Origin of the sequence: Micromonospora coriariae (assembly GCF_900091455.1) — a bacterium.
GTDB lineage: Bacteria > Actinomycetota > Actinomycetes > Mycobacteriales > Micromonosporaceae > Micromonospora > Micromonospora coriariae.
Window position 1 is genome coordinate 5,802,634 of the sequence record NZ_LT607412.1, and the last position, 115,343, is coordinate 5,917,976.

Sequence of the window (115,343 nt, forward strand, 5' to 3'; positions counted from 1 at the left end):
AGGGTGACGCCGAACGTGGCGTCGAGCCACCCGCCGAGCAGCCCGCGCCGGCCGAAGACCAGCAGCAGCGCCACCCCACCGACCACCGGCGGGAGCACCAGCGGCACGGTGACCAGGGCGCGGACCAGTCGCCGGCCGGGGAACTCGACCCGGGCCAGCAGCCAGGCGAGCGGCACCCCGAGGAGCAGGCAGAGCATGGTGGCCAGGGTCGCGGTCTGCACCGACAGCCGCAGCGCGGTCAGCGCCCCCGGCTCGGTGAGCCGCTGCGGCAGCGTCGTCCACGGTGCCCGGACCACCAGCCCGGCCAGCGGCAGGACGAGGAAGAGCAGCCCCAACCCGGCCGGGATCAGCAGTGCCGCCGGCACCCGGCCGCGCCGCCGGGGCACGGCGGTGTCGAGGACCCGGCTCACGGGGCCTGGAACCCCGACTCGGCGAGGACCGCCTGTGCCGGCGCCGACCGGACGTACGCGACGAAGGCCCGTGCGCCCGCCCGGTTCGGCGCGTCCTTCAGCGCCACGATCGGGCAGTCGTTGACCGCCCGCGCCGACTCGGGGAACTCGACGCCGGTCACGTCGGCGGTCGCCGCGCGGGCGTCCGTGCGGTAGACCAGGGCAGCGTCGACCTCGCCCAGCTTCACCTTGGCCAGCGCGCCCCTGACGTCCTGCTCGAGGGTGACCGGCGTCAACGCCACCCCGGCCTCCTCCAGCGCGGAACGGGCAGCCGCGCCGCAGGGCACCTGGTCGGCGCAGAGCGCCACCTTCACGCCCGCCCGGGTCAGGTCGGCCAGCCCGGTCACCCCCCTCGGGTTGCCCCGGGGCACCGCGATCACCAGCTGATTGCGGGCGAAGATGCTCGGCGTGCCGTCGGCGTTGCCCGCCTCGGTCACCGTGGTCATGTTCCGCGAAGCGGCCGAGGCGAACACGTCCGCCGGGGCGCCCTGGTTGATCTGGTTGGCCAGGGCGGAGCTGCCCGCGAAGTTGAACGTCACAGTGCTGCCCGGGTACGCGGCCTCGAAGTCCTTGCCGATGCGCGTGAACGACCCGGTCAGCGACGCGGCGGCGAACACTGTCACCGCGCCGGTGACCCCGCCGTCCCCGGTGCCGCCCGACGTCGGGCCGTCGCCTGGGCCGCAGCCGGCCACCGCCAGCCCGGCCACCGCCACCAGTACGGCCACCGCCGTGCGCACCGCCCGCACCCTCATCCGCCCGACCTTCCCCTGGCCGGGGCGGATGCGGCCCGCTCCACCACCACCGTGGTCGACTTGATCACCGCGACGGCCACCGAGCCGACCCGCAGGTCAAGCTCGTCGACGGCCTCCCGGCTCATCAGCGACACGATCCGGAACGGGCCCGCCTGGATGTCGACCTGGGCCATCACAGTGTCCTTGCGTACGTCGATGACGATGCCGCGCAGCCGGTTGCGCGCGGAGGAGAGCTCGGCGCCCGCGGCGGGGTCGGCGGCCTGCGCGCGGGCGAAACCCGCCAGCTCGGCGCCGTCGATGACCCGATGGCCGTGCGCGTCGCGCCCCGCGACCAGCCGCCCGGCGTCCACCCAGCGGCGCATCGTGTCGGCGCTGACGCCCAGCAGCTCGGCCGCCTCGCCGATCCGAAACATCGTCACCGGCTCACCCTAGCCCTCGCATCTGCGAGCGGGAAAGGCCGGAACGGGCTGCGTCTGCGTACTCCCAACTCAGTGGCGTGGGTACGGTCAGCAGCGGGGGGCGTCGAGCGGTGCGGCACCGGCGAGGGCTTCGAGGGTCGCCGCCGGGGCGACCGACTCCGCCGGGGCGGGGCCCGCCGTGCGGGTCGCAACGGCCGAGGGCGAACCGCTGGGCGTACGGGTCGCGCCGGCCGGGGCACCGGGGCCGGCGAGGGAAGCCGTGCCGCGTTGGACCCGCTTCGCGACCATCCGGATGTTGGTGGCGGTTGCCTGGCGCCCGTACACATCGGTGACCCTGATGCTGTACGGCCCGGGGCCGAGCCCGCGCTCGACGACCCAGTAGTTGTCGTTCTGGCGGGCCGCCGTGCGGAAGCCGCCGCCCGGACCCTTCGCCTCGACCGAGCGCAGCGGGTTGCCGTGGTTGCCCACCTGCACCGCGAACCACCACTGCGAGGCGCCGTTCTTCATCCGGAAGGTGAGCCCTCCGTCGAGCGGCGGACTCACCACCGCCCGGTACGTCACCGGCACCACACCCTGCGCCCGGTCGGCGATCCGGGCGAACGCCTCTTCGGAGAGGTCGATACGGCCGGGCGTGCACCCGGCGCACTGATCCATGACCACGACCCGGACCGTGCCCTTCGGGCCGCTCACGTCCAGGTAACCGCCGCAGGCCGCCGCCCCGGCGTACTCCGACGGGCCGAGTGCCACGTAGAGCCGGCCCGCCGGAGGGCTCGGAAAGGAACAGTTGCCGCCCGAGCCGCCCGCGTCGTAGAAGGTGGCCTTTCCCTTGTGGACGGTGCTGCCCGTCGGCGGTGCGGCGCAGGCCGGAGCGGCGCCGGAGCGTACGGCGAGTGTGATGCCGAGCACGGCGGCCAGGGCGGTGACCCCGGCACCGGCCACCCAGTGTCGGATCCGTCGATTGGGCCGGCGCGGACCGCTGTCGCCGGCCGGGGTGTCGTTCTCGAGGTCCGTGCCTGGTGCGGTCACGGCGCCTGATGTTGCCGCACCGCCTCGAGCAGCGCAACAACGTCCGGGCGGACGGCGCCGGTCAGTCCAGCACCTCCACGGTGTCACCGACGCTGACCGTACGACGTCGCGGGCGCCCGGCTCGGCCCGCACCGTCATCTGGAGTCCCGGAACACCCGGACCTGGATCGCCTCAGACCCGGCGCGGGTGGCCCTTGAGGTGCCGGCCCAGCTCGCGGGCGATCTCCCGGTTGGCGTCCCGCTCGGCCAGCGTCTGCCGCTTGTCGTAGCTGCGCTTGCCCTTGGCCAGGGCCAGCTCGACCTTGGCCCAGCCGTTGTCGAAGTACATCGACAGCGGGACCAGGGTCACCCCACCCTCGCGGACCTTCTCCAGTATCCGGTCGATCTCGGCCCGGCGCAGCAGCAGCTTGCGGTTACGCCGGGGGGCGTGGTTGGTCCACGTGCCGTAGGCGTACTCGGCGATGTGCAGGCCGTACAGCATGATCTCGCCGTCCCGCTCGTGGGCGAACGCGTCGACCAGCGACGCCCGCCCCTCGCGCAGCGACTTCACCTCGGTGCCGACCAGCACGATGCCCGCCTCGTACGTGCGGAGCACGGTGTAGTCGTGCCGGGCCTTCTTGTTCGAGGCGATCAGCCGGCGTTCGGGCTGCTTGGACGGGCTCACCCCGCGACGATATCCGGCCCGCCGCTCAGCCCGTCCGTCGCAGGTCCGCGCGCAGCCGCTCGGTCAGGTCCCGCTCCGCCGCCGCGAACGTCTCGTCCGCCTCGCACGGCCAGTGACCCAGGATCGGCGGCGGCACGCTGTCGTACGGCGGTGGCACCACGTCGTGCGGGTCGACCAACCGGCGGTCCACCGAGCCCTCCGGCCCGGTCACCGTCCCGCGGTTCCAGGGACGGTGCGGAGCGAAGATCCAACCGCCGATGGGGTCGGTCTCGCGCCACAGGTTCACCCAGCGCCAGCCGACCCGCTCGCCGATCTCGCGCAGCACCTCGTCGTCGACGTAGGCGGGAAACAGCTGTGAGTACAACCGCTGCAGGGGCGTCCCGTAGGTCAGCAGGGCGACCCGGCCGGTGACCCGGGGCGGCAGTTGCAGGACCGTGGCGGCGAGCAGCACCGAGCCGTGGCTGTGCCCGGCCAGCAGCACCGCCTCGCCCTGGTCGACCAGATAGGTGATCCGCCGGGTCAGTTCCGGTACGGCTCGCTCGGCGTAGCAGGGCGGGGCGAAGGGGTGCGCCGCCCGGGGCCAGAAGGTCCCCAGGTCCCAGAGCACGCCCACGTACCGACGGAACTGCGCTGTCCGGTACGCGAAGATGCCGCCGATCACCAGCCCGAGCACGATCGCGGCGATCGCGTAGCTGCCCATCCCGATCAGGAAGTTGACCATGTCGGCGGGCACCCTGAGATAGCGCTGGATCACGTCACCGGGATAGAGCTGGAGCAGGCCGAGCACGCTGGCGGCGAGGCCGAGCGCGGCCAGGCCGGCGTAGACCACAGTGAGCGGGGGCAGCCGCTCGGTGAACCGGGCCCGGGCCACCGCCTGCTCGACCTGGGACAGTCGCTCCGCCGCCTCCGGCGGCGCGTTCGGAAAGTCGGCGGCCACGATCGCCGCCGCGGCCCGCCTCCGCTCGTTCCGGGTCAGCACCGTGACCACGCCGCCGACCAGCAGCGCGGTCAGCACCGCGATGAAGAACCCGAAGATCGCCCACTTGTACGCCAATGGCGGGCTGGTGGCCAGTCGGTCAGCGGTCTGCCCGTCGCGGTCCAGCAGGTCCGACACCCGGTAGACCAGCTCGGCGGAGAACGCCACGGCGAGGCCGGCGCCCACAGTGACGAAGGCCGGCGCGCCCAGCGCGCGCAGCGGTGAGGCTCCGGGCGGCCCGCCCCGTCGCCAGATCACCAACGCGGCGAGTACGACCAGCAGCGCGGTCTGGCTGGCGAACAACCAGGCCACCAGCGCGCCGTACCCGGGCAGCTCGCGGCTCTGTGCCCACGGCTTCGGACTGATGATCGTGTACACGATCACCAGGATGGTCAGGCCGCAGGCGATCGTGCGTAGCCCGCGGGTGAGCCCGTCGACCCGGGTCGACGGGCCGGGCCGGTCGATGCTCTGCACCACGGTGAGCAGGACCAGACAGGCGAGCAGCACCGCCCCGGTGGCCACGACCAGCACCGCCATCACCCAGGACGCTCCCTGGCTGACCCGGGCGGCCAGCAGGCTGCCATCCAGGGTGGCGAACGCGCCGGCGACGTGCACCGAACGCAGCCGGCTCACCAGCGGCGTGCCGTCCCACTGGCCGACCGCGCTCAACCGGTGCGCGGCGGCGGCGGCGGGCGCCCGGGTCCGGAACGCGTCGAACGAATGGCCGGGGCGGGCGCCCAGCCACCAGACGAGTCCGACGGCGGCGACCGGCACCAGTGCCAGCAAGCCGAGACGCAACCCGGGCGAGCGCCCGCCGAGCCAGGACAGCCAGCTCCGCCCGGCCATGCACGACGGGGTGCCCATGCAGCGCCAGGCCACCAGGTCCAGCGCCACTCCGACGATGGAGAGCACGTACAGCATGGTGAGGGTGAGCGCCAGCACCCGGCACAGCGCGACGATGCCGTGCTTCGAGGCGTGACCCGCCGGGCGCATCCAGAGCGCCACGTTGCAGAGCATGAACGGCAGCAGGAACACCAGCGACAGCGTCCGCACGGCCGTGCCGGACGGCAGGTCGCTCCAGCGGTACGCCTCGAGCGTGATCCCGCCGGTACCTGTCGCGTCCGGGTAGCCCTCACGCGGGCGGTAGAACCCGCCGCTGCGGTCCCCGGCGACCTGGTGGACGTGCGGCCGGTCCAGCACCTGGTCGGCCCCCGCCCCCGAGACGCCGTGCACCCGCAGCTCCACGACCCGGTCCGACGTCGGTCCGGTCGTCGACGCGTCCGCCATGGGCCCCCCGAGGTGTGCGCGGCAGTCGGGCGGGTCGTCGGTGTGCGGCCACCCGCGCGGCGACCCGGCTTACCCGCCTCGCGCCCGACCAACCGTGAACCCCGGCCCGGACCGACCCCGCCCGGTGCGGCGGCCACCTGGCAGGTGGTTTCATGGGCGCCATGGCGAACCCGGTGATCCTGACCGTCGACGACGACCCGGTGGTGTCCCGGGCGGTGGCCCGGGACATCCGGCGCCGGTACGGCGACCGCTACCGGGTGCTGCGGGCCGCCTCGGGCCCGGAGGCGCTGGACGCGCTGCGGGAGGTCAAGCTGCGCGGCGAGCAGGTGGCGCTGCTGCTGGCCGACCACCGGATGCCGGAGATGACCGGGGTCGAGTTCCTGGAGGCCGCGATGGACATCTTCCCGGCCGCTCGCCGGGTGCTGCTCACCGCGTACGCGGACACCGACGCCGCGATCGAGGCGATCAACGTGGTCGACCTGGACCACTACCTGCTCAAGCCCTGGCATCCGCCGGAGGAGAAGCTGTATCCGGTGGTGGACGGGCTGCTGGAGGCGTGGGCGGTCACCCCGGACGCGGCGACCGCCGAGATCCGGGTCGTCGGGCACCGGTGGTCGGCGCCGTCGTTCAAGGTCCGCGACTTCCTGGCGCGCAACCTGGTGCCGTACCGCTGGTTGCTGGCCGACGACCCGGAGGGTGCCCGACTGCTCGACGCGGCCGGGGCCACCGAGGCGGACGTGCCGCTGGTGGTGACCGCCGAGGGCAAGGCACTTGTCGCTCCGAGCGAGGCCGAGCTGGCCGGGCTGGCCGGGTTGACAGTGGTGCCCGCCTCCGACTTCTACGACCTGGTGGTGATCGGCGGTGGCCCGGCCGGCCTCGGCTCCGCGGTGTACGGCGCCTCGGAGGGGTTGCGCACCGTGCTGGTCGAGCGGCGGGCGACCGGCGGGCAGGCCGGCCAGAGCAGCCGGATCGAGAACTACCTGGGCTTCCCGGACGGCGTCTCCGGCGCGCAGCTGACCGACCGGGCTCGGCGGCAGGCGGTGAAGTTCGGCGCCGAACTGCTCAGCGCCCGGGAGGTGGTCGGTCTGAGCGAGGCCGGCGGCGCCCGGCTGCTGCGCTTCGGAGACGGCACCGAGATCGCCGCGCACACCGTGGTGCTGGCCACCGGGGTCTCCTACCGGGTGCTCGACGCTCCCGGGCTGGCGGACTTCACCGGCCGCGGGGTGTTCTACGGCTCCACCGCCACCGAGGCGCCGAGCTGCGTCGACCAGGACGTCTACATCGTCGGCGGGGCGAATTCCGCCGGCCAGGCCGCTGTGCACTTCTCCCGGTACGCGGCCCGCGTGCACCTGCTGATCCGGGGCGCCGACCTGACCGCCTCGATGTCGCGGTACCTGATCGACCAGCTGGAGCGCATCGACCGGATCACCGTGCACCCGCACACCGCGGTGGTCGGCGGCGCCGGGCAGGACCATCTGCAACAACTCACCCTGTGCGACACCCGTACCGGCGAGGCCCGCTCGGTGGACACGTCCTGGCTGTTCATCTTCATCGGCGCCGAGCCTCGGACCGACTGGCTGGACGGGGTGCTGGTCCGCGACGGGCGCGGCTTCATCGTGACCGGTCCGGATCTGATCACCGGTGGGCGGCGCCCCGCCGGCTGGTCGCTGTCGCGCGACCCGTACCACCTGGAGACCAGCCTGCCGGGGGTGTTCGCCGCCGGTGACGTGCGGGCCGAATCGGTCAAGAGGGTCGCCTCGGCGGTCGGCGAGGGTGCCATGGCCGTGTCGCTCGTGCACCGCTACCTGGAGGCCCAGTGAGCGCGAGGAGTGAGCCGGGTCTGCGAGCCCCGCAGTCGCGAACGAAGGAGCCCCAGTGAGCACTGAGACCGATCGCCTGACGTCCGCGCGGTTGCGCACCCTGTTCCTGTTCGAGTCCCTCGACGACGGGCAGCTGGACTGGCTGGCCGAGCGCGGCCGGGTGGAGCAGCGGGCGGGCGGCACCCTGGTGTACGGCGAGGGCGAGGCCGCCACCTGCTTCTTCGTCCTGCTGCGCGGCGCGGTGGCGCTGAGCCGGCAGGTGCGCGGCGACGACGTCGAGGTCAGCCGGACCGATCAGCGCGGCGTGTACGGCGGCGCCGTCCAGGCGTACCTGGGTGACCAGGTCGAACAGGTCTACCGCAACAGCCTGCGGGCGGTGACCGACGCGGACTTCTTCGTGCTGCCGGCGGAGGACTTCGCGTACGCCCTGCGGTCCTGGTTCCCGATGCCCATGCACCTGTTGGAGGGCCTGTTCTTCGGGATGCGGAACAGCCAGACCATCGTCGGCGAACGGGAGCGGCTGCTCGCGCTGGGCTCGCTCTCGGCGGGGCTGACCCACGAGCTGAACAACCCGGCCGCGGCGGCGGTGCGGGCCACCTCGGTGCTGCGTGACCGGGTCGCCGGGATGCGGCACAAGCTCGCGATGATCGCCGACGGCCGGCTGGACGGCCGGGCCCTGCACGGCCTCGTCGCGTTGCAGGAGGAGGCGGTGGCCCGGGTGGCCACCGCGCCGAAGCTGACCCCGATGGCCACCGCCGACGCCGAGGACGTGCTCACCGACTGGCTGGAGGAGCACGGGGTGAGCGGCGCCTGGGACCTGGCGCCCATCCTGGTGGGCGGTGGGCTCGACGCCGCCTGGCTGGGGCGGGTGAAGGCGGCGGTCGGCCCGGCGGATCTGGAGGCGGCGGTGCGCTGGCTCACCTACACCGTCGACACCGAGCTGCTGATGCGTGAGATCGGTGACGCGGTGACCCGGATCTCCGGACTGGTAGGTGCCGCCAAGCAGTACTCGCAGCTGGACCGCGCGCCGCACCGGGTGGTGGACGTGCACGACCTGCTCGACGCCACGCTGGTGATGTTCAAGGGCAAGATCCCCGCGCAGGTCAAGCTGGTCCGCGAGTACGACCGCAGCCTCCCGCCGGTCCCGGCGTACGCCGCCGAGCTGAACCAGGTGTGGACCAACCTGATCGACAACGCGCTCGGCGCGATGGGGGAGAAGGGCGTGCTGACCGTCCGCACCGGCCTCGTCGGCGACCTGCTGGCGGTGGAGATCACCGACACCGGCCCCGGCATCCCGCCCGAGGTGCGCCCGCGCATCTTCGAGCCCTTCTTCACCACCAAGCCGGTGGGGGCGGGTACCGGGCTGGGGCTGGACATCTCGTACCGGATAGTGGTGCACAAGCACCACGGCGACATCCGGGTGGAGACCGAACCCGGGCGGACCACCTTCCGGGTCCTGCTGCCCTTCACCGAGAACCCGCCGCCGGCCTGACCCGCGGTCCGGTCGTTTCGGTGGGGGCCGAAGGATGACGGCCGTACGGTCGGCGACCATGACGATCAGCCACTCACCACCCGTCACCGAGCACCTGACGATCAACCCGAGCATCCTGTACTTCGGTACCCCGGTGGCGTTGCTGAGCACCGAGAACGACGACGGCAGCGCCAACCTGGCACCGGTCTCCTCGGTGTGGGCTCTCGACCAGGTCGTCGTGCTGGGCCTGGGAGGCGAGGGGCAGACGGCGCACAATCTCGCCGCGCGCCCCGAGCTGGTGATCAATCTTCCCGCCGCTGAGCAGTGGGAGGCTGTCGAGCGGCTGGCGCCGCTGACCGGACGGCACCCGGTGCCGATGGCGAAGCGGGACCGGTTCCGGCACGAGCCGGCGAAGTTCGAGGCCGCCGGCCTGCGGGCGCAGCCGTCGCGGTGCGTCCGACCGCCCCGGGTGGCCGAGTGCCCGCTGCACCTGGAGGCCCGCGTCACCCGGATCCACGCCGACGTCACGGACTCGTTCCTGATCGTCGAGGCCCACGTCCTGGCGGTGCACGCCGACGCCCGCATCGTCGTGCCCGGCACCGACCATGTCGACCCGGCGACCTGGCACCCGTTGATCTACAACTTCCGCCACTACTTCGGGCTCGGCGCCGAGTTGGGCCGCAGCTTCCGCTCGGAGACACCGGCGGGCTGACCTGGCCGACTCGGGCTCATCCGGCGGGGTGGCGACACGCCATTGGCACACTCGTGCGACGCGCCGATCACCTGGAGACATCGAGCGGTTGCGGGCAGTAGTGTCGGGCGGCAGTCGTGGTTCTGCCCCGGAGGAGGGCCCGTGGAGTCGATGGCCCGCCAGCGCACCGCTTCACTGGACGACGATCGGCAAGGCGACCCTTCGATGCTGCCGGAGCTGGAGGACGCCGTCTGGATGCACCACGCGAGGGAGTTCGCCCACACCAGCTTCTGGGCGGTGGCCCGCCGGCTGCCCCGGCTGGTCCGGGAGGCGGTCGGGCTGGCCTGGGCCACCAGCCGGCGGGACACCGTCGCCTCCATCGGTCTGAACATCGCCGCCGGGGTGATGACCACGTTCGGCCTGCTCGCCACCACCAGCGTGCTGCGCGAGCTGTTCGCCGCCGGTCCCACCCCGGACCGGGTCCGCTCGGCCCTGCCGGCGCTGATCGTGGCCGCCGCGGCGGTGTCGGCGCGCGGTGGCCTGACGATCGCCGCCGGTTGGGCTCAGGCCCGGTTGACTCCGCAGATCAACTACCAGGTGGAGCTGCGGCTGTTCGAGGCGACCACGGCTGTGGACCTGGCCGCGTTCGACGACGCGGGGTTCGCCGAGGAGATGGACCGCGTGCGGGACCGGGGGATGGGCGAGGCGGCGTACATCGTCGACCACACCGTCAACCTGGTCACCGGCGTGGTCGGAATCCTCGCCACCGCGGTGGCGGTGACCGTCATCCAGCCGCTGCTGCTGCCGTTCCTGCTGCTCGCCGCGGTGCCGCAGGCGGTTACGGCGGTCCGGATGGCCCGCCGCGAATACCTGGCGATGCTGGCCCGGATCACCCGGCAGCGTCGGATGTGGATGCTCGCCCATCTGATGGCCAACCGACGCACCGCCGCCGAGGTCCGCGCCTACCAGATGCGCGGCTTCCTGCTGGCCGAGTACCGGGCTGTGATGGCCGTCGAGACGCGGGCCCAGTTGCGACTGGTCCGCTCGCAGACCGGCACCCGGGTGGTGGGCGCGTCCGTCGCGGGGCTGGCCACCTTCGGGGTGTACGCGGTGCTCGGCGGCCTGCTGCTGGGCGGAATGGTCGCCCTCGCCGCCGCGGCGACGGCAATGCTCGCCCTGCAGTCGGCGCGGACCAGTCTGGGGGTGGCGGTGGTCGCCACAAACTCGCTCTACGAGGACGCCCTCTACTACCAGGACTACCGGGACTTCCTGGACCGCGCCGGGGGCCGGGTGCCGATCGGCGGTGAGCGGGCGGTCGACGGCGTCGACGCGGTCGAGCTGGACGAGGTGAGCCTGCGCTATCCGGACACGGACGCGCCGGCGGTGGACCGGGTCAGCCTGACCGTCCGGCGGGGCGAGGTGATCGCGCTGGTCGGCGAGAACGGTTCCGGTAAGACCACGCTGGCCAAGCTCATCGCGGGGCTCTACCGGCCGACCGGCGGGGTGATCCGCTGGGACGGCGTGGACGCCGCCGAGCTGGACCCGCGTACCGTCGGCGCGCAGGTGGCCGTGATGAGCCAGGATTGGTGGAGGTTTCCGTTCACCGCCGGGCAGAACATCCGGGTCGGGCGGCACGACCGCCCGCCGGATCGACCGGGCCCCAGCGTGCAGGAGGCGGCCGCCGCGGCCGCCGCCCACGACATGATCGTCGGTTTGCCGCAGGGCTACGACACCCTGCTCGACCGGGAGTTCCGGGATGGCCACGAGCTGTCCGGGGGGCAGTGGCAGCGACTGGTCGCCGCCCGCGGCCTCTACCGGGACGCCGCCCTGCTGATCTGTGATGAGCCCTCGGCCGCCCTGGACGCCCGCGCGGAACACGCCCTGTTCCAGCACCTGCGCCGCCGGCCGGACCGCGCCGTCGTCCTGATCACGCACCGGCTGGCCAACGTCCGGCACGCCGACCGGATCTTCGTCATGGACCGGGGTCGACTCGTCCAGCAGGGCGGTCACGACGAGTTGATGGCGGCCGGCGGCCTCTACCGCGAGTTGTTCGAACTCCAGGCCAGCGGCTACCTCACCGGCACCGACGATGCGCTATCGCGCTGACCGCGCGGCCCGCTCCGCCGGGTTGGGCGGGCGGGAGGTCAGGCGCGACAGTTTGGGGTGAGGAAGTCGGCGAGCACCCGGGTGTGGGTCGAGAACGCCAGCTCCACCGGCTCGGTGAGCACCAGCCACTCGGTCGCCTCCTCGGTCGGCGCCGACGGCGGCAGCTCCTCGGCCGCCCGCTCGGGCAGCACCCCGAAGACCATCATCGTGCCGCCGGCCGGGGCGCCGTGCACCGCGAACAGCCGGGCGTCCTCGGCTGCCGCCACCAGCCCGGTCTCCTCCCGCAGTTCGCGGACCAGCGCGTCGGACCACTCCTCGCCGTACTCGATGAAGCCGCCGGGCAGCGCGAGCAGCCCGCGGGCCGGCTCGATGTCCCGGCGGACCACCACCACACCCAGGCCCTCGGCGGTGCGGACCGGCAGCACCGCCACCGCGACGGGCAGGGGGTTGCGCCAGACGGTCTCGCCGCAGGCCGCGCAGACCCGCGGCCAGCCCGCGGCCGCCGGGTAGGCGACGCCGCAGTAGGAGCAGTGCGAGTACGGCGTACCGGTCATGCCGCAGCACCTTACGCGTCGATCTAGGGAGAATCACTGCCAGGTGATCTCCGATCACCACGATTCTCCCTAGATCGACGCGGCGGGCGACGCGGCGCGGCGGCGGCGGGGCGGCGGCGGGGCGGCGGCGGCGGGGCGGCGGGGCGGGGCGGGGGAGGGGGTTAGGCGGCTGGGGCGCTGGTGTAGAAGGCGGTGGTGCGTTCGGCGGCGGCCTTCGCCTCGTCGGCGTCGGTGCCGGCGGCGATGCTCGCCTGACCCCACCGCTCGCTGCTCAGCTCGGTGAACCGTCGGCCCTCGTCGGAGGCGCTCCACTCGAGGCTCTGCTCGGGTGAGACCCCGCTGCCGTCGCCGGCGAGGTACGAGGCGAGACCGAGCAGGCCCAGGTCCCAGCCGACGCCGACGGCGCCCGGTCCGAACTGGGCCCACCGGTCCTGGTCGACGTGTGCGATGTGGTCCAGTTCGAAGCGGGTCCGCTCGTCGTCGACCGGGGTGAGCCGCACCTCGATCCAGCTCACCTCGCCGCCGAACTCCCAGGTGGCGGTGAAGCGGTGCGGTGGGTCGCAGCTCTCGACGGTGCCGCCGGCGTTGCCCTCGAGCTGGTACCGGCCGTGCAGCCGCAGGTCGCCCGAGATCGGCAGGAACCAGCGCGGGATGCGCTCGGCGTTGGTGCAGGCGTCCCAGAGATCCTCGATCGTCGCGTGGTACGTCTGGCTGAGCGTGCTGACCCGGGCCTCTCCGGCCTCCAGGGTGCGGCTGCCGACGTGGCGTTGGACGGCGTTGATCTGCTCGATCGCGTCGATCATTGGGCGTTCCTCTCCTCGGGTGGGTCGGCGGGCCCGCGCAGCCGACGTTCGCGTCGGCCGCGGGCCAGCTCGGTGGCGAGTGCCGCCAGGGGCGGCGTCCAGAATCGGCGGAAGTGCTCCAGCCAGCCGTCCACCTCGCGCAGTGGGCGCGGGTCGACCGCGTAGAGCCGCCGGGTGCCCTCCGGCCGCACGGTGGCGAAGCCGTTGTCCCGCAGGACCTTGAGGTGCTGGGACACGGCGGGCTGGGAGATGCCGAACTCCTCGCGGATCACCGCGCTGACCGCGCCGGCGGTCTGCTCGCCGCCGGCGAGCAGCTCCAGGATGCGGCGCCGGACCGGATCGCCCAGCACGTCGAAGGCGTGCACGACGACCTTTATATCAGCACCAGCTTATTTAAGCCAACGGTGATAGGCCGATCAGCTTGTCGAGCCGGATCGGCAGGTCGCGGATCCGCACGCCGGTCGCGTGGTGCACCGCGTTGGTGATCGCCGCCGCCGTGCCGACGATGCCGATCTCGCCGATGCCCTTCACCCCGGCCGGGTTCAGCTCGCCGTCCCGCTCGTCCAGCCAGTGCGCCTCGATCCGCTCCACGTCCGCGCAACCCGTGATGTGGTAGGTGGCCAGGTCGTGGTTGACCCAGTCGCCGTACCGCTCGTCGAGCACGCCCTCCTCGTGCAGCGCCATCGACAGGCCCATCGTCATGCCGCCGATGAACTGGCTGCGCGCCGTCGTCGGGTTGACCACCCGCCCGGCGGCGAAGACCCCGAGCAGCCGGTTCACCCGTACCTCGCCGGTGTCCGCGTCCACCCGGACCTCGGCGAAGTGCGCCCCGTACGCGTACCGCGGCAGCGTGGGCTGCTCGCGTACCTCGTCGGCGGTGCTCACCTCGGCGGTCACCTCGCCGTCGGCCGGCACCCCTCCGGGGGTCTGCCGCAGCTTCTCCCGCAGCGCCTCGCACGCGCGGACCACCGCCCAGCTCCAGGAGGAGGTGCCCATCGAGCCGCCGGCCACCCCGGCCGGTGGCAGGTCGCTGTCGCCGATCTGGATCTCCACCCGTTCCGGCGGCACCCCCAGCGCGTCGGCCGCCACCTGCCAGAGGGCCGTCCGGGCGCCGGTGCCGATGTCGGTGGCGTTGATCCGCACCAGGAAACCGCCGTCGGGGCGTGCGGTGGCCGCCGCGGCGGAGGCGCGCGCCCGGGCCGGGTAGCTCGCGCCGGCCACCCCGGTGCCGATCAACCAGCGCCCGTCGGATCGGGCACGGGGCGTCGGATCCCGGTCGGCCCAGCCGAACCGGCGGGCCCCCTCGCGCAGGCAGGCGACCAGGTTGCGGCTGGTGAACGGCTGTCCCAGCTCGGGGTCGACGGCCGGGTCGTTGCGGATCCGCAGCTCCACCGGGTCGATGCCGACGGCGCTGGCCAGCTCGTCCATCGCCGACTCCAGGGCGTACGCGCCGGGGCACTCGCCCGGAGCGCGCATCCAGAACGGCGTGGGGACGTCGAGGCGGGTCAGCCGGTGCGTGGTGCGCCGGTGCGGCGCGGCGTACATGCTTCGCGTGTAGACGGCGACCTGCTCGGCGAACTCCCGGATGGTCGAGGTCTGGGTGATCGAGTCGTGGCAGATCGCGGTGAGCCGCCCGTCGGCGTCGGCCGCGAGCCGGACCCGCTGGATGGTGGGCGTGCGGTAGCCGACCGGCCCGAACAACTGCTGCCGGGTCAGCGCCAGCCGGACCGGCCGGTCCACCTGCCGGGCCGCCAGCGCGGCCAGCACCACGGCGGCTTTGGGGTACCCCTTGCTGCCGAAGCCACCGCCGACATGCTGCGTGATCACGCGGACCGACTCCCGGGGCAGCTCGAACAGCTCGGCCAGGGCGGCCTGCACCGCCACGGCACCCTGGTTGGAGTCGTGCACCAGCAGCCGCCCGTCCCGCCACTGGGCGGTGGTGGCGTGCGGCTCCATCGGGTTGTTGTGGTACGCGGGCGTCCGGTAGGTGGCGTCCATCCGCACCGGCGCGGCCGCGTACCCGGCGTCGAAGTCGCCCTCCGCCGTGTCCGTCGGGTAGCTGGGGTTGACCTGGTCCGGCCGGTACAGGCCGGGGTGGTCGGCGGTGAGCACAGTGCTGTGCGGCCCGGCGTCGTAGTCGAACCGGACCAGCCGGGCGCCCTCCCGGGCCGTCTCCAGGCTGGTGGCCACCACCACCGCGATGAACTGCCCCCGGTAGTGCACCGCCGGCTCCTGCAGCAGCCACAGATCCGGCTCCGGTCCGGGCGCGAGCCGGGGCGCGTTGCCGTGGTGCAGCACGGCGAGCACGCCGGGCAGCGCGAGCGCCGGCGCCGCGTCGACCCGGGTGATGCGTCCGCGGACCACCGCCGCAGGTACCGCCCAGCCGTAGGTGACCCCGTCCACCGGGTACTCCACCGCGTACCGCGCCGTGCCGGTGACCTTCTCCCGGCCCTCCAACCGCGGATACGCCCGCCCCACCGCGCCGGTGGTCATGGTGTGCGGGTCCCGTCGGCCAGCTCGGTCAGCGCCCGCACCGTGATCGCCCGGGTCAGCGGCAGCTTGAAGCCGTTGTGCCGCAACGGGCGGGCCTCGGCCAGCTCGGCGTCGGCGGCCCGCGCCGCCAGCTGCGGGCTGAACGGCCGCCCGCGTAGCTCCTCCTCGGCCCGGTACGCCCGCCACGGCCGGTGCGCCACCGCCCCGTACGCCAGCCGGACGTCGCGGACCACGTCGCCGTCGAGGTCCAGCACCGCGGCCACCGCGCCGACGGCGAAGGCGAACGACGCCCGGTCGCGCACCTTGAGGTACGCCGAGCGGCGCGCGGCCGGCAGGTGCGGCAGCCGGACGGCGGTGATCAGGGCGCCCCGGGCCAGGGTGGTCTCCCGTTCCGGGTGCTCGCCGGGTGAGCGGTGCAGCGCCACGAGCGGGACGTCCCGGGGACCGTCCGGCTCGTGCACCTCCACCACGGCGTCCAGCGCGGCGAGCGCGACCGCCAGGTCCGACGGGTGGGTCGCCACGCAGAGGTCGGACCAGTCCAGCACGGCCAGGTCGCGGTTCTGGCCGTGCCGGGCGGCGCAGCCGCTGCCCGGCTCGCGCTTGTTGCAGGCCTTGCCGGTGTCCTGGAAGTAGACGCAGCGGGTGCGCTGCAACAGGTTGCCGCCGGTGGTGGCCAGGTTGCGCAGCTGCCCGGAGGCGGCGGCGAGCAGCGCGCGGGCCAGCACCGGATAGTCGCGTCGGACCACCGGGTGGGCGGCCAGGTCGCTGTTGCGGACCGTGGCGCCGATCCGCAGCCCGCCGCCGGGCAGCTCCTCGACGGCGTCCAGCGGCAGCCGGGTCACGTCCACCAGCAGGTCGGGCCGCTGCACCCCGAGCTTCATCAGGTCCACCAGGTTGGTTCCGCCGCCGAGGTACGCCGCCTGCGGCTCGGCGGCCAGCACGGCGACCGCCTCGGCCACGCCGGCCGGCCGGTGGTAGCGGAACGGTCTCACCGCGTCGTCGCCGTCTCGCGAACGGCCGCGACGATGTGCGGGTACGCGGCGCAGCGGCACAGGTTGCCGGCCATCCGTTCGCGGATCTCCGCGTCGGTCAGCTCGGCCGGGGCGGTGAGGTCGCCGGTGACCGCGCTGGGCCAGCCGCGGGCGACCTCGTCGAGCATGCCGCGGGCGGAGCAGAGCTGGCCCGGGGTGCAGTAGCCGCACTGGAACGCGTCGTGTGCGACGAAGGCGGCCTGGAGCGGGGACAGCTCGTCCGGGCCGGCGAGCCCCTCCACGGTGACCACCGACCGGCCGTCCAGGGTGACCGCGAGGACCAGGCAGCTCTTCACCCGCCGGCCGTCCAGCAGCACGGTGCACGAGCCGCACTGGCCGTGGTCGCAGCCCTTCTTCGCCCCGGTCAGGCCGAGCCGTTCGCGCAGCGCGTCCAGCAGGGTGGTGCGGTTGTCCAGGGTCAGCTCGCGGTGCGCGTCGTTGACGTCGAACGCCACCCGGGACGAGTGCCGCTCGTCGGTTGTCGTCTCGCTCTCCGGTCGGCCCCGCACCGGCCCAGACTAGCTTTACCGGTACATATCCGGGCGAACAACCCAGCGACCCTCGCACGGAAGGGATGCGGAGGTCAGCGGGCCGGGGCCCGTCGGCGGTGCAGCCCTTCGCTGGTGAGCGCGTGATACACGATCATGACCATGACGCCGATCAGGCCCAGTATCGGATTGACGAACCAGCCGAGCAGGCCGCTGAGCCCGTAGAGGACCAGGCCGGTGACCGGGCGCAGCCGCTGTGTCCGCACGTACCCGGGACTGACCCCGCGCCGCAGCAGTTCCGGGTGGCGGAGCAGATAGCCGAAGAACACCAGCCACGGCGCCGACATCAGCGCGGCGGCCAGCGCGTACAGGGCGACGGCGGCGCGACGGTCGGCGGTGTCGCCGTGGGTGAGCGCGGACGCCAGCACCGCGGTCGGGAACGGGATGATCACCGCGCCGAAGAGGATGCCGAGGTTGATCCAGCTCAGCGCGAGGGTGGTGGCGCGGATCAGCCGGACCAGCGCGTGGTGGTTGAGCCAGAGCACGCCGACGTAGACGAAGGACACCACGAAGGCCAGATAGGACGCTCCTTCGTCGAGCAGCCCGGCGAGCAACTCACCCTCGTGGTATTCCGGCACCCGCAACTCGATGACCAGCAGCGTGATGACGATGGCGAAGACGCCGTCGCTGAACGCGGTCAACCGGTCCGTCTCGGACATTCCTGGCCCGATCTCGGGCTGCTCGACCTCGTCGGCTGCTGCGGCCATTGCCGCAGGCTAACCGGCGGGGCGAGCGTGGGTGGCGGTTTGTTCGGGCGGCACTCCGATAATACTGTGTATTATACCGAGTATGCTAACCGTAGGTGATGGGTCATGAGCATCCGCCACGCAATGCTGGCGCTGCTCACCGAGGCACCGAAGTACGGTCTCCAACTCCGCCAGGAGTTCGAGGCGCGAACCGGCGAGGTCTGGCCGCTCAACGTCGGGCAGGTCTACACCACGCTGCAACGCCTGGAGCGCGAGGGGCACGTCGAGTCCGACGACGCCGGCCGCGACGGCGCCCAGAAGCGCTACCGGCTCACCGCCGACGGCGAGCGCGAGCTGCACACCTGGCTGCGTACGCCGCCGCAGGCCGGACCGCCGCCCCGGGACGAGCTCGTCATGAAGGTGCAGGTGGCGATGCGGCTGCCCCAGGTGGACGTGACCGGGATCCTCCAGGCCCACCGACGGCGGATCGTCGAGGAGATGCAGCACTACACGCACCTCAAGGCCGACGCGTCGCCGGACGACGTCGGCCTCGGCCTCGTCGTCGACGCCGAGCTGTTCCGGCTGGAAGCGGTCGTCCGGTGGCTGGACGCCGCGGACGCCCGCCTGCGCACCCGGCCGACGACGCCCGCCGGCCCGGCCGACCCACCGCCTGCCGCCGACGCCCCCGCCGGGCGCACGACACGGCCGGACAGCGACAAGACCTCAGGAGCCCGGCGATGAGCGTCGTGCTGAGCCTGCGACAGGTGTCCAAGGTGTACGGCGCCGGTGCCGCCGCCGTGCACGCGCTGCGCGCGGTCGACCTCGACGTGGTCGCCGGTGAACTGGTCGCGGTGATGGGTCCCAGCGGCTCGGGCAAGAGCACCCTGCTGACCATCGCCGGCACCCTGGAGGAGCCCACCACCGGCCAGGTCACAGTGTGCGGGTCGGACCTCTCCACGCTCTCCGCCGACGCCACCGCCCGGCTGCGTCGCCGGTCGCTCGGCTTCGTCTTCCAGGACCTGAACCTGCTCGCCGGCCTCTCCGCAGCCGAGAACGTGGCCCTGCCCCTGGAGCTGGACGGCATGGCCGCGCGTCCGGCGCGGGCCGCCGCCCTGCGGGTGCTCGACGAGTTGGGACTGACCGACCGCGCCGGGCACTTCCCCGACGACCTGTCCGGCGGCGAGCGCCAGCGGGTAGCGATCGCCCGCGCGGTGGTGGGGGACCGGCGGCTGCTGCTCGCCGACGAGCCCACCGGCGCTCTCGACGCCGCCAACGGCGAAGCCGTTCTGCGGATGCTCCGCTCGGCGTGCAAGCGCGGCATCGCGGGAGTGATGGTCACCCACGACGCCCAGCTCGCCTCCTGGGCCGATCGGGTGATCTTCATTCGGGACGGTCGGGTGGTCGACCAGACCGCGCCGTCCGGCCCGGACGCTCTGCTCGCCCCGGACCCGGCGCGGTGACCGCCACCGTGAACCGTGGCCGGACGGACGCCCGGCCCGAGGGCGGCGGACTCCCGGCCCGCCGCGCGGTGATCCGCTGGGCGGTACGCCTGTTCCGCCGCGAGTGGCGGCAGCAACTGCTGGCCATCGCACTGCTCACCATCGCGGTCACCGGTGCCACCGTCGGTCTGGCCGCCACCTGGAACCTCCCCCCGTCGAGCGATGCCACCTTCGGCCACGCCGACCAGCTCATCCGGATCCCCGGCGACGACCCCGCCGCGCTGGACACCCGGGTCACCGCAGCTCGGGCGTGGTTCGGCACAATCGACGTGATCGGCCACCGCCGCGTGCCGGTGCCGGGATTGTTCGACCCGGTGGACGTCCGGGCCCAGGACCCCGTCGGCGCGTACGGCGGCCCGATGCTCGCCCTGCGGCAGGGCCGCTACCCGACCGGGCCCGCCGAGCTGGCGGTGACCGACGGGGTGGCGCGAGCCCTGCGTGCCGGGCTCGGCGCTCGGGTTTCGTTCGGTGACGCCGACCGCCTGATCGTCGGCGTGGTGGAGAACCCGGCGGACCTGCACGACGAGTTCGCCCTCACCGACCCCGCCCACGCCGACCGGCCGCAGTCGGTGACCGTGCTGGTGCCCGGCGACCGCGACAGCATGGAGGCGTTCCGCCGGACCATCGACGGCCCGCTGGTGCGCGAGTCCCGGCCGGTGGCCGAGCGGACCGCGCTCACCCTTGCCGCCCTGGCGCTGGCCACCGTCGGGCTGCTGCTGGTGTCGCTCGTTGCCGCCGCCGGGTTCGTGGTGCTGGCGCAGCGCCGGCTGCGTCAGCTCGGGATGCTGGCGGCGATGGGCGCCACCCGCCGACATCTGCGGCTGGTGCTGCTGGTCAACGGCGCCGCCGTCGGGGTGGTCGCCGCGGTCTGCGGCACAGCCGTCGGGGTGGCCGCCTGGCTGGTCACCGCCGGTCTCGTGGAGACCGCCGCCGGGCACCGCATCGGCCGGTTCGACCTGCCCTGGCTCACCATCGGCGTGGGCATGCTGCTGGCCGTGGTCACCGCGACCGCCGCCGCCTGGTGGCCGGCCCGCGCGGTCGCGCGTACCCCGATCATGAGCGCGCTGTCGGCGCGGCCACCGACCCCGCCGGCGGCGCGGCGGACCGCCGTGGCCGCCGCCGCGCTGCTCGCCGCCGGCCTCACCGCCCTGGTGCTCTCCGACGGGTCGAACCCGCTGCTCATCGTCGTGGGCAGCGTCGGCACCGTGCTCGGCGTACTGCTCGCCAGCCCGCTGACCATCCCGGCTCTGGCGGCGGCCCGGGGCGGCCTGCCGGTGGCCGTTCGGCTCGCGCTGGCCGACCTGGCCCGGTATCGCGTTCGGGCCGGCGCGGCGCTCGCCGCCATCAGTCTCGCGGTGGGCCTGTCGGCGGCGATCGTGGTGGGCTCCGCGGCGGCGGAGTACCGCAGCCGGGAGGCGGCCGGGCTGGGCAACCTGGCGGACAGCCAGTTGCTGATCCGGATCGGCCAACCGGATCCGGTGATTCCGGAGCGCACGCCGGCCGAGATCGCCGCTCTCCAGGCCCGGACCGACAGCATCGCCGCCAGCGTTGGGGCGGCCACAGTCATTCCGCTCGACATGGCGGTGGTGGCCTCGCACACCGATCCGGGTCGGGAGGGGGGACCGACCGGCCACCCGGCCGTCGAGATCGGCGTTCCGCGCGCCGCCGGCGAGTCGACGACCTCGCATCCGCTCTACGTGGTCAGTCCCGAGCTGCTCCGGCTGAACGGGGCGGCCGGAATGGCGGTCGACGACGACACCGACGTGCTCACCACCCGCACCGGTGAGCTGGCGCTGATGAACATCCCGGCCCGGGGCGTGCGGCCGAGCGTGCGCACCCTGCCCCGGTCCGGCTACACCGGACTGCCCGACTCGCTGATCACTCCCGCCGCGCTCGGCCGACACGGCTGGCAACCCGCCCGGGTCGGCTGGTTCCTCGCGGCCGACCATCCCCTCACCGGCGCGCAGCTGGCCACAGCCCAGGAGCTGGCCGCCACCGCCGGGCTCACCATCGAGTCACGTCGGGCGCAGAGTTCGCTGACCGCGCTGCGCACCGGTGCGACCGTCGCCGGCGTACTGCTCGCGCTCGGGGTGCTGGCGACGACCGTCGGGCTCATCCGCGGCGAGGCGGCGGCGGACCTGCGCACCCTCGCCGCGACCGGTGCGCCGAGGCGGGTACGGCGGACGCTCACCGCCACCACCGCCGGGGCGCTCGCCCTGCTCGGCGCGGTGCTGGGTGTGGCCGGCGCGTACCTGGCGCTGGTCGCTGCTCTGCACAGTGACCTCGACCCGCTCGGCGCCGTGCCCGTCGCGCACCTCGTGGCGATCGTCAGCGGGCTGCTGTTGGTCGCCACCGGCGCCGGATGGCTGCTCGCCGGCCGGCTGCCGCCGTCACTGACCCGTCGCGTCCTGGACTGAGCGCCGGGTGAGACCAGGGCACCCTGGGCGCCGATCGGCGCGGCGCCCAGGGTGCGTCGGGGTTACATCAGGACTTAAACAAACCTTCGGAATAAATGACAGTGTTATAGATCGATGTCTTGACGTCGTCGCAATCGCGCCGCAACACTCCTACGAGAGCGCTCTCCGACCCGCGGCGCCGCATCGGCGGCACCACCCACGGCACCGCGGGACGAGCCGATCCCACAGCGCGGCGTCCGTAACCCCCTACCGACAGGCGATGTCATGACATCTCGCGCTACATCCGCGCGGCCGCGCCCCCGGCGCGCCGTCCGGCACCTGATCCTCGGGCTCACCGTGGCCCTGGTCGCGGCGCTCACGCCGACCGGCACCACGGCGCCCGCGCAGGCTGCCCCCACCCTGCTCTCCCAGGGCCGCCCGGCCACCGCCTCGTCCACCGAGAACGCCGGCACCCCCGCGTCCGCAGCGGTCGACGGCAACACCGGCACCCGCTGGGCCAGCGCGTTCAGCGACCCCCAGTGGCTCCAGGTCGACCTGGGTGCCCGGGCCACCATCAGCCAGGTGAACCTGCTCTGGGAGGGGGCCTACGGCCGCGCCTTCCAGCTGCAGACCTCCGACGACGGGGCAACCTGGACCACCGTCTACAGCACCACCACCGGCACCGGTGGCACGCAGAACCTCACCGTCACCGGCGCCGGCCGGTACGTGCGGATGTACGGCACCGCCCGGGGCACCGGCTACGGCTACTCGCTCTGGGAGTTCCAGGTCTACGGGGAGACCGGCGGCGGCACGCCGACCTGCGGCGGCGCCAACGCCGCACAGGGTCGCCCGGCCACCGCATCGTCCACCGAAAACGCCGGGACCCCCGCGTCCGCAGCGGTCGACGGCAACGCCGGCACCCGCTGGGCCAGCGCCGCCAGCGACCCCCAGTGGCTGCGCGTGGACCTCGGCAGCACGCAGTCGATCTGCCGGGTGGTGCTCACCTGGGAGGCCGCGTACGCCCGGGCGTTCCAGCTCCAGACCTCGGCCGACGGCAACACCTGGACCGCCATCTACTCGACCACCACCGGCACCGGCGGCACGCAGACCCTCGCCGTCACCGGCAGCGGCCGCTACCTGCGGATGTACGGCACCGCCCGGGGCACCGCCTACGGCTACTCGCTGTGGGAGCTGGCGGTGAACACCACCGGCGGCACCAGCGAGCCACCGGTCGACACCACCGACCCGCGCAACCCGAACCTCGGTCCGAACACCTTCGTCTTCGACCCGAGCACCCCCACCGCCACCATCCAGAGCCGACTGAACACCCTCTTCACCCAGCAGGAGACCAACCAGTTCGGCCCGCAGCGCTACGCGGTGCTCTTCAAGCCCGGCACCTACACTGCCGACGTCAACCTCGGCTTCTTCACACAGGTCGCCGGGCTCGGGATGAGTCCCGACGACGTGAACCTCAACGGCCATGTCCGCACCGAGGCGTTCTGGATGGGCGGCAACGCCACCCAGAACTTCTGGCGCGCCGCGGAGAACCTCTCGGTGACCCTGCCGGCCGGGACGACCGTGGAGCGGTGGGCCGTGTCCCAGGCGGCGCCGTACCGGCGGATGCACCTGCGGGGCGCGCAGAACCAGATCCAGCTCTGGAACGGCGGCGACGGCTGGTCCAGCGGCGGCCTGCTGGCCGACACCCGCATCGACGGCCTGGTCGTCTCCGGCTCGCAGCAGCAGTGGTACTCACGCAACAGCGAGTTCGGCAACGGCTGGACCGGCTCGGTGTGGAACATGGTCTTCCAGGGCGTCAACGGCGCTCCGCCGCCGCACTTCCCCAACCCGTCGCACACCGTCATCCCGCAGACCCCGCAGGTACGCGAGAAGCCGTTCCTCTACGTCGACGGCACCGGCGAGTACCGGGTGTTCGTGCCGGCTCTGCGCAGCAACTCCACCGGCACCAGCTGGTACAACAAGACCCCCGCCGGCTCGTCGATCTCACTGTCGCAGTTCTTCGTCGTCCAGCCCGGCACCAGCGCGGCCACCATCAACGCGGCCCTGGCCCAGGGCCGGCACTTGCTCTTCACCCCGGGCGTCCACCGGGTCACCGAACCGATCCAGGTCAACCGGGCGGGCACGGTGATCCTCGGCCTCGGCCTGGCCACCATCCAGGCCGACAACGGCACAGTGGCGATGCGGGTGGCCGACGTGGACGGTGTCAAGGTCGCCGGGGTCATGTTCGAGGCCGGCACCACGAACTCGCCGGTGTTGATGGAGGTCGGGCCGGCGGGCTCGGCGGCCAGCCACGCCGCCAACCCGACCTCGCTGCACGACGTGTTCTTCCGCATCGGCGGGCCGCACGTCGGCAAGGCCACCAACACGTTGACCGTCAACAGCGACAACGTGATCGGTGACCACATGTGGCTGTGGCGGGCCGACCATGCCGCCAGCGGTGTACCCACCGGATGGATGTTGAACACCGCCGACACCGGGCTGACCGTCAACGGCGACAACGTCACCATGTACGGCCTCTTCGTCGAGCACTACCAGAGGTACCAGACCGTCTGGAACGGCAACGGCGGGCGGACGTACTTCTACCAGAACGAGATGCCCTACGACCCGCCCAACCAGGGCGCCTGGATGAACGGTGCGACCCGCGGGTACGCCGCGTACAAGGTGGCCGACTCGGTCACCAGCCACCAGGCGTGGGGGCTGGGCAGCTACTGCTACTTCAACGTGAACCCGGCCGTCATCGCGGACCGGGCCATCGAGGCGCCCACCAACCCGAACGTGCGGTTCACCAACATGGTCACCGTCTCGCTCGGCGGCGTCGGCACCATCAACCGGGTGATCAACAACGCCGGCGGCACCGCGAACGCGGCCACCCAGCAGGTGTACCTGACCACCTATCCCTGACCGGGGCGCCTCGACCGGCCCGGTCCCGCCGACGAACCGGGCCGGTCGGGTCGCACCGCCGGCCGGGCCGGCCCGGTCGCGCCGACGAACCGGGCCGGACCGGCCGCCTCCGCGCCGCCGCTCACCCGCGAACCGTCGGGCATGTGACTCCCGGCGCGCCTGATCCGATGATCGCGTGACGGCTGGGCTGGCATCGACGGTCCTATACTGGGCGCACCGGTCGTGGGACCCGTGAGCGGAGGCGGGCGTGCCACTCTTCTTCCTGAGCTACGCCCAAGAGGACAACCGCAACGGTCAGGTGCAGGCGTTCTTCGGCGATCTCAGCGAGGCGGTGGCCGGGCTGGCCGGGGTCCGCTGGCACGAGGCCGGGTTCATCGACGGGCAGATGCTGCTGGGCACCACGTGGACGGACGCCCTCGCCGGCGCTCTGTCCACCAGCGCCTGTCTCATCGCGCTCACCTCCCCCCGGTACGTCGTCAGTGACTACTGCGGCCGGGAGTTCCGGGTGTTCGCCGACCGGATCGACGAGCACGAACGGCAGTTTCAGGTCCGCCCGCCGGCGCTGGTGCCGGTCCAGTGGATCCCCTGCGACCGGCTGCCCGAGGTGGTCGGCACCTACCAGTACCGCAACTTCCCGACCGGCACGGTCTACGCCCAGGACGGGCTGCTCACCCTCAAGCAACGCCGCCGGCACGAGGACGAGTACCGGGACTTCGTCGACGCCCTGGCCAAACACATCGTGCAGACCGCCCGCGACCACACGCTGCACCAGCCGGCGCAGCGCCCGACCCTGGCCAAGGTGACAAGCGCCTTCGGTCAGCCGGCCCGCCCGCAGGCACAGACCGGGCCGGCCCTGGCCGGCGCAGTGCAGCGGGCCACCAGCGCCCGGCACGTGCACATCGTGCTGGTCGCCGGCAGCTCCGCCGAACTTGCCGGCAGCCGTCCCGGCGCCGAGGAGCGCTACGGCGCGGTCTCCCGGGACTGGCGGCCGTACCGGCCCGAGCTGGAGGTGCCGATCGGCAGCTGGGCCGGGGCCATCGCCACCACCAAGAGCTACGGCTGGACGGTGGAGGACGCGGAGGACCTGGCCGCGGTCCGGGAATGGGCTCGCGCCCACAACCAGATAGTCGTGCTGGTGGTCGACGTCTGGTCGGCCGACCTGCCGCGCTACCAGCTCACCCTGATCCGCTACGACCGCGACGTGGGCTCGCCCCGGGCGCCGGTGCTCGTGCCCTGGACGGCCGCCGACGACGCCGCGTCCGGTGGCAACCGCAAGATGTGGGACACGCTGGCCCGGGTGCTCCCGCATCACGTGCTGCACAACACCCGCGACCTGTGGCGCACCGAGATCGCGACCTCCGCCCGCTTCCAGGAGGAGCTGGAGGACGTGCTGGTGGTCGAACAGGGCCGGATCTACCGCACGGGCACGGTCTACCAGGAGCCACCCACTGACGGCTCCGGCCAACGTCCGATCCTCGAAGGTCCCTAGGGGAGGCACGCCATGGCGGTGAACGAGACGGCACGCGGCCAGATCGTGACCTTCTACTCGTACAAGGGCGGCACCGGCCGGACGATGGCGCTGGCCAACGTGGCCTGGATCCTGGCCAGTCAGGGCCTGCAGGTGCTGGTGGTCGACTGGGATCTGGAATCCCCGGGCCTGCACCGCTACTTCCACCCGTTCCTGCGGGACAAGGAGCTGCGGGCCACCCCGGGCGTGATCGAGATGATCTGGGATTACTCGATCGCCACCATGCAGCGCAACCGGGACGAGGACTCCCAGGAGCTGCTCACCGGGCACGCCAAGATCCAGCGACGGGCGGTCTCGCTGAACTGGGACTTCAGCCACGGCGGCGTCATCGACTTCGTGGCCGCCGGGCAGCAGGATTCGGCGTACTCCCGGCTGGTGAGCACGTTCGACTGGGCCAACTTCTACGAGCGGCAGGGCGGCGCGTCGTTCATCGACGCGGTCCGCGCGCAGATGCGCGCCGAGTACGACGTGGTGCTGATCGACAGCCGTACCGGCCTCAGCGACGTGGCCGGCATCTGCACCGTGCAGCTGCCCGACCTGGTGGTCAACTGCTTCACCATGTCCACCCAGAGCATCCGCGGCGCGGCGGCCGTGGCCCGCTCCATCCGCAGCCAGCGCCCGGACGATCCGCCGCTGCTGCTGCCGGTGCCCATGCGGGTGGAGGACGCCGAGCTGCGCAAGCTGGAGACCGGCCGGGACCTGGTCCGGGCCGAGTTCGCGCCCTTCCTGGACCACCTCTCCGACTCGGCGGCGGCCCGCTACTGGAACACCATCGAGGTGCCGTACCGCGCCTTCTACGCCTACGAGGAGATCCTCGCCGCCTTCGGCGACCGGCCCGAGCAGGTCGGCACCCTGCTCGCCGCGTACGAGCAGCTCGCCTCGGTGGTCACCGGCGGTCGGGTCACCACGTTGCATCCGATGCCCGAGGAGGACCGGCGCCGCTCGCTGACCGAGTTCGAGCGCAGTCGGCTCACCGCCGAGCAGGCCGTGCTGGTGAGCTACGCGTCCGCCGACCGGCTCTGGGCCGAGTGGATCACCGACCAGTTGGAGGAGGCCGGGCTGCGGGTGGACCGCCGGGCGGTGGACGTCCCGCTGCGTGCCGGCGGGCGGGCCGAGTTCGACAGGGCCGTCGGTGGCGCCAGCCGGGTGCTGGCCGTGCTCACCCGGCACTACGCGGGCACCTCGCTCGCTGCCGAGGTGTGGAAGACCGCCTCCAGCCGGGACCAGCTCGGCGGCGGGGGCCTGCTGGTGCCGCTGCGGGTGGACGAGTCGCGGCCACCCGTGCCGTACAGCGACCGCAGCCCCGTGGACCTTACCGACGTCGATCCGTCCACCGCCCGGACCCGGCTGCTGGAGGCGGCCGGCGCCTCGGCGGTCGCGGTCGGCGGGCGCGCGGTCGGTCGGTTCCCCGGCCCGTTTCCGGCGGTGTCCAACGTCCGCCAGCACGGCACCCCGTTCGTCGGCAGGGCCGCGCAGCTCGAGGCGCTGCGCGACAGGCTCACCGCCGCACCCGACTCGGCGACACAGGTGGTGCACGGCCTCGGCGGAGTCGGCAAGACCCAACTCGCCGCCGAGTACGCGCTGCGCTTCGGCCGCGACTACGACCTGGTCTGGTGGATCCCGGCGGACAGCGAGGACCGCATCCGTGGCGGCCTCGCCGACCTCGGCCAGGCGATGGGGCTGGGCACCGGCGGCGGCGCCGACGCGGTCCGCCGGGTGCTCGACGCGCTGCGCCGGGGCGGCCCGGACCGGCGCTGGCTGATCATCATGGACAACGCCAACGAACCCACCCGGGGCACGAGGGCGCTGTTGCCGCAGGGCCCGGGCCACGTGCTGCTCACCACCCGCGACCAGAGCTGGAGCGAGTACGCCACCGCGACCGAGTTGACCGTCTTCGACCGCGCCGAGAGCGTCCAACTGCTGCGCGACCGGGTCCGGGGGCTCACCGACGACGAGGCGACGCAGGTGGCCGAGAAACTCGGTGACCTGCCGCTCGCGGTCGAGCAGGGCGCGGCGTACCTGCGGGCCACCGCGATGCAGGTCGACAGGTACCTCGCCTCGCTGGACACCCCGGGGCTGCTGCGGATCCTCGACGGCCGGCAGTCCGCCGGCTACTCCAAGGCGCTCGCCGCCACCTGGCTGGTCACCCTGGCACAGCTGCGTTCCGAGAAGCCGGCGGCCGCGCGGCTGCTGGAACTCTGCTCGTTCTACGCGCCGGAGCCGATCCCGGTCGCCATGCTCACCGGCGACCGCTTCGCGAGCTTCATGGCCCCGTTCGACCCGACGCTGACCGACCCGATCCTGCAGGGCCTGGTCACCGCCGAGCTGGGCCGCTACGGGCTGGCCCAGGTGGACGCGGAGAACAACTCGGTCCGCATCCACCGGCTGGTCCAGGTGGTCATCCAGGATCAACTCGACGACGCGGACGAGGCCCGCCGGCAGGCCCAGTCGCTGCTCGCCGCGGCCAGCCCGCGAGACCCGGACAAGCCGGTCAACTGGCCGCGGTATGCCGAGCTGTGGCCGCACGTGCGTCCCAGCGGGTTGCACCTGTCCAGCATGGACGAGGCGCGTCAACTGGTCGTGGACATCGTGCGCTACCTCTACCGCCGCGGCGACTACGACACGAGCCGGGCGTTGGCTCAGGAGTCGCTGGCCGGTTGGCGGGACACCGACGACGACGACCCGACCAAGCTGCGGATGCGCTTCCACCTGGCCAACGTGCTGCGCGCGCAGAGTCACTTCGACCAGGCGTACGAGATCGACCGGGACGTGTACGACCGGCAGCGGCGGATCTTCGGCGAGGAGCATCTCTACACCCTGATGACCGCCCGCAGCCTGGGCGCCGACCTGCGTGCCCAGGGCCTGTACCACGAGGCCGAGGCGCAGGACCGGCGCACCCTGGAGTTGAGCGTGCGCACCTTCGGTGACGACAGCGGCCGGACCCTGATCGCGGAGAACAACCTCGCCGTGTCGCTGCGGCTGGTCGGTGACTTCCGCGGCGCCGCTCTGCTGGACCAGCACATCCATGAGCGGCGGCAGGCCCGCTTCGGCGAGGAGGACCCGTCCACCCTTGCCTCGGCCAGCAACTACGGGCGGGGGCTGCGGGACACCGGCGAGCTGTGGCGCTCGCACAGCGTGCTGCAACGCACCTACGCCGTCCAGCAGAAGGTGATCGGCGCGGACCACCCGGAGACCCTCCGGACGGCCAAGGAGCTGGCACTCACGCAGCGCCAGCTCGGCCGCTTCGCCGACGCGCACCGGCTGATCGAACGGACCGTGGTCCGCTACCAGCGCGTCCTCGGTGGCGAGCACGCCGACACGTTGTCCGCCGAGATGGCGCTGGCCACCACCTGGTCGGCGGTCGGCGACAACCAGACCGCGCTCCGGGTGGCCCGGCGGCTGCGGGACGGCTACAACGAGGTGCTCGGCGAGACGCACGCGATCACCCTTGCCTGCCTGAACAACCTCGGCGTGCTGCTGCGTAAGCAGGGCGGCCACGTCCAGGCCCGGGACCTCGCCCAGCGGGTCCGCGACCAGTTGCTGGCCACCCTCGGCGAGCGGCACCCGCACACCCTGCTGGCCACCCTCAACCTCGCCAACGACCTGTTCGCCCTGGGCGACCGGGACACCGCGCTGCTGCTGGACACCACCGCGTACGTGGAGCTGACCCGGGCGCTTGGCGCCGAGCATCCGGACACCCTCTCCGCGTCGGTCAACCTGGCGTTGAGCCGGCTCGCCACCGAGAGCGAGGCGGACGCCGGGCGCGCCCTCTACGACGAGGCGTTCGGGCAGTTGGTGCAGCTCTTCGGTGGGGACAACCCGCGGGTGGTGCAGGCCCGCCAGCGGGAGCGCGCGAACGCCTACATCGAACCGGCTCTGCTCTAGGGCGTTGTCCGCGCCCCCGATGGGGCCGGCTGGGTGCCCTGGTCGAGCACGCGCACCGGGCGTTCGAAGAACGTCTCGAGCACGACGATGGTCTGGGTGCCGGTGACTCCGTCGATGTCGAAGATGCCGCGCAGCACCGCCTGCAGGTCTTCGGTGGTCGCGGTGCGGATCTTCACCAGCAACGAGGCGGCGCCGGCGATGACATGCGCTTCTTGGATGCCGGGAATGGCCGCCAGGGCGGCAGAGGTGTCGCCCATCCACGTGTTGCCGTCGACCATCACGAAGGCCGACACGCCCCGGTCCACGGCGACCGGATCGACGTCGATGGTGGTACGGCGGATCACGCCGCGTTCGCGGAGCTTGCGCACCCGGTCGTGCGCCGCGCCCGCCGACAGACCCACCGCCTTCCCCAGCGCCACGTAGGACTGGGTGGCGTCGTCCTGCAGGCGCGCCAACAACGCCCGGTCGATGTCGTCTACCACGCAGCCACTCCTTCGAGATGTCATCCAACCGATTGGCCTGCTGACCGTATCAGATTCGGTACGCGTAGGCTTTGGCCGAACCTTATCGGTGAAAACCTGGGAGGCGTGACGATGGTCGAGACTGTTCCGGCGGAGTTCCACCTGCTCGACGAGCGTTTCCGTTACCTCGACGGCGACTTCGTCCTCGAACGGCTGCACACAGGCGCACGCAAGACCGAGGGCCCGGCGTACTTCCCAGCCGGCCGGTACCTGGTGTGGAGCGACATCCCCAACGACCGGCTGCTGCGCTGGGACGAGACCACCGGCGCGGTCGGCGTCTACCGCCACGCTTCGGGCTACGCCAACGGCAACACTGTGGACCGCCAAGGGCGGCTTGTCACGTGTGAACAGGGCAACCGGCGAGTCACCCGCACCGAGCATGACGGCACCATCACCGTGCTCGCCAACCGCTACGAGGATCGGCGGCTCAACAGCCCCAACGACGTCGTGGTACGCGCCGACGGCACGATCTGGTTCACCGATCCGAGCTACGGCATCCACTCCGACTACGAGGGCAACAAGGGCGAGAACGAGTTCGGCGGCGCATGCCACGTGTTCCGCCTCGACCCGGCCACCGGCGACCTGCGGATCGTCGTCGACGACTTCTGCCGACCCAACGGCCTGGCCTTCTCCGGTGACGAGCAGCGGCTCTACATCGTCGACACCCGGCAGGAGCCCAGCCACATCCGCGTTTTCGACGTCACCGCCGACGGATCCCTGACCGGCGGGAGGGTCTTCGCCGAATGCGACTTCGGTCGCTTCGACGGCATCCGCGTCGACGACGCCGGGCGTGTGTGGGCCGCGTCCTGGGACGGCGTGCACTGCTTCGACCCCGACGGCACCCTCATCGGCAAGCTCCTGCTGCCCGAATCGGTCGCCAACCTCACCTTCGGCGGGCCGAAACGCAACCACCTGTTCATCACCGCCGGCGCTTCCGTGTACGCGCTACGAGTCACCTTCAACGGCGCCCAATACCCGACGGCCACATGAGGCGAGGGCAGATAGGCGTCGACCTGCGCACGGCGCGGGTCATGGAGAAGTCGAGGTGTCGAGGCACCACCGCGCCAACGCCAGCAGGTCGGCGTCGGGCACCGCCCGGTGGACCGCGCGAACCAGGTCCGGGCGGGTCGCCAGGGCAACGGCCGCGGCCGGATGCCCGGTTCGCCGGGCGGCGAGCGCCAGTCCCACCCACGCGTCGGTATCCCCGGGATCGCCGCTCAGCCGTCGTCGGTACCCATCCAGGGCACGCACCGGATCGCCTTCCGCGTAGGCCCGGTCCGACCGGTCCAGAGTGGACGGATCCGCGTCGCCGCGCAGCAGTCGCCCGCGTACCGCCGCCTCCGGTCCGGTTTCCACGGCGAGCGCCGGGGCGGCCGGACGCGGCGCGACCGTCGGCGCAGGGGCGCCGTCCGGGCGCGGCTGCTCGCGCCGCCAGGCCCGCACCGCGCGGTCGACCTCATCCGGGTGCGGAGTCAGGTTGGCCAGGCCCCAACGCACCGCGCCGCCGTCGGCGATGTCCCGCACCGCCGCCTCGACGCGTTCGTCGACCGGCTCGCGCCAGCCGCGCAGGCTGCCCGCCATCCCGGCCACGAAGCGCCGCCCGGCGTCGGTCAGCTCCACCGCGTCGGTGAGCTGCCGGACCGCCCGGACGGTCTGCTCCCGCCAGTACGCGAACTCGAACGCGGCGGCCACGCCCTCCGCCCGTCGGCAGCGCCACACCTCGGCCACCCCCAGGTGCGCGTACGCGCCCTGGACCAGGGCGCCGACCGGGCGGGGGTCGAGCCGCCACGGCGCCCGGTAGCGGGCCGGCCCGCCGGGGCCGTGCAGCGGCACCAGGTCCAGCAGCGCACCGAGTTTGGTGTGTTGCAGCTCGTGCACCAGCAGCAGGGCGAGGGTCTTCGGGTCGGCCGGCACGGACAGGGCGATGGCGCCCAGCGCGTCCCGACTGGTCGCGCTCACCGCGTGCCCGGACGGCGGCGGCCGCAGCGGGACCAGCGAGCGCAGCAGCTCGGCCAGCCCGTCGGCGTGCGCCGGCAGGTGGACGCGCAGCCACCGCCACGCCTGCGCGGTCAGCCGGCTCAGGTCGGCAGCGTCGGCGTCGGCGAGTCGGGGCGCGGGCGGGTGGTGGTAGCGGCGCCGCCACGGGTCCTGATCGTCGATGGTCACCTCGACGCCGGCGGCCGGGGCGATCCGCCGCGCTGGCAGCCAGCGGGCCGGCCCGTCCCGGGCGATGATCCGCACGGTGCCGTGTCCGGCGCTCACCACCGTCGGGCCGGGGGTGAGATCCGCCGCGCCGCCGAGGGTGGGCAGCAGCAGCGTGCCATCCGGGCAGGGCAGTGTCAGTTCGAAGGCGAGACCCGCCCGGCTCGCCGCGGCTGCGGCGAGCGCGGCCAGGTAGCCGGCGTCGGCCGGCCGATCGATGGCCGCGCGCGCCCAGCCGGTGAGCGGCGGGTGCGCCAGCACAGCGGCGACCGCCGCCGGGTCGGCCCGCTCGGCCCGGGTGAGCAGCTCCAGGCCGCGCCGGACCAGCGGGTCGTCGCCGTACGCGCGGGCGGCGGCGACCGTCAGCAGCCGGCGCCGGCCCAACTGCCCGCCGCGCAGCACGTCGAGGGCGGTGGGGTCACCGTGCCCGCCGGCCAGCCCGGCGAACTGCGCTCCGGACAGCGGCCCCGACACGGCTCACCGCCCCGCCGGCACGGCCTGACCGGGCTGACCGGGCTGGGCGGCGACGCGGCGGCGTAGCGCGTCCAGGTCGGCGGTGACCACCGACCGCACGTGCCCGATCAAGCGGAACAGGTCGGGGCAGTAGACCGACGGGTGGGCGAAGCCGGCGCCGTCGCGGAAGCGGTGCGCGTACAGGCCACCGCCGCACGCCCCGACGACCGGGCAGGCCCGGCAGGCCGCCGCGAGAGCCGCCAACCCGGTCGGACGCCCGGCCAGCGACGGGTGGCGCAGCGCCTCGTCGAAGCTGTGCCGAAAGACGTCCAACCCGGTACGCATCGCCGACGTGGTGGTCGTCTTGAGGGTGTCGGTGCCCTCGATCGTGCCGTCGGTCTCGATCGTCATGATGTCCGGCTCGGCGGCGCCCAGCGCCTGGGTGCCGCCGCGCCCACCGAGCAGCAACGCGAGCAGCGACTCGAACAGCCGGATCCCGGTGCGCCGGGGCGTCTCCCGGTACCAGGTGTCAAAGACGGCGATCAGCCAGTCCGCGTACGGGGTGGCGGGGTCGCCGGGGCGGCGGCCGGGCGGGGGAGCGCTCCAGTTGCCGTGCGGCAGCAGCAGGTCCAGCAGGGGCGGGTCGAACTCCAGCAGGCTCCGGTAGACGCTTACCGGATCGTTGGCCAGGTCGACGGTGCAGAGCAGGCCGGCGTACCGGGCCCGGTGCTCGGGTCGGGCCAGCAGGCGCAGCGCGGCGGCCACCTCGGTGAAGCTGCCCCTGCCGTCGGCGTGCCGGCGGTGCCGGTCGTTGGCCGTCCGGCCGCCGTCCACGCTCACCCCGACGTCGATGCCGTGCGTGTGGCAGAGGGCCAGCACCGCCTCGTCCAGCAGCAGCCCGTTGGTCTGCATCACGACGTCCAGGATGGTGCCGGCGGGCATCGCGGCGCGTAGCGTACGCACCGTCCGGTCGAGCACGGCGACGCCGGCCAGCAGCGGCTCCCCGCCGTGCAGCACCACGCGGACCCGGTCGGTGCGGTGCCGGGCGACGTGCGCGGCCAGCCGGTCGGCCACCCGGGCCACGGTGGCTGACGCGATCACCCGTGGCCGCTCCCGCCAGCCCTGGTCCGCGTGCCGGTAGACGTAGCAGTAGTCACAGGCCAGGTTGCAGCGTGAGTGCACCTTCAGCACCAGCTGGCGTACCCGGGGCGCCGTCGAGGTGTCGGGTGGTTCGGTCACGGCCGGGCGGCGTCGGGCGGCCGACGGCGAGGCGTCGGCCGACACGGTCAGAAGCTCGATTCGAACGCGGACACGTCGCCGGGCCGGCCCGGCTCACCCTCGGTGACCAGCGCGGCAAGCACGTGGGCCAGCACACCGTCACCCGCGCCGGCCAGCAGATCCGCCAACGGCACGTCGCCGAGCTGCACCAGGGCGGCGCCGGCGGTGACGGGCGTGGGCGGTTGGGCGTGCTCAGCCACCGTGGGCCGCCCCACGGTCAACCACCGGCACCTGCGTCACCGCTGCGCTCACAACGCCTTTCTACACCATCGCGCCCGGCCCGTGACGACGCGACACCGCAGCCCGCACAGGCTGGCCACCGTGCCGTTACCTGGCGTACCACCGACGCCGTCGGAATGCCCCGCGACCTCGGCCGACGCGGGCGACGTTCGAATTCCTCCGGGCGGCCTGTCGATCCGGGCGGTGGCCGTTCGTGTGGAGGAGGAGGCCGTCCAGGACGCCTTCACCATCGCGCTGCGACGGTGGCCGCGGACCGGCCCGCCACCCAGCCCCGCCGGCTGGATCATCACCACCGCCCGGAACCGGGCATCGACCGGCTGCGCCCGGAAGCGTCCCGTGCCGACCGGCACGCCCAGGCCGCCCTGCTGTACGCCGCCGACCCACCCGCCGAGGAGACACCGGTGAGCGACGAGCCGAACAGACGTTCCTCGCCGGGCAGGCGGCGGCCGTGGCACCGGACCGACCGTGCGGGGCCGGCTGACGGTGCGCCGTCGCCCGCTCAGCGGATGTCGTGTGTCTGGAGCCAGAGTTCCAGCAGCCCGAGCTGCCACAGCTTGTTGCTGCCGGCCGCCGCCTCGGCCCGGTCCGGCTCGGCGAGCAGCCGTGCCACGTACTCCGGGCGGAACAGCCCCCGCTCCCGCGCGGCCGGCGCCTGCAACGCCTCGGCCACCAGCTCCCGCACCGGCCCGTCCACGTTGCGCAGCGCCGGCACCGGGAAGTAGCCCTTCGGCCGGTCGATGACCTCGGCCGGCAGCACCTCCCGGGCGACCTCCTTCAGCACGCCCTTGCCACCCTGGGCCACCTTGTGCTCCGGCGGGCACTGCGCGGCCAGGGTGACCAGGTCCTGGTCGAGGAACGGAGTGCGCACCTCCAGGCCCCACGCCATGCTCATGTTGTCCACCCGCTTGACCGGGTCGTCCGGCAGCATCAGGTGGGTGTCCAGGCGCAGCACCGCGTCCAGCGCGGTCTGCGCACCGGGGGCGGCGAGGTGCTCGGTCAGCAGGTCGCGGCTGGCGTCGTGGTCCAGCGCGTACGCCGGGCCGACGATCCGGCGCAGCTCGTCGTGGTCACGGTCGAAGAATGCGGCGGCGAACGTCTCGGCGGCGCCGTGCCGCGGCACCTCGGTCAGTGGCTGGTGGTAGCCGTACCCGGCGAACACCTCGTCGGCGCCCTGCCCGGACTGGGCCACCTTCACGTGCTGGGCCACCTGCTCCGAGAGCAGGTGGAAGGCGACGACGTCGTGGCTGCCCATCGGCTCAGCCATTGCCTGGACGGCGCGCCGCACGGCGGGCACCAGGTCGTCGTTGGACAGCCGGATCCGGTCGTGGTCGGTGTCGTACGCGCGGGCCACCAGGTCGGAGTAGTGGAACTCGTCGCCGGACTCGCCGTCGCGGCTGTCGAAGCCGATGCTGAACGTGCGCAGGTGCCGCTGGCCGGCCTCGGCGAGCAGCGCCACGATGAGGCTGGAGTCCAGTCCGCCGGAGAGCAGCACCCCCACCGGCACGTCCGCGACCAGCCGCCGGCGTACCGCGGTGCGCAGCGCGTCCCCGATGGCGGCCCGCCAGTCGGCGGCGTCCATGCCGGCGTCGGCCGGTTCCCGCACGTAGTCCGGCCGCCAGTACACCTCCTCCCGGCTGCGCCCGTCCGCCTCGATCACCCGCAGGGTGGCCGGCGGCAGCTTGCGTACGCCGCGCAGCACGGTCCGTGGCGCGGGCACGATGGAGTGCCAGGACAGGTAGTGGTGCAGTGCCACCGGGTCGATGCTGGTGTCCACGTCACCGGCGCGCAGCAACGCGGGCAGGGTGGAGGCGAACCGCAGCCGCCCGGGTGTCTCGGCGAGGTAGAGCGGTTTGATGCCGAGTCGGTCACGGGCCAGCACCAGCCGCCGCCGGGCCCGGTCGACCAGCCCGATCGCGAACATGCCGACCAGGTGGTCGACGAAGCGGTCACCCCAGTGCGCGTACGCCACCAGGATCACCTCGGTGTCGCTGGTGGAGTGGAAGGCGTACCCGGCGTGGGTCAGTTCCTCGCGCAGCTCGGGATAGTTGTAGATGCAGCCGTTGAAGACCAGTGCCAGGCCCAGGTCGTCGCGCACCATCGGCTGGCCGCCCGCGTCGGACAGGTCGATGATGGTCAGCCGGCGGTGCCCGAGGGTCACCCAGCCGTCCGTGAACAGGCCCTCGCCGTCCGGGCCGCGTGACCGCATCGCCTCGGTCATCCGGGTGACCGCCGCCGCGTCGGGCGGCCTGCCGTCGAACCGGGCCTCGCCGCTGATCCCGCACATCAGGCGGCGTGGTGGGTCAGATGGGACACCAGCGGCACGGACATCCTCCTGTCACCTCCTCCGACCGTGTCGTGGCCGGTCCCGCCCACCGGACGGGCCGCGCTGGCTACCCGGGCGCGGGGTGGGCAAACCCGGTGTTAGGAAGGGCCCCTTCCTCTACACCAGGCGTTAACAAGGTGCCCTTCCTTGCAGCTCAGCCGAGCAGGGTGCGCAGGATGCGGGCGAGCTGGTCGCGGTCGGCGTCGTCCAGGTGACCGAAGAAGCGGTCGGCCTCGGCCCGGCGGGCGGCCCGGATGGCGGAGCTGACCCGGTTGCCCTCGTCGGTCAGCGCGACCAGGGTCGCCCTCCGGTCGGCCGGGTCGGGTCGCCGTTCGACGAGCCCCCGGGCCTGGAGGTCGTCGACGACCTCGGTGGCGGAGCGGGGCGCGATGCGCAGGTGCTCGGCGATGGCGCCGGGGCGCAGCTCACCATGCCGCGCCAGCACCCCGAGCGCCCGGGACTGGCTGGGGGTGACGTCCCACGGCGCCAACGACTCCCGCGCCTGCCGGCGCAGTCGCCCGGCCACCGCCCAGAACGTCTCCGCCAGGCTCTCGTCGTCGCCGTCCGCCGTGCGCTCCGTCACGGGGAATACGGTAGCAGGGGATGCGGTTGCTACCTCATGATGAGGTAACCTCAGCAATATTCCCGACGAGAGGCAGTGCCCCTTGGAATCCACCCCCACCGGCCGCGACCGCGGCCACCGCACCGTCAGCGCCGACGAGAAGGCGCAGGCCCGCCAGGTGTCCCTGCGCCGCATCGGCCGGCTGTTCACCGCCCACCGGCCCGCACTGGCCGCCGTGACCGCGATCATCGTGGCCTCCTCGATCATCGCGATGGCCACCCCGTTCCTGCTTCGCGCCGTCATCGACCGGGCCCTGCCGCAGGGCGACGTGACCCTGCTGGTCTGGCTTGTCCTCGGCATGGTCGCGGTGGCCGCGGTGACCGCCGCCCTCGGCGTCATCCAGACCTGGATCTCCACCCGAGTCGGGCAGCAGATCATGCACCGGCTGCGCACCGACGTCTTCGGTCACCTCCAGCGGCAGTCGCTGGGCTTCTTCACCCGGACCCGCACCGGCGAGGTGCAGTCCCGCATCACCAACGACATCGGCGGCATGCAGTCGGTGGTCACCTCCACCGCCACCGCGGTCGCGGCCAACCTCACCACCGTGATCGCCACCGCCGTCGCCATGATCGCGCTCTCCTGGCAGCTCTCCCTGGTCTCGCTCGTCGTGCTGCCACCGGCGATCTGGCTGACCCGCCGGGTCGCCCGCATGCGACGGGAGATCACCGCCCAGCGCCAGCGCGAGCTCGCCGACCTCAACGTCACAGTGGAGGAGGGGCTGTCGATCAGCGGCGTCCAACTGGCCAAGACCCTCGGCACCGGACCCGCCTTGATCGACCGGTTCACCGCCTCGTCGGCCCGCCTGGTCGACCTGGAGCTGCGTAGCGAACTGGCCGGTCGCTGGCGGATGGCCTCGATGAGCATCATCTTCGCCGCCGTACCGGCGGTCATCTACCTCGCCGCCGGCCTGCCCGGCACCGCCGGCACGCTGAGCATCGGCACCCTGGTCGCCTTCACCGCGTTGCAGGGTGGCCTGTTCCGGCCACTGATGGGCCTGCTCAACGTGGGCGTCTCACTGACCGCCTCGCTGGCGCTGTTCGCCCGCATCTTCGAATACCTGGACCTGCCGATCGACGTGGCCGACCCCGCCGAGCCGGTCCGACTCGACCCCGCCCGGGTCCGCGGGCACCTGCGCCTGGAGGACGTCACCTTCGGCTATCCGGGCAGCGACACCGCCGCCCTCGCGGGGATCACCCTGGACGTGCCCGCCGGCACCAGCCTCGCCCTGGTCGGCGAGACCGGCTCCGGCAAGAGCACCCTCGCCGGGCTGGTCAGCCGGCTGCACGACCCGAACGCCGGCCAGGTCACCATCGACGGGGTCGACCTGCGCGACCTGCGCCTGGCCGACCTGGCCGCCGTCGTCGGCGTGGTCAGCCAGGAGACGTACCTGCTGCACACCACCGTCCGGGAGAACCTGCGCTACGCCCGGCCGGACGCCACCGACACCGAGATCGAGGACGCCGCCCGCGCCGCCCAGATCCACGACCTGATCGCCAGCCTTCCCGACGGGTACGACACCGTGGTCGGCTCGCGCGGCCACCGGTTCTCCGGTGGCGAGAAGCAGCGGCTGGCCATCGCCCGCACGCTGCTGCGGGACCCGCGCATCCTGGTCCTGGACGAGGCCACCAGCGCGCTGGACACCGAGACCGAACGGGCCGTGCAGCGGGCGTTCGACGTCCTCGCCGAAGGCCGCACCACGATCACCATCGCGCACCGGCTCTCCACCGTGCGCGATGCCGACCAGATTGCGGTGCTCGACCACGGCCGGATCGTCGAGGCTGGCACCCACGACAGCCTGCTGCACCGCAACGGCCGCTACGCCACCCTGGCCGCCTGACTGTCGGGTTCACAACCGTCTCGAAACCGTCGCTAAAACCGTCTCATTATTGCTCGTCCAGGTGGCGGTAGACGGTGGCCCGTGAGACGCCCAGGGTGGCGGCGATGGCGTCCACCGAGTGGGTGCCCGCCGCGTGCATCCGCCGGGCCGCCTCGACCTGCTCCCGGCCCAGCGCCCGCGGTCGCCCCGGTCGCCGCCGACGCTCACCCGCCCCGACGCCGGAGGTCCCGGCGGTCGGGGCCGACGGCGCCGCCAGCAGGCGGCGTACGCCGTCGAGCATGTCGGCGCGCAGCACCTCGTCCGGCACGTCGGTGAAGAACACGACGGGGTCGCTGCACGCGGCGACCGCCTGCACCGCCCGGACCCGCTCCCGGCGCCCGGCGGCCGGTCCGGCGATGAGGTCGTTGGCCCGCATCGCGATCCTCATCAACCGGTGGTACGTGTCGTTCCGACCGACCAACGCGATGTCGTGGAAGAGCATGCCGAGCGGCCGACGGTGGGCCAGTATGGTGTCCACCCAGCCCTCCAGCACCGTCCACCGGGCCTGCTCGGTGGGCTGCTCCTGGGCCGCGTCGAGCAGCGCCTCCAGGTCGGCCAGCAGCGGCTCGACCAGTGCCGCGAGCAGGTGCTCCTTGGCCGGGAAGTGGTACAGGATCGCGGCCTTGGTCAGCCGCAGCCGCTCGCCGATCTGGCGCAGCGAGGTGCGCTGGTAGCCCTGTTCGGCGAAGAGGTCGAGCGCGGCGCGCAGGATCCGGGTGCGGGTGTCGTCCGCGGGATCGGCGGTCATGCCGGCCAGCCTAGCCCGCGTCCTGACCGGTGGCTGACGTCACCGTTGATTGTGCTGACCGTCGGTCAGTACAGTGGGGACGGTCGACGCATCCAACGGCTGGAGGGGCGATGCCCGTCATCTCGATCGACAACCTGGTCAAGACCTTCGGCGGCATCCGGGCACTCGACGGGCTCGACCTGCGGGTCGAGGCGGGGGAGGTGCACGGCTTCCTCGGGCCCAACGGTTCCGGGAAGTCCACCACCATCCGGATCCTGCTCGGGCTGCTCCGCCGCGACTCCGGCGAGGCGCGAGTGCTCGGCGCCGACCCCTGGCGTGACGCGGTGCGCCTGCACCGCCGGTTGGCGTACGTGCCGGGCGACGTCAACCTCTGGCCGAACCTCTCCGGCGGGGAGGCGATCGACCTGCTCGGTGAGCTGCGCGGCGGCCTCGACCGGCGTCGCCGCGACGAGCTGCTGCAACGCTTCGATCTGGACCCCACCCGCGGGTGCCGCACGTACTCCAAGGGCAACCGGCAGAAGGTCGCCATCGTCGCCGCCTTCTCCTCCAACGTGGAGCTGTACGTGCTCGACGAGCCGACTTCCGGCCTCGACCCCCTCATGGAGGCGGTGTTCCAGGACGAGGTGCGGCGAATCAAGCAGGCCGGCGCCACCGTGCTGCTCTCCAGCCACGTGCTCGCCGAGGTCGAGGCGCTCTGCGACCGGGTCAGCATCATCCGCGAAGGACGCACCGTCGAGTCCGGCAGCCTGACCGAGCTGCGCCACCTCACCCGCACGACGGTGATCGTCGAGACGGCCCGCCCGGTGACCGGCCTCGACGCGCTGCCCGGCGTGCACGACGTGCACGAGGTCGACGGGCGTACCCACCTGGAGGTCGAACCGGCGCACCTCGACGAACTGCTCGGCCAACTCGTCCGCTTCGGCGTCCGCGCGCTGACCAGCACCCCACCCACCCTGGAGCAGCTGTTCCTGCGCCACTACGGCGACGAGCACGTCTCCGCCGACGACCCCGGTCCGGCGCGAGCCCAGCGGGCCGGTGCCCGATGACCGCCCTCACCGGCACCCGCCGGCTGGCCCGGCTCGTGCTGCGCCGCGACCGGATCCGCCTGGCGATCTGGGTGCTCGGCACGCCCCTGCTCGGCTATGCCCTCGCCGGCAGCGTCGTCGGCATCTACCCCGACGAGGCGGCCCGTCAGGGCTACGCCACCACGTCGGCGTCCAGCCTGGTCGCCCGGGCCTTCAACGGCCCCATCGCCGGCACCGACGTCGGCGCGGTGGCGGTCGCCGAGACGTACGTGACGCTGGCCCTGATCGTCGCGCTGCTGAGCACCTTCGCGGTGACCCGGCACACCCGGCAGAACGAGGAGACCGGCCGCGCCGAGCTGCTCGGCGCCTCCGTGGTCGGCCGGTACGCGCCGCTCACCGCAGCGCTGCTGGTCGTGGTCGCGGCGAACGTGGCGGCCGCGGCGCTGCTCGCCGTCGCACTGGCCGGCGCGGGCCTGCCACTGGCCGGCTCCGTCGCGGCAGCCGGCGCGGTCGGCGGCGTCGGGGTGGCCTTCACCGGCGTCGCCGCGGTCACCGCGCAGGTCTCCGTCACCTCCCGGGGCGCCAACGCGCTAGCCGCCGCCGTCGTCGGGCTCTCCTTCGTGCTGCGCGCCGCCGGCGACGTTTTCGGCGACACCAGCGTCGACGGCACCCGGGTGGAGAGCGCCTGGCCCTCCTGGCTCTCCCCGCTCGGCTGGGGCAACCAGGTGCGGGCCTTCGGCGGGGAACGCTGGTGGGTGCTCGCCCTGCCCTTCGCGCTGCTGCTCGCCGGGGTGGCGCTGGCGTACGCCCTCGCGGAGCGGCGGGACCAGGGCGGCGGGCTGGTCGCACCCCGGCGCAAGCCCGCGACCGGTGCGGCGTGGCTGCTCAGCCCGGCCGGACTGGCCTGGCGGATGCAGCGCGGCACGCTGCTCGGCTGGGCGGTCGGGATCGCCGTGCTCGGCGTCTCGATGGGCGTGGCCGCCGACGAGTTCAACGCCATGATCGAGCAGAATCCGGCCGCCGCCGAGGCGATCAACGCGATGGGCGGCGGAGCCGACCTGGTCGACGCGTACCTGGCCGCGATGCTCGGGCTCTTCGCCCTGACCATCGGGGCGTACGTGGTGCAGGCCCTGCTCCGGGTACGCGGCGACGAAGCCGACGGGGTGCTGGAGGCCGCCCTCGCCACCGCCGTGAGCCGGACCCGATGGCTCGGCACCCAGGTTCTCGCCGCCGCGCTCGGCGCGCTCGCCCTGCTGCTGCTCGCCGGCCTGACCACCGGGCTCGGCTACGGCCTGGTCACCGGCGACCCGCTCGGCGAGGCCATCGCGCTGGGCGGCGCCGCGCTGCTGCGGCTGCCGGCCCTGCTCGTGGTGGCCGGGGTGGTGACCGCGCTCTTCGGCCTGCTGCCCCGCCGGTCGGTGGTGCTCTCCTGGACGGCGCTGCTGGTCTTCCTGCTCCTCGGGCAGCTCGGCGCGGTGCTGGAGCTGCCGCAGGCCGCGCTCAACGTCTCGCCGTACACGCATGTGCCGTCCGTGCCCGCGGTCGACCCGGCGATGCTGCCGCTGGTGGTGCTCGCCGGGGTGGCGGCGGCGCTGCTCGCCGTCGGCGTCGCCGGATTCCGTCACCGCGACGTCCCGAGCTGATCGGCCGCGACCGGGCAGCGCCGACCCGGCGGGGTGTCGCCGCGTGCAGCAGTGGATCACAATCAGGTGGTGCGGCGTCCGATGTGGAAGTGGGGCCTGCTGACCGTCGTCGCCGCACTGGCGGCCGGCGGGACAGGCTGGGTCTGGCTGCGCTACGACTTCGAGAAGGTCAACTGGGCCTGGGGCGTCATCGCCGGGTTCGTCGCCGTCTACGTCGTCCTGGACCAGGTCTTCACCAACCGGCCGGCGGCGTCCACGGCGCTCGTCACGCACCGACGTGCCGTCGCGGACCAGCTCGCCGATCTGGTCCGGCGCGACCCCAGCGACGACACGGTGCTCCGCGCCGTCGATGAGCCGTACCCGCTGCCCGTGCGCTGGTCCACCGCGCCGGCCCGCCTGTTGCCGTCCTGGCGGGCGATCGGCCGCTCCAGCGACGCAGTCCCGCTGGACCTGTCCGGCCGCGACGGCGCGCTCTGGACCCGATACCGCAGCATCCCGTCCGGACGGCTGCTCCTGCTCGGCAGCGCCGGTTCCGGGAAGTCGATCACCGCCTTGCGAATGGCCCGGGAGCTGCCGGCGCACCGCGAGCCCGACACCCCCGTCCCGGTGCCGACACCGGTCGCGTCATGGGACCCCGACCGGGAGGGCTTCACCGACTGGCTGGTCGACCGGATCGCCCGGCGGTACCCGCAGCTCGCCGCCGAGCACCCCCACCCGGAGGCGGTGCTACGCGACCTCGTCGAGGCGGGCCTGTTGGTGCCCGTCCTGGACGGCCTGGACGAGATGCCCGAGCAGCGGTTGGTCTCCTGCCTGGAGCAGTTGAACGCCCTGGCCACCCAGCGGTTCGTGCTCACCTGCCGATCATCGGTGTACGAGCGCTACCTCACTCAGGGACAGAAGCTGCGCGGCACTGCCGTCGTGGTGCTGGAACCGCTGAGCCCCGCCGAGGTGGCCGACTATCTGGTCGACGCGGCCCCGTATCACCAGGCGAAGAACTGGTCCACCGTAGCCGCCACCATCGGGGACGACACCGAACTGACCGGCGTACTGTCCACACCGCTGATGGTGGCGATGGCGCGCAGCGCCTTCGACCAGCCCGGCACCGACCCGCGCGACCTCGTCCCGCTGGCCCGGGAGCAGGGTCGCTGGTCGGTGGAGGACGACTTGCTGACCCGGGCCGTCGATGCCGCACTGCGCTCCGGGCGGGGCGGCCAGGGGCTGCGCCGGTGGGAGCCGGACACGTCCCGGCGGTACCTCGCCTTCCTCGCCGCGCACCTGGAATCACTCGACCAGCGCGAGTTCCGCTGGTGGCAACTGCCCGCCGCGCTGCCCGGTCCGTTCTGGGCGATCTTCGACGGCCTGCGCAGCGGGCTGGCCGTTTGGGTAGCACTCTCGTACGCCCATGACGCGCTCACCGAGAGCGCCGCGCTCGTGAGCGACATCGGCACGCGCCACCTGCTGAACGCGATCGCCCGCAATCCCCACGGCCTGGCCGTCGCGGCCTTCCTGCTAGCCGCGTGCGCCGCGCTGCTGCGCGGTCGCACGGCGCGGGACACGCCTCGTCGGGTGCTGTTCGTCGGCGGCCGGCGGGCCCTGCGGTACGGGCTGATCGCCGGCCTGGTCGGGGGCGCGTTCTGGGCGTTCGCCACCCTGACCCTGCTGTCGACCGTCACCCCGTCGCCGGAGCTGGTCCGGTTGCTGGACGGGGTGCCGGGCCTGCCGGCGTGGTCCGACCCGGTGCGCGGCGCGGTGGTGGTCGGTGTCCTCTTCTGGACGTACAGCGCCGTCACGGCCGGCCTGCGGGTCGACGTCGCCGCTCCCGCCGCCGAGCTGGGTGCCACCAGCGCGGCGGAAACCATCGACGCGGACCGTGCGGCGAGCGTCGCGTCCGCTCTCACCACCGTCGCCACCGCAGTCCTGCGCCTGCTCGTCGCCGTGGCGGTGCTTCGGTTGGGCGGGCTGCTGCCGGCCGCGCCGCCGATGACGTCGCTGGCGTACGCCGGAATGGGTCTGGGGCTGGCCTGGTGGCTGCACCGGCGCGGCGGTGCCGCCTGGATCCGGTTCACGGTGGGGAAGGCCATGCTCGCCGCAAGAGGACGCACCCCCTTCCAGCTGCTGGCGTTCCTGGCCTACGCGGAGTCGGTCGGCCTGCTGCGACACGGCGCCGGCGCGTACCGGTTCCGGCACGGCCGCCTGCAGAGTCGGCTGGCCGCCGGGTCGCTGACCGGGCGGCGGGGCAGCCGGCTGCGGGAGGAGTTCGGCATCGAGCTGGCCCGGGCCGGCTACTGGACCGAGGCGCTGGGCGCCTTCGCCGCCGTCGCACGGGCCAGGGCGGAGAGCATCGGGTCGGTCGATCGCCTGACCGTGGCGGCGCTGCGCAAGGCGCTGCTGGCCGGGGCCGCCGCCGGGCAGTGGACCCGCCTCGCGGACCTGCTGGCGCTGATGCCCGCACCGACCACACCCAGCACCACCACGCCAGTGTCCGCGCAGCGTGAGCGGATCGCCCGGCTGCTCACCGCCAACGCGCCGCTTCCCGAGCTGCGGGCCGCCGCCGAGCAACTGCGCCACCTTGATGACGACGACACGCGAGCGGATCGCGGCACCGACGAGTTCCTGGCGGCCCTGCACTTCGCCGAAGGCGACACCGACGCGGCACGGGCCCTGCTGGGCCGGTTGCTCGCCAGCGGCAGCGCCGGCGACGGCGCCGGCCGATCCGTGCCCCTTGCGGCCGGGCTGCTGGCCCGCCTCCTTCTCGACGACGGCGACCCCGAGGCCGCCGTCGTCGTCTGCCACCACGAGCTGTTGCTCACCGACCAGGCTCCCGACCGCGCCGACCTCCTGCTGCTGCAGACGTGGAACTGGTCGGTCCAGGTGCTGCGCCAGGTCACCGACGAACCGGGCGAGGTGCTGCGGCGGGTCCGCGCCGCGCTCGCCGAGCAACGCGAGCGGCGTTTCGCGCTGACCCGGCGGGAGCTGGCGGAGATCGGGCTGCAGGCGTGCCACGCGTCCGTCGGGCACGCGACGCTCGGGCCGCTCGCGGTGGCGGCCAGCCGGCGACTGGTCGGCGTCCTCGCCGACCCCGAGATCGTGGTACGGACCGCCCGGCGCAGCGCACCGATGTGGCACGCCGGCTAGAGGTGGCGGGCCTTTCAGGCAGGCACATCAGCGGCGACTAACGGGGCGGCCCTTAAGTCGGAGGCTCGTTCTACCCTGCCGGGTGACAGCGATCCGCCTCCTGACAAGAGAAGACAGTCGTGCGACGGGGATATTGGCGAGAGTCCGGGGATGCGGTCAGCGCCGAGGAGGCCTCGGACATCTGGGCACCGCACGCGTACGACATCCTGCTGGAGGTGGCGCGGCGGTATCACGCGATCATCACTTACGGTGAGGTTGGCAAGGAGGTGCAGGACAGGTCAGGCGTCCGGACCTCCGCGCTCCTGCAGAACTGGATCGGTTCCGTCCTCGGCCGGGTGGTCCGGCGCGCGCACAACCAGGGTCACCCACCGCTGACGGCGCTGGTCGTGCACAAGGACGACGGCAAGGTCGGCGTTGGATACGCCGAGGTGCTGCAAGTGGCCGGGCAGCCGCCGGTCGAGGACGACATGCAACGCGAGCTACATGCCGCGTCGGCCCGGCTGGATTGCTACCGCTACTTCGAAGCGTCAGGGCTTCCGGCGGACGGCGGCCAGCCAGCCCTCGCACCGAGGCTCGAGGAGGCCGTACGGCGTCAGCGCCGGATCGATCCGCAACCTCGTCCCACCTGTCCCCGGTGCAGCATCCAGCTTCCGGTGAGCGGCGCCTGCGACTACTGCGACTGACACCTGTCGGCGCGTTCCAACCTGTCGGTGGGACGCCAACCGTCCGCCAACGGCGCAGGTTCCGATCTGAGCTGATCATGGCCCTATGATCTTCCGCTGCGGCACCGGGCCGGTCCCGGACCGCCAGCTCGGAGGAAGGGGTTGGCTGATGGCGAAGCACGACAGGGAATCACTGGCCAATCGGTTCGACGCCGCCTGGAAGGCACTCGAATCGGAACTGAAGCATCGTTGGAGGGAGCGGACGGGAGGCGGCTCGGGGCAGCAGACCGCATTCAGCATGCTGACCTGGGCTCGGGACCAGAAACTGCTCACCACCGATCAGGAGCGGTTCCTGGACCGCTGCCGCAGCGTCCGCAACGCCTACGCGCACGTGTCGTTCGAGGGCTATTCGGGACCGATCGCGTCCCCGCCCCGAGAGATCGTGGAGCGCCTGGAAAAGATCCTGGGCGGTCTGCGGCATCCGCAGACAGTCGGGGAGATTGCCACCAAGGCCAGCACCTGCCTGCCGACCACGCAACTGCGGGAGGCGCTGCAGACGATGCACCGGGGCGATTTCTCCCAACTGCCCTACCAGGACGCGCAGCGCGGCTGGCTCCTCGTGACCCGGGAACAGGTCGGCCGCTGGGCGGAGGCCAAAGCTGAAGCGGACGGCATGGTGCTGCTCGATCTGAGCGCCGCCGTGTCGGAGCTCGCGGATCACCCAGAGGTCGGTCCGGTGCGGCCGAGTCAACTCGACGCATCGGCCACGCTCGCGAGCGCCGTGGCCGCGCTCGAGTCGGCCCTGCACCGGCCGGACGACGCCGACGGCGGTTACCCGCTGGTCCTGGTGACGGGCAAGGGGGCCGGGGCACCGGTGCAGGTGCTCGCCGTGGACGATCTGCCGCGGGCGTACCGCGAACTCGGCCGCTGATCCGATGAGGCTGACCGATGGGGGGAGCGCCGGGCACCGGCCGCCAGGTCACCTGGCCCTAGTCTCTGGCATGCAGGAGGGCCGTTGGACGACGATCACGCCGTCGCAGTTTGCGCACGAGCGGGAGGCGCTCGCGCACGTCCAGGCGCTGCTACCGGACACCGAGCCCTACCGTGCCTGGTCGAACTTCACCTTCACCGCCCAGACCGGGCATCCCTACGAGGTCGACCTGTTGGTCGCCGCGCCCGGCGGCCTCTATCTGATCGAGATCAAGAGCCTGAACGGCAAGCTCATCTCGAGTGGCTCGAACTGGATTCTTCAAGGTCCGAACGGCACTCGCACATTCGACAACCCCCTGCATCTTGCGGACGCCAAGGCCAAGAAGCTCAAGTCGCTGCTCCAGGTGGCGGCCTCGCGACGTAAGGGCCAGCAGGTCAGGATCCCCTTCGTGCAGGCGGCCGTGTTCCTGTCCAAGCCCGGCCTCCGGGTCGAGCTGTCCGAGCATCACCTGCACGGCATCTACGGTCCGGAGCCCGCCCTGGGCCATGAGCCCGGACCGCTGCCGACGATCACCTCGCTCCTGCAGCGCCCGCCGCAGGACGAACGCCAGCGGGTCACCAAGGAGGTGTCCGCGGCACTGCCCGACCTCCTGGGCGCGGTGGGCATCGCCCGCAGCCGGCGGCACTATCAGGTTGGCGCGTGGGAGTTGGAGCCCCGCCCGTTCGACGTCGGCCCCACCTGGCAGGACCACCAGGCGCGGCACCGTGATCTGGAGCGGGAACGTCGCCGGGTGCGGATCTACCTGGTCGAGCGCAACGCCGTGCAGACCGAACGGGCCAGCATCGAACGCGCCGCCAAGCGGGAGATGCTGGCGCTGCACGGCATCAACCATCCGGGCATCGTGCAGGTCGACTCGATGGAGTCGCACGAGGCCGGCCCGGCGCTCATCTTCCGGTACGACCCCCGCTCAATGCGTCTCGACCACTACATCGCCCAGTACGGCGACCGCCTCGACGCGCTCAGCCGGCTCGCCATGATCCGCCAGCTCGCCGAGACGGTGGCGTACGCGCACCGCCGGCGACTGCACCACCGGGCACTGTCCGCCCGCAGTGTCTTGGTCAACCCTGGCCGGGTGCGGCGCGGCGGCAGCGAGGACGAAGCCTGGCTGATGCCCCAACTGCAGATCAGCGACTGGCAGGCGGCGACCCGGGGCGCGGACAGCGCCGGCGGCAGCAGCGGCGAGCCGGTGACGCTCTCGTCGCATGCGACGGCGCACATCGAGCGGTCCGCAGAGGCGTACCTCGCGCCGGAGTTGACCGCGCCGACGCCTGACGCGGTGGCGATGGACGTCTTCGGCCTTGGCGCGCTGGCGTACCTGATTCTGACCGGTCATCCGCCGGCTGCGAAGCGTCCCGAGCTGCTCGCCCGGTTGGCTCGCGACAACGGTCTGCGGGCCGCCGCGGTCGCCGACGGCATCAGCGAGTTCGCCGACGAGCTGATCCAGGCCGCCACCGCACCGGTTCCGGCCCAGCGGCTCACCACGGTCGCCGACTTCGTCGAGATGCTCCAGGGTGTCGAGGACGAGCTGACCACCCCACCTCCCGGCTCGGTGCACCCGGAGGACCCGGAGCCGGAGCGGCCCGACCCGCTGGAGGCGCGCGGCGGCGACCGGGTCGGCGAGTGGAAGATCGTCCGACGCCTCGGCACCGGTTCGACCTGCCGTGCGTTCCTCGGCTTCAACGAGCGCACCCGCCGGGAGGAGGTGCTCAAGGTCGGGCTCTCCGACGAGAAGGGCGCCCGACTGGCCCACGAGGCCCGGGTGCTCGGCCCGCTCACCGACTCCCGGGTGATCCGGCTGGCCCGGCCCGAGCCGCTGCAGCTCGGCAACCGGACCGTCGTGGTCCTCGACCACGCCGGTGACCGCACCCTGGCCCGCAAGCTGCGCGACGACGGCCGGCTCACCGTCGACGAGCTGGAGACCTACAGCGACTACCTCTTCGGCGCGCTGGACTACCTCGAGGGTGAGGGCGTCTACCACCGCGACATCAAGCCGGACAACATCGCCATCCGGATCCGCCCCAACCGCACCCGGCAGCTGGTGCTCTTCGACTTCTCCCTGGCCGGGGTCTCGGTCAAGGAGATCAACGCCGGCACGCCGCGCTACCTGGATCCGTTCCTCGGCACCGCCAACCGCCCGGTCTACGACAAGCACGCCGAGTGGTATGCGCTCGCGGTCACCCTGCACGAGATGGCCTCCGGGGAACTACCGGTCTGGGGCGACGGTGGCACCGAGCCGCAGCTCACCGACGGCCCCCCGGTGCTGGCGGCCGAGGCGTTCGACCCGGCGATCCGCGACGGACTCGTGGAGTTCTTCCAACGCGCCCTGCATCGCGACCACCGCCAGCGTCACGCCTCGCTCAAGGATCTGCGCGACGCCTGGCAGCAGGTCTTCCGCCGCTCCGACGCGAGCACTCCGGTCGGTAGCGAGCACCCGGAAGTCGACGCCGACGAGCCGGACGAGCAGGCAGCGGCGGCAGCCCGCGACGAGGCCGCCGGCAAGGCCACCCGGGCCACCGCGCTGGAGGCCGCCGGTCTCACCCCACGCGCGGTCTCGGCCGCGCACCGCCTGGACGCCACCACCGTCGGTGAGCTGCTCGCGGTCGCGAACAAGCTCGCGCACCTGCCGGGTCTGGGCGCGAAGACCCGGCAGGAGCTGCAACGCCGGGTCAAGGAGTGGCGCCAGCGCCTGGGGGAGCGGGAAACGCTGCCCACCACGCCCGCCGCCCGCAAGGCGGCCAGCGAAGAGGCGGCCACCGAGACCGCCGCAGGGCACGGCGACACCGATCTGGTACGCGTCGGCCTGGACGCCATCGCCACGCTGCTCGTCCCGGCGAAGAACGGCCGCAACGCCACCGAGATCGAGGGCACCCGGCTGCTGCTGCACCTGCCCGACGAGTCAGGGGCGCTGCCGGCGCTGCAGCTCTGGCCGCAGCAGCCGCAGGTGGCCACCGCGCTGGGCGTCACCGCCGGTCGAGTCGCGCAGATCCTCGGCAAGCAGCGCAAACGCTGGCACGACATTCCCGTGGTCGGCAGCCTGCGTACCCAGGTCATCGAGCTGTTGCACGACGGCGGTCGGGTGATGGGCGTCGCCGAGTTGGCCGCGGCGCTGCTGAGCAGTCGCGGCTCGGTGCGCACCGGGGACGCGCTGCGTCTCGCGGTGGCCGTCGCGGCGGTACGCGCCGCCGTGGAGGTCGACGCGCTCGCCGACGAGCCGCGTCTCCTGCTGCGTCGACACGCCCGCGCCGATATCAACGGCAAGCCGCACCCGCGCGGGGACCGGCTGCTGGTGGCACTCGAGGTGAGCGAGGACGACGCGCCGGACACGCCGGCCGCGCCAGCGCTGCTCGACTACGCCGACGCGCTCGGCAAGGCCGCCGACCGGCTCGCCGCCAGCGAGGTCCTGCCCAGCCCGGCGACGGTGCTGCGTACCCTCGCGGCAGTGACCGCGCCCGGCGGGGCGGCCGACGCGTTCGACGAGCGGCGTCGGGTGCTGCTCGCCGCGGTGGCCTCGGAGCGGGCCGCCGCGACCGCGCGGCTGGAGCTCTACCCGCGCGACCTCGACCCGGTGCGGGCGCTGCGGCTGGCCCAGGCCGGCGTGGTGCCGCCCGCGATCGCTTCTGACGGTCGGCGTGGGCTGACCCCGACGCACGTCGCGGACCGGGTCACCGCGCGCTTCCCAGAGCTGGACCCGCTGCCGGGCCACCCCAAACTGGACCGGCTGCTCGCCGAGGCGGGTTTCGAGCTGCGGTGGGACCGGGACCGGTACGTCTCGCCACCTCTGGCAGCTGACGGCGCCATCGCTGCATGCCTCGCTGTCGGCTTCGGATGGGCCGGTGCTGCTGCACGATGCGGCGGTGTTGGCGCGGTACCGGGCGATGGATCGGCTCCACGAGCTGGCCGATGCGGCGCGCGGCGGGTCGGGGGATGTGTGGCTGCTCTGCCCGATGGAGGATCCAGCGCTACTGCCCAAGTTGGACGGTGCCGTGGTGCGGGTAGGCGACAACGAGTGGATCGCCCTGCCGGACGCCTGGGTCGTCAACGCCCATCGCAGCGCCGCTGCCGCTTGACTTGATAGGTTACTGACTGATCAGGCGATTGGCCTTGATCGCTGTGTCTGATGTGCTCGTGGACCTGGCGCATATTTGCGACACAGACGACCGGGGGTTCAGATGCCCTACTGGGGTACGTTCACGGCCAAGTGTTTCGCGCAAGCGTTCCCTGCGGGAGTGGTTTCCTCCCGCGGGGTGCTGACCTTCTCAACTGACGATCTTGTTCACGCGTTGTTTGCTACTGGCCGGGCTCCAGGAGACGAAGTTTCTCACGGTCTGGCCTCGGTATGGGAGTTCATCCATCGAGTCTCGCTCATTCCCGCGTACGTCCGCAGATCGGACGGGGGCGGCCTCGTCAAATCCGCCTTGGCCCGTGAACTGGACCGTTCGGAAAAGGTGTCGCTGTCTTACGCCCTCGGGCAGGCGATGACCGGCATCTTCTGCCAAAAAAAGCTGGGTGTGACTTTCCTACTGCATGTGGACAGATATGCAGGCAGGTACGGCGTGACGTTCGGCACTACCAGGAAAAGGGCCGATCTGTTCGGCTGGAGCCCGCGCGGCTGGGTGGTCGCCGAGGCGAAGGGGCGGTCGAACGCAATGGAAGCGGCTCTGCCTAGCACTCTCGTCGCTCAGAAGCGCTCTATCAAATCCATCGCTGGGGAACGCCCGTGGCTCGCTTTGGGCTGCGTCGCATCCTTCCCGCCCTACGCGTACGAGTTGTTGATCGACGCGGTCGACCCGGACGAGGATGCGCTTGAGTCGATCGACGTGAACATGGACCTGGATAGATACATGCTCGCGTACTACGAACCATTCCTCGCTGCCGTCGCTGCGGGCACGCCCGACGTGAGGGACCAGGGCTACCTCGCTTCGAGGTTCGATGTGCTCAACCTGCGTGTCGGCCTACGCCGCGACATAGCCGCACGGGTTCGGCAAGCAGCTGAAGGAGAACTGGTCGGTCTCCACGAATCAGTGCTCGGACTTCTCGAGACTGGGGGAGAGGCCGATCAGTCGTTCACTACCTTCCCCGACGGCACTCTGGTGGGGAGCAACTGGGCCGACGCCATGTCCCTCAACGACTGGCGCTATTGAGTGGCCGGGCGCACGGTCTAAGTGGTGACGCGTCCCAGCCCTCTCACTCTGGGACGACGACGAAAGGTTCTTCATGCAAATCGCGGGGAGTGTTTCCCTCAGCGCGGTGATGGATGAGCTGCGCTTGCGACGGGCAGTGTTTCACTCCGAGGCGGACTTCCAGCACGCCTTCGCCTGGGCTGTGCATCGCCTAGACGGCGCAGTCCATGTAAGGCTCGAAGTTCGTCAGAAGGACAGCGAATACCTTGACCTGCTTTGTTTCGGGACCGCAGGTCGGACGGCGATCGAATTCAAATACTTCACTGATAGTTGGGACGGTATCGACCCGGGCACCGGCGAGGCGTTTCGGTTGCACAGCCATGCAGCCTCGGACCTGGCCCGGCGCAACTTCCTCTTCGACGTCGCCAGGCTGGAGAAGTTCTGCCGCTCAAGTTCCGAGCCTATGAACGGTCTCGCGATCATGCTGACCAATGACCGCACGCTGTGGGTTCCGCCGGCAGGCTCTCGGCCGACCCGTGATCGAGAGTTCCGTATCCATGAAGGCCGGCGGCTGACCGGAGTCCTTCGCTGGGGGGTCAATGGCAGCTATTTCCTGCGGAACCAACGCGACCTGGCCGGCGACTACCCGCTCATCTGGCATGACTTCTCGCGTATGGACGGCCCGAACGGCGAGTTCCGTTGGCTACCGGTCCACGTCGAGAATGCTCAGGTCCACCCCAAGGAAGCGCCAGCTGACACACCTTGAGAGTTAGGCGATGCTACGACCTCGATCCGATCGCCCGAGACCCGCCGGGGCCCGGCCGGGCGCGGCGTCACGTTGAGTCCGAGGCGTTGCCCTCGGTCGCTGTGCGAGGGCAAGGTTGCACCGAGGTGGAGGCCGGCGACCTGGACGTAGACCTCGCGTTTGGCGGTCGCGTTGCCTCGGCGGTTGAGGACGTAGCCCGTCAACCAGATCCAGCCCTCGTACGCGGGCTGGTTCGACACTGAGACGACGCGGAAGGTCAGCGCGCGATCCCCGGCGAACTGCACCGAGACCCGCCGTCAATGACGAGCAGGTCGCCGGGGGAGGGGCACGCGGTCACCAGTGGCCGGAGTTGTGGTGGTGCTCCTGCGGTGGCGGGCACTCCCGCGCGTGAATGTCTGCCAGTCACGCAGCGCTTGCCTGATCCGGTCGTTCTCCTGGCTGAGCAGCCGTACCATCTCGTTGATCATGGCCGGCTCGTCGGCCATCCGGGCCTGCAGATCGCTTCGACCATGTCCATCAGAAATCCGACAGCATCAATATATGCAGGCGAGGCACGTACGCGCCTGGCAGCCAAGCAATGCGCAGGAGCGGCAAAATGCCTGATCTTCAGCGACAGGACCCGATTGGCAGCGGCCAGCCAGGTACTTAGGGTTATCGGTGCTTCACCCCAAGCGACGGCGAGCCGATCGGGGGGCTGTGGATGGCTGTGAACACGCATCGAGCGAACTGCGCGAAGGCCCAAAATCCGGGCTGCAAGTGCTCCGGCTGTGGCGGCTCGCTGCATGGCTGGGATGGATGGGCGGAGCTCGCCGTCGAGCGCCCGGCCGTACGCGACGAGCGGCGACATGCGCTCAACGGTGACATCCAAAAGGGGCGCGCCGGGGAACTGAGGTCCAACGCGAAGAACCGACAGCTCTCCCTCGATCTTGCCCGTCTGGGTATCGCTGAGCACCTGTGGGCCACAGACCCGCGTCCCAGGACCGAGGGCAGGCTCGAACGTGACTTCGAGGTCGGCGACCCGACGGCGGTGGCGTTCGACAACGGGCGGATGAACATCCTCGCCGATGCGATCATGGTCGACCCCTGGGACGAGATATCGCGCGATATCGACAACCTCGTTCAGAACGAGCCAACCGCCCGGGAGATCAAGAAGGGTCTCGCCAGTCACGGCTGGTGCAGTCTCCTGGTGGCGCTGATCCAGTTGATCGAGAGGATCAACAAGGTCATCGCCCTTTTCACCGACGCGGCCAAGCAGGCCGTCAAGAAGGCGTTGTCGAATCACTTCACGTCCGGCATCTCCGAGCTGGTGAAGGACGCTGTCGTCGACATCGTCGTCGACAAGGTGTGGGCGGCCCTCGCGCGGTTGCTCGAAGCTCACTTCCCTCTCCTGGGCGCCGACACCGTGCGCGTCCTCCGGATGCTGGCAGTGTTCGCCTGCCCTTCGGTCGAACGGCACCGAGACGTCTACCAGCACGCCGTCGTGCCGCTCATGGGTGACGCCCAAGGGTTCGTCGCGGAGGACGTCAAGGCGCAGGTTGTCACCCTCTTCACGGCGTGGTGGCAGCGCAAGGGCCCAGAGCCTGCCCTGTGACGCCATTCGGCGGCATCTGTCGAGCAGTCGGGTCGTATGGCTCAGTGAGCGGCCCGGGGCCGAAGACTTCGGCCGCGCCGAGACGGCAAGGTGGGCGCGGTGATGGGTCGGAGGCCGGCGAGTTGAACGAAAACCTCTCGCTTTGCGGTTGCGTCGCCTCGGCGGTTGATGACGTAGCCGGTCAACCAGACCCATCCCTCGTACGTCGGCCGGTCGCAGACTGAGACGGCGCGGAAGATCAGCGCGCGATCTCCGGAGAACTGCACCGAGGCCCGGCTGTCGATGACGAGCAGGTCGCCCGGGGAGGGACGCGCGGTCACCAGTGGCCGGAGTTGTGGTGGTGCTCCTGCGGTGGCGGGCATTCCCGCGCGTGCATGGTTTGCCAGTCGCGCAGCGCCCGCTTGATCCGGTCGTACTCCTGGCTGAGCAGCCGTACCGTCTCGTTGAGCATGGCCAGCTCGTCGGCCACCTGGGCCTGGAGCTCGCGTACCTCATCGGGGTTGACGCCGCGCCGGCACGCGGCGAACGCGCGGGTCCGCACCTCGTGCGGCGTCAACCGGCCTGGGTAGCCGGCGGGGTAGGGCTGGGCACCTCGATACACCTGAGCCACGACGATCCTCTCTAGGGCAGGCGGGAGCGCGGAAGGTCCTTGTGGTGGGTCTGGAAGGGCGGGCCGTCCGCGCGGGGGCCGCGGGCGACCCGCCCGCTCCGCCGCCGCAGCCCAATCCAGCGGTACGACAGCAGAGCAGTCCGGTGGGTCGGGACGGGCACACGCACCCGCCCCGACCAGGGGATGAGCCGAACTCGTTGCCACGCGAGGAGCGGCTCGGAATCAACATAGCTAGACATGTCAGGTGAGTCAACGTTGCTTGTTAGGTGCGTCGCGGTGTGATCAAATCGGGTTGCCACGCGAGGAGTGCCATGCGAGAAGTGCCGGATTACTGGCGCATCGCCGATGATGTGATCGCCGACGTCAGGTCGAAGAAGTTGAAGCCGGGGGACAAGCTGCCCTCGATCGTTGAGCTGCGTGCTCGCTACGACGTCAGTCACGGAACCGTGCAGATGGCCTACGCCCGGCTGGAGGCGCTGCGGGTGATCCGGCGGCAGCAGGGCAAGGGCGTCTTCGTCACCGACCCGAAGACCTGGATGCGCGAACCGTGACCGAAGTTGCTGGGGCTTAATCCGTCGCAGTTCAAAGTCTCAATCCGTGTGCGCTATCGCACCATGGCGGAAGGCCGCAACTGGCAGCTTGTCGGTGAGCCGGTGATTGGGCACTTGGTCACCGACCTGCCGGGCGACGGGGCGTCGCCCGTCCACGGAGACATCGCGGTCGCGGTGGTCAGGCCCATGAGTGACCCCGGTGCCCGCAGGGCAACCGCCGCCCACGAGCTGGGCCATCTCGTTATCGGCCTGGAGTATTCGAGCGGAATTCATTGAGGCGTCGGGGTGGACTCCACAGCCCTACCTTGACTCGGCGCGGATACCGCCGATGTACGCGCACGGCGGTGATGGAGGCTTGGCGGGCGAACCGGATCACCCAGGCCCGGGCGCTGGAGCTGATGCACGGCCAGGTCGTCGACGCGGACCTGCCGGTGAACGACGACTTGGAGATGGAGCCGTGTGGTCGGGTTCGCCGGTGCTGGTGCCGGTGCCGTCCTGGTCCTGGTCCTGGTCCTGGACCCGATGGTGCTCAGCCACTTCACCATCGCCGACCGGTTGGATGTCCTCCAGAATCTGCTGATCGACGCGGACTGCCGAACGACGCAGGTCGTCATCAAGGAATTGAGGGCGGGGGCGAGGGCGAGCACCGTCCCCACGGGATAGGGATGGTTGCAAGTGGAGTCGTGACCGTTCGGGTGGTGGCGACGAGATCAACTTCGGTGCACCCTGGCCGTTGTGAAGGCCTTCGTGGGAGTGACGGACGAGAAGTGGTACCGCTTCCTGGCGGCCCGCCCCGGCCTGAACGAGGTCAACTTCTGGCGCCCTTCAGGAGGCGGATTTCGTGCACTCACCCCTGGCGAGCCCTTCTTCTTCAAGGCTCACTATCCCCTCAACCGGGTCATCGGTGGCGGCTTCTTCAGTGGCTTCACGCAGTTGCGGATTTCGGAAGCCTGGGAGCTGTTCGGCGAAGCCAACGGCGTCGCCAGCCTTGATGAGATGCGTCGTAGCGTCGGCCGGTACCGCAAGCAGGCGATCGGCCTCGACGAAGATCCGGTCATCGGGTGCATCTTTGTCCGCGATACCACTTTCTTCCCGAACGAGTCCACCGTTGCGGCGCCGCCTGGATTCGCGTCGAACGTCGTACAGGGAAAGACCTATGATCTTGCCCATGGGCTCTCGGCCGATTACTTCAACCTGTTGATCCACCGCCTGATTGGTACGACGGTCGAGCTTGATCTGAGTAAGCCCTGGCACCGTCCGGGGCCGGTGTACGGGGATCCCAGGCTGGTGCCGCAGCGCCTTGGTCAGCAGTCGTTCAAGGCTGTGGTGCTCGGAGCCTACGGCCGGCGCTGCGCCATCACCGGTAACAAGGTCCAGCCGGTGTTGCAGGCTGCCCACATCCGGCCGCTTCCAATGGGCGGCGAGCACCGCCTGGACAACGGTCTGCTCCTCAAGTCGGACGTCCACATCCTCTTCGACAGGGGCTATCTGGGGGTGGACCCGAAGCACCGGCTGATGGTCAGCCCACGGCTGCGCAGCGAGTTCGGCAACGGCGACCAGTTTTACTCCAAAGCCGGAACGCAGATAGCCCTTCCAGAGCGGCGTGGCGACCGGCCGAATGGTGAGTTCCTGGAGTGGCATCTCGATACGGTGTTCAAGGCCGCCTGAGAACCTTCACGGCTCTCGTACCCGGTGACCGCAGCTGCCGGCTCGGGAACCCGTCAGGCTCGCGCTGATGGACGAGGGGATTCTCCCCTGCGCCCTTCGCCCGTCGCGTTGGTGGATCGCCGCCTACGCGACCCCGAGAATGTGCTGCCTCAGCCAGGGGGAGCCCTCCGCCACAGGTGAAGGGGCACATGCCAAATGAATCGGACGATCGGTACGCGGCGGCAGTCCGTGAGTTGGCAGACCGGCTGCGAGCAGATCTGGAGTGCGGAGTAGCTGGTCGGGCAGCGTGACGGCGTGGCGAGGGGTCCACCAAGAACTATCCATTCCAGCGCAAGGACCGGCGTGACTACGCGACGAGGGCGTGGCGGGCGGGCGAGGTGCTGTGCGCGGACTGCAGCGTCACGAAGGGGGTGTGTCCGGGGCTGGGCGCGTCTGCTGGGGTGGGATGAAGGGGGAGGGGATCGGATCGGTGGGGTGTTTCGAGCGGTGGTGAAGGAGTTCGCTGATCCAACGTGCGGCGTCCTTCTGCGCGGTGAGCATGTGGTCGCGGGCGTCGGCGAAGTCCTGGTCGCCGGTCACGTTGGCGTGTTGGGCCAGGATCTCCGCCCAGCGCCGGCTCAACTCCTCGGCGTATCGGGCCTGCCGAAGCTGCTCGTCGAACTGGTATTCCAGCTTGACCAGCCGGTCGATGTGCGGCTGGAGCGCCGGCATGATCCGCTCGTCGAGCCGGACGGCGGCGTCGGGTTGGCAGGTGATGACGACGTCGCCCCGCTGGTAGCGCCAGACCGGGTCGGCGGCGAGCGCCCGCTGCAGGGCCAGTTCGAGGTCCCCTGCCCGGTTCGGTGCCAGGTCCCGGGCGGCGTCGGCGGCGAGCCGGGTCAGCCGCTGGATCGCGTTCGCCTGGAAGTACTGCACGTACCAGCTCAACACCTCGGCCCGCAGGCTCTTCGGCGATGACCAGGCGAACGTGGCGCGGATGTAGAAGGAGTACACGTAGCCGCGAGCGGGAACCGCGATCAGCCGCGGCACGTGGCGCTGCTCGACGAGCGGGCCGGATGGCGACGGTGCGGCGCCGGCGGGCGCCTCATCCTGCAGCGCGGCGACCAGTTGGTCCCAGGTCCGCGTCCACCAGCGCCAACCGCGGACGCTCGCGTCCCGGGTGACGCTCAGGCCGCGGGTACCCCACTGTCGCCACCGATCCGCGGTCTTCGGCGTCCCGTCGGGGGCGTCCGTCATGGCAGCCCTCCATGGTCACGGATCCGCATGCCACGCTAACAACCGGTGACCGATCCGCTTGCCGCCACGCCGACGCGAGCGGCAAGCGGCAGAGCTGGGGCGCTGGCAACCACGACGAGCGTGATGACTCTGAGGTATCAAAATGACTCTGAGGTATCGCGCTCGCGAGAGGACATGCCGTCCGGCGCCGGCCGTCCCCGGTGCTCACTTCCCGACAGTCCGGGCCGCTGCCGGGAACGGTGACGGTGGCGGTGACGGTCGGGTGACGGCCCCTTCGCGATCCTCGTGCCGGGCCGGGCACTGTGCACCGGCGCGGGCAGCGGGGAGGCCGGTGCGGTGGACTTCGTCGACGGAGTGCTGGTGCGGCTGGCCGATCCGGGCACCCGCGCCGCGGTCTTCGACGACGCGTCGCTGGCCCACCTGGTGGAGGCCGCGTACGACACCGAGGCGATGCCGGTCGGGCCCCCGTACGCGGCGGTCTTCGACGAGCTGACCCTCGGCTTCGCCGCCGCCCCGGTCACCCTGGCCGAGGGGGAGTGGCTGGGCTCCGGCGGCACCACCCGCACCGAGCTGCGGGTACGCCTGCACGGCCTCGGCGGCTCGGCGCTGCGCATCGACGCGCTCTGGCGGGGCAGCCTGGTGGTGCGTACCAGCGCGGCCCGGGACCGGGTCGAGGACCTCGACGTCGCGGTGCCCGCCTTCGACGTCGACCCACAGATCATCGCCGACCTGGGCGCGCTGCCGACCGACCCGGCGCAGTTGGAGACCGAGCGCCGGACCCGGCTGGTGACCCGGCTGCGGGCCGGGCTGCACCAGCCGGCCGCGTTCACCGACGCGCACCTGGACCGGCTGCTCGCCGGCGTGGGCGCCGCTAACGCCGGCGACCTGGTGGCGCGGATGCGCGGGCAGGCCGCCGGCGCCACCGTGCAACTGCGCTACGCGGCCCCGCCGGCCGCGCCGCCCACCCCGCGCCCGCTGCCGTTCGCCGCCGCCGTACTGATCCGCGACCAGGGCTTCTCCCTGGCCGACCTGCTCGTCGAGACCCGCCTGGTCCGGGCCCGGGCCGAGGAGCTGGGGCTGGACGTGCCCGCGCCGGACGACATCCGGCGCCGGCACCGGATCGTCGCCGTCTGGGTGGTCCCCATCGAGACGTTCGACGACGCGGGCTGGCCCGGTGGCGACAGCGGCAGCGACGCGCAGCGGCGGGCCGCCCGGTTCGCCCGGGCCGGCCAGTGGCTCGCCCGCAGTGGCATCGGGCTGGCCGCCCTGACGACCTGAGACTCCCGGCCGCTGCCAGCCACAGCGGCCGGGAGCCGCAAACGACCGCAGCAGCAACTCCGTCCGGGAGGACCCGTGGCACCGACAGCAGCATTCCCGTTCATCGAGGTCCGGATCGTGCCGCCACCGGCGCCACTGGCCCAGCGCTCGCCGGGCGTCATCGCCGTGGTGGGCAAGACCCCGGCCACCGCAGACGGTGGTTCGGCGCCCGCGAACACCCCGGTCCGGATCGAGACCCTCGACGACGCGGTCACCAACTTCGCCCGTCGGCAGGCCGGCAACGTGGTCCGCAACGCCCTCTACAACTCGCTCGAACTGGCCTTCCTCCAGGACCCACGCCCGGCCAAGGTGTACGGGGTCAAGGTCTCCGGGGACGACTACGCCGCCGCGCTCAGCGGCCTGGAAGCCGCCGACGACGTGACCATGGTGTCGCTGGCCAACGAGTCGACCGTCGGCAACCCCGCCGGGGCGGGCGCGCCGACCGGGCTGCACGCGCTCAAGGCGCACGTGGAGACGATGTCCGCGGCCGGCCAGCGGCGGATCGGCTTCGCCATGGTCAACCCGGCCACCGAGAAGGCCCCCACCTACGTCGCCGACATCACCACCGCGGCGAACCCGCTCAAGAGCAGCACCAGTCGGATGGTGATGATCGCGGCCCGGGGCGCGGACGGCGACGCCGCCACCGCCGCGATGGCCGCAGTGGCCGGGCTGCCGGTGCACCACAGCATCGTGCTGAAGAAGATCCGCGGGGTGGCCGTCCCGGTGGCCAAGCAGTACAGCCCGGCCGAGATCAAGGGCCTCTCCGAGGCCAACCTCACCCCGATCATCGATCCGACGCTGATCACCGGGGAGAGCCTGCACTTCGCCGACGGGCGGCTCTTCACCTCCGACGCGAGCCTGCTGCACGTCGACCTGGTGCGCACCCTCGACCAGATCGAGTTCATGCTCCGCGCCGGCCTGATCGGCCTGGTCGGCGACGCGCGGATCACCAAGCCGGGGATGACCCTGCTGAAGACCCAGGTGGACGGCATCCTCGGCCCGCTCAAGCGGCAGGCGGTGATCGACGACTACCGGATCGAGATCCCGGTGCTGGACATCCTCACAATTCCGGAGGTCGCCCGCACCGCCACCGACACCTCGATCGTCACCGCCGCCCGGGCCGACCGCACCGTCGACCTGGTCGTCACCGTCACGTACGGCCCGGCCGTGAGCCGCCTGCTGGTCACGCTCGTGGCCAAGTTCTGACCCGGAGGAACCAGACCATGGAGTGGAAGACCCGCCTCGCGGTGCAGTACACCAAGGGCACCGAGACGGTGCTGATCAGCCCGATCGACTCGTTCAGCCCGTCCTTCTCGCTCAACGTCGAGCCGCTGCACTCGTGCGAGGTGACCCACATGGGGGCCATCCACGCGCCGGTGTCGATGAACTTCACGATGACCGTCAAGGCCATCGGGGACGTCGCCGGCCGGCTCACCAAACTGGCGCTCGACGGCGAACTCTTCGACATCACCCTGCTCGAGCACACCGGCGACGACTGGGCGTTCTCCTCCTTCGTGCTCCAGGACTGCCTGATCACCAGCGCGACGCCGACCACCGCCACCATCTCCGGCGCCCCGGCGGCGACCTTCAGCGGATTCAGCCTGGCGGCCACCGTCGACCCGAAGACCGGCGACCCGTCCGTGCTGCCGTAACCCGCCAAAGACAGTCCGCCGACCGACGAACCGGAGGTAGCAGATGGCGACCGGTGCTGGCCGCGCCGCCCGGGTCACCCGTACCGGGCTGGCCCTGGTGCACGCGGGTGAACTGGTGCTGCCCGCGGCCGGCAGCGAGGCGCAGGCCGAACAGGTGGCCGAGGACGACCGCGCGGTCATCGCGTACCACTTTCCCGTGGAGATCGAGGTGGTCGACGCCGGCGGCGCGGTCGACGCCGACGCGCTCGCCGACCTCGCGCTGACCCGGCTCGCCGAGCACCTGGACGGGCGGTCCTGACGGTGGCCATCTCGGTGCATGTGCCGGTGCGGATCCGGCTGGACGCCCGGTCGGTGACCGAGCGGCCGGAGGCGGTGACCGAGGCGCTCGCCACGGCCCTGGCCCGCGCCCTGGAACGCTCCCGCCGCGAGGTGGTCGCGCCGCGCGGTGGCTACCTGGAGGTACGCCCCGGGGCTCCGGAGTTCCGCTGGACCGGCCCGGCCGGCGAGCGGGTGTCCCCGGACGACCGGCGGGCCTTCGAGGCCCGGCTGCGCCGGCGCATCGACGAGGTGGTGACCGCGGCCCGGCTCGACCCGGGTCTGCCTCCCGGCGTTGCCGCGCCGCTGAGCCGGCCGCCCACCGAGCTGTTCGACCCGCAGCGGATGCGGCACCTGCTGGCCGTCTACCGGGTGCCCTCCTACGACGACGGTGGCGACGCCGCCGAGGTGCCGGTGGAGGGCGAAGAGTCGGCCCCGGTGACCTACCAGTGGCTGCTACGCCCGGCCGCCGATCTGGTCAACCACCTCGTCGAGCTGGGCCGCGCGGCGGTACGCCAACACGGCGGCCTGCCGACCGGCACGCCGCAGGGGGTCATCGCCCGGGTGCTCGGCTCCGACGGTCGGCCGGTCTGGGGAGTCGTGGTGACCACCACCCCGCTGTCCCTCTTCACCTTCGACGCCTTCGGTGAGACGGTCCCGGTGCCAGGTCCGGAGCCGCGCTTCGAGGTCCGGCCGGTGCAGCCCGCCCCGCAGCTCGGAACGGTGGAACGCCGTCCGGTCGCCGACCGGGCCGCCCTGATCGCCATGGTGGACAGCGAAATGGCCGGCGACGCTCGGCAGCGGTTGCGCATCGCCATGCCACGTGCCGAGACCACCAGTGCGGAGGAGTACCAGGCGCAGCTCGACCGCGCCGTCGACGCGGAGGTGATCCGACGGGTCAACCAGATCTTCCCGTCCGATGGGCCGGCGCCGACCTGCCTGGTGATCGTCCGCATCGGTAGGGCCAGCGTGCTGCTGGTGGGCAACGCGGAGAGCGACGCCATGTTGCACTGGACCGGCACGGCCAACCTGCTGCCGATCACCGTCGAGCAGCCCCCGACTGCACCGTCGGACCCGAACGCGCCCTCCGGCGGCGGCGACGGCTCGGGAACAGGTTCAGGGTCAGGTGGCAGCAGTGGGTCTGGAGCGGGCAGTGGTTCCGGCAGCGGACCGGGCGGCAGTGGACCGGGCGGCGCCGGCACGGGCACCGGGCCAGGGGGTGGGGCCGGCGGCACCGGCGGGGACGGGACCGGCGGCGCCCGGCGGGGCGGGTTCGTGTTCGACCCGAGCAGCCCCGGCGCGCCAGCCGGCGCCGAGGGCCGACGGTTCCCCGCCGTCACCGGCGAACACTCCGAGATGCCCGCCTGCGCCCCGTTCAACGGCGAGCCGGAGTTGGCCGCGCTCGGCCCGGACGGCGACGAACTGCGCCGGCTGATGGACGACATCGCGTTCCGGCTCCAGATGGGCGAGCCGTGCCGCTACCCGGCGAACTTCTGCCTCCAGGCCGCCGCCGTGCTGCGTGGCCGGGCGGCGGCGATCGGCCTGCTGGTCGGCGCCGCGGAACGCGAGGCGTTCACCCGGCCCGTCCCGGAGGGCACCGGCCGGCTCGGCCCGCTGGACTTCCGGCCGGTCGCCTCGCCCGCCGTGCAGTTCCTGCGCCACCTGGCCGGCGTGGTGCCACGCCTCGACCACCTCGCCCAGCTGGTCATGCGCCGCTACAGCCAACCCCAGCACTTCGCGCGGATCCACGGCGGCTGGATCGACTCGTCCGCCTCCTGGAACCTGCACTTCGTCCAGGCGCTCAGCCCGGCCGTCAAGGCCGCCGTCGGGCAGCTGTTCATCGTCGGCAGTCAGGCGATGCTGGTGCAGCTGCTGCTCACCTCCCGCAGCGGCATCGAAGCCCGGATCACCAACTTCGACCGGTACGCGCCGATCTTCGAGCGGCTGATCGTCTCCCAGCTCACCGACTACGCCGAACTCCAGGGGCTGCGCGAGCGGCTGCGCCGCCACGAGGCCGCCCGCTGGACGCAGGAGCACACCGCCATCGGCGGCGGCACCCTCGCCACGGTGAGCATGGCCAACCCGGCCACCGCCTGGTACGGGGCCGCCCGCGCCATCTCCGGCGCGTTCCTCGCCGCCGAGGCCACGATGACCAGCCCCGGCGCGGCCGGCGAGATCATCGAGCGGGACGGCACCACCCGGATCCGCGACTCGCACGCGGTGCTCTGGACCCTCGCCGAGATCGAACAGGCGCTGGTCGTCCAGCGCGGCGAGGCCGAGGGCATCGACCCGCTGGTCAAGCAGATCACCGACCTGCCCGACGTGCTGGCCCGTTTCGCCGGCAACCGGTCGGCGATCCGCGACGAGCTGTGGCGGGTGCTGCAGGACATGCGGCGCAACAACACCGAGATGCTCGGCCGCGCCCGCACCGACGCCCGGTTCGCGTTCCGGTCCAGCCGGATCAGCGAACACATCCCGTCGGCCACCATCCCCGGTGGCCGCTTCGCCCTGCAGGGCATCCACCTCGTCACCCACCAGCAGCTCGGCGAGTTCTTCGGCGGCAACCTCTACTACGCCACCGGCGTCGACGAGCTGTTCGGCACCGAGCTGGGCCGCGAGGCGCTGACCGCGTTCGGCATCACCGTGGGCATCATCGCGCTGTCCATCCTCTGCCCGCCGCTGGGCTTCCTGGTCGGGGTGGCCGTCGCCGTGGGCGACGTCGTCCACGCCCACCAGCGGGAACGGCTCTACGGGGCGCTGCTCGACCCGGAGCTGGTGCTCACCCGCACCGAGGTGGAGGTCGAGCTGTTCGCCGCGTACCTCGGGTTGGCGCTGTCGCTGATCCCGGAGGTCGGCACCATCGGCGGGGTGGTCGTGCGCGGCGGCCGGGTCGCCCTGCGTTTCGGGGTGCGCGCCGGGCTGCGCGCCGCCGGGCGGCACGCGTTGCGCCGGCTCACCCGGCAGGTCGTCGAGGCCGCCTCCCGCGACCTGCTCCAGGCGTTCCTCACCGAGATCCTGCTCAACGAGGTGCTCGAACGCGTCGTGCAGAAGCTGATGGATCCGTTGCTGGCGTACGTGGAACGCGAGGCGATGCTCAGCGGCGCGGTCGGCGGACCGGAGGGCGCCCGCTTCATCCTCATGGTGCTCGACTCGCAACCCGGTGGCGCCGCCGCCGGGCCGCCCGTCCCGGTGGTACGGCCGTGACCCCGCCCCGCCGGTTCCGTGCCGGCCGCTTCCTCGACGCCGCCGCCGTGCACGCCGCCGCCGACGCCAACCCCCGGCTGCGCCGCTTCATCCGCACCGTCGCCGAGCACAGCGAGGCCGGCGAGGTGCGCTCCCGGCGGCTGCTGGAACACCTCATCCGCCGTGTCGTCGACGATGTCGGTGACCTGCACCTGGGCAACGCGATCAACCGGCTGGAACGCATCGCCGTGCTGCGGGACAACATCGCCGCCATCCTCGACCACGTGCTCGAGGGCGGCACCCTGCCCGAGGGGGTGCGGGTGGCGACCCTCGGCGAGTACTTCGACCAGCTCAGCACGGAGATGCGCGAGCTCAGCCGACCCCGCGAGGGCATCGTCGGGGACGCGCCGCTGCGGCTGGCCGACGACGCCAGCGTGTACGCCGAGTCGTTGCTGCGCGAGTTCGACGCGGGCGGCGGGACGGCCGGCCGGCACACCGAGCCGGCCGCCGTGGTCACCGACGCGTTCCGGGCCATGCCGGCGGACCGGCAGGCCGCCCTGCGTCGGGCCGCCGACCTGGAACCGGCCGCGCTGTGGCACGCGGTGGCCGCCGAGTCCGAGGCCGGCAAGCGGGCCGCCGTCGCGGACCTGGAGACCCGGCTCGCTGGCCGGCTCACCCCCGACGAACTGGGTCGGCTACGCACCGCCGTCGACGACCTCGGTCGGGCCCGCTCGCGCGGCCTGCAGATGAGCGAGGCCCGGCTGACCGAGGCCCTCGCAAGGATCAGCGACCCGGATCTGCGCGCCGTGGTGGCCGGCGGCGACGTCTGGCTCACCCAACAGCTCGCCGTGCACAACCCGGAGGCGCTCGCCACCCTCTGGCGGCGCTTCCGCGACCGGGGCGGCCGGGCCGACGACGGCCCCGGCTTCCGCGCCTACCTGAGACACGACATGGTCACCTACGGCCGGGGCGTGCTCGGCGAGTACACCGCCGCGTTCTCGCTGAGCAGCATCGAGCTGTTCCTCAAGGGCCCCGACGCCAACGTCAAGGTCGCCGGCACCGACCTGGTGGGCATCGGCCACGACGGCTGGGTGTGGCTGGTCGACGACAAGTCGCACCGGGCCACGAGCGTCAGCGGAGTCGGCGCGCTCACCGACAACCTGGTCACCAACCTGCGCCGCGACGCCGCGGACTTCCGTGACGGCATCGCCCGGCTGCAACGCGACGACCCGGGTTTCACCCCCGACCCGCGGATCCTCGACGCGATCTCCCGGATGGAGGACGCCGCCGCCGAGATCGACCGGATCAACCGGCGCGGTTCGGCGTCCACCCGGCCGGCGCGGATCAGCCGGGCACTGGAGGAACGCCGGCTGCGGCTGCGGGTGACCAGCGCCGCCGGCGAGGTCCGCGAGATCACCCAGGCGCTGCGCGACCTGGGACTGGCCGTCGAACCCACCGGCGCGCCGGTGGCGCTGCCACCCACCGGAGGGCGCTGAGCATGGCATTCACCAGCAGCTTCATGCGGTACGACACGGTGCCGTCGGCGATCATCAGTGACGGGGTGCTGCCGATCCCACTCTGGGCGGTGACCGCCATCTCCCTCGCCCAGACCTACCACCTGCCACCGATCGGCTCCACCGCGCACAAGGCCATCGTGGCCACCCACGACGACACCATCACGCTGACCGGGGTGCTGGTCGGCGCGGAGCGCTACGCCTGGAAGTTCGCCCTGGAGACGATGGCCGAGGCGAGCAAACGCGGCACCGCGCTGGCCGCGTACTCCGGCGGGAGGTTCGGTGGGCTGATCCTGGTCACCTCGATGACCATCCGCACCGACATGCAGGTGCAGTCGCTGACCTTCAACGCGTCGGCCGCCCGCCGGGACGTCCTGGACACCACCATCACCCTCGTCCACGTGCCCCGTCCCAGCCTGCTCGGCAAGCTGCTCGACGTGGCCAGCATCGGAGTCGGCGCGCTCGCCGACGGGTTGGGCAACTGATGCCACAGTTCCCGATCGACCGCTACCTGCTGCCGGAGACGCCGATCGAGGTGCCGGCCGGGTTCACCGAGGTCCGGCAGAGCCTCACCGCGGGCCTGCCGCACCGCGTGGAGCTGGGCGCCGGCGTGCACGCGGTGCTGATCCTGCCCACCGGGTTGGCCCGGCAGTGGCTGGACACCGACCCGCTCGCCGTGGTCAGCAGCTCCGCCGACGACCTGGCGCCCCGGCCGGCACCACCGGCCACGCCCCGACCGCCGGCGCTGGTCGGCCGGGTGCCACTGCGGCTGGTCGTCCGCCAGGGCACCCGGATCCTCGGCTCGGTGCCGCTGGCCGCCGGGCTGCGCCGGGTCTGCCCCGACGCCGGCCCACCGGCCGCCGACGCCGCCGGGACCGCCCCGGTCGCCGTGGAACTGCTGGTGCTCACCTGGCTGCTGCACGCCGGGACGGTACGCGGCTCCGGAGACTACGGCTCGTCCGTGACGCTGGCCTGGCGGCCCGCGGACCGTGCGGTGGACCGGTTCGGACCGCCGCCGATCAACGAGTTCGTCTGGCGTCGCCGCCCGCCCGCCCAGCGGGTCGAATCCGAGTTGGGCCCCGGCAAGCTGCGCTACCGCTACCTGCTCGACAAGAAGCTGCGGAGGGTCCTGCGATGACACTCACGCCGTTCCAGACCGGCCAGGTGCGCCAGGGCGCGGTCGGCAACGACGCCGGCTGGACCCTGACCTTCCACCGGGAGACACCGACCGGGATCAGCCAGGACGCGGCGCTCACCCTGTCCAGCGCCGACTACTACGCGGCCATCGACGCCGCGCTGCCCGACGGGCTGGGCCCCGGCGCCTACACGATCACCGTGCAGGGGCTGATCGACGAGCACTTCGCCGCGCTGCGCACCGCCGAGGGGCAACCGCCGCTGGTGGCGAAGCTGCACCTGTACTGGCGGGACGCCAACACCTCGGTCGGCGCGTTCTTCACCAACCTGGTCGGGGTCAACGCCGGCCCGTCACCGGCCGAGCTGACCCAGGCGCTGGTGGCCGTGCTGCGGGTGACCAAGGTGCGCCGGCTCACCGGCGAGCGGACGTACGACACCGAACTGACCCTCGTCGAGCAGGCGTACGCCCGCCTGGGCCAGCGGGTCGCCGAGCGGTTCGAGGCGGCCACCTTCACCGCCGCGATCCGGGCCGTCTCCGAGCGGACCAGGGTGGACATCGCCAGCTGGGGCGCCAACGCGGACGGCACGATGACCCGGGGCGCCACCGAGGCGGCCGGTGACGAGCGGGTGGCCTTCGGCGCCGGGCTGCTGTACCGCGCCGCGCTGGACCGGATCGGTGGCGCGTTGCAGCAGTCGCTGAACGCGTACGGGCGGGGGATGCTGCTGATCCGCGACGGCACCGTGCACGTCGGCAAGCGGCCGGTCCCGTACCCGGAGGGGGAGCCGAAGCCACTCACCCTCGCCACCGGCCTGCTGGAGTGCACCGAGAACGGCAGCCAGGACACCGACCCGTACGCGGCCACCGAGGCCGGCGGCACGGCGCCGCCGCGCCGGCGGGCGTGGACGCTCACCCTCAAGGGCCGCCCCGACCTGAAGCCCGGTGACCTGGTCCGCTTCGACCCGCCAGCGGTGGACGAGGCGACCACGCTGGGCAGCGTCGGCGCGGCGCTGCTCGGCTCGTTCGCCGCCCCGTTCGCCCCGTCCACCGGGGAGTTGGGTCCCGGGGCGAAGCTGCTCTACCTCAGCGCCGCCCGGCACACCCTGTCGCGGACGGCCAGCTTCGTGACGGTGGTGCAGGGGGTGGAGGTGGCATCCGCCACCCAGGCCTGGGACAGCTGGAGCGACGCCTCCGGCGTGGGCACCGCCGAGCCGGCCGGTCCGGCCTCCTCGCCCGGGGTGGCCGCCGCCGAGGCGGTGCGGCGGGCGGCCCGCGCGGCCCGGGGCGAGACGCGCGGGCTGGAGATCGGCGAGGTGCGGGCGGCGGCCACCAACGCCAGCGGCGCGGTCGAGCCACCGGCCCAGACCGAGACGGTCTGGGAGGGGCTGGCCCGCCCGGACGGCCGGCCGAACGGGGCCCGCCGGCTTCCGGTACGCCGGGAACAGCCGGCGCCACTGCCCGGCGTGACCTACCTGACCCCGTTCGCCTGGGGTGGCTGCGGGCTCATCCTGCCCCGCTACCCGGGCACCCGGGTGGCCCTGGCCTACCGCAACGGCGCACCCGACGACCCGGTCGAGGTTGGTGCGCTGTGGCCCACCGGGCACGCCCCGGTCTCCCAGCCGGGGGACTGGTGGCTGTCGCTGCCGGTCGGGGTCGCCAGCGACCGCCGCTCCTCGATCGGTGACACCGTGGTGCCCGCCGACCACGACGGCAAGGTGGCGCACGACCTCACCGACGGCGACGGCAACCGGGTCATCGAGCTGGGGGAGCTGACCGTGCGGGTGGGCCGCGCCCAGCTGCGCGGCCGGGGCCAGCGCCCGGAACGCGCCGACGAGGCCGACAGCATCACCATCGAGCACGCCGCCGGCGGCTCCTCGATCGTGATGAAGCAGGACGGCTCGATCACCATCACCGCCACCCGGATCGACCTGGACGCCGGCGACGGCGCGGTGAACATCAGCGGCGGCTCGGTCAGCATCGCCGCCGACGACGTCGACGTCCAGGTCAGCAACGCGATGAACGTCCACTGAGGAGAGCGACATGGCATTCGTGCTCACCACGTCGAGTGACGTGCACTGTCCCAGCCAGGGCTCGGTCACCCCGGCCGGGCAGGCGAAGCTGACGGTGGCCGGCACCCCGGTGGTCCGCCCCGACGGCATCACCGGCAAGTCGGTGACCGGCTGCCTGATCACCGACAGCAGCTCCACGGTGCAGTGCAAGAACGTCGTGTCGGCGTCCGGCGCCGCCCAGAAGCTGCACGTCGGCGGCGCCGGGGTCGCCCTGGACACGCTCAGCGGCGCCACCAACGGCTCGACCCCGGGCCTGTCCGCCAGCGCCGGGCAGAGCAAGCTGCGGGCGGTCTGAGATGGACCGGACCGAGCGGGAACGGCAGGCCGCCCAACGCCGGTACCTCGGCTGGGGCCTGGCCTTCGAACCCACCATGCCCGGGCTGGACCTGGCCCGGGACGTCGTCTTCGACGACGGCCCGAACGGTCGGGTGCTGGCCCTGGTCGCCGGCACCGACAACGTGGCGCAGAGCCTCGCGGTGGCGCTGACCACGCTGCGCGGCTCGAACGTCTTCGACGCCACCTTCGGCTTCGACGGGCTCAACGCCCTGGCCGAACCGGTCGAACCGACCCTGATCCGCGAGCAGGTGCGGATCGGCATCATCACGCTGCTCGACCGGGACCCCCGGGTCCGCCGGATCGTCGACGTCAACCTCGACGACGGCCGGCTCGGCGCCGGCGGCACCGATGACGCCACCCGGGCGGCGCTGCGCGCCTCGCGCACCCTGCAGGTGCAGGTCCAGTTCGAAACCATCACCGACGACCGGCTCTCGGTGCACCTCGGGGAGCTGCCCAATGTCTGATCCCACACTGCCCGCCGAGCTGGCCGACGTCCTCGCGGTCGACGCCGCCGCGTTGCGGGCCACCGGCTCGACCGGGTTCGGCATCGTCGAGACCGGCTTCGTGCCGAAGTCCTTCGCCCGGCTGCTCGCCGAGAAGCTGGCCACCGCCCGGCTGCTCTTCGGCGAGGACGTCGACCTGACCAGCGGTGCGGTGCTGCGCAAGGTCCTCGAGCTGGCCGCGCTGGAGGACGCCCGGCTGTGGGCGGCCCTCGGCTCGGTCTACGACAACTCGTACGTGGTGTCGGCGACCGCCGACGCGCTGACCCGCCTCGGCGAGGAACTCGGCATCGGACGGCCGTACCTGCCGGCCCGCGGCACGGTGAAACTGAAGCTGAAGGCCGCCCTCCCGACCGGTCGCACCCAGCTCACGCTGCCCCGGGGCGCGCGGCTGTCCACCCCCGGCGGGCACCACGTCGCGCTGGACGAGACGGTGGTGCTCTCCGCCGCCGTCGGCGAGCGGACACCGGCCGTCGCCGCGTTCTACCCCGGCCCGTCGCACAACCTCGACCCCACCCAGCCCAGCCAGAAGATCGACAGGTGGAACCGGGCCGACACCCTGCTGGCCGATCTGGACGACGCCGAGCAGGCCGCCGGGAACGAGCTGGTGGAGATCACCCACACCGTCGCGCTGACCGGCGGCGAACAGCAGGTCCCCGACGCCCGTTACCGGCAGCTCCTGCTGGCCGCGCCCCGGTCCATCTGGACGGCCGAGGCGATCGGGCTGGCCGTGGCCACCGTGCCGGGCGTACGCCAGGTGCAGGTCTTCGACGGTCGGGGCGGGCTGGACCTCAACCAGTCCATCTTCGGCAACTTCAACTTCATCGAGCGGGTCTTCAGCACCGAACGGGACCTCGGCAACCCGTACTACGTGACGGTGCTGGTCGCGCCGACCGCGGCGGCCATCTGGGACGGCCCCGACGGGCTGCACGCCGCCGTCGAGTCGGTGATCGAGGACCTGCGCCCGGTGGGCATCTTCGCCTCGGTGGACCGGGCCGACGAGGTGGGCATCGGGGTGGAGGCCGACCTGGTGATCCGTGGGCTGCCACTGCCCACCGGCTCCCGGGAGACGGTGAACGCGTCCACCGCCGCCACCGAGCTGCGTGCCCGGCTGCACGCCCGGCTGCGCCGCTACGTCGACGAGCTGCCGTTCGGTGAGCCGGTCCGCGCGGCCGAGGTGATCTGGACGCTGATGAACGAGCCGGGCGTCGCGGACGTGCGTGAGCTGCGGCTGGTCCGCTTCCCGGCCGACTCGGCGGTGGTGGTGACCGGCAGCGCGCCCACCGGCGACGGGGTGCAGCGTCTGCCGGTGGGCGACAACGCGGTGCTCGCCGCCAACCAGGTGCCCGTCTACGTCGACCGGGACGACCCCCGGCCGTTCCGGATCGTCTGAGCGGGGGCGCGATGACCGACATCCGGGTGCCGGTGGACGGGGCCGACCCGTCCGTCGAACGTAACCTCGTCGACCAGTTGGAGGGCCCGTACCCGGGGAGCGTGCGGCGGGTGGTGGTGCCGATCGGCGCTACCGGCACCGCCGCGGTGGACTGGACCAGCCGCCATCCGCTGCTCACCGTGGTGCTGCGCCGGGACCTGGTCGAGGAGACCGTCCGGGTGACGGTCACCGTGGGTCCGGGCGGCGCCGGCGAGCGGGTGCTGCCGCCGGTGGTCTTCGCGCAGTGGTCGGCGGCCGGCGCGTCGGTGCCGGGGTACGTGCCGGACACGGCCGACGAGCCGCTGGTCGCGCCGTTCACCGTCGCCGTGGCGGTCGAGCGGGCCGTCGGCGGCGGCGCGTACACGGCGGTCACCGGGGCGGCGCTCACCGCCCTGGTCGAGCTTGCCGTGCTGGAGGGCAACCTGGGCCGGCTGCTCTACCTGGTGTCGCACGAGAAGCACCGGCTGCGCCGCGCCGCCCGGGAGGTGCACGCGTACCGCACCCTCGCGCACGCGCGGCGGGACGCGCTGGACCGGATCGGCGCGGACGTCGGGGTGGCCCGTTTCGTCGACGAGCTGGTGCACGAGCCGGCCAGCGGCGAGGTGTACGCCCGTCGGCTGGCACCGCCGGCTCGGGAGCCGGACTCCGCGTACGCCCACCGGCTCGGGCTCTACCGGCGGTTCCTGCTGCCCACCCCGGGCGCGGTGCGCCGGCTGCTCAACGGGCCGGGGGCGGACACCGACCCGAACACCGGACTCTTCGCCGACCTGCCCGGTGGCGCCCGGTTCACCGTGCGGGAGGACGACGACCGGTTCGCGGTGGCGATCCGGCTGGTCGCCGCCGGGGACCCGCAGCACCGCACCAACTTCCTCGCCCAGCTGCGCCGGGACCGGCTGGTGCTGCCCGCGAACACCCCGCCGAACAACACAGTGCACGCCGGCCGGGCGCTGCCCGCGAGCCGGCTGGCCGAGGTCACCGCGCTGCGGGCCAGCCTGCGCCAGTCGTACGCTTTCGGCAGCGGGCACGGTGTCGCGCCGCCGCTCGCCGTCGCGCTGGACCGGGCCGGGCGGGTCTGCCGGGCGCTCGGCTCGACGGCGGTGTGGCAGGTGACCCGGGCCCAGGACGACGCCGGTGGCAGCCGCTACGAGCTGGGCCTCGGCGTGGACCTCACCCCGCCGACCGCGGCGCAGGCCACCGACCTGCGCAACCGGGTGCTGGACACCGGCCGCGCCGCCACCGCCGACCGGACCGCCGAGGCGCTGATCGCCGCGGCCCGCGCGGCCGGCGTGCCCACCGTGGCGGCCGACGGCGAGCTGGCCTGGCTGTGGCGGGTGTGCGGGGTGCAGACCGCACACCGGGTCAGCACCGCCGGCCTCTACCTGTCGCACCTGCCCACCCGAGGGCTGGCGGTGACGGCGCCGGTGACCGCCGCGGTCGGCGCCGACACGGCCGTCGAGGCGCAGTTCCACGCGCCGGGCGACCCGGGCGGCAACGCGCTGCTGCTGGCCGGACTGACCGCCGCCCGGGCGGCCTGGACCGGCGCCGGGGAGCCGGCGTGGACGTCGCTGACCGACGCGGCGGCCCGAACGCGCTGGGCCGCTGTGCCGACCCGGTCGGCCGGGCAGCCGGTGGACCAGGTGCTGGCCGCCGCCGGCCTGCCCGCGGTACGGGAACCGGCGCCGGTGGTGGCCGCGCTGAACCGGCTCCCCGACGAACTGGTGGAGACCATCGAGCTGCCGGCGGCACTCGCCGCGGCGCTGGTGGCCGGGCAACCCGCTGCCGCCGACCGGCTGGCCCGACTGGTCGGCCTGCTGCGTGACCAGCACCTCGCCGCCGCGCTGCCGCTGGTCGAGACCGGCAACCGGGTGCTGCTGGTGTGCAGTGTCATCGGTCTGCCGCAGGCCGGGCTGAACCTGGCCGAGCGGCGGGCCACCGGGTTCCGTTGGTACACCGTGGGGATCGGCGGCGGCACGGCGGAGATCAAGGCGGTCGGCGCGCGGACCACGCTGCGCCCCACCCACGCCGGACTGGTCGCCGTGGTGGCGCTCTCGTACGTGCGCACCGGGCTGACCGACCCGTACGAGTTCCGGGTGGAGCTGCCCGACGGGGTGCCGCTGACCCTGGCGCAGTACGAGCGGCTGATGAACGCCCTGACCCGGGTCTGTCCGCTCGGCGTGGAGATCAACACCTTCGGTATCCGGCGCGATCACGTCGACCTCGACGCCGATGGCGACGCCGAGCCGCTGCGCCCTGCGGTGGCCCGGACCTTCCGCACCTTCCAGCAGCGCCGGCACCGCGGCGTGTACGACCAGCTCTGAGAGGGACACCACAATGGCGAGCGAGATCAACTACGACGGGGTGACCGTCACCGAGCTGTACGAGGCGTTCACCAAGCACGGCATCCCGGCCTCGGACGCCAGCGTGCTGGTCTCCTCCTGGATCTACGAGAACGTGGGCACGGCGAAGCGGGTGTTCAGCTACGCCGAGCCGTTTCCGGCGGTGGAGCCGGGCTGCGCGCCGCCGCCGTTCGCCCGTACCTTCGCGCACAGCGACTGGGTCGACGGCGAGGATGTCGTGCAGGCCGGGCAGACGCCCGGCGAGCAGGGCTTCAACGAGCGCTTCCACCGCATCGAGCACGACCTGGACCACCTCGGGACCGACCTCGCCAAGGCGTTCTCCTGCATGGCGGCGATGCGGGTGAGCCTGCGGCGGCTGCTCGACGAGATCCGCGCGGAGATCAACCGGCTGCACTCGACGGTGCACGAGACCAAGGTCAGCCCCGGTCCGTACACGATCGAGCAGATCCCGAACTACATCGGCGCGCTGGACTTCGGCAAGTACATGGGCACCACGATGTTCCTGGACAAGAAGGTCAGCATCTGGCAGACCAAGGCCGGCACCATCGTGCTGCCCGCAGTGGAGACCCTCGGCGTGGACGTGGTCGCCGGGCCGAAGGTCCGTGGTGCCGCCCAGCTCGCCCGCTACACCGCCGAGCACGGAGACGTCCGGCAGCGCTTCCCGCGCGAGGTGAAGCTGGAGGAGTTCATCCGCGTCTTCGGCGAGGACGAGGTGGCCGACGGCCGGCTGGTCCGTGACGTGCTCAAGGTGCTGCCCGCGGAGACCGCCTACCCGAGCGTCGACGCGATGCTCGCCGAGGTGAGCGAGCGGGAGGCGGTGATCGTACGGACCACCGTCGGCGCCCAGGCGGCGGTCGCCGCGGCGCTGGGCATCGAGACCGAGCTGGAGAACGTCGGGGACGCCGACATCGCGATGCTCGCCGGAGTGCCGACCAAGGCCCGGGCGGCGCTGGCCCGCAGCGGCATCAGCACCCTCGGCAAACTGGCCGAGGCGCCGGCCGAGCAGGTGCTCGCCATCATGAAGGAGGCCCAGATACGCGCCGACGTCGGCGACGCCGCCGAGTGGACCGGATACGCCCGGACGCTGAGCAAGCTGCGCTGAACGGCCGGGCCGGGATCCGGCGAACGGCTGGACCGGCTCACTCGCCGCGTCGGTGTGACGACACAGCGCTGGCGCGTCGACCGTCCACATCCGAGCGTGGAACTCCCACGATGCGATCGGGTGTGGAGGCGCGCGAATGGTTCTTTCCCAGGTGACGCACCCGCCCCGGTACGTCCTGCGGCTGCTGGGCGGGTTCGGGCTGGAGCGCGACGGGCGGGCCGTGGCGGTGCCGCAGGGCGCCCGTCGGCTGCTGGCGTACCTCGGGGTGCGCCAGCGGTGCGCCCGGGCGGAGGCCGCCGGCACGCTCTGGCCCGGCTCACACGAGGAGCGGGCCCGGGCCAACCTGCGCACCATGCTCTGGCGACTGCACCGGGTCACCCCCGAGCCGCTGCTGGAGGAGGACGACCGGCTGGCCCTGGCCGCCGGCGTGACCAGCGACGTGGCCACCCTGGGCGCGGCGGCTGCCGCACTGCTGGCCGGCGGGTCACCGGTGGGCACCGGCCCCGGACTGCCGGCGATGGCGACCGGCGAGCTGCTGCCGGGTTGGTACGACGACTGGGTCCTGACCGAGCGGGAACGGCTACGCCAGACGCAGCTGTACGCGCTGGAGGCGTTCGCTGAGCGGCTCACCGCGCAGGGCCGGTTCGGCGAGGCCGTGCAGGTGGCGTTGACCGCCGTGCAGTTGGAGCCGCTGCGCGAGAGCGCCACCCGGACGCTGATCGCCGTACATCTGGCCGAGCGGAACATCAACGAGGCGGTACGCCGGTTCGAGTTGTTCCGCGCCGACCTGGGCCGGGAGCTCGGCGTCGCGCCGACCCCCTGGCTGGAGCACCTCGTGCGGGCCGGTCTGCACCCGGGGCAGGGCGCGTCGGCCGGCCGGTCAGTTCGGGTGGACGGGCTGGTCCAGGATCGCGCTGAACCGCTCCTCGGCCAGGTCGAGCTGGCTGAAGATGTGTCGCTTCACCGCTTGTGAGAGCGGCGTGTCGGGCCGGCCGATCAGGTCGCGGAAGAGCGGCACGAGCGGCCGGTACTTGATCGCCGAGGAGACGACCTTCGGCCCGACCGTGTGGATCACGCCCACCCCGTTGTCGGTGAAGTCGGACACCTTGATCACCCGTGCCCAGGGCTCCCGGTCCAGGCTGACCCGCAGGTGCTCGCGGTACTGCGTGTTGCGGTCGCGCTGCGGGTCGTACACCGGGTTGGTGACCGCGGCGACCAGCGTCGCCACCCGCGGCCCGAACCGGGTGGCCAGCGTGGCCAGCGCGCCCCCGCGCGGATCGCCGACCCTGTCGGCCAGCTCGGCGGGGTGGTCCTCGACGGCGTCGTGCAGCAGCCCGGCGATGATCACGTCGACGTCGCGCACCTGGTAGTGGTGCATCAACCGGATGGCCACCCGCAGCAGGTGGTTGAGGTACGGCTCGCGAACCCGCCGGTCGTCACGGTGCAGGTCGGCGGCCAGGTCGAGCGCGGCGGTCAGCCGGGCCCGGGCGGTGTCGTCGAACTGGTGGATCTCCAACCGGAAGCGTTCCAGCAGGCCCGGTTCGCCGTGGATCTCGGTGATCGCGTGCATCGGCATGCTGCCCAGGTGCGGCGGGAAGTCCATGCGTCACTTATAGCCGATCTTCACCACATCGATGGTCCCGTGCGTCGCCGACCCGACCGTGCCGGACCGGGCCGACGCCGCGCGGGCGTCGGCCCGGTCGTGGGCGGTCGGGGTCAGCCGGTGATCCGTCCGGTGCCCGAACCGGCGGTCACCGTCGCCTTGACGGTGCTCGCGGCGTCCATCGTGTACGGGTAGGGGATGGCGGCCACCGAGCCGGCCGTCTGCGGGGTGCCCGAGTTGACGAACTGGTTGTTGCGGGCCACCAGGTTGCCGGCGGGGGAGGAGCCCTCGCCGACGTGCGTGGGGTCTGTCATGTTCTCGAAGTAGTTCCCCTCGACCAGCACGCCGGCGCCGTTGGTGGTGGCGATGCCGTAGCTGTAGGACGGGTTGGCCGTGTTCACGTAGTAGTTGTTGTACACGTGCACCGGGTTGCCGAAGCGCACCCGCGGGTTGCGCTGGAAGCAGTTGCTGAACACGTTGTGGTGGTAGGTCACCTTCAGCCGGCCGGTGTCCTCGCCGGAGTTGCTGTCGCTGTGCCCGACCAGCGAGCACTTGACGTGGTCGTGCAGCCGGTTCCAGGAGACTGTCACGTAGTTCGAGCCGTGCGTGACGTCCAGCAGGCCGTCGTAGTAGTCGGTGCCGCTGGTGGTGTCGCTGGACAGGTCATTGTGGTCGATCCAGACGTTTGTGGCGTTGTCCAGGTGGATGGCGTCACCGTTGCCGACCCCGGCCCGCACCTTGGAGATGTTCAGGTTGCGCACGATGACGTTGCTGACGTCGCGCAGGTTGAGCCCGCAGCCGGACCATCCGGAGCCGGCACCCACTCCGATGATCGTCTTGTTCGAGCCGCTGCGGATCTCCGTCGAGCAGTTGAATGCGCCGTTCACCCGAACGGTCGCCGGCGCGTCGCCCTGCACGGCGCTGGCCAGCGCCGTCGCGCTGGTGACGGTCACCGTGCCACCGCCGGCACCGCCGGTGGTGCCGCCATTCTGGGTGGCCCACCCGACCAGGCCGGTCTGCGGCGGAGTGGTGGGCGGCGGGTCGGTCGGTGGCGGGTCGGTGGGTGGCGGCGTGGTGGTGGGTGGCGGCGTGGTGGTGGGTGGGGTGGTCGGTCCGCCGCCGGCGCCGTCCACCACGACGTCGTCGAAGACCGCGCTGGCGTACGCGGTGACCAGCGCGATCCGGCCGGCCGGGTACGCGGTGCTCGTGCCGGCGCCGACCTGCGCGCCGTTGACGAAGCCGCGCACTGTGCTGCCGGCGGTCTCCAGGCGCAGCGTGTACCAGGTGCCGGTGGCGACGGAAAGCGCGGTCGAGCCGAGCACGGTGATCGAGCTGCCGTTGACCACCTGGAGTTCGGCCCGGTTGGCGTTGGTCAACGCGAGCCGGTACATCTTGGTCGCGCTGCCGGATCGGGCGGCCAGCGCGACCAGCCGGTTGGCACCGCTGAACGACAGGGGCTTGACCCGCGCCTGTACCTGGTAGTCGGTCCAGCTGGTCTGCCCGGCGAAGGCCCGGGCCAGCTCGCTGCCGGTGTTGGCCTGCCGGTAGGCCGGCGTGCCGTCGGTGACCACCGACCAGTCGCCGCCGGACTTCGACCAGCCGTCGGCGTTGCCGTCGTCGAAGGTGTCGCCGAACAGGGCGGCCGCCTGGGCGCCGGTGGTCACGCCGACGGCCAGTGCGACGGCGGCGAGGCCGGCGCCGGCCGTGGCCAGCGCTGCTCGGGGTGGGTGGGGGATGCGCACGGGGTCTCCTCGGGGGTGGGGTGCCGGGCGTCCGTGGGCGGTCGGAGTGGGGCCCGACGGGCGCCGGTCGGTCCGGCGCCCGCGATGGTGGGCCGGTCGGTCAGACCGGCAGCCGGTCGGCGCCGGCGAGCGGGCCGACCAGGAGCGGGACCAGCGGGGCCGGCAGGACCGGGCCGTGGCGCAGGGTGGGCGTCCAGCCGGCGTCGGCGCCCAGGTCGGGGTCGTGCGCCGTGTTGTACGCCGCCAGCAGGTCGACCGGCCGGGCCGGGCCGCCGCCCTGGCGGATCCAGGTGCCCCGCTCGGTGAGCGCGGTGCCGCCCCAGTCGTACAGCAGGTCGGCCGGGTCGACAGCGGTGTCCAGCGTGAAGTGGTTGTTCTGGACGTACAGCGCGGACTGCACGCCGACGCCGAGCGCGTACTGGAAGTCGTTCCCGCCGAGCCGGTAGTGGTTGTTGTAGAGGTCGACCTGGCCGAAGCGCACCCGGGGCAGCCGTTGCAGGACGCCGTCGAAGAGGTTGTGGTGCAGCGTGACCTTCAGCCGGCCGACGTCCGGGCCGACCGTGTTGGACGAGCCGATCAGCATCAGCTTGTCGCGCCCCGTGAAACGGTTCCAGGAGGCGGTGACCAGGCTGGCCGTGTGCGTGACGTCCAGCGAACCGTCGTGCACCTGGTACGGCCGTCCGAAGTAGGTCGGTTGGGCGCTGTCCGGGTTGCCGCCGTCGGTGAAGGTGTTGTGGTCGACCCAGACGTGCTCGCTGCGGCGTACCGAGATCTGGTCGTACTGGCTGTTCCAGTTGCCGGCCTCGCCGTCCGTCGGTGACCAGGCGGGGAAGCAGTCCCGGGCGTCCACGAAGGTCAGGTTGCGCACGATGACGTTCGACGCCCGGTCGATCATGAGGGTGAGCCCGGTCAGCCGGGCGCCGCGCAGCCCGACGATCGTGGTGTTGGGGCCGACGTTGAGCTGGGTCTGCCGGGTCTGGTTGGCCACCGAGCGCACCCGGGCCTCCTCCAGCGGCCCGGCCGGCGGCACCCGACCCCACACCGCCGGGTCGTACGCGGCCAGGTAGGCGTCCAGCCGGTACGCCGGGTCGGCCAGATCCGCGCAGCTCAGCGGTGTGCCGTCGGGCCCCTCGAAGCCGTCGACGACGCCGTCCAGGTAGATGAGTTTCGGGGTGGCGTCGGTGGCGTTGCCGGCGTTGTCGCCACCGAGCGCGGCGACCAGCTCGGCCCGGCTGCGGACCACCCGGGTCCGCTCGGGCGTCGCGGCCGAGCCGCCGGTGGTCCCGGTGCCCTCGGCCGCCCAGCCGTCGCGTTCGGGCAGCACCTGCCGGCCGAGGTGGTGGGCCGCCCGGGACAGCCGGTCGGCGGCTGCCGGTGCGTCGGCGCGGGGGGCGGCGCCGGCCGGAGCGGCACCGAGCACAAGGGCGGTCACCGTAGCGGCGGTGAGGATTCTGCGCATCGATTCTTCCCGTTCGCTGGTGGTGGTTCGGCAGTCACCAGAAACGGTAGGTTCGCAGTTTTATAAGAGTCAATATGTATTGTGTGCAGGAATGTTGCAGTTGTCGGGCTCGACCGGCATTGCCCCGACCGTCGCGGGTCGGGTATCCGAGGATCCGTCCGATGCGGCCCGAACGAGTCCGGGCGGTGTTTGCAGTCCGGTTGCCGTCGCCTCCCTATCCCGCCAGCTCCGCGCGGTACGCCGGCACCGCCCACGGCACCGCCAGCTCACACGGCAGCGCCCCCCTCTCGGCCGCCCGGCGCAGCACGTCGACCACGTCCCGCAGGTGGCGTACCCGCTCCCCGCCGTCGCCCACCACGGAGACCAGGTCGCCGTCGAGCAGTCGGGGCTCCGGCGCGGCCCGCAGCGCGTCCAGCAGCGCGGTGAACGGCGCGGTACGGGCCAGCGGGGCGATCAGTGGGGTGCCGGCCGGGTCGGCCCGGTGCGCGAGCAGGTTCTCCAGCATCCCCCGCCGGCCGGGCACCCGGCGGGTCACCACGTCGCCGGGCAGGCGCAACCGGTCCGTCGGATACTCCAGCACCGCCAGCCCCGCCGTGCCGGTGACCACCACCTCGCCCGCCACGAACTCCTCCGCGGCCAGGGTGACGGCGGCCAGCACCGGCGGGCCGGCGCGGAACCGGACCCGCAGCACCGCTGTGTCCTCCACCTCGATCGGTCGTACCCGGTAGCGCTCCACCTCGATCGCGACCGGCCACTGCGGCGCCCCGCCGAGCGTCTCGGCGACCGCCAGGCACTGCATCACCGCGTGCGCGAGTGGATTGGCCAGCGCGCCGTCCAGCACCGGACGGCCGTCCACGCTGCGCCGACCGGCCCACGGGGAGCGGGCGTAGTAGGCGTCCGGCCGCTGCCACGCGGCGACTGTGGCGATGCCGGTGACCGTGCCCAGCCGGCCGGCGGCCAGCGCGTCGGTCAGCGCGGTCAGCGCCGCCGAGCCGAGCGCCTGGAAACCGACCTGGGCCACCCGGCCGGCCGCCGCCAGCGCCGCGCTCAGCTCCTCGTGCTCGGCCAGCGACAGCACCGGCGGCTTCTCCAGCAACAGGTCCGCGCCGGCGGCCAGGGCGTCCCGGGCGATCGGCAGGTGGGTGTGCGGCGGAGTGCAGATCACCACCACCTCCGGGCGCGCCGCGGCGAGCATCGCGCGGTGGTCGGTGAACACCTGCACCCCGGGCGGCACCGGTGCGTTCGGGTCGTCCTCCACCGGCCGGACGTCGACCAGGGCGACCAGCCGCAGCCGACCGGCGGCGTGCAGCGGCGCGATGACCCGCCGGTGCCACCGGCCGTGCCCGTTCGCCCCGATCACCGCCACCCGCGGCGGCGGCGCCGGCCCGTTCACCGGGCACCCGCCAGCGTCGGCCCGTTCACCGGGCACCCGCCAGGGTCGCCTCGACGCCGTGCCGCGCCAGCGCGGTCAGCCAGCCGGTCACCTCGGCCCGTACCTCGTCGTCCCCGGCCACCTCGGCCGGGACGATTTCGCGCAGCGCGAAGACCGCGTCCACCGCGCCGGCCGGGCTCTGCGTGCCGGCGGACAGCGCGGCCCGGATCGGCTCGGCGAGGGGGTCCTGAAAGGGCAGCGACCGGCCGTCGTCGGTGTACCCCAGCGCGAAGCGCAGCCAGGCCGCCACGACCAGCGCGGCCCAGCGCGCGGACCGGCCGGCCGCGCGCAGGTCGGCGATGGTGTGCAGGACCCGCTGCGGCAGCTTCTGCGAGCCGTCCGTCGCCACCTGCAGGGTGCGGTGCCGGATCGCCGGGTTGCCGAACCGGGCCAGGACCTGCTCGCCGTAGTCGACGACCCGGACCCCGTCCGGCGGGGTGAAGCTGTGTGCCACGTCCTCGGCGATGAGCCGGCGCAGCACGTCGGCCAGGTGCGGGATCTCCAGCGCGTCGGCGATCGTCTCCCGACCGGCCAGCGCACCCAGGTACGCGATGGCCGAGTGGACGCCGTTGAGGCTGCGCAGCTTCAACCGCTCCCACGGGCCGGCGTCGTCGGTGAGCACCGCCCCGGCGTGCTCCCATCCCGGCCGGCCGCCAAGGAAGTCGTCCTCGATCACCCACTGCGCGTACGGCTCGGCGGCCACCGCGGCGAGGTCGGTCACGCCGAGCGCCCGGCGGGCCGCCTCGATCGTCTCCGGGGTGCTGGCCGGCACGATCCGGTCCACCATGGTGCCCGGGCAGGTGACGTTGCCGGCCACCCAGTCGACCAGCCCGGTGGGCACCCCGACGGCCCGGCCGACCGCCTGGTCGACGAGGCCGCGCAGCCGCCGGCCGTTGGCCGGGAGGTTGTCGCAGCTGACCAGCGCCACCGGTCCCGCGTCGGCGGCGGCCCGGGCGGCCAGGCCACGCAGCAGCAGACCCGGCACGGTGGTCGGCGGGCGGCCGCCGGCCAGGTCCGCGGCGAGCGCCGAGTCGGGGCACAACTGACCGGTCACCGGGTCGAGTTGGTACGCCTTCTCGGTGACGGTCAGCGTCACGACCCGCACCGCCGGGTCGGCCAGCAGCGCCACCACCGCGTCCGGGTCGCTGGGCGCGTGCCGTACCCCGCTCAGCGCACCCACCACCCGCGTGGCGCTGCCGGCGGCGGAGAGGGTGCTGACGCTGAACAGGTTGTCCTGCGCGGCGAGCGCCTCGACCAGGGAGGTGCTGCGCGGGGCGACCGCCACGATGCCCCAGTCGCCACCGGCCGCGCCGATCGCGGCCTCGGTGTAGACGGCCTGGTGCGCCCGGTGGAACGCACCCAGCCCGAGGTGCACGACGCCGGCCGGCACTGTGCCCGGACGCACGAGCGGTCGGGCCGCGGCGGGCAGCCGGCGCAGCACACCCAGGCCGAGCCGGGAGGAGCCGACGGTCACCGCCACGCCGGGCCGTCCGGGAAGCGGAACTCGGCGATCGACGCCGGCTTCATGGCGGCGCTGTAGCCGGGCCGCTCGGGCAGCAGGTAGCGGCCACCACGGGTGCGTACCGGGTCGACGAAGTGTTCGTGCAGATGGTCGACGTACTCGATCATCCGCCCGTCCAGGTCGGTGCCGACCCGCAGGTAGTCGAAGATCGCCAGGTGCTGGACGTACTCGCAGAGGCCGACGCCGCCGGCGTGCGGGCAGACCGGCACCCCGAACTTCGCCGCCAGCAGCAGTTCCGCGAGCACCTCGTTGACCCCGCCGACCCGGCACGCGTCGATCTGCATCACGCCGATCGCCTCGGCCTGGAGCAGCTGCTTGAAGATCACCCGGTTGGCGGCCACCTCACCGGTGGCCACCCGGCACCGGCCGCCGGTCAGCTCGTCGACAGCGCGGGCGATCCGGGCGTGGCCGAGGATGTCGTCGGCGTGCGTCGGCTCCTCGATCCAGTACGGGTCCACCTCGGCCAGCACTGTCATCGCGGTGATCGCCTCGTCGACGTCCCAGACCTGGTTGGCGTCCATCATCAACAGCGCGTCCGGGCCGATCTCGGCCCGGATGATCCGGGCCCGGCGCAGGTCGTCGGCGAGTGGGCCGCCGACCTTCATCTTCATCGCCCGCCAGCCGTCGTCGTACGCCTGCCGGGTCAGGGCCCGCACCTTGTCGTCCTGGTAGCCCAGCCAGCCGACCGAGGTGGTGTAGGAAGCGAAACCACTCTGCCTGAGTTCCGCGAGCCGGCCATCGGATCCGATCAATCCCTTGTCGAGGATGGCCGCCGCCTCGTCGGGGGTGAGCGCGTCGGTGATGTGCTTGAAGTCGACGCTGGCGACGAGGTCGTCGGTGGGCAGTTCGGCGAGGAACCGCCACATCGGTTTGCCGGCCAGGGTGGCCCGCAGGTCCCACACCGCGTTGACCAGAGCGCCGGTCGCCATGTGGATGACGCCCTTCTCCGGGCCCAGCCAGCGCAGCTGCACGTCGGCGCTGAGCGAACGCCAGAACGCGACCGGCTCGGCGGCGATCTCCTCGACCGTGCGCCCCCGCACGTGGTGGGACAGCGCGCGCACGGCCGCACAGGTGATCTCGTTGCCCCGCCCGTTGGTGAAGGTGAAGCCGGCGCCGGTCGGCCCGGCGTCGGTGCCCAGCTCCACGTAGGTCGCCGAGTAGTCGCCCCGGTTGATCGCGTCGGAGCCGTCGCCCCGCGCGGCGGTCGGGAACCGCACGTCGTGCACCTCGACGGAGGTGATGGTGACGCTCACTGGTTGATGCCTCCGAAGTTGAAGACCCGCTTGGGCAGCCGGTACGCCAGGTCGACGATGGTCTCGGCGGCCTCGTCGAGAGGAAGCCGGTGCTCGGCGACCAGCCGGGCCAGGAAGCCGGCGTCCACCCGGCGGGCCACGTCGTGGCGGACCGGGATCGAGCAGAACGCCCGGGTGTCGTCGACGAATCCGGTGGTGTTGTAGAACCCGGCGGTCTCGGTGACCGTCTCCCGGAACCGGCGCAGCACCTCGGGGGAGTCCAGGAACCACCAGGGCGCGCCGAGCAGCAGCGCGGCGTAGCCGCCGGCCAGGGGCGCCAGCTCGCGGGTGAAGGTGTCCTCGTCGAGGGTGTAGAGCACCACCCGCAGCCGGGGATCGTTGCCGTAGCGCTCCAGCAGTGGAGCGAGCCCGTGCACGTACTCGGTGGCCTGCGGGACGTCCCCGCCGACGTCGCGACCGTGCCGGGCGTACAGCCAGCGGTTGTGGTTGCGCACCGCTCCGGGGTGCAGCTGCATGACCAGGCCGTCGTCGAGCGACATCCTTGCGAACTCCACAAGCATGTGCGCCCGGAACGCTTCCGCGTCGGCCGGGTCGGCCTCGCCGCGCCGGCCCCGGTCGAACAGCCGCGCGGCCTCCTGTGGTGCCAGGTCCAGCGTGCGGGCGGTGGGGTGGCCGTGGTCGGAGGAGGTCGCCCCGGCGGCGATGAACGCGGCCCGGCGTGCCCGCAACGCGGCCAGGTAGCCGGCGTACGTGCCGGTGTCCTCACCGGCCAGTTCGCCGAGGCGGTCGACGTTTGTCGACCAGCCCTCGAACTCCATGTCCACCACGTCGTCCGGGCGGAAGGTGGTGACGACCCGGCCGCCCGGCCCGCCCCAGCCGTCGGCGGCGAGCTTGGCGTGCTGGCCGAGGTCGTCCAGCGGAGACTCGGTGGTGGCCAGCACCTCGATGCCGAACCGCTCGAACAGCGCCCGGGGCCGGAAGTCCGGCTCGGCGAGCCGGGCGGCCAGCTCGTCGTAGAGGGTGTCGGCGGTGGCCGGGCCGAGCGGAGTGTGCACCCCGAACACGGTGCGGAAGGTCTGCTCCAGCCACAGTCGCGACGGAGTGCCCCGGAACAGGTGCCAGTGCGCGGCGAAGCGCCGCCAGATGACCCGGCCGTCGGTCTCCACGGTGCTGCCGTCGCGGGCGGGCACGCCCAGGTCCGACGGGGGTACGCCCTGGCTGAGCAGCATCCGGGTCAGGTAGTGGTCGGGCACGATGAGCAGCTGCGCCGGGTCGGGGAACGGCCGGTCCTCGGCGAGCAGGGCCGGGTCGACGTGCCCGTGCGGCGAGATGATGGGTTGCTCGGCCGCGAGGGCGTACAGCTCCCGGGCCAGCGCGCGCAGGCCGGGCTCGGGCGGCAGGAGCAGGTCGGTGTTGTCGAACGTCGGCACGGGGGATGCGCTCCTCGTCGGTGGGTCAGCGGGGGGTGAGCAGGTCGGCGACCCGGACCGGTTGACCGGTCTCGAAGGACCGGTTGGCGGCCAGGCCGGTGAGCAGGGCCAGGGCGCCGTCGTCGGCGGTCGCGGCGCGGTCCAGTGGGTCCGGGTGGCCACCGAAGAGCACGCCTGTCATCCGGGCGTCCGCGCCGCCGTGTCCGTGCCGGGTGCGGCCCTCGACGGGGATGTGCCGGGGCGGCGCCCAGAACGGGCGCAGGGTGAGCGTCGCGCCGCCGCCCTCGGCCGGCGCTTCGGCACCGTGCAGCGCGGCGCCCTTGACCGCGCCGGCGGTGCCCCGGTCGACGAAGTCGTTCTCGGTCACCTCCAGCTCCAGCCGACCCCGGCTGCCGTTGACCATCACCCGGTAGCCCTCCCAGGGGGCGTACGCGGTGAGGTGGTAGGTCATCGTCGCGCCGGTGGAGTAGCGGGCGAGCACCGCCATGTCGTCCTCGATGCTCATGCCGGGGGCGAACACGTTGCGGTCGCGCTGGTAGCCGTCCTCGGCCTCGGCGTCGAGGTACAGCTCGCGCAGTCGAGGGTGCGCGTCCAGCCGCAGCGCGAAGGGGTCGTCCGCGGCGGCGGGGGAGCCGTACGCCCGGTCGTAGTCGCGGGCGTAGCCGTGCCGGCGGCCGGTGTCGCCGTAGAAGAAGAGGCGCCCGGCCGAGTACACCTCGACCGGAATGGCGTCCAGCCACCAGTTGACCAGGTCGAAGTGATGGCTGGCCTTGTGCACCATCAGCCCGCCGGAGACGGCCTTGTCCCGGTGCCAGCGGCGGAAGTAGTCGGCCCCGTGCCGCACGTCGAGCAGCCACTCGAAGTGGACCGAGCCGATCTCGCCGACCGCGCCCTCGGCGAGCAGTCGGCGTACCTGCTCGTGCAGCGGGTTGTAGCGGTAGTTGAAGGCGACCGTCACCCGGCCGCCGGTCTCCGCCACGGCGTCCAGGATCCGCCGGCAGCGCGGCGCGTCCACGGTCATCGGCTTCTCGGTGACGACCTCGCGCCCGGCGCGCAGCGCGGCCACCACGTACTCGTCATGGGTGACGTCCACGCTGGTGACCAGGACGACGTCAACCCGCTCCTTGTCCAGCATGGCCGGAAAGTCGCCGGCCGGGTACGTCGGCACCGGGCGGTGGCCCAGCTCGGTGAGCCAGCGGTTGTGCGCGTCCATCCGGGCCTGGTTGACGTCGGCGAAGGCGACCAGCTCGGTGGTGTCGGCGTGGTCGAGCACCAGGGCCCGGACGAACATCTCCGCCCGCGCTCCGGTGCCCACGACGGCGTACCGGACCCGGCCGTCGGCTGTGGGTGACATGCGGTCGCCTCCCGGGTGGTCCTGCAAAGGTTTGCAGTGAAGTAATCACGCTCGATCCGATCGCGTCAACGAGGGCGGAACAATCGGCGGTAAATGTCAGTGTTTGCCGGCCTGGAAGTCGCCATCGGGAGTCCTGGCGCAACAGAACCGTAATCGTTCGCCGTTGACACTGGAGCAACCGTTTGCATTAATTGGCCCCACCCACGTGACCGCCGCCACATCGGACGAAGGGGCCGCCGTGCCAGTCACCATCCGGGACGTCGCCCGCGCCTCCGGGGTGCATATCTCCACCGTGTCGCGCACCTTCTCCGCTCCGCACCTGGTCAACCCGGAGACCCGGGTCCGGGTGCTGGCCTGCGCGGAGGACCTGGGCTACCGGCCGAACCGCGCCGCACGGGCCCTGATCACCGGGCGGACGCACAACATCGGGCTGATCATCGCGGACATCGCGAACCCCTTCTTCCCGCCGCTGATCAAGGCGGCGGAGAGTCAGGCCCGGCACCGCGACTACCACGTCTTCGTGGCCGACACCAATGAGGACCCGACCGCCGAGGAGGAGTTGGTCCACGCTCTGGCCAAGCAGGTGGACGGGGTGCTGCTGTGCAGCCCACGGATGAGCAACAGCCTGATCGAGCAGCTCAGCCGCGAGGTGCCGCTGGTGGTGGTGAACCGCCAGGTCACCGGGCTGCCCTGTGTGCTGATGGATGTCGGGCAGGGTGCCCGGGCCGCGATCGAGCACCTGATCGGCCTGGGCCACACCCGCATCGCGCTGCTCGGCGGCCCACGCAGCTCGTGGACCAACCGGGAGATGCGCCGGGCCGCCACCACGGCCGCGCGGGCCGGCGGCGCCGAGCTGACGGTGCTCGGCCCGAACGCGCCCACCGAGACCGGTGGGTCCGCGGTCGCCGAGCAGGTGCGGCGCAGCGGCGTGTCCGGCGTGCTCGCCTACAACGACCTGATGGCGATCGGCCTCATCGAGGGGCTGGACGCGCTCGGGGTCCGGGTGCCGCAGGAGGTGAGCGTCGTCGGGGTCGACGACATCGCCCTGAGCCGGCTCACCCGCCCCAAACTGACGACGGTGGCCACACCCACCGCGGCCGCCGGCCGGACGGCCGTCGACATGCTGCTGCAACAGGACACCGAGTCACCGCGCGGTGCGCGGGGGCCCGGTGCCGGCACGGCGCTCGGCGTCCGTCGTACCACCGCACAGGTAATGCTCCAGACCGACCTGGTCATCCGCGACTCGACCGGCCCGGGCCCGCGGGCCCGACCGGCACGTCCCCTGGCCGCGCCGCTGGGCCCGGACCCGCATTGCCCTGCGGGCCCGGGCACCCCGACCACGGCCACCGGTGACGCCGTCGCCTCCTAATGCCGAGGAGTGAGCGCACATGCACCCCGCAACGCCCCCCACCGCCAGCGCGCCCGTCGGGCGCACCCACCGTACTCCGCTGCCCCGGCGGCGGCTGTTGCGCGGCCTGCTCGCCGCGACGGTCGCCGCGCCACTGCTGTTCGGCGCCGTGGCCTGCGGCGGAGACGACGGCACTGCCGCCGATCCAAACGCCCCGGTCAAGCTCTCCATCTTCTGGTGGGGCGGTGACGCCCGGGCCAAGCTGACCGAGGACGCCCTGGCCCTTTACACCAAGAAGCACCCGAACGTGACTTTCGAGAAGACCTGGCAGGCCAACCAGGGCTACTTCGACAAGCTGGCGACGCTCACCGCCGGCGGAAACCCGCCCGACCTGTTCCAGATCGACGACAACTACCTGGCCGAGTACGCGGCCCGCAACACCACGCTCGACCTGACGTCCTACCAGAAGTCCGGGAAGCTGGACACGTCGAAGTTCCCCGAGAGCCTCTGGCAGTACGGCGTCGTCGACGGCAAGCTCGCCGGCCTGGCCTCCGGGGAGAACACCCAGGGCCTCGTCTACAACAAGACGCTGCTGACCAGGCACGGCCTGCCCGAACCCACCACCGGAATGACCTGGGAGCAGCACATCGCCTGGGCCGAGCAGGTCACCGCCAAGACCAAGGTGCCCGGCACCCAGGACCCGAGCGCCGACTACAAGGCGTTCTGGGTCTGGCTGCGCCAGCAGGGCAAGGACCTGTACAAGGGCAAGGAGTTGGGCTTCACCGCCGAGGACGTGACCAAGTGGTTCGAGCTGTGGAAGGGCGCCCGGGACCGCAGGGCGACGCCGACCGCCGACGTGATCCACGAGGGCAACTCCAGCGACATCACCAAGCAGCTGGTGGTGACCGGCAAGTCGGCGACCTCCTGGGTCTGGGCCAACCAGATGCCCGACCTGAAGAAGAACACCAAGGACGAGCTGGGCGTGATCGCCTACCCCGGTGACCCGAGCGCGCAGTGGGCCCGGGCCTCGATGTACTGGTCGGTGTTCAAGGGCAGCAAGAACAAGGACGTCGCGGTCGACGTGATCAACTTCCTGAACAACGACCAGGAGGCGGTCAAGCTGCTCGGCACCGACCGGGGCCTGCCGTCCAACCAGGACCTGCGCCGGGTGGTCAGCGACGACACCACCGACCCGGCGATGAAGCAGTCCATCGCGGTCGAGGCCGAGCTGACCCAGAAGTTCGGCAAGGCCCCGCAGGTGCCGATCAAGGGGCACAGCAAGGTCCGCTCGGAGCTGATCAAGGCCGCCGAGAACGCCCAGTACGGCCGGGCCACCCCCGCCGCGGCCGCCGCCCAGTTCATCGAGGCGTGCAAGGCCGCCATCGCCTGACCGCCGCACCAGGCGAGGAGAGGAGCTGTTCGTGGCGTTGACCACGGCGCCCGACCCGACCCGACCTGATCCCGGCTCCGTCCGGGCCCGCGCCGACCGGCGCGGGCCCGGACGCGCCCGGCACAGCGAAGGTCTGGCGGGGTACGTCTTCCTGTCGCCGTGGCTCATCGGCCTGATGGGTGTCACGGCGATCCCGATGCTGCTGTCGCTCTACCTGAGCTTCACCAACTACGACATCCTCACCCCCTTCTCCGAGGTGCAGTGGGTGGGGCTGGCCAACTACGAGCGGATGTTCACCGCCGACCCGTCGTACTGGCACGCGGTGCGGGTCACCCTCACCTTCGCGCTGATCGCCGTACCGCTGAAACTGGCCGCGGCGCTCGGCGTGGCGCTGCTGCTCAACCGCGCGTGGCGGGGGGTCGGGCTGTTCCGCGGGCTGTTCTACCTGCCGTCGCTGCTCGGCGGCAGCGTCGCGCTGGCCATCGTCTGGGTCAACATGTTCAACCGCGACGGCGCGTTCAACTCGCTGCTCAGCCTCTTCGGCATCCAGGGCAAGCCCTGGGTCAACGACCCGGACTGGGCACTGGAGACGCTGATGGTGCTGGCCATCTGGCAGTTCGGCGCGCCGATGGTGATCTTCCTGGCCGGGCTCAAGCAGGTGCCCACCGAGCTGTACGAGGCCGCGTCGGTCGACGGCGCCGGCCGGTTCCGCCAGTTCCGCAACGTCACCCTGCCGATGCTCTCCCCGGTGATCTTCTTCAACCTGGTGCTGGAGACGATCAACGGCTTCCAGGGCTTCACCGCCGCGTTCGTGCTCAGCAACGGCACCGGCGGCCCGGTCGACTCCACCCTGATGTACACGCTGAACCTCTACATCACCGGCTTCACCGACCTCGAGATGGGCTACGCCTCGGCGATGGCCTGGGTGTTCCTGCTCGCCATCGCGGTGATCACCGCGATCTTCTTCAGCACCGGGCGGTTCTGGGTGCACTACTCCGACGGGGAGGACCGGTGACAGCGACGGTGACCCCGACGGCCGGCGTACCGACCGGGCCGGCGCCGATCGCGCGCCGCCGCACCGGCTGGCGGTCGCTGCTGCGGCTGCTGATCCTGGTGGCGATCGTCGCCGTGGTGCTCTACCCGTTGATCTGGATGGTGGGCACCTCGGTGAAGTCCCAGGAGGAGATCGTCAACAACGTCGGACTGCTGCCGGAGCGGTTCACCCCGGGCAACTACACCGCCGGGTGGACCAACTTCGACGTCAGCTTCGGCCGGTTCTTCCTCAACAGCGCGATGGTCAGCCTGCTCACCGTCGTCGGCAACGGGATCTCCTGCCTGCTGGCCGCGTACGCCTTCGCCCGGCTGCGGTTCCGGCTGCGCGGCATGTGGTTCGCCGTCATGATCGGCACGCTGCTGCTGCCCCAACACGTGCTGATCGTGCCGCAGTACATCCTGTTCCGAACGCTGGGGCTGGTCGGCGGCGAGTGGCCGTACCTGCCGCTGCTGATCCCGCAGTTCCTGGCCACCGAGGCGTTCTTCGTCTTCCTGATGGTGCAGTTCATGCGGGGCGTCCCGCGCGAGCTGGACGAGGCGGCGCGGATCGACGGCGCCGGCCCGTACGGCATCTTCCGGCACATCATCCTGCCGCTGAGCCGTCCCGCGCTGGTCACCACCGCGATCTTCTCGTTCATCTGGACCTGGAACGACTTCTTCCGGCAGTTGGTCTTCCTGTCCCAACTGGAGGACTACACCGTGCCGGTCGCGTTGACCCTGTTCATCGACTCGACCAGCCAGAGCGCGGTCGGACCGATGTTCGCCATGTCGGTGCTGTCGCTGCTGCCGGTCTTTCTGTTCTTCGTCGCGTTCCAGCGGATGCTCGTCGAGGGGATCAACACCAGTGGCATCAAGGGCTGAGCGGGCGGACACCGCCGGGCGGCGGGACTGGCGCGACGTCCTCCGGGACGCCACCGACCTGGCGCTGCTCGGCATCCTGCTGGTGCTGGCGGCGGCACCTCTGCTGACCGCCGCCGCGGCGACGGGCACGGCCAGTGCGGCGGTGCGCGACTGGACCCGTACCGGCACGTGGCCGACGGCGCGGACGACCCTGCGCCGATTCGGCCGGTCGGTGCTGCCCGGTGTGCCGGTCAGCCTGCTCGCGCTCGCCGTGGCCGGGCTGCTCGCCGCCGACCTGGCGGCGCTGGCCACCGGCCGGGTGCCGGGCGGCCCGCCGGCGCTGCTGGTGACCGCGCTGGTCGCGGCCGGCCTGGCCGGGTACGCCGGGCTGGTCGTCGTCGAGGCGGGCGGCAACGGGGGCGGGCGGTGGCGGGCCGCGGCCCGTTCCGCCGCCCGCGCCTGCCTCGACGCGCCCATCCGCTGGGCCGCGCTCACCGGGGTGACCGCGCTGGCCGGGCTGCTCGCCGTCCTGATCACTCCGGTCGCGGTGCCGATCCTCGCCGGCTACACCGTGGCCGCCCTGCACGCCGTCGCCGGCCGTCGGCCGGTTCCCGCCCATCCGGAGCTGCCGTGAGCGGCGGGCAGGATCCCGCACGGCTGGTGGTCGACGGGACGGAGGTGGCCCGGTACGTGGTCGACCCGGTGCTGGACGCGCGGCACGGGCCCCGGCCGTACCTGCACCCGGTGCGTACCCTCGGCGGCACTGTCGTCACCGACGCGCTGCCCGCCGACCACGTGTGGCACCTCGGCGCCTCCCTCGCGGTGCAGGACGTCGACGGCAGCAACCTGTGGGGTGGGCGCACCTACGTGCGCGACGTCGGCTACACCTGGCGCGACGACCACGGGCGGATCGCGCACACCGGCTGGTCGGAGCGGGCCGCCGACCGGCTGGCACACCGGCTTGAGTGGCGCGACCCGCAGGGGGCGGTGCTGCTCACCGAGCGCCGCCGGCTCACCGCCGTCCCGCTGACCGGGGACGGTCCGAGCGGCGCCGTGTCGGCCTGGCGGCTGGAACTGGACTACACCCTGCGCGCCCCGGCCGGGCGGGACGTGCGGCTGGGCAGCCCGGCCACCAACGGCCGCCCCGACGGGGCCGGCTACGGCGGGTTCTTCTGGCGTGCGATCTCGGCCGGGCCCGCGTCGGTGTTCAGTGCCTCGGCGACGGGGGAGACGGCGGTCAACGGGTCCGCCGAGCCGTGGGTCGCGCTGCGCGGCATCGGGCCGGACGGCCGGGCGTACACCCTGGTCTTCGCTGGTCTCGGCGACGGCGACAGGTGGTTCACGCGGACCGCTATGTATCCGGGTGTGGGGGTGGCGTTCGCGTTCGAACGTCCGGTCACCATCGCGGCCGGCACCGAGCGGCGCGGCCGACACCGCGTGGTGATCGCCGACGGGGCCCTGAACCACGTCACCACCGCGACCCTGGCCGCCGCGGCCCTCGCCGCCTCCGCGCGTTGACCATGAGGTTGTTGCCACGACACGCCGGGTGGAGTGGCGACAACTTCATGATCACCGGGACGCGGGGTCACCGGCCCCTGTGGGCAGCGCGGCGGTCACCCGGACGGCCTTGACGATCGCCGGGATCGACCCGATCAGCAGCACCAGCCCCCAGATGATGGCGACCACCGCGAAGACCAGCGCCGCCACGTCGTCGACGATGCTGACCAGGATCACCGGCACCAGGTTGTGCAGGAACTCCAGCACGACCGTGCACAGCAGGGTGGTGAGGATCAGCAGGACGAGGCCCTTGTTCTGCAGGAAGCGCGGCTGGGCCAGCACCAGCAGCCCGGCCCAGACGAGCTTGAGCAGCAGCACCAACCCCAACAGCACCGCCGCCTCGCCGACCGGAAAGAACCCCCACAGCGCCAGGTAGGCCAGCGTGCCGAACGGGGCGGCCAGGAACAGCGACACCATGATCATCAGTTCCACGAACGCGATGATCAGCGCGATCAGCCCGACGATGATCAGGATGATCGAGAAGATCAGGCTGGCGACACCCTGCACCCGGCCCTGAATCCGTTCGGGCAGCAGCATTCCCAGGCAGAACAGCCCGGTGCTCCAGACCGCCACCGCGTCGATCAACGCCAGGTAGCCGGTGCCCCGGCCGGACGGTTCGCTGACCCCGGACACGTCGTCGAGCTCGACGTCCAGCGCGCCGGCGCTGTCCGACAGCGCCGCGCTGGCGTCGGCGCCCCCGAGCAGCAGCCCGGCGCCCAGCTCCACCCCGATCGCCAGGACGATCGCGAGCATCGCCAGCAGCAGGAACGGCTTGCGCAGCTCACCCACGTCGGCACCTTCCTCTCGGGTCAGGACGCGGCCACGGTGACCGTGCAGCCACCCAGACCGGGGCAGATCACGGCCACCTCGGTGGCCTCGTCGACGGCGACCTTCGCCACCGCGCCGGTGCCGTCCGACGCCGGCTCGACCTCGTCGCGGATGGTGAGGTCCGCGTCGCCGGGCGCCGGGGCGACGACAGTGAACGGCCGCGCGCTGCGCAGTACCAGGGTGCGCAGCCCGCCCGGATCGGCGACCCGCACCAGACAGCTGCCGGAGAAGACCAGCCGGCCGGTCTGCTCGGCGCAGTCGGCGCTGACCGTGGCCGGGTCCACCGCGGAACGCTCGCCGCCCAGCGCACCCAGCCGGTCGACCAGCCCGTGCCGGGCCCCCGGATCACCCCGCTCGTCGCGGCCGGTGCCGACCGCGCCCGCGAACAGCGCCACCAGCAGGACGGCGAGCAGCCCCAGCAGGGCCTTCTGCCGCCCGCTCATCGTGCGGCGGCCGGCGGCGCGACCTCGCTGAAGCGGATCTCGTCGACGCCCGCGAAGTAGCGGTTGGTGCCCTGTGTCTTGCCCACCACGACCAGGGTGACCCGGTGCGGTCCCTTGGTCAGCCGGACCGTGCCGACGTCCAGGAACTCCGTCTTCCGCACCGTCGGCGTGAAGCCGAGGAACGCCCCGCCGATCTGGGTGCCGTCGATGGCGAAGACGGTGTTGGCGTAGTCGAACGAGGTGGTGCGTGCCGCCGCGAAGCGCCAGGTGGCCTCCGCCGGAATCTGCACAGTCACGGTGACCTGGTCACCGATGGCCAGCCCCTGGAAGAACAGCTGCTTGTCGCCCGACCAGGTCACGCCGCAGCAGTTCGGTTGCGCCACCACGACCGCCCCGCTCGTCCGCGGCGACTCCACCACCGCCGCGTCCACCAGGCTCTCCGCCTCGACGGTGACCACCCGCGGCTCGCCGGGGGCCGGCTCACCGCCGCGGGTCAGCAGCACCACCCCCACGGTCACCACCACCAGCACCAGCGCCGCCGCGGCGGCGATCCACGGCCAGGGCGTCCGCTTCGGCGGGGCGACCGCCCGCACCTCGTAGGTGACCCGGCCGCTGGAGCGGGAACTTTCCTCCGGCGCGGTGTTCGCCGAGTACGCGAACCCGGTCATGTCGTAGCGCCGGGGCGGGGTGCCCGCCGGCACGGCGAGCTTGACCAGGAACGAGACCGAGCCCTGCCCGGGTACCACCCGCTGCGGCTCGGTCACAGTGAACCAGGACCGCTGGGAGCCGTCGCCGGGCGCCACGTCGAACACCACAGTGTCCGGCGCGTTGCCCGGGTTGGAGACGGTGAAGGTCAGCTCGCCGCTGTTGCGCGGGTCGAGGGTGAACTGCTCGGCGGCGGCGACGACCGCCCACTCGGTGGTCATGACGACTCCTCTGCGACGACGATCTCGGCGGTGGTCGAGGCGGGCTTCTCCGCCTCGACGATGCGGGTGATGACGGCGAGCTGGTCGGCGGCGGCCGCCGGCACCCGCACCACGACGTGAAACGGCTGCTCGGCTGGCTCGTCGATCGCGAAACCGCGCAGCCCGGTGGCCAGCTCAAGTGCCCTGCACATCCCGTACGGGGTGCCGCGCCACCGGGCCAGCAGCGCGCCGTTGGCCACCAGGTCCCGCAACCGGCCCACCGGCAGCGGCAGTGGGGCGTCCGGGCGGGGCGAGGCCACCACGTGGTCCATCGCCACCCAACGGGTCAACCGCACCACCAGCCCGTCCGGCGCCCGGTACGGGTCGAACAGGGCGTCCACCTCGGCGAGGATCGCCTCGTCCGGGGCGTGCAGCCCCTCCATCACCTCCAGCAGCGCCCAGAGGACGCTGCCCGGCACGCACGCCCGCTGGTACGCGGCGGGCAGCAGCCGCTCAATCGCCGAGCGTCGCATCCTGCCGCACCACCTCGATGTCGTGCTCGCCGGAGCAGAGCAGCCAGGTGTCCGGGACGGTCACCACGTCGGCGGTGGCCTGGTTGGCGCTGGCGGTCCAGTCCACCGCACTGGCACTGCGGTACACGCCGCGCTCGCCGCCGGCCAGGATCAGCCGTTCCGCCGGCTGGCTGCCGGCGCCGGTCGCTCCGCTGCCGGCGGCATGGCCGCTCACCGCGATGGCGTCCACCGGCACGAACCGGGTCCGGTCGCGCAGTGGCAAGCCGCAGTTGACCGACACGGACTGCCACTGCGGCTGGGCGGCCAGCGTGTCCAGCCGCAGCACGCCGCCGCTCTGCGTGGCCGCCACCGCCAGTGAGCCGGCGAACGCGAGGTCCCGGCAGGTGCCGCCGATCCAACCGCCCTGCACCGACTGCCACTGCACGTCGGACTCGAACAGCCGGGTGCGGTGGCAGCCCTGGCCCGGCTTCTTCGGGTCCGGTTCGCCGGCGCCGCTCCACAGCAGCGTGGCCGGGCCGTCGTACTGCACCGCCAGCACCCGGTTGTCCACGTTGGAGAGACCGACGTGGGCGAAGCTGCCCGGCCGGCCGCCGGCCGTCGACAGGTACACCCCGAAACCGGCCTGTGCGGCCACCGCCACGCCCGGTGCGCCCCGCTCGGAGACGAACGAGCGCACCGCGTAGAACCCCCGGTCCGCGTCGGACGGGTCGACGAGGATCTGCAACGGCACCGCGCCGGGCAGCAGGGACACCTCGTACAGGCCGGTGTCGGTGGCCACCAGCAGCGCGCCCGCGCCGTCGCGATCCAGCCAGGCCACGTCGGAGATCCGCGAGTCCAGGTCGGTCAGCAGTGACCACGTCTCGCCGAGGTCGGTGCTCAGGTGCACCCGGGAGCCGCCGGAGGCGCGCAGCGTCACCACGGCCACCGAGCCGGGACGCGGCACGATCCCCGGCCGCGCCGGCGCCGGGGCGGGCGCCACCCGCAGCACGGTCTCGCCGTCGAAGCGGCCGGTCGGCTCCCAACCCGCACCCGCGTTGCTGGAACGGAACAGCACAGGGCCCCGCCCGGCGTACCAGGTGCGCGGCTGGTACTGGTCGACGGCGAGGGCGCGTACCTCGGCGTCGGGCGCCTCGTCGACCACGAACCGCACCGACTCGACGTACCGCACGCCCGGCTCGGCGTGCTCCAGCAGCCGGTACACGTTGGACGCCCGCAGCGGCTCGCCGAACGGCCAGCCGGTCGGGTTGAGCGCGGTGGGCAGCGGGCTCAGCGTCTGGTGCAGCCGGTCGTGGATCCGCCGGCGGACCGCGTCGACGTCCTCCTCCCGCCGGACCACCACCCGGGCCCGCACCGAGACCGCCTTGAACCGTGCCCAGGTCGCCCGGGACCGGATACCGACCATCCGCCGCTGTTCCAGGTCCGCCTCCACCCGGCGCCGCGCCTCGGGCACCTCGTGCTCGCGCAGCACCGCCACCGGCAGCCGGCCACCCGGCCGGGCCTCCGCCGGCACGTACGGCACCAGCACCACCTCGACCTCACCCGGCCGGGCGAAGCTGTACACCGCGGCGCGGGTGAACGCCCGGGCCCGGGCCACCGCGCCGGAGCTGGTGGCCAGCACCTCGAAGTCGCGGGCGGTGACCGCGCGCTGCTGGGCGAAGAATTCGTACGGGCCGCGCAGCAGCACCGACTCCAGCGCCTCCATCTCCCGGCCGCCAGCAGCCGGCGCGGGGTTGTCGACGCGGACCCCGGGCAGCGGGTCGCGCAGGCTGGTCAGCGTCCCGGCGGCCACGTTGCCGGTCGGCCCGCCGCCGGCCCGGTACCAGAGCCGGATCTGCCGCCCGGCCGGCGGGACCGCCGCCACGGTCGCCGGTGATCCCGCCGGGCCACCTGGTGCGGCCGGCAGGTCGGCGGTAACGGTCGGGTCGGTCGGCGCCGGCTCGCCGGGATTCGCCGGGTGGGCCGGTCCGACCGGGGGCCGCAGGTCGAGGGCGGGGGCGAAGGTGACAGCCCCCGAGCAGCGGTCCACCAGGTACACCTTGGCCTGCGGTCCGACCCCGGCGAAGCTGTCCACCGGCCGCCAGATCTCGAACGTGCGGCCGTCGTGCTCGCGCGCCGCCGCGCCCAGCTCCACGGTGCCGGCCGGCACCTCCACCCCGAGCAGCAGGTCCAACGGCTCGGCGGTGTGCGCGAGCGGGGCCCGGGCCGCCCGCAGTACCTGGCCCGGCTGACCGGTGCCGGTGCCGAGCAGCTCCGCCTCGACCGGCTCGCAGTGGTGCATCCGCACGGTCACCGAGGTCTCCCCGGCGGCCAGCAGCGCCGGCTCGGTGGTGACGAACACGACCGGCCGGGGATCGGCGCCGCGAGCCGCCGCGACCCGCAGGCCGGCCGGGATCCGCACCGCGCCCCGTTCCGCGCCGCCGCGGGTGAACCGGACGTCCGCCCAGGCCGCGGTGGGCGCGTGCCGGGCCACCCCGAGCAGGTTCAGGAAGGAGACGTACGCCTTCTCCGGCAACTGGTTCAGCCGGTAGATCATCACCTCGGTGAGGTGCGCGAACGCCTCCACCAGCGCCATGCCCGGGTCGTGCGCCGACAGGTCGGTCCAGGCCGGACAGGACTGGTGGATCCGCTCGCGGGCCTCGGTGACCAGGTCGAGGAACGCGCGGTCGTCCAGGTGCGGCACGGGCAGCGTCATGACTGTCCTCCTCCCGGTGCCGGTTCGTCGATCGGGAGCAGGTCCACGGAGAAGACCAGCTGCCCTGGGGTCAGGCTGGCGCGCACCCGGTAGTCCAGCCGGATCACCAGCCGCCACGCGTCGTCCGGGTCCGGGCCGGCGTCCACGTCGATCACCTCGACCCGCGGCTCCCAACGGGCGATCGCCTGACGCACGTAGTGGATGGCCAGCCCGGCGGTGGTGTCGTCGTTGGGCGCGAAGATCAGCCGGTGCAGCCGCGAGCCGTACCCGGGCCGCATCAGCCGCTCGCCCGGCGTGGTCGACAACAGCAGGAACAGCGCCTGGCGTACGGTCTCGTCGCCCTCGGTCATGGCCAGGCCGCCGGCCGCGGTGAGCGCCAGGCCGCCGTTGCGCCCCGCGTCGAAGCCGGCGCCGACGAAGCGGAAGGCCCTCACCGGTCCGCCCCCAGGAACCGCTGGCGCGGGTCGCGCACGGTGTGATGGACCGCGTTGGGCGGCGTCCCGTTGGTGAACCCCTCCAGGTGGGACAGCACCACCCGCTGCCCGTCGACCCGCAGCCAGTCGCTGTAGCCGACGCGCAGGCTCTCGGTCGTCGTGCACGGCTTGATGGTCGGGCCGTAGTTCGGGCAGGCGACGATCTTCCGTCCCTCCGGGTCGTCGTCCACCAGCACCGGCACGCCGGTGACGGTCACCCACCGCTGCGAGGGCCGGTTCTCGACCCGGCCGTCGTGGTCGCAGGTGATCACCGAGTCGCGGTGGATCCAGCGCATCAGCCGCCTCCTTCGTGGTGTGCGCGGGCGAGCGCACGGGCCCGCTCCGCCGCGGTGGTCGGGTCCTCGGTCGACTCGGCGTGCAGGAAGTCCACGCTGCGGGCCCGGACCACCATGGCCCGGCCGGGCGCGGAGATCACCAGGTCGGTCGCCGCGTGCAGGGTCGCCAAATCGGGGGTGAGCTCCAGCCAGCTGCCGCCCTCGGTGGCCAGCCGCAGGCTGCGTCGCACGTCGTCGACGACGATCGACTGCCCGCCAGCGGTCCGCAGCGTCCAGCGCCGGGCCCGACCGTCGTCGATGCCCGCGTCGTACGGCTCGACGGCCCCGAACAACGAGCCGAGCACGATGCCCGAGGCCGGCTCGCCGCCGGGCAGCACCACCAGCACGGTGTCGTCGGGGTCGGGGAGCGCGACGAGGCCCTTGCCCCGCCCGGCTCCGGGACAGAGCACGCCGAGCCACCCGGCGTCCAGGTCCCCGTACGCGGGCAGGGTCAACCGGACCCGGCCCAGCCCGTCCGGGTCGGCGACGTCGGTGACCGTCCCGAGCGTGACCACCGCCCCGGCGGTCGACGCGGTGGACGGCGCGGCCGGTGGCACTGTGGAGAACCGGGTCAGGTGCCCCTCGCCGTCCACGGTGTGCACCACCTCGGTCAGCACGTACGCCCCGGCGACCGGGTCGGGCACGCCGGTCAGGTCGATCCGCCGGCCGGGCCGCAGCGCCGGGTCGCCCTCGGCCACCCCCTCGGCGGTGACCAGCGCGGCGGCGCGGGTGTCCAGCCGCGCCTGGGCCAACGCGGCCAGCTCGTCGTCGCTGCGGCCGGGCTGGTCGACAGCGGTGCGTACCCCGTCCGCGCCCACGTCGGCCGGGTCCGGCCGGTCACCGGCCGGCCGGCCGCAGCGCGCCTCGTCGGCCTGCTGGCTGATCGGTTCGGCCCGCTGGGGATGCCAGCCCAGCGCCGCGCTGGCGCCGCTGGCCCGGTCCAGGTTGGTGCTCAGCCGCAGGGTGTGCACGCCCGCGCCGAGGGCCAACGCGACCGGTTCCCCGTACCCGGCGAGGGTGATCAGCCGGACCTCGTCGCCGTCGGCGGCCAGGTGCAGCCCGGCCCGGCCGGTCACCTCGCGCAGCAGCTCCAGATCGCTGTGCCGGTGCTGGAGCAGCCGCTCCAGCCGTGGCCCGTCGGTCTCCGCCGTCACCGTGAGCCCGACCCCGCCGCACAGCTCCCGGGCCAGCTCGGCGGCGGTCACCGAGGTGAACACCCGCAGATCCTGTCGCTTGCGCAGCCGGTGCAGCGCGTCGTACGCCCGCAGGCGCAGCACCGCCGCGCCGTCGGCGGCGTACTCGACCTCCACGCAGGTGACCTCCCCGGTGAACAGCGCGTCGGGGTGATCGGCGAGCCGCACGTCGAGTGCCGTGCCGGGGCGCACCGCGGGGTCGAACGCGCCGCTCCCGGCGGTGGTGGCGAGCACCAGCTCGGCCTGGGTGGGCTGGTCGAGCCGGGCGGCCACCCGCAGCGAGCGGACCCGCTGGCGGGCCGCGCCGGCCAGCTCGGCGCCGTCGAGCAGGACGGTCAGCGCCCGGGGCGCGACGCTGGTCACGGCGCACCGCCCGGCCCGGTGCCGCCGGGGGTGGTGCTGCCGGGGGTGGTGCTGGGCGGGCTGCTGCCGGTCGGCGCTGGGGCGGGCGTCGTTCCGGTCGACGCGGCCCGGGCCGCGGGCGCGGTGACGACCGAGGCGCCCACGAACGACGCGCCGGCACCCACAGCGCCGGCCACCGCTCGGGCCATCCCGGCCACCGCCCCGGCCAGCGTCGACCCGCCGGCCGGAGCGCCGCCGGCCGGCGGGACGGCCAGGGTGGTCCCCGCCGGCACGGCCAGCGGATCGGTGATCCGGTTGTGCTCGGCCAGCAACCGCCAGCGCAGCGGCGAGCCGAGCGCGTCGTTGGCCAGCAGATCGAAGCGGACCCCGGAGCGGCCGGGCTCGGCGGCGCCGTCACCGGCGGCGACCACCGCGCTGCCCGGGGCGGCGGTCGGGGTGCTCACCGCGGCCAGTTCCTCGGCGAAGCCGGCCTCCGCCTGGTCGGCCGTCTCGGCGGCCCGGACCAGCTTCAGCCGCAGCCAGGAGCGTCGCGGCGATCCGGTGCCGGTGAACGCGTCGAACCGTTCGGCCACGGCGATGATCACGCCGGGCACGTTCCAGGTCTTGCCCCAGACCAGCCGGACCAGCGGGGGGCGCAGCCACCCGTGCTCGGCGGTGGAGTTCTCCGCGAGCATCCACAACGGCCGGGTGAGCGCCCGTACGTCACCCGGACGGACCTGCGCCTCCACGAAGTCGACGTCGAAGAGCAGGTCGAGCACCAGCTCGGTCCGGCCGCCGCCGGTGAACACCAGCGGGTCGTCGGCCAGACCGGCCCCGGTGAGCTGCCCACCGGCGGCCGCCCGATGGCGTACCCCGGCGAGCCGGGTCACCTGCACGGTCTCCGGGTTGAGCAGGCAGTCCACCCGTTCGCCCGAGGAGTCGATGAGGAAGGCGACGCGCTCCATCAGTCGCCCGCCTGTTCCCGCTCCAGCCGGCTCAGATCAGCCGCGTCCAGCGCAGCCCCGGGCGCCGTCCACAGCAGACGGTCGTCCGGCAGGGCCGGCCACAGATCGCCGGTCACCGCCGACCAACCACCGCCGACCGGACCGCGCCCCGAACCGTCCGTCCACACCCCACCGCTGACCACGTCCGCCCCGCCGGTGGACGCCGCCCCGCCTGAGCGGTGCCCAGGCCACACCGGGTCGTCCGGCAGGGCCGGCCAGGGGCTGTTGCCGGCCGCGCGGACCACGTCGGGCGGGCCACCATCCGCCGCGAGCCCCGCACCCACCGGGCCGGTCCGCCCGGCTCGCCCGTCGGCCTCGCCCAGGTGCTGCCCGCCCGCTACGTCGCCGGCCGCCGAGCCCGGCCGCCCCGGTCGGCCACCGCCCGTTCCGAGCCCGTTCCGGCCGGCCCCGAATCGTTTCCGGCCGCCCTTGGCGCCGTCCCTGCCGACCTCGAAACCGTCACCGCCCGTCCCGAGAGGGCTCGCCGAGTGCCTGCTGCCGCCCGCCGCGGCCCGCTCCCTGCCCCGCCCATCGGGCGTGCGCTCGGACTCGACAGCAGATCGCGGTGGGAGAGTGCCGCTGGAGGAGCCGGAATCTTCCACGATCCGGTCCGAACCGCGGGGATCGGACGCCGGGGAGGGGGAGGAGGTCGCTCTGGCGTGCTCAGACCAGCCGGACGAGGGCTGGGTGCCCGGCACCGCGGGACGGATCATCGGCCAGGAGGCCCCGCCGGCTTCCCCCGCCGGTCCGGATGCCGGCGGCCCGTTCCCGCCGATCCCGGCAACGGCGCCGGCAGCGTCCCGTGGCGCGGGTCCACCGGAGCGCGTGCCCGGTCCCGACCCCACAGGCGCACCCGGCACCCCGAGCCCGATCCCCGTGCCGCACACACCAGCGGTGCCGGGAGCACCCGCGACGGCGGAGCCGCCGGTCGCGCCGATCCTGCGACCCCGGCCGGACGAGCCGCCGGTGCCGGACGAACCGCTGGACGAGCCGGCCGTGCCCAGCCCGGCATCGCCGAGCCGGTCAGCTGCCCCTGAGGCGTCCACGACCTCGGTACCCGTCGCCCGCCAACCCTGCGGCCCTGCGAACCGGCCCGTGGCACCGGGCTCGCTGGATCGACCGTCGACTCCGGGCCGCCCGGGCGCGTCTCCCGCGTCGGGCGCTCCCACATCGGGCGCTCCGGACACGTTGGCGTCCGGGCGGCCAGCGCTGCCACGACCACCGAGCTCATCAGCGTCATACCCGCCGGACCCACCCGCACCCGGGAGCCCGGCAGGCCCCCCGAACCCACCCGACGGGTCGGCTGTGGATCGGGAGCGGCCCCCGGTCGCCACATCGCCGGCGCTCGGGACGGCGTCCTCGTGGGCGGGCCGGCCGTGGTGCCCGGCCGCACCACCGCCGGGAGAGCCGGCCGGTGGACCGTCCAGGTCCAGATCCTGCAGCAGACCGGGAGCGTGTGCGGCGACCAGGTCCAACCAGTGCTGCGGTGGCTCCCCGAACCGGCGCGGCGCAGCCGTACGGACGTCCGACGGACGGCTCCCGGTCGCGCCGGCCGGTTCGACGCGCCCGGCGAGGCGTTGCACCGCCCCGGCCGCCGAGCGCAGCCGGCCGGCCAGCCAGCTACGCGGGAGTCGGCGCGGTGGCACCGCCGGTCTCCAACTCCAGGCCCTCGTAGCGCAGGGTCAACGAGGCGATGGCGATCTCGTGGCTGAGGGTGTTGAGGTGCGCCCCGCGCCACCGGGTGGGCCAGGCGTCGATCAGGTTCCAGCGCAGCACCTCGGCGGTCCCGACGGAGTCCAACAGCACCACCGAGACGTTGCGGCGGTTCAGCGTGCCCTGGGCCGTGGCGTGCACCCAGTCCCACAGCTCCCGGGACGCGGTGAGCCCGAAGTGCAGCGTCACCGGCTCGTACTCGGCCTGGCCCGGCACCATCCGCATCCGGCCCAGCCCGTGCTCCCGGTACGGCTGGCCGGGGATGTTCACCTCCAGACCGCTCATCTCCGTGAAGTGGCCGTTGGTGACGCCGTTGATGAGCAACCGGAAGTTGTACGCCCGGTAGGGGTCGACCGGGGCACCCGGTTGCGGGGTGGCTGTGGTGGGCATGTCGTCAGCCTCCGATCGTCTCGGTCTCGGTGCCGCCGGCCCACTGGCTCAGCTTGAACACCACGAATTCGGCGGGCTTGACGACGGCGATGCCGATGTGGGCGATCACCATGCCCGCGTCGCGGACCTCCGCCGGGTTGGTCTCCTCGTCGCACTTGACGAAGAACGCCTCCTCGGGGCTGCGGCCGAGCAGCGCGCCGTCGCGCCACACCCGGGTCAGGAAGGCCCCGATGTCGCGCCGGATCGAACGCCAGAGGGTGAAGTCGTTGGGCTCGAAGACCATCCATCGGGTGCCGTTGGCGATCGCCTGCTCGATGGCGATGCTGAGCCGGCGCACGTTCAGGTAGCGCCACTCGCTGGCCTCGGCGGCGAGCGTACGGGCGCCCCAGACCCGGATGCCCTCACCGGCGAAGTAGCGGATCACGTTGACGCCCTTGGGGTTGAGCACGTCGTGCTCCGGTCGGGTGACCAGGTAGCCCAGGTCGACGGCGCCGCGTACCGGTTCGTTGGCCGGCGCCTTGTGCACGCCGCGCAGCGCGTCGGTGCGGGCCCAGATGCCGGCCAGGTGACCGCTCGGCGGGGTCAGCTCCAGCTCTCCGCTGATCGGGTCGCGTACGCGCAGCCACGGGTAGTAGAAGGCGCCGAACTCCGACTGCCGGGGCCGGTACGCCGCCCCCTCGTGCCCGCCAGAGCCGCCAGGACCGCCGGAGCCGCCGCCGGATCCGGCCGCAGGGCCGCCGCCCGCGCCGTCGGCGGGCTTGGGGGGCTTGCCGGAGGACGGCGTCGCGACGCGGGTCAACGCGGAGATGTCGTCGATGTCGGGCGCCGGGTCGCAGATCGCCACCATGGTGCGGGTGCGCTCGGCCATGCTCAGCAGCGCGTCGTGCGCCACCGGGTCGTGGAATCCCGGTGCGGCGATGATCGAGATTTCGTCGATGGCCTCCAGCAGTTGCAGGCCGCCGCGCCGCTGTCCGGTGCCGCTGATCGCGCCGCCCTCGCCGACGTTGACCACCCAGCAGCGGGCGCCGCCGTTGTCCAGGAAGCCGAAGACCGCCCGGGCCAGCGGGGTGCTCTCGGCCTGCTCCCCGCCGGCGTAGAGCCGCAGGAACTCGGTCCAGTTGTTGACCGGGACCGCCTTGCCCAGTTGGGCGGAGCGGTCCGGGGCGACGCCCACGAAGGCGGCGATGCTGGTGCTCGCCGGTCCGATCGGTCGGGCGCCACTGGGGACCTCCTCGACGTAGATGCCGGGGGAGAAGTAGCTGGGCATCGGTCCTCCTGTGCGGGTGGGCGTCAGCGGGTCGGTGGCGCGCAGACGATGACGATGTCGGGTTCGGCGGGGTCGACCTCGGCGGTGAGCACGAGCCCGCGCCCGGTCAGCCGGAGCCGGACCGGGCCCGGGTGCTCGGGGTCGTGCGGTACGCCGACGATCAGGAATCGGCCGTCGGGATCGGTTCGGGTGACGGACGACGTGCCGGGAAGTTCGACCCGCATCGCCGCCAGTGGTTGCTCCTCGGGGCCGATTACCCGGCCGGTGAGGGTGCGCAGCTCCAGTTGCCGCAGCCGCAGCGGTCGCAGCACCGGCGGCGCGGCCGGGGTCGGGTGATCCACCTGCGCCGGCACGTCGATCAGCAGCCCGGGGCGCGGCGCGGTGCCGAACGCGGTCCAGAGCGGCGCCGCACCGGCCTCCAGCACCACCGGGTAGCGACCGTCACGGGTCGCGGCGGTGAGCACCCGGTCCAACCGGGGCAGCCCGGCCGGACCGGTCACGCAGAGCAGGTAGCGGATCGTGAACCGGTACGGCTCGCGGACCGCGCCGCTGGAGCGGGTCTGCCGCGCCGGGCGCAGCTCCATCGGCCAGAGGGTGAGCCCGGCGGCCTCGCCGTCGGTACGGGGCGGGCCGATCGGGACGGCTTCCCCCGCCGCGCTGGTCAGCCAGGCGGCCAACTCGGCGGTCGCCGTCTCGATCGGTCCGCGCCCGTCGGTGCTCATCGCGGCGGTGTCCCCTGGATCCGGTACGCGATGGCCTCGTTCCACACGTGCGGGTAGACGCCGATCTCGAAGTACCGGGTGAACCGGTTGATCGGCGCGTTGGTGTGGTCGTGGTAGAGCAGCCACACCGGTGCGACGGTGAACAGCACGTAGTTCGCCAGCACCAGCGGGACGTAGAGCGGGCCGAGCAGGCGACCCTGGAAGATGTGCACGTCCTCGTGTCGCTGAATGCCGGAGCTGGAGCCGGCGCAGACGGTGCCGATGGTGGTGGCGTAGCGGGGCGAGACCCCCTCCACCACGCTGACCCGGCCGCTGCCCTGCGAGGTGGGCCGGTCCAGCGAGTGCCCGAAGAGCAGGTGCACGGCCAGGTAGATGGCCCCGACGACAGTGTTCAGCAGGCTCCAGGTGTGGTCGACGACGAAGAGGAAGACGCCGCGGACGTCCGCTGCGTACACCCCGGCGGAGGCCACCGACCAGCCGAAGACCGCGCCGACCAGCAGGCCGACGACGGCGCCGATCAGTAGCCCGATCGGGCCGCCGGCCAGGAGGCCGAGCAGGGCGCCGAAGCCGACCTGGATTGCCGCGCTGATGATTCCGAAGACCATGACGTCACCCCTCAGACCCAGGAGCGGAAGACTCGGGGCTCGCGACCCTGCGCGACCTGGGTCGGCGACGGCTGCGTCGCCTGCCGGTTGCCGGGCGGGAACTGGTTGACGCCGAGCGCGGCGGAGAAGATGACCAGCGCGTTGAAGAACGCGATGATCCACTTCTCGCCGCCGGCGTCGTCGGCGAACGCCGCTGTCACGTAGGACAGCAGGAGCGCGATGCCGATGGCGATCCACTTGCGGAGCTTGTCGCCGCTGGGGCCGATCAGCCCGCCGATGACGTTGGTGGCCAGCAGGGTGGCGGCGCTCGCGCCGGCGAGGCTGCCCAGGGCGGCCCAGGTGAAGAGATCGTTCATGGCGATCCCCCTTTTCTGCGATGGTGCGACCGGGATGTGGTGGTGGTGAGGTCCGGTGCTCCCGGGTGGGAGCACCGGGGCCGGTCGCCGTCGTGGCGGGGCGGCCGGTGCCGGGCGTGGCCGGCAGGGCCGGCCACCGGATGGATCAGCCGGGCCCGGGGGCGCCGGCGGGCGGGCCCGGCGAGGTCGGTCCCGTTGCGGTCGCGCCCGGTGCGGCGGGCGCCGCCGGGCGGCGGCGACGCAGCAGGAGTACGCCCACCGCGGCGAGCAGCAGCAGGAGGAGCAGCCCGCCGACGATCAGCAGCCAGGGGAACCCGCCTCCGTCGGCCGCGGCGACCGGCGAGGCCGACGGGCGGGGCGGCGCCTCGGCGACGGCCCGCAGCTCGGTCGGCTTGTCCTGGTTGGAGTCCACCTTCCAGCTGACCGACCGGCCGTTGACGGTTCCATTGGTGTCGATCACTCGGCCGGGAAATGTCACCGAGATCTCGAACGACATCAACTTGAGGAATGCTTGCTGGTTTTGCGGATTCTGTTCGGCTGCTTTTCTGCCGTATTTCGTCGGATCGAGCGGCAGCGTGAAGCGGTAGAAATCGTTGTCCCGGAACAGTTTCATGCTCTCGCCGTCGAAGGTCGTCAGCGGTGCCTTGCGGTAACTGATCTGGGTGCCGAAGAGATTGCCGTCCTCGTAGCCGGTTTCCTCTCCGGGCGGCAGCGCGGGGATGTTCTGGCGCAACTCCGCGATGGCCGCCGGGATGTTCTTGTTCAAGGCGACCAGCCGGGACCTGTGAGCAGTCAGCAGTAGTTGCCCGTCGACTGTGTCGTCGGTGTTGACGGTGAGCCCCATGTTGAGTTGAGCGGCCCAGAATCGGGTGAACACGGGTCGTTCCAGTCCCGGAAATACTGGTAGGACGATATCGGGCGTTGGCGGTGCGTGCCGGACGAGATCGCTGCGCCCTCGACCGTCCTGAATGCAGCCGCTCAGAACGGCGAGAAGGAGGAGGCACACCGCGACGCGGAGTGCCTTATCGCGGTTGACTCTCCTGGTCATGCGCTCAGTGTGTGTGATCGCTATCACCACGAGCAGTCAGCGATCAGTCACAACGCAGTCGCCGATCTTACCGGTGTGCTGTCATGTTCGGCTGAGGACGACGCCGGCGAATATGACTACTCTGGAGTCTTGGGCCAACGCACTTTTTCCACGCGCCTCGCCATCACATCTGGCTGCGGAGGCTGTTCATGATCTTTTCCCCGGTTGCCCGGTCGTCGGGCCGGTTCGTCAGGTGGGCCGCCACGTAGAGGTTCTGTCCCGGGGAGCCCGGCCCCAGCAGGCCGACCGGCGCCGCCCACACGTGTTCCATTGACAGGTGCAGGGTTCGGCGGCCCATCCCGTCCGGATCCGTCCGGACGGCGGCGAGCCAGGTGCTGTCGTCGACCGCCCGGGTGGGCTCGCCCATGAACGGCGGCCGTAGCCGGGCCCTGGCCTGGGCGTCACACGGCTGCGGGCACGGCGCGAGCAGCACGCGCAGCGACGTCTCCTTGCCGGTGGTGTCAGGGAACCCCTCGGAGCACTCCCACTCCGCCGTCGACGCGGTGCCGTTGCCGGCAAGGCTGAACACCAGGCACCGCCATTTGGTGCCTCGGGGCACCAGCACCGCGATCGGTGGCCCCGGCTCGCCGAGGGGCGTCGCTTCGTCCGTGGCGAACGTCGCGCCGACGGGCGATCCGGTGCACGACGGCAGCAGCCGCGGCGTCGACAGTGGATAGTGCGGCGCCACCGGCAACGGAGGCATCGAGACCGGCGCGGTGAACCTGTCCACGACCGCGGTCTGGGCACGCTCGACCGGCGTGGCGACGACCTTACCCAGGGCGTGGCCGCCCAGGGACAGGGCGACGGTCTGCCAGCCGAAGAGGCCCATCCCGACGGTGCCGCCGACGAGGAGCGCGTTGCGCAGTCGGTAACCGATCCGCCACCGCATACGTTCCGAGGGTAGGGCGTGCCCACGCCACCGCTGGCGCGCCAGCGCCTAACCGACAGTGTCACCTGCCCGGCCTAGGCTCGGGCAATGATCGTGATCGCATGCGTGCTGCTGGTGGACCCCGATGGACGACTGTTGCTGCAACTGCGCGACGGCAACGCCCGCTTCCACCCCAACGTGTGGGGGTTGCCCGGCGGGCACGCCGAGGCGGGGGAGACGCCGGAGCAGACCGCCGAACGGGAGCTCTGGGAGGAGACCGGCCTGCGCGCCGACGGGCCGCTGCTCCCGTTCGCCGTGCAGCCGCTGCCGGAGCTGGAGCGGGTCAAGCACTACTTCATCGGCAGCACCCGGGCCCGGCAGGAGGACGTGGTGCTCGGCGAGGGAGCGGCGATGATCTTCGTGCCCCGCGACGAGGTGCTCGACGGCCGCCCCTACACACCGGGCACCATCGAGGTGCTGACCCGGTTCCTCGCCTCAGCCGAGCACACCGGCACGACCACCGCGAGCTGAGCCACCGCCGGCTGAGCCACCGCCGATCCGGTGCTGGCTCGGGCTGATCCCGCGAACCCGACGAAACGCGGTGCTCAGCGCGTATGGGCTGGCGTAGCCGACCCGGCGCGCCACCGCGCCCAGGGTTGCGTCGGGCTCGCGCAGCAGATCCGCGGCGAGCGTCAGCCGCCACCCGGTCAGGTACGCCATCGGCGGTTCACCGACCAGCTCGGTGAACCGCCGGGCCAGCACCGCCCGGGAGACGCCCACCTCGGCGGCGAGCGCGGCCACCGTCCACCCCTGGGCGGGGTCGTTCGCCAGCAGCCGCAGGGCCGGGCCGACCACCGGGTCGCCGGCCGCCCGGTACCAGCCGGGGGCGGCGTCGGCGCGGCCGAACCAGGTGCGCAGCGCGCCGATCAGCAGCAGGTCCAGCAGCCGATCCAGCACCGCGGCCTGGCCGGGGGCGTCCCGGGACACCTCCTGCGCCAGCAGCGGTACCAGCGGGCTGCGCCACTCGTCGGCGGGGACCACCAGCAGCGGCGGCAGCGCGGTGAGCAGCCGTCGGCTCACCTCGCCGGGCAACTGGTACGTGCCGGTCAGCAGCACAGTCGACCCGCCTGGGCCGGTGCCCCAGGTGCGTACGCCCAGCGCCATCGACTCGGCCAGCGGCTCGCCGCGCAGGGTGGTGCAGCGCTGACCGGGGTGGATCACCACCTGCGGTGGGGTGGCCGGGTCGTCGGCGACGAGGTAGCCATCCGGTCCGCGCAGCACCGCCACGTCGCCGGGGCGCAGCGTCGCCGGGGCGGCGTCGTCCGGTACGAGCCAGGCGGTGCCGCTGACCAGCGCCACGACGGTGAGCGGCGCCCGGTCCTCGATCCGTAGCGCGTACGGCGGGTCGAGCACCGAGCGGAGCAGGAAGGCGCCCCGGGCCCGGGGGCCGTCGAGCAGCCCGGTGAGGGGGTCCATCGCCCGATGGTAGACGATCACGAGGGGGCGCTCCGGAGGCCGCGAGGCACCGGCGGGTGCCGGTGACCGGGTGCGGGAGGTGGGCGAAGGTGCGGTTCAAGGGGCTGCGGGTCGCCGGTGACCGGCTGCGGCGGGATTGGCGGCCGGTGCTGGAGACCACCGTCGCGGCGACCGTGGCCTGGCTGCTCGCCACCCGGCTGGTCGGGCACCCGCAGCCCTTCTTCGCTCCGGCGGCGGCGCTCATCGTCCTCGGCCAGGCCCGGGGACAACGGATCCGGCGGGCCGTCGAGGTCGTCCTCGGTGTCGCCGCCGGGGTGCTGGTCGCGGACCTGGTGGTGCAGGCGTTGGGCCCGGGCACCACCTGGACGGTGTTCACCGTCATCCTGCTCACGATCCTGCTCTCGGCGGCCCTCGGGGCCACCGGCGTGACGTTGGTGCAGGCCGCGGTCTCCGCGCTCTACCTGGTGGTGGTCGCACCGCCGGACGGGTCGCTTGTGCCGTTCCGTTTCGTCGACGCGCTGATCGGTGGCGCCGTCGCGCTCGCGGTCAGCCTGCTGGTCGACGCCCGGCACCCGCTGGCCCCGCTGGTCGCCGAGGTGCGGCGGACCTTCGACGAACTGGCCGGGCTGCTGGGCGGGATCGCCGACGCGCTGGATCGCCGCGACGAGCCCGGCGCGGTCGCCGCGCTGGTCCAGGCGCGGGGCATGGACGCCCGGGTCGACGGGTTGCGCGACGGGGTGCTCGCGGCCGGCGAGGCGCTGCGGCTCAACGTGCGCCGGCGCCGGCACATCGGCCGGCTGAGGTCGGTGGACGAGTCGATCCGGCAGATCGACTACGCGGTTCGCAACGTCCGCGTGCTGGCCCGCGCCGGGGTGACGCTCAGCCGGCTGCAGTCCCCGGCGCCGCCCGAGCTGGGCGCGGCGCTACGTGCGCTGGCCGAGGCGGTCCGGGAGGCCGGTGCGGCCCTCGCCGCCGACCTGGACGGGCGGGACGAGGCGGCCGACCGGCACGCCAACCGGGCGGACGAGGCGGCGCTGTCCGCCGTGCACACCGCCGGGCGGCTCTTCGGGCCGACCCAGACCCTCCCACTCGCCATGATCATCGGCCAGGTCCGGGCCACGGCCATCGACCTGTTGCGCGGAGTCAACCCCGATGACGATGTCGCCGTCCTCACCCGGGTGGACGACGCCCTCGGCCTTCCCCCGGTCTGACCCGCGCCGGCGGTCGGCGTCAGGCGGTCAGCCAGGTGGTGGCGGACCGCCGGATCGGGGCGGGCACTTCGTGGCCGCCGGGAAACTCCTCGTAGGTGACGTCGTAGCCGAGGTCGTGCAGGCGCGGGACGAGCCGGCGGCTGCACATGTCGATCGGCAGCACACGGTCGTCGACCCCGTGCGAGATGAAGATCCGCGGCCGGCCGTGGGTCTCCGGCGGCGCGGCGAAACCGGGGGAGAAGGCCAGCACCGCGTCGACCAGGTCGCCGTTGGCCAGGCCCAGCGAGAGCGCGTACGAGGCGCCGTCGGAGAACCCGCCGAACGTCACGTCGCGGACCGGGTAGCCGTCGAAGACGCTGTCCAGCAGCTCGTCGACGCGCCGCACGTCCACCCCGAAGCCGCCGGCGATCAGGTCCCAGCTGCTGGCGGCCGCCTGCGGAGCGACAAGCAGAAGGTGGTGCGCGTCCGCGATCGGCAGCAGCAGGTCCAGCCCCTGCCGCGCGGAGCCACCCGCACCGTGCAGCAGCACCACCAGCCGGTACGCGGCGCCGTCGGCGGCCGGCTCCGGGGCGTACACCATCGCCAGCAGCCCACCGCCGGGGGCGCTCAGCGGCACCAGCCCGGCGGGCGCCGGTGTCACCGGCGGGTGGGCACGGGCGGTCAACCGGCCGGGGCGGGAGCCGCCCTTCGGCTCCTGCCGCGGCGGCCTGAGTTCGGACACGGGTCACCGCTCCTCGCTGTCGGCGGGGTGTGCGCCGCGGTTACCCGACCCGCCACGGGTTAACCGCCGCCTGCGGGCCGGGCGCTGGCTGGAAAGGGCCCGGCTCGGGTCAGGCGCTGGCGCGGGCCACCAGGGCGGACGGAAAGAGTGTCACCGGCGCGGTCGGGCGCCGGTCCAGCACCGCCGTGGCCGCGGCGGCGGCGATCCGGCCCACCGGGTGGCTCGCCGTCGTCAGCGCGGGGGTGGTCATCCCGGCGAGCGGGATGTCGTCGAAGCCTGCCACCGCGACGTCGCCGGGCACCCGTACCCCACCCTCGCGCAGCGCCGCGATCACCCCGAACGCGGTCTCGTCGCTGATCGCGTACACGGCGTCGAGGTCCGGCCAGCGCCGCAACGCCTCGCCGGCCGCCGTCCGGCCGCGCGCCGCGGTGAAGTCTCCGGGCAGCACCCGCTCCGGCAGCCCCGCCTGGCGCATCAGCCGGCGGTACTCCTGCACCGGCCGCTGGGAGCACGGCAGCCAGCGGGGGCCGGTCACCATGGCGATCCGGCGGCGACCACCGGCGTACAGGTGGCGCAGCACCTCCTCGGCGCCGGCGCCGTTGTCGACGTCGAACGACGGGATCGTGGCCGAGCCGATGCCGATCGAGGCGACCCGGCCGCGCAGCGACCGCGGCACGGCGTCCAGCAGATCCTCGGTGGTGTTCACCAGCACCACCCCGCACACGCTGCCGTCCCCGGCGAGCTGGTCCAGGCTGTTCGGCTGGCTCAGCGGCAGCCAGTGCAGCGCCACCCCGATGGCGGCCGGCGCGCAGACCCGGGCCGCCGAGCCGACCACCCGGTGCACGTACGGGTCGTCCAGCACCGCCGCGCTGGGCCCGGCGACCGCCACCACCAGCCGTACGCCGCCGCCGCGGACCAGTGCCCGGGCGGCCGGGTTGGGCACGTAGCCGAGTTGGTCGGCGGCCGCGGCTACCCGCTCCCGGGCGGCCGGCGAAGCGAATCCGGTCCCGGCGATCACCCGCGAGGCCGTGGACCGGGACACCCCGGCGGCTCGCGCGACGTCCTCCAGCGTGGCCGGCCGGTGTGCGGCTGCCGTCATCGTTTTCCTCCCCCCGACCATCCGTCCCGCGGACGGACGCATGCCCGGCATCATGCCCCGGCCGAGCCGCCGGCGGTAAGGGGCGGTCGTCCCGGTTGTGGTGGAAGCGCTCTCAGGTGTGCGATCGTGCCAGGAGATCACCCCGAGAAAGAGGAACCGTCCCCGTGAGCGCCGCCACCAGTCCGCCCATCCCCCCGGCCACCGCCCCGGCCCCCTCCCGGGCCGTGCGGACCGCCCGCAACGGTGTGGCCGTCGTCTTCACCCTCAACGGGCTGGCGGTCGGCAGCTGGTTCTCCCGGGTACCGGCGGTCCGCGAGGCGCTGGACCTCTCCGCCGGCCGGCTCGGGCTGCTGCTGCTCGCGATGAGCATCGGCGCGCTGCTCGCCATGCCCACCTCCGGCCTGCTCGCCCAGCGCCTCGGCGCGGCCCGCACCGTGACGCTGGCCACCGTGCTGGTCGCGGTCGGCCTGACCGTCGCCGGGCTGGGCGCCACGGTGGCCGGTTCGGTCGTCGTCGTCGCGGTGGGCCTGGCCGCGTTCGGCTACGGCTCCGGCGCCTGCGACGTGGCGATGAACGTCGAGGGCGCGGCGGTGGAGCGGCGCCTGGGGCGTACCGTCATGCCCCGCTTCCACGCGGCGTGGAGCCTCGGTTCGGTGGCGGGCGCGGCGCTCGGGGCCGGAGCGGCCCGGTTCGACCTGCCCGTCGGCGCGCATCTCGCCGGTGTGGCGGTGGTGGTGCTGGTCGGCACCGTGCTCGGCGCCCGGTCGTTCCTGCCCCATCCGGCCGTCGACGAGGCCGACGGTACGGCGGACGCCAGCCCGCGCGCTCGCCGCCGCGCACAACTCGCCGCCTGGCGGGAGCCGCGCACCCTGCTGATCGGGCTCTTCGTGCTGGTGGCGGCGTTCACCGAGGGCAGCGCCAACGA

At 72.9% G+C, this 115,343-nt stretch carries 99 protein-coding genes (2 of these 99 only partly in view); 49 read left to right on the forward strand and 50 right to left on the reverse strand.

The window, feature by feature from the left end; genetic code table 11:
• The 6 genes from GA0070607_RS26885 to GA0070607_RS26910 all read right to left on the reverse strand — a co-directional run.
• Nucleotides 1-410, reverse strand: the 5' portion of a protein-coding gene (locus GA0070607_RS26885; RefSeq protein ID WP_172899115.1) for an ABC transporter permease. The gene continues 406 nt to the left of window position 1, outside the view; only the first 410 of its 816 coding nucleotides appear in the window; the start codon lies at nt 408-410; its stop codon lies off the left edge, out of view.
• Nucleotides 407-1,201: a molybdate ABC transporter substrate-binding protein gene (modA, locus tag GA0070607_RS26890; RefSeq protein ID WP_089020680.1), complete on the reverse strand. Its 795-nt coding sequence runs from the start codon at nt 1,199-1,201 to the stop codon at nt 407-409. The genes GA0070607_RS26885 and modA overlap by 4 nt, the downstream gene beginning before the upstream one ends.
• Complete coding sequence (locus GA0070607_RS26895) at nt 1,198-1,620, reverse strand: TOBE domain-containing protein (RefSeq protein WP_089020681.1); 423 nt, start codon at nt 1,618-1,620, stop codon at nt 1,198-1,200. The genes modA and GA0070607_RS26895 overlap by 4 nt, the downstream gene beginning before the upstream one ends.
• Before the next feature lie 87 nt (nt 1,621-1,707).
• Entirely contained in the window at nt 1,708-2,646 is a 939-nt protein-coding gene (locus GA0070607_RS26900) for an expansin EXLX1 family cellulose-binding protein (protein WP_231930409.1), read from the reverse strand.
• A gap of 171 nt (nt 2,647-2,817) precedes the next feature.
• Nucleotides 2,818-3,309 carry an SsrA-binding protein SmpB gene (smpB, locus tag GA0070607_RS26905; RefSeq protein ID WP_089020683.1) on the reverse strand — a complete coding sequence of 164 codons (492 nt, stop codon included), beginning with the start codon at nt 3,307-3,309 and terminating at the stop codon, nt 2,818-2,820.
• 25 nt (nt 3,310-3,334) lie between these two features.
• Nucleotides 3,335-5,572 carry a hypothetical protein gene (locus tag GA0070607_RS26910; protein WP_089020684.1) on the reverse strand — a complete coding sequence of 746 codons (2,238 nt, stop codon included), beginning with the start codon at nt 5,570-5,572 and terminating at the stop codon, nt 3,335-3,337.
• A 152-nt stretch (nt 5,573-5,724) separates the two neighbouring features.
• Between GA0070607_RS26910 and GA0070607_RS26915 the strand changes: the two genes are divergently transcribed.
• From GA0070607_RS26915 to GA0070607_RS26930, 4 genes are all read left to right on the forward strand, one after another.
• Nucleotides 5,725-7,392 carry an FAD-dependent oxidoreductase gene (locus tag GA0070607_RS26915; RefSeq protein ID WP_231930411.1) on the forward strand — a complete coding sequence of 556 codons (1,668 nt, stop codon included), beginning with the start codon at nt 5,725-5,727 and terminating at the stop codon, nt 7,390-7,392.
• A gap of 55 nt (nt 7,393-7,447) precedes the next feature.
• Nucleotides 7,448-8,884, forward strand: coding sequence for an ATP-binding protein (locus GA0070607_RS26920; RefSeq protein ID WP_089020685.1), 1,437 nt, complete (start codon nt 7,448-7,450; stop codon nt 8,882-8,884).
• A 58-nt stretch (nt 8,885-8,942) separates the two neighbouring features.
• On the forward strand, nt 8,943-9,575 hold the full coding sequence (locus tag GA0070607_RS26925; protein ID WP_089020686.1) for a flavin reductase family protein: 633 nt from the start codon (nt 8,943-8,945) through the stop codon (nt 9,573-9,575).
• 150 nt (nt 9,576-9,725) lie between these two features.
• Nucleotides 9,726-11,660, forward strand: coding sequence for an ABC transporter ATP-binding protein (locus GA0070607_RS26930; RefSeq protein ID WP_172899227.1), 1,935 nt, complete (start codon nt 9,726-9,728; stop codon nt 11,658-11,660).
• A gap of 38 nt (nt 11,661-11,698) precedes the next feature.
• Here GA0070607_RS26930 and GA0070607_RS26935 read toward each other — a convergent pair whose 3' ends face one another.
• The 7 genes from GA0070607_RS26935 to GA0070607_RS26965 all read right to left on the reverse strand — a co-directional run bounded on the left by GA0070607_RS26935 (nt 11,699) and on the right by GA0070607_RS26965 (nt 17,796).
• Nucleotides 11,699-12,214, reverse strand: a complete 516-nt coding sequence (locus GA0070607_RS26935) for an NUDIX domain-containing protein (protein WP_089020688.1) — start codon at nt 12,212-12,214, stop codon at nt 11,699-11,701.
• A gap of 161 nt (nt 12,215-12,375) precedes the next feature.
• Nucleotides 12,376-13,017, reverse strand: a complete 642-nt coding sequence (locus tag GA0070607_RS26940) for an SRPBCC family protein (protein WP_089020689.1) — start codon at nt 13,015-13,017, stop codon at nt 12,376-12,378.
• Nucleotides 13,014-13,382: an ArsR/SmtB family transcription factor gene (locus tag GA0070607_RS26945; protein WP_089020690.1), complete on the reverse strand. Its 369-nt coding sequence runs from the start codon at nt 13,380-13,382 to the stop codon at nt 13,014-13,016. The genes GA0070607_RS26940 and GA0070607_RS26945 overlap by 4 nt, the downstream gene beginning before the upstream one ends.
• A 28-nt stretch (nt 13,383-13,410) precedes the next feature.
• Entirely contained in the window at nt 13,411-15,510 is a 2,100-nt protein-coding gene (locus GA0070607_RS26950; protein WP_089020691.1) for a xanthine dehydrogenase family protein molybdopterin-binding subunit, read from the reverse strand.
• The gene (locus tag GA0070607_RS26955; protein ID WP_089020692.1) at nt 15,507-16,502 is read right to left on the reverse strand and encodes an FAD binding domain-containing protein; all 996 of its coding nucleotides are present in this window, start codon (nt 16,500-16,502) and stop codon (nt 15,507-15,509) included. The genes GA0070607_RS26950 and GA0070607_RS26955 overlap by 4 nt, the downstream gene beginning before the upstream one ends.
• Nucleotides 16,499-16,996 (reverse strand): 2Fe-2S iron-sulfur cluster-binding protein, encoded by a 498-nt coding sequence (locus GA0070607_RS26960; RefSeq protein ID WP_157743355.1) that lies wholly within the window; start codon nt 16,994-16,996, stop codon nt 16,499-16,501. Before GA0070607_RS26960 ends, GA0070607_RS26955 begins: the two co-directional genes overlap by 4 nt.
• A gap of 128 nt (nt 16,997-17,124) precedes the next feature.
• Entirely contained in the window at nt 17,125-17,796 is a 672-nt protein-coding gene (locus tag GA0070607_RS26965; protein ID WP_089020694.1) for a TMEM175 family protein, read from the reverse strand.
• Nucleotides 17,797-17,901: 105 nt separating this feature from the next.
• On the opposite strand from GA0070607_RS26965, the gene GA0070607_RS26970 reads away from it, so the two are divergent.
• The 6 genes from GA0070607_RS26970 to fxsT all read left to right on the forward strand — a co-directional run bounded on the left by GA0070607_RS26970 (nt 17,902) and on the right by fxsT (nt 30,002).
• The gene (locus GA0070607_RS26970) at nt 17,902-18,516 is read left to right on the forward strand and encodes a PadR family transcriptional regulator (RefSeq protein ID WP_089020695.1); all 615 of its coding nucleotides are present in this window, start codon (nt 17,902-17,904) and stop codon (nt 18,514-18,516) included.
• On the forward strand, nt 18,513-19,235 hold the full coding sequence (locus GA0070607_RS26975; RefSeq protein ID WP_089020696.1) for an ABC transporter ATP-binding protein: 723 nt from the start codon (nt 18,513-18,515) through the stop codon (nt 19,233-19,235). The genes GA0070607_RS26970 and GA0070607_RS26975 overlap by 4 nt, the downstream gene beginning before the upstream one ends.
• Nucleotides 19,232-21,691: an FtsX-like permease family protein gene (locus tag GA0070607_RS26980; protein ID WP_089020697.1), complete on the forward strand. Its 2,460-nt coding sequence runs from the start codon at nt 19,232-19,234 to the stop codon at nt 21,689-21,691. The genes GA0070607_RS26975 and GA0070607_RS26980 overlap by 4 nt, the downstream gene beginning before the upstream one ends.
• A 264-nt stretch (nt 21,692-21,955) precedes the next feature.
• Nucleotides 21,956-24,589: a discoidin domain-containing protein gene (locus tag GA0070607_RS26985; RefSeq protein WP_089020698.1), complete on the forward strand. Its 2,634-nt coding sequence runs from the start codon at nt 21,956-21,958 to the stop codon at nt 24,587-24,589.
• A gap of 247 nt (nt 24,590-24,836) precedes the next feature.
• The gene (locus GA0070607_RS26990; RefSeq protein ID WP_089020699.1) at nt 24,837-26,078 is read left to right on the forward strand and encodes a TIR-like protein FxsC; all 1,242 of its coding nucleotides are present in this window, start codon (nt 24,837-24,839) and stop codon (nt 26,076-26,078) included.
• A 12-nt stretch (nt 26,079-26,090) separates the two neighbouring features.
• Nucleotides 26,091-30,002 (forward strand): FxSxx-COOH system tetratricopeptide repeat protein, encoded by a 3,912-nt coding sequence (fxsT, locus tag GA0070607_RS26995; protein WP_089020700.1) that lies wholly within the window; start codon nt 26,091-26,093, stop codon nt 30,000-30,002.
• On the opposite strand, the gene GA0070607_RS27000 is transcribed toward fxsT, so the two are convergent.
• A complete protein-coding gene (locus tag GA0070607_RS27000; RefSeq protein ID WP_089020701.1) occupies nt 29,999-30,484 on the reverse strand; it encodes an Lrp/AsnC family transcriptional regulator in 486 nt (161 codons plus the stop codon). The two genes, fxsT and GA0070607_RS27000, sit on opposite strands and share 4 nt — an antisense overlap.
• A gap of 111 nt (nt 30,485-30,595) precedes the next feature.
• Here GA0070607_RS27000 and GA0070607_RS27005 point away from each other — a divergent pair, with 111 nt between their 5' ends.
• On the forward strand, nt 30,596-31,513 hold the full coding sequence (locus tag GA0070607_RS27005; RefSeq protein WP_089022131.1) for an SMP-30/gluconolactonase/LRE family protein: 918 nt from the start codon (nt 30,596-30,598) through the stop codon (nt 31,511-31,513).
• 39 nt (nt 31,514-31,552) lie between these two features.
• Here the strand turns inward: GA0070607_RS27005 and GA0070607_RS27010 are convergent, their stop codons facing one another.
• From GA0070607_RS27010 to GA0070607_RS27035, 5 genes are all read right to left on the reverse strand, one after another.
• On the reverse strand, nt 31,553-33,199 hold the full coding sequence (locus tag GA0070607_RS27010; RefSeq protein WP_089020702.1) for an aKG-HExxH-type peptide beta-hydroxylase: 1,647 nt from the start codon (nt 33,197-33,199) through the stop codon (nt 31,553-31,555).
• Nucleotides 33,200-33,202: 3 nt separating this feature from the next.
• Nucleotides 33,203-34,462: an FxsB family cyclophane-forming radical SAM/SPASM peptide maturase gene (locus GA0070607_RS27015; protein WP_089020703.1), complete on the reverse strand. Its 1,260-nt coding sequence runs from the start codon at nt 34,460-34,462 to the stop codon at nt 33,203-33,205.
• Nucleotides 34,463-34,464: 2 nt separating this feature from the next.
• Nucleotides 34,465-34,656: an FxSxx-COOH cyclophane-containing RiPP peptide gene (gene fxsA / locus GA0070607_RS27020; RefSeq protein WP_157743277.1), complete on the reverse strand. Its 192-nt coding sequence runs from the start codon at nt 34,654-34,656 to the stop codon at nt 34,465-34,467.
• A gap of 539 nt (nt 34,657-35,195) precedes the next feature.
• Nucleotides 35,196-36,980 carry an N-acetylglutaminylglutamine amidotransferase gene (locus tag GA0070607_RS27030; RefSeq protein WP_089020705.1) on the reverse strand — a complete coding sequence of 595 codons (1,785 nt, stop codon included), beginning with the start codon at nt 36,978-36,980 and terminating at the stop codon, nt 35,196-35,198.
• A 193-nt stretch (nt 36,981-37,173) separates the two neighbouring features.
• Nucleotides 37,174-37,602 (reverse strand): MarR family winged helix-turn-helix transcriptional regulator, encoded by a 429-nt coding sequence (locus GA0070607_RS27035; protein ID WP_089020706.1) that lies wholly within the window; start codon nt 37,600-37,602, stop codon nt 37,174-37,176.
• Between the two features lie 82 nt (nt 37,603-37,684).
• Here GA0070607_RS27035 and GA0070607_RS27040 point away from each other — a divergent pair, with 82 nt between their 5' ends.
• Nucleotides 37,685-39,478 (forward strand): ABC transporter ATP-binding protein, encoded by a 1,794-nt coding sequence (locus GA0070607_RS27040; protein ID WP_089020707.1) that lies wholly within the window; start codon nt 37,685-37,687, stop codon nt 39,476-39,478.
• Between the two features lie 46 nt (nt 39,479-39,524).
• On the opposite strand, the gene GA0070607_RS27045 is transcribed toward GA0070607_RS27040, so the two are convergent.
• Nucleotides 39,525-40,265: a TetR family transcriptional regulator gene (locus tag GA0070607_RS27045; RefSeq protein ID WP_089020708.1), complete on the reverse strand. Its 741-nt coding sequence runs from the start codon at nt 40,263-40,265 to the stop codon at nt 39,525-39,527.
• 110 nt (nt 40,266-40,375) lie between these two features.
• On the opposite strand from GA0070607_RS27045, the gene GA0070607_RS27050 reads away from it, so the two are divergent.
• From GA0070607_RS27050 to GA0070607_RS27100, 9 genes are all read left to right on the forward strand, one after another.
• Nucleotides 40,376-41,311 carry an ABC transporter ATP-binding protein gene (locus GA0070607_RS27050; RefSeq protein ID WP_089020709.1) on the forward strand — a complete coding sequence of 312 codons (936 nt, stop codon included), beginning with the start codon at nt 40,376-40,378 and terminating at the stop codon, nt 41,309-41,311.
• Nucleotides 41,308-42,933 carry an ABC transporter permease gene (locus GA0070607_RS27055; protein WP_089020710.1) on the forward strand — a complete coding sequence of 542 codons (1,626 nt, stop codon included), beginning with the start codon at nt 41,308-41,310 and terminating at the stop codon, nt 42,931-42,933. Before GA0070607_RS27050 ends, GA0070607_RS27055 begins: the two co-directional genes overlap by 4 nt.
• Before the next feature lie 69 nt (nt 42,934-43,002).
• Nucleotides 43,003-46,068, forward strand: coding sequence for an NACHT domain-containing protein (locus GA0070607_RS27060; RefSeq protein ID WP_157743278.1), 3,066 nt, complete (start codon nt 43,003-43,005; stop codon nt 46,066-46,068).
• 119 nt (nt 46,069-46,187) lie between these two features.
• Nucleotides 46,188-46,751, forward strand: a complete 564-nt coding sequence (locus GA0070607_RS27065; RefSeq protein ID WP_197701176.1) for a hypothetical protein — start codon at nt 46,188-46,190, stop codon at nt 46,749-46,751.
• Nucleotides 46,752-46,899: 148 nt separating this feature from the next.
• The gene (locus GA0070607_RS27070; RefSeq protein ID WP_157743279.1) at nt 46,900-47,661 is read left to right on the forward strand and encodes a hypothetical protein; all 762 of its coding nucleotides are present in this window, start codon (nt 46,900-46,902) and stop codon (nt 47,659-47,661) included.
• A gap of 70 nt (nt 47,662-47,731) precedes the next feature.
• Nucleotides 47,732-51,793, forward strand: coding sequence for a BREX system serine/threonine kinase PglW (gene pglW / locus GA0070607_RS27075; RefSeq protein ID WP_197701177.1), 4,062 nt, complete (start codon nt 47,732-47,734; stop codon nt 51,791-51,793).
• A gap of 172 nt (nt 51,794-51,965) precedes the next feature.
• A complete protein-coding gene (locus GA0070607_RS27080; RefSeq protein WP_157743280.1) occupies nt 51,966-52,862 on the forward strand; it encodes a hypothetical protein in 897 nt (298 codons plus the stop codon).
• A 73-nt stretch (nt 52,863-52,935) separates the two neighbouring features.
• Nucleotides 52,936-53,607, forward strand: coding sequence for a hypothetical protein (locus tag GA0070607_RS27085; protein ID WP_089020714.1), 672 nt, complete (start codon nt 52,936-52,938; stop codon nt 53,605-53,607).
• 700 nt (nt 53,608-54,307) lie between these two features.
• On the forward strand, nt 54,308-55,198 hold the full coding sequence (locus GA0070607_RS27100; protein WP_089020716.1) for a hypothetical protein: 891 nt from the start codon (nt 54,308-54,310) through the stop codon (nt 55,196-55,198).
• Nucleotides 55,199-55,514: 316 nt separating this feature from the next.
• Here the strand turns inward: GA0070607_RS27100 and GA0070607_RS27110 are convergent, their stop codons facing one another.
• The gene (locus GA0070607_RS27110; RefSeq protein WP_231930413.1) at nt 55,515-55,808 is read right to left on the reverse strand and encodes a DivIVA domain-containing protein; all 294 of its coding nucleotides are present in this window, start codon (nt 55,806-55,808) and stop codon (nt 55,515-55,517) included.
• A 311-nt stretch (nt 55,809-56,119) separates the two neighbouring features.
• Between GA0070607_RS27110 and GA0070607_RS27115 the strand changes: the two genes are divergently transcribed.
• The 4 genes from GA0070607_RS27115 (at nt 56,120) to GA0070607_RS27130 (ending at nt 58,027) form a co-directional block, all read left to right on the forward strand.
• Nucleotides 56,120-56,359, forward strand: coding sequence for a winged helix-turn-helix domain-containing protein (locus GA0070607_RS27115; RefSeq protein ID WP_089020718.1), 240 nt, complete (start codon nt 56,120-56,122; stop codon nt 56,357-56,359).
• A 48-nt stretch (nt 56,360-56,407) separates the two neighbouring features.
• On the forward strand, nt 56,408-56,635 hold the full coding sequence (locus GA0070607_RS33080; RefSeq protein WP_197701178.1) for a M78 family metallopeptidase domain-containing protein: 228 nt from the start codon (nt 56,408-56,410) through the stop codon (nt 56,633-56,635).
• 183 nt (nt 56,636-56,818) lie between these two features.
• On the forward strand, nt 56,819-57,022 hold the full coding sequence (locus tag GA0070607_RS27125; RefSeq protein ID WP_089020719.1) for a hypothetical protein: 204 nt from the start codon (nt 56,819-56,821) through the stop codon (nt 57,020-57,022).
• A gap of 72 nt (nt 57,023-57,094) precedes the next feature.
• Nucleotides 57,095-58,027: an HNH endonuclease gene (locus tag GA0070607_RS27130; protein WP_089020720.1), complete on the forward strand. Its 933-nt coding sequence runs from the start codon at nt 57,095-57,097 to the stop codon at nt 58,025-58,027.
• Nucleotides 58,028-58,426: 399 nt separating this feature from the next.
• On the opposite strand, the gene GA0070607_RS27135 is transcribed toward GA0070607_RS27130, so the two are convergent.
• Nucleotides 58,427-59,263: a hypothetical protein gene (locus tag GA0070607_RS27135; protein ID WP_089020721.1), complete on the reverse strand. Its 837-nt coding sequence runs from the start codon at nt 59,261-59,263 to the stop codon at nt 58,427-58,429.
• A 336-nt stretch (nt 59,264-59,599) separates the two neighbouring features.
• Between GA0070607_RS27135 and GA0070607_RS27140 the strand changes: the two genes are divergently transcribed.
• The 15 genes from GA0070607_RS27140 to GA0070607_RS27205 all read left to right on the forward strand — a co-directional run bounded on the left by GA0070607_RS27140 (nt 59,600) and on the right by GA0070607_RS27205 (nt 77,145).
• Nucleotides 59,600-60,541, forward strand: coding sequence for a hypothetical protein (locus tag GA0070607_RS27140; RefSeq protein WP_157743281.1), 942 nt, complete (start codon nt 59,600-59,602; stop codon nt 60,539-60,541).
• Between the two features lie 75 nt (nt 60,542-60,616).
• Complete coding sequence (locus tag GA0070607_RS27145) at nt 60,617-61,786, forward strand: hypothetical protein (RefSeq protein ID WP_089020723.1); 1,170 nt, start codon at nt 60,617-60,619, stop codon at nt 61,784-61,786.
• Between the two features lie 17 nt (nt 61,787-61,803).
• Entirely contained in the window at nt 61,804-62,232 is a 429-nt protein-coding gene (locus GA0070607_RS27150; RefSeq protein ID WP_089020724.1) for a hypothetical protein, read from the forward strand.
• A gap of 43 nt (nt 62,233-62,275) precedes the next feature.
• Nucleotides 62,276-62,530 carry a hypothetical protein gene (locus GA0070607_RS27155; RefSeq protein WP_089020725.1) on the forward strand — a complete coding sequence of 85 codons (255 nt, stop codon included), beginning with the start codon at nt 62,276-62,278 and terminating at the stop codon, nt 62,528-62,530.
• A 2-nt stretch (nt 62,531-62,532) separates the two neighbouring features.
• Nucleotides 62,533-65,751: a hypothetical protein gene (locus GA0070607_RS32560; protein WP_157743282.1), complete on the forward strand. Its 3,219-nt coding sequence runs from the start codon at nt 62,533-62,535 to the stop codon at nt 65,749-65,751.
• Nucleotides 65,748-67,226 carry a hypothetical protein gene (locus GA0070607_RS27165; protein ID WP_089020726.1) on the forward strand — a complete coding sequence of 493 codons (1,479 nt, stop codon included), beginning with the start codon at nt 65,748-65,750 and terminating at the stop codon, nt 67,224-67,226. Before GA0070607_RS32560 ends, GA0070607_RS27165 begins: the two co-directional genes overlap by 4 nt.
• A 2-nt stretch (nt 67,227-67,228) precedes the next feature.
• On the forward strand, nt 67,229-67,729 hold the full coding sequence (locus GA0070607_RS27170) for a hypothetical protein (RefSeq protein WP_089020727.1): 501 nt from the start codon (nt 67,229-67,231) through the stop codon (nt 67,727-67,729).
• Nucleotides 67,729-68,382: a hypothetical protein gene (locus GA0070607_RS27175; protein WP_089020728.1), complete on the forward strand. Its 654-nt coding sequence runs from the start codon at nt 67,729-67,731 to the stop codon at nt 68,380-68,382. The genes GA0070607_RS27170 and GA0070607_RS27175 overlap by 1 nt, the downstream gene beginning before the upstream one ends.
• A complete protein-coding gene (locus GA0070607_RS27180; RefSeq protein ID WP_089020729.1) occupies nt 68,379-70,406 on the forward strand; it encodes a hypothetical protein in 2,028 nt (675 codons plus the stop codon). Before GA0070607_RS27175 ends, GA0070607_RS27180 begins: the two co-directional genes overlap by 4 nt.
• A gap of 10 nt (nt 70,407-70,416) precedes the next feature.
• Nucleotides 70,417-70,740: a hypothetical protein gene (locus tag GA0070607_RS27185; RefSeq protein ID WP_089020730.1), complete on the forward strand. Its 324-nt coding sequence runs from the start codon at nt 70,417-70,419 to the stop codon at nt 70,738-70,740.
• Nucleotide 70,741: 1 nt separating this feature from the next.
• Complete coding sequence (locus GA0070607_RS32565; protein ID WP_157743283.1) at nt 70,742-71,245, forward strand: GPW/gp25 family protein; 504 nt, start codon at nt 70,742-70,744, stop codon at nt 71,243-71,245.
• Nucleotides 71,238-72,674 carry a baseplate J/gp47 family protein gene (locus tag GA0070607_RS27190; RefSeq protein ID WP_157743284.1) on the forward strand — a complete coding sequence of 479 codons (1,437 nt, stop codon included), beginning with the start codon at nt 71,238-71,240 and terminating at the stop codon, nt 72,672-72,674. Before GA0070607_RS32565 ends, GA0070607_RS27190 begins: the two co-directional genes overlap by 8 nt.
• 11 nt (nt 72,675-72,685) lie before the next feature.
• Nucleotides 72,686-75,031: a hypothetical protein gene (locus GA0070607_RS27195; protein WP_089020732.1), complete on the forward strand. Its 2,346-nt coding sequence runs from the start codon at nt 72,686-72,688 to the stop codon at nt 75,029-75,031.
• A 13-nt stretch (nt 75,032-75,044) separates the two neighbouring features.
• Nucleotides 75,045-76,172 (forward strand): hypothetical protein, encoded by a 1,128-nt coding sequence (locus GA0070607_RS27200; protein ID WP_089020733.1) that lies wholly within the window; start codon nt 75,045-75,047, stop codon nt 76,170-76,172.
• Nucleotides 76,173-76,308: 136 nt separating this feature from the next.
• A complete protein-coding gene (locus GA0070607_RS27205; RefSeq protein WP_089020734.1) occupies nt 76,309-77,145 on the forward strand; it encodes an AfsR/SARP family transcriptional regulator in 837 nt (278 codons plus the stop codon).
• Here GA0070607_RS27205 and GA0070607_RS27210 read toward each other — a convergent pair.
• From GA0070607_RS27210 to GA0070607_RS27245, 8 genes are all read right to left on the reverse strand, one after another.
• Nucleotides 77,053-77,775 carry an HD domain-containing protein gene (locus tag GA0070607_RS27210; protein WP_089020735.1) on the reverse strand — a complete coding sequence of 241 codons (723 nt, stop codon included), beginning with the start codon at nt 77,773-77,775 and terminating at the stop codon, nt 77,053-77,055. The two genes, GA0070607_RS27205 and GA0070607_RS27210, sit on opposite strands and share 93 nt — an antisense overlap.
• A gap of 113 nt (nt 77,776-77,888) precedes the next feature.
• On the reverse strand, nt 77,889-79,517 hold the full coding sequence (locus GA0070607_RS27215) for a pectate lyase family protein (RefSeq protein WP_231930415.1): 1,629 nt from the start codon (nt 79,515-79,517) through the stop codon (nt 77,889-77,891).
• A 100-nt stretch (nt 79,518-79,617) separates the two neighbouring features.
• Nucleotides 79,618-80,976 (reverse strand): pectate lyase family protein, encoded by a 1,359-nt coding sequence (locus GA0070607_RS27220; RefSeq protein WP_089020736.1) that lies wholly within the window; start codon nt 80,974-80,976, stop codon nt 79,618-79,620.
• A gap of 214 nt (nt 80,977-81,190) precedes the next feature.
• A complete protein-coding gene (locus GA0070607_RS27225; protein WP_089022135.1) occupies nt 81,191-82,369 on the reverse strand; it encodes a Gfo/Idh/MocA family protein in 1,179 nt (392 codons plus the stop codon).
• 25 nt (nt 82,370-82,394) lie between these two features.
• Nucleotides 82,395-83,888, reverse strand: coding sequence for a mannitol dehydrogenase family protein (locus GA0070607_RS27230; protein WP_089020737.1), 1,494 nt, complete (start codon nt 83,886-83,888; stop codon nt 82,395-82,397).
• On the reverse strand, nt 83,879-85,183 hold the full coding sequence (locus tag GA0070607_RS27235; RefSeq protein ID WP_089020738.1) for an enolase C-terminal domain-like protein: 1,305 nt from the start codon (nt 85,181-85,183) through the stop codon (nt 83,879-83,881). Before GA0070607_RS27235 ends, GA0070607_RS27230 begins: the two co-directional genes overlap by 10 nt.
• Nucleotides 85,180-86,613: a glucuronate isomerase gene (uxaC, locus tag GA0070607_RS27240; RefSeq protein ID WP_089020739.1), complete on the reverse strand. Its 1,434-nt coding sequence runs from the start codon at nt 86,611-86,613 to the stop codon at nt 85,180-85,182. Before uxaC ends, GA0070607_RS27235 begins: the two co-directional genes overlap by 4 nt.
• Nucleotides 86,614-86,638: 25 nt before the next feature.
• A complete protein-coding gene (locus GA0070607_RS27245; protein WP_089020740.1) occupies nt 86,639-87,967 on the reverse strand; it encodes a Gfo/Idh/MocA family protein in 1,329 nt (442 codons plus the stop codon).
• Between the two features lie 238 nt (nt 87,968-88,205).
• Between GA0070607_RS27245 and GA0070607_RS27250 the strand changes: the two genes are divergently transcribed.
• From GA0070607_RS27250 to GA0070607_RS27275, 6 genes are all read left to right on the forward strand, one after another.
• Nucleotides 88,206-89,336, forward strand: a complete 1,131-nt coding sequence (locus tag GA0070607_RS27250; RefSeq protein ID WP_089022136.1) for a LacI family DNA-binding transcriptional regulator — start codon at nt 88,206-88,208, stop codon at nt 89,334-89,336.
• A 19-nt stretch (nt 89,337-89,355) separates the two neighbouring features.
• Nucleotides 89,356-90,705, forward strand: a complete 1,350-nt coding sequence (locus tag GA0070607_RS27255) for an ABC transporter substrate-binding protein (protein ID WP_089020741.1) — start codon at nt 89,356-89,358, stop codon at nt 90,703-90,705.
• Between the two features lie 31 nt (nt 90,706-90,736).
• Nucleotides 90,737-91,720, forward strand: coding sequence for a carbohydrate ABC transporter permease (locus GA0070607_RS27260; protein WP_089020742.1), 984 nt, complete (start codon nt 90,737-90,739; stop codon nt 91,718-91,720).
• A 137-nt stretch (nt 91,721-91,857) separates the two neighbouring features.
• On the forward strand, nt 91,858-92,619 hold the full coding sequence (locus GA0070607_RS27265; protein WP_231931212.1) for a carbohydrate ABC transporter permease: 762 nt from the start codon (nt 91,858-91,860) through the stop codon (nt 92,617-92,619).
• Entirely contained in the window at nt 92,603-93,232 is a 630-nt protein-coding gene (locus GA0070607_RS27270; protein ID WP_089020743.1) for a hypothetical protein, read from the forward strand. Before GA0070607_RS27265 ends, GA0070607_RS27270 begins: the two co-directional genes overlap by 17 nt.
• Nucleotides 93,229-94,116: a DUF6807 domain-containing protein gene (locus GA0070607_RS27275; protein ID WP_089020744.1), complete on the forward strand. Its 888-nt coding sequence runs from the start codon at nt 93,229-93,231 to the stop codon at nt 94,114-94,116. Before GA0070607_RS27270 ends, GA0070607_RS27275 begins: the two co-directional genes overlap by 4 nt.
• Nucleotides 94,117-94,167: 51 nt before the next feature.
• On the opposite strand, the gene GA0070607_RS27280 is transcribed toward GA0070607_RS27275, so the two are convergent.
• The 17 genes from GA0070607_RS27280 to GA0070607_RS27360 all read right to left on the reverse strand — a co-directional run bounded on the left by GA0070607_RS27280 (nt 94,168) and on the right by GA0070607_RS27360 (nt 109,932).
• Nucleotides 94,168-94,944: a hypothetical protein gene (locus GA0070607_RS27280; RefSeq protein ID WP_089020745.1), complete on the reverse strand. Its 777-nt coding sequence runs from the start codon at nt 94,942-94,944 to the stop codon at nt 94,168-94,170.
• A gap of 20 nt (nt 94,945-94,964) precedes the next feature.
• Nucleotides 94,965-95,426: a hypothetical protein gene (locus tag GA0070607_RS27285; RefSeq protein WP_089020746.1), complete on the reverse strand. Its 462-nt coding sequence runs from the start codon at nt 95,424-95,426 to the stop codon at nt 94,965-94,967.
• Complete coding sequence (locus tag GA0070607_RS27290) at nt 95,423-96,352, reverse strand: carbohydrate-binding protein (protein WP_089020747.1); 930 nt, start codon at nt 96,350-96,352, stop codon at nt 95,423-95,425. The genes GA0070607_RS27285 and GA0070607_RS27290 overlap by 4 nt, the downstream gene beginning before the upstream one ends.
• Complete coding sequence (locus tag GA0070607_RS27295; protein ID WP_089020748.1) at nt 96,349-96,864, reverse strand: phage tail protein; 516 nt, start codon at nt 96,862-96,864, stop codon at nt 96,349-96,351. Before GA0070607_RS27295 ends, GA0070607_RS27290 begins: the two co-directional genes overlap by 4 nt.
• On the reverse strand, nt 96,845-99,556 hold the full coding sequence (locus GA0070607_RS27300) for a putative baseplate assembly protein (protein ID WP_089020749.1): 2,712 nt from the start codon (nt 99,554-99,556) through the stop codon (nt 96,845-96,847). The genes GA0070607_RS27295 and GA0070607_RS27300 overlap by 20 nt, the downstream gene beginning before the upstream one ends.
• Nucleotides 99,553-99,990, reverse strand: coding sequence for a GPW/gp25 family protein (locus tag GA0070607_RS27305; RefSeq protein WP_089020750.1), 438 nt, complete (start codon nt 99,988-99,990; stop codon nt 99,553-99,555). The genes GA0070607_RS27300 and GA0070607_RS27305 overlap by 4 nt, the downstream gene beginning before the upstream one ends.
• Complete coding sequence (locus GA0070607_RS27310; protein ID WP_089020751.1) at nt 99,987-100,325, reverse strand: hypothetical protein; 339 nt, start codon at nt 100,323-100,325, stop codon at nt 99,987-99,989. The genes GA0070607_RS27305 and GA0070607_RS27310 overlap by 4 nt, the downstream gene beginning before the upstream one ends.
• Complete coding sequence (locus GA0070607_RS27315; RefSeq protein WP_089020752.1) at nt 100,325-101,920, reverse strand: contractile injection system protein, VgrG/Pvc8 family; 1,596 nt, start codon at nt 101,918-101,920, stop codon at nt 100,325-100,327. Before GA0070607_RS27315 ends, GA0070607_RS27310 begins: the two co-directional genes overlap by 1 nt.
• Entirely contained in the window at nt 101,917-102,864 is a 948-nt protein-coding gene (locus tag GA0070607_RS27320; RefSeq protein WP_089020753.1) for a CIS tube protein, read from the reverse strand. Before GA0070607_RS27320 ends, GA0070607_RS27315 begins: the two co-directional genes overlap by 4 nt.
• Entirely contained in the window at nt 102,864-103,187 is a 324-nt protein-coding gene (locus GA0070607_RS27325) for a hypothetical protein (RefSeq protein ID WP_089020754.1), read from the reverse strand. Before GA0070607_RS27325 ends, GA0070607_RS27320 begins: the two co-directional genes overlap by 1 nt.
• A gap of 1,336 nt (nt 103,188-104,523) precedes the next feature.
• Nucleotides 104,524-105,006, reverse strand: a complete 483-nt coding sequence (locus tag GA0070607_RS27330) for a phage tail protein (RefSeq protein WP_089020755.1) — start codon at nt 105,004-105,006, stop codon at nt 104,524-104,526.
• Between the two features lie 4 nt (nt 105,007-105,010).
• Nucleotides 105,011-106,273: a phage tail sheath family protein gene (locus GA0070607_RS27335; RefSeq protein ID WP_089020756.1), complete on the reverse strand. Its 1,263-nt coding sequence runs from the start codon at nt 106,271-106,273 to the stop codon at nt 105,011-105,013.
• Nucleotides 106,274-106,296: 23 nt separating this feature from the next.
• A complete protein-coding gene (locus GA0070607_RS27340) occupies nt 106,297-106,995 on the reverse strand; it encodes a carboxypeptidase-like regulatory domain-containing protein (RefSeq protein ID WP_089020757.1) in 699 nt (232 codons plus the stop codon).
• On the reverse strand, nt 106,992-107,600 hold the full coding sequence (locus GA0070607_RS27345) for a glycine zipper family protein (RefSeq protein ID WP_089020758.1): 609 nt from the start codon (nt 107,598-107,600) through the stop codon (nt 106,992-106,994). The genes GA0070607_RS27340 and GA0070607_RS27345 overlap by 4 nt, the downstream gene beginning before the upstream one ends.
• Nucleotides 107,601-107,611: 11 nt before the next feature.
• A complete protein-coding gene (locus tag GA0070607_RS27350) occupies nt 107,612-107,956 on the reverse strand; it encodes a hypothetical protein (protein ID WP_089020759.1) in 345 nt (114 codons plus the stop codon).
• Nucleotides 107,957-108,101: 145 nt separating this feature from the next.
• Nucleotides 108,102-109,004: an LppM family (lipo)protein gene (locus tag GA0070607_RS27355; RefSeq protein ID WP_231930417.1), complete on the reverse strand. Its 903-nt coding sequence runs from the start codon at nt 109,002-109,004 to the stop codon at nt 108,102-108,104.
• A gap of 163 nt (nt 109,005-109,167) precedes the next feature.
• Nucleotides 109,168-109,932, reverse strand: a complete 765-nt coding sequence (locus GA0070607_RS27360) for a hypothetical protein (protein WP_089020760.1) — start codon at nt 109,930-109,932, stop codon at nt 109,168-109,170.
• An 87-nt stretch (nt 109,933-110,019) separates the two neighbouring features.
• On the opposite strand from GA0070607_RS27360, the gene GA0070607_RS27365 reads away from it, so the two are divergent.
• Complete coding sequence (locus GA0070607_RS27365) at nt 110,020-110,442, forward strand: NUDIX domain-containing protein (RefSeq protein ID WP_089020761.1); 423 nt, start codon at nt 110,020-110,022, stop codon at nt 110,440-110,442.
• Here GA0070607_RS27365 and GA0070607_RS27370 read toward each other — a convergent pair.
• Complete coding sequence (locus GA0070607_RS27370; RefSeq protein ID WP_089022139.1) at nt 110,407-111,387, reverse strand: AraC family transcriptional regulator; 981 nt, start codon at nt 111,385-111,387, stop codon at nt 110,407-110,409. The two genes, GA0070607_RS27365 and GA0070607_RS27370, sit on opposite strands and share 36 nt — an antisense overlap.
• An 89-nt stretch (nt 111,388-111,476) precedes the next feature.
• Here GA0070607_RS27370 and GA0070607_RS27375 point away from each other — a divergent pair, with 89 nt between their 5' ends.
• Nucleotides 111,477-112,598 (forward strand): FUSC family protein, encoded by a 1,122-nt coding sequence (locus GA0070607_RS27375; protein ID WP_089020762.1) that lies wholly within the window; start codon nt 111,477-111,479, stop codon nt 112,596-112,598.
• A 19-nt stretch (nt 112,599-112,617) separates the two neighbouring features.
• On the opposite strand, the gene GA0070607_RS27380 is transcribed toward GA0070607_RS27375, so the two are convergent.
• Together GA0070607_RS27380 and GA0070607_RS27385 are read right to left on the reverse strand one after the other, a co-directional pair.
• Nucleotides 112,618-113,319 (reverse strand): alpha/beta hydrolase, encoded by a 702-nt coding sequence (locus GA0070607_RS27380; protein WP_089020763.1) that lies wholly within the window; start codon nt 113,317-113,319, stop codon nt 112,618-112,620.
• 109 nt (nt 113,320-113,428) lie between these two features.
• Nucleotides 113,429-114,418 (reverse strand): LacI family DNA-binding transcriptional regulator, encoded by a 990-nt coding sequence (locus GA0070607_RS27385; protein WP_089020764.1) that lies wholly within the window; start codon nt 114,416-114,418, stop codon nt 113,429-113,431.
• Nucleotides 114,419-114,582: 164 nt separating this feature from the next.
• Here GA0070607_RS27385 and GA0070607_RS27390 point away from each other — a divergent pair, with 164 nt between their 5' ends.
• Nucleotides 114,583-115,343 carry the 5' portion of an MFS transporter gene (locus GA0070607_RS27390; RefSeq protein ID WP_089020765.1) on the forward strand. 499 nt of this gene lie beyond the right edge of the window, so the window shows 761 of its 1,260 coding nt (coding positions 1-761); its start codon is at nt 114,583-114,585; its stop codon lies beyond the right edge, outside the window.

Coding starts and splice junctions, on each gene's coding strand:
- modA (WP_089020680.1), bottom strand. CDS start 1,201: ATGAGGGTGCGGGCGGTGCGCACGGCGGTGGCCGTACTGGTGGCGGTG.
- GA0070607_RS26910 (WP_089020684.1), bottom strand. CDS start 5,572: ATGGCGGACGCGTCGACGACCGGACCGACGTCGGACCGGGTCGTGGAG.
- GA0070607_RS26915 (WP_231930411.1), top strand. CDS start 5,725: ATGGGCGCCATGGCGAACCCGGTGATCCTGACCGTCGACGACGACCCG.
- GA0070607_RS26925 (WP_089020686.1), top strand. CDS start 8,943: ATGACGATCAGCCACTCACCACCCGTCACCGAGCACCTGACGATCAAC.
- GA0070607_RS26930 (WP_172899227.1), top strand. CDS start 9,726: ATGGCCCGCCAGCGCACCGCTTCACTGGACGACGATCGGCAAGGCGAC.
- GA0070607_RS26935 (WP_089020688.1), bottom strand. CDS start 12,214: ATGACCGGTACGCCGTACTCGCACTGCTCCTACTGCGGCGTCGCCTAC.
- GA0070607_RS26940 (WP_089020689.1), bottom strand. CDS start 13,017: ATGATCGACGCGATCGAGCAGATCAACGCCGTCCAACGCCACGTCGGC.
- GA0070607_RS26950 (WP_089020691.1), bottom strand. CDS start 15,510: ATGACCACCGGCGCGGTGGGGCGGGCGTATCCGCGGTTGGAGGGCCGG.
- GA0070607_RS26965 (WP_089020694.1), bottom strand. CDS start 17,796: ATGGCCGCAGCAGCCGACGAGGTCGAGCAGCCCGAGATCGGGCCAGGA.
- GA0070607_RS26970 (WP_089020695.1), top strand. CDS start 17,902: ATGAGCATCCGCCACGCAATGCTGGCGCTGCTCACCGAGGCACCGAAG.
- GA0070607_RS26975 (WP_089020696.1), top strand. CDS start 18,513: ATGAGCGTCGTGCTGAGCCTGCGACAGGTGTCCAAGGTGTACGGCGCC.
- GA0070607_RS26985 (WP_089020698.1), top strand. CDS start 21,956: ATGACATCTCGCGCTACATCCGCGCGGCCGCGCCCCCGGCGCGCCGTC.
- fxsT (WP_089020700.1), top strand. CDS start 26,091: ATGGCGGTGAACGAGACGGCACGCGGCCAGATCGTGACCTTCTACTCG.
- GA0070607_RS27005 (WP_089022131.1), top strand. CDS start 30,596: ATGGTCGAGACTGTTCCGGCGGAGTTCCACCTGCTCGACGAGCGTTTC.
- GA0070607_RS27030 (WP_089020705.1), bottom strand. CDS start 36,980: ATGTGCGGGATCAGCGGCGAGGCCCGGTTCGACGGCAGGCCGCCCGAC.
- GA0070607_RS27045 (WP_089020708.1), bottom strand. CDS start 40,265: ATGACCGCCGATCCCGCGGACGACACCCGCACCCGGATCCTGCGCGCC.
- GA0070607_RS27050 (WP_089020709.1), top strand. CDS start 40,376: ATGCCCGTCATCTCGATCGACAACCTGGTCAAGACCTTCGGCGGCATC.
- GA0070607_RS27055 (WP_089020710.1), top strand. CDS start 41,308: ATGACCGCCCTCACCGGCACCCGCCGGCTGGCCCGGCTCGTGCTGCGC.
- GA0070607_RS27070 (WP_157743279.1), top strand. CDS start 46,900: ATGGCGAAGCACGACAGGGAATCACTGGCCAATCGGTTCGACGCCGCC.
- pglW (WP_197701177.1), top strand. CDS start 47,732: ATGCAGGAGGGCCGTTGGACGACGATCACGCCGTCGCAGTTTGCGCAC.
- GA0070607_RS27085 (WP_089020714.1), top strand. CDS start 52,936: ATGCAAATCGCGGGGAGTGTTTCCCTCAGCGCGGTGATGGATGAGCTG.
- GA0070607_RS27100 (WP_089020716.1), top strand. CDS start 54,308: ATGGCTGTGAACACGCATCGAGCGAACTGCGCGAAGGCCCAAAATCCG.
- GA0070607_RS27115 (WP_089020718.1), top strand. CDS start 56,120: ATGCGAGAAGTGCCGGATTACTGGCGCATCGCCGATGATGTGATCGCC.
- GA0070607_RS27135 (WP_089020721.1), bottom strand. CDS start 59,263: ATGACGGACGCCCCCGACGGGACGCCGAAGACCGCGGATCGGTGGCGA.
- GA0070607_RS27150 (WP_089020724.1), top strand. CDS start 61,804: ATGGAGTGGAAGACCCGCCTCGCGGTGCAGTACACCAAGGGCACCGAG.
- GA0070607_RS27155 (WP_089020725.1), top strand. CDS start 62,276: ATGGCGACCGGTGCTGGCCGCGCCGCCCGGGTCACCCGTACCGGGCTG.
- GA0070607_RS27170 (WP_089020727.1), top strand. CDS start 67,229: ATGGCATTCACCAGCAGCTTCATGCGGTACGACACGGTGCCGTCGGCG.
- GA0070607_RS27175 (WP_089020728.1), top strand. CDS start 67,729: ATGCCACAGTTCCCGATCGACCGCTACCTGCTGCCGGAGACGCCGATC.
- GA0070607_RS27180 (WP_089020729.1), top strand. CDS start 68,379: ATGACACTCACGCCGTTCCAGACCGGCCAGGTGCGCCAGGGCGCGGTC.
- GA0070607_RS27185 (WP_089020730.1), top strand. CDS start 70,417: ATGGCATTCGTGCTCACCACGTCGAGTGACGTGCACTGTCCCAGCCAG.
- GA0070607_RS32565 (WP_157743283.1), top strand. CDS start 70,742: ATGGACCGGACCGAGCGGGAACGGCAGGCCGCCCAACGCCGGTACCTC.
- GA0070607_RS27190 (WP_157743284.1), top strand. CDS start 71,238: ATGTCTGATCCCACACTGCCCGCCGAGCTGGCCGACGTCCTCGCGGTC.
- GA0070607_RS27195 (WP_089020732.1), top strand. CDS start 72,686: ATGACCGACATCCGGGTGCCGGTGGACGGGGCCGACCCGTCCGTCGAA.
- GA0070607_RS27200 (WP_089020733.1), top strand. CDS start 75,045: ATGGCGAGCGAGATCAACTACGACGGGGTGACCGTCACCGAGCTGTAC.
- GA0070607_RS27205 (WP_089020734.1), top strand. CDS start 76,309: ATGGTTCTTTCCCAGGTGACGCACCCGCCCCGGTACGTCCTGCGGCTG.
- GA0070607_RS27210 (WP_089020735.1), bottom strand. CDS start 77,775: ATGGACTTCCCGCCGCACCTGGGCAGCATGCCGATGCACGCGATCACC.
- GA0070607_RS27220 (WP_089020736.1), bottom strand. CDS start 80,976: ATGCGCAGAATCCTCACCGCCGCTACGGTGACCGCCCTTGTGCTCGGT.
- GA0070607_RS27245 (WP_089020740.1), bottom strand. CDS start 87,967: ATGTCACCCACAGCCGACGGCCGGGTCCGGTACGCCGTCGTGGGCACC.
- GA0070607_RS27255 (WP_089020741.1), top strand. CDS start 89,356: ATGCACCCCGCAACGCCCCCCACCGCCAGCGCGCCCGTCGGGCGCACC.
- GA0070607_RS27265 (WP_231931212.1), top strand. CDS start 91,858: ATGGTGGGCACCTCGGTGAAGTCCCAGGAGGAGATCGTCAACAACGTC.
- GA0070607_RS27285 (WP_089020746.1), bottom strand. CDS start 95,426: ATGAGCGGGCGGCAGAAGGCCCTGCTGGGGCTGCTCGCCGTCCTGCTG.
- GA0070607_RS27290 (WP_089020747.1), bottom strand. CDS start 96,352: ATGACCACCGAGTGGGCGGTCGTCGCCGCCGCCGAGCAGTTCACCCTC.
- GA0070607_RS27295 (WP_089020748.1), bottom strand. CDS start 96,864: ATGCGACGCTCGGCGATTGAGCGGCTGCTGCCCGCCGCGTACCAGCGG.
- GA0070607_RS27300 (WP_089020749.1), bottom strand. CDS start 99,556: ATGACGCTGCCCGTGCCGCACCTGGACGACCGCGCGTTCCTCGACCTG.
- GA0070607_RS27310 (WP_089020751.1), bottom strand. CDS start 100,325: ATGCGCTGGATCCACCGCGACTCGGTGATCACCTGCGACCACGACGGC.
- GA0070607_RS27320 (WP_089020753.1), bottom strand. CDS start 102,864: ATGGAGCGCGTCGCCTTCCTCATCGACTCCTCGGGCGAACGGGTGGAC.
- GA0070607_RS27330 (WP_089020755.1), bottom strand. CDS start 105,006: ATGCCCACCACAGCCACCCCGCAACCGGGTGCCCCGGTCGACCCCTAC.
- GA0070607_RS27335 (WP_089020756.1), bottom strand. CDS start 106,273: ATGCCCAGCTACTTCTCCCCCGGCATCTACGTCGAGGAGGTCCCCAGT.
- GA0070607_RS27340 (WP_089020757.1), bottom strand. CDS start 106,995: ATGAGCACCGACGGGCGCGGACCGATCGAGACGGCGACCGCCGAGTTG.
- GA0070607_RS27345 (WP_089020758.1), bottom strand. CDS start 107,600: ATGGTCTTCGGAATCATCAGCGCGGCAATCCAGGTCGGCTTCGGCGCC.
- GA0070607_RS27350 (WP_089020759.1), bottom strand. CDS start 107,956: ATGAACGATCTCTTCACCTGGGCCGCCCTGGGCAGCCTCGCCGGCGCG.
- GA0070607_RS27355 (WP_231930417.1), bottom strand. CDS start 109,004: ATGACCAGGAGAGTCAACCGCGATAAGGCACTCCGCGTCGCGGTGTGC.
- GA0070607_RS27360 (WP_089020760.1), bottom strand. CDS start 109,932: ATGCGGTGGCGGATCGGTTACCGACTGCGCAACGCGCTCCTCGTCGGC.
- GA0070607_RS27365 (WP_089020761.1), top strand. CDS start 110,020: ATGATCGTGATCGCATGCGTGCTGCTGGTGGACCCCGATGGACGACTG.
- GA0070607_RS27370 (WP_089022139.1), bottom strand. CDS start 111,387: ATGGACCCCCTCACCGGGCTGCTCGACGGCCCCCGGGCCCGGGGCGCC.
- GA0070607_RS27385 (WP_089020764.1), bottom strand. CDS start 114,418: ATGACGGCAGCCGCACACCGGCCGGCCACGCTGGAGGACGTCGCGCGA.